A 113980-nucleotide genomic window follows, 5' to 3' on the forward strand; every position below is an offset into this window, starting at 1 on the left:
GCGCGATGCCGAGGCCGAGGGCCTGGACGCGGTGATCCGCGCCGCCGGCGCCGAATGGCGCGAACCCGGTTGCTCGATGTGCATCGCCATGAACGGCGATCTGGTCGGCGCCGGTCAGTTGGCGGTATCGACCAGCAACCGCAATTTCGAGGGCCGCCAAGGCAAGGGTGCGCGCACTCTGCTGGCTTCGCCGCTGACCGCGGCGGCCTGCGCCGTCGCCGGACGGGTGGTCGACCCGCGCGATTACCTCGCCCATGCCGCCCAAGCCTCGGCCGTCCAGGAGGTCGCGTGATGTCCGCTTCCATCGCTTCTACCGACGCCGGCGCCGGCTTCGTCGAACTGGTCTCGCGCACCGTGGTGCTGCGCGAGCGCAACATCGACACCGACCAGATCATCCCGGCGCGCTTTCTGACCACCACCGAGCGCAAGGGCCTGGGCAAGTTCGCCTTCAACGACTGGCGCTACCTGGCCGACGGCTCGCCCAACCCGGCCTTCGAGTTCAACAAGCTCGCAAACGCCGGCGCCGCGATCCTGGTCGCCGGGCGCAATTTCGGCTGCGGCTCTTCGCGCGAACACGCGCCCTGGGCGCTGACCGACCTCGGCCTGCGCGCGGTGATCAGCAGCGAGATCGCCGACATCTTCCGCAGCAACTCGCTCAAGAACGGCCTGCTGCCGGTGGTGGTCGAGCAGGCGCTGCTCGACGAGCTGCTCGCCCGGCCGGGCATCGAGCTGCGCATCGACGTGCGCGAACGCCGCCTGCATCTGCCCGACGGGCGCTCGGTCGAGTTCCCGCTCGACGCCTTCGCCCAGACCTGCCTCATCGAGGGCGTCGACCAGCTCGGCTATCTGCTGCGCCAGCAGCAGGCGATCAATCACTACGAACAGCGCCGCGCCGCGGCGCAATCCCCATCCCAGGAGTCCTCCCATGCGCGCTGACATCGTCGTTCTGCCCGGCGACGGCATCGGTCCGGAAGTCACTGCCGCCGCGGTCGAAGTGCTGCGCGCGGTCGCGGCCCGCTACGGTCACCATTTTGAACTGCGCGAGCATGCGATCGGCGGCGCCGCGATCGACGCCAGCGGCGAGCCGCTGCCGGCGGCGACCCTGCAGGCCTGCCAGCGCGCCGACGCGGTGCTGCTGGGCGCGGTCGGCGGCCCCAAGTGGTCCGATCCGCAAGCCAAGGTCCGCCCCGAGCAAGGCCTGCTGGCGCTGCGCAAGGGACTGGGCCTGTACGCCAACCTGCGCCCGGTGCAACCGCACGCCGCCACCCTCGGCGCGTCGCCGATCAAACCGCACCTGCTGGCCGGGGTCGACCTGATGGTGGTGCGCGAACTCACCGGCGGCATCTATTTCGGCCGCAAGCAACGCAGTCCCGACGCCGCCAGCGACCTGTGCGAGTACAGCGTGGCCGAGATCGAACGGGTCGTGCGCCGCGCCTGCGAACTCGCCCGCGGCCGCCGCAAGCATGTGGTCTCGGTCGACAAGGCCAACGTGCTGGAGACCTCGCGGTTGTGGCGCGAAGTCGCGGCAAAGGTGGCGCGCGAGGAATTCCCCGACGTGACCCTGGAGCATCAGCTGGTCGATTCGATGGCGATGCATCTGATCGCCAAGCCGCGCGCGTTCGACGTGATCGTCACCGAGAACATGTTCGGCGACATCCTCACCGACGAAGCCTCGATGCTGGCCGGTTCGCTGGGCCTGCTGCCCTCGGCCTCGCTCGGCGAAGGCAAGGTCGGTCTGTACGAACCGATCCACGGTTCGGCGCCGGACATCGCCGGCCGCGGCATCGCCAACCCCTGCGGCACCATCCTCAGCGCCGCGCTGCTGCTGCGCCATTCGCTGGGCCTGGAGGCCGAGGCCGAATGCGTCGAGCGCGCGGTCGCCGCGGTGCTGGAGGCCGGCACGCTGACCGCCGACCTGGCCCCGGCCGGCCGCGCCGCGACCACCGCCGAAGTCACCGCGGCGGTGTTGGCCCAGCTCGAGCTGCCGTGTCAGGTCGCCGAGCTGCGCGATTGAGCGGAGACGACGGGCGGATGCGATGAACGCACAGCCCATTCCGCCTCCCTGAACACGCCGTATCGAACCCGTCGTATCGAACCCGCCGCGTTGCGCGGCCCATGCCACGTCCCGCGCAACGCAAGCGTCGCGCATTACAAAGAGGTCTCTCCGGCCCGTCCGTAACCCCCTTCCCGAAGCCGGGCGGCTTCGGGATTTTTTTGCCCGCGTCACAACCGCGCGATCGCGAACCCGTCACCCGCCGTTGATGTGAACCCTGGCAACAATCGCGCCACGAGCCTGTGCCATCATCCTGACGCAACCTGGGTCGGCCACGTGCGACCTGCAGACAGTCGCGGGAACGCATGACCGAAACGGACCTCAGTGTCGACCTGCTGGTGGTCGGCGGCGGCATCAACGGTGCCGCGATCGCGCGCGACGCCGCCGGCCGCGGGTGGTCGGTGCTGCTGTGCGAGCGCGACGACCTCGCCGCGCACACCTCCAGCGCCAGCACCAAGCTCATCCACGGCGGCCTGCGCTATCTGGAGCAGTACGAGTTCGCCCTGGTCGGCAAGGCCCTGGCCGAACGCAAGCGCCTGCTGCGCATGGCGCCGCACATCATCCGGCCGCTGCGCTTCGTACTGCCGCACCAGCCGCATCTGCGCCCGGCCTGGCTGATCCGCCTGGGCCTGTTCCTGTACGACCGCCTCGGCGGACGCCGCGGCCGCGGCTTGCCCGGTTCGCGCTCGGTCAACCTGCGCAAGCACATCGCCGGGCGCCCGCTGCAGGACGAATTCGTGCGCGGCTTCGTCTATTCCGACGCCTGGGTCATGGATGCGCGCCTGGTCGTGCTCAACGCGATGGACGCCGCCGAGCGCGGCGCCGACGTCCTGACCCGCACCGCCTGCGTCGCCGCGCAGCGCGAACGCGACGGCTGGCGGGTGCGCCTGCGCGGCCCCGGCGGCCGGGCCCGCGACGTGCGCGCGCGCGTGCTGGTCAATGCCGCCGGCCCCTGGGCGGCGCGCTTCCTCGACGAGGTCGCGCGGCTGCCACATGCGCGCCGGCTGCGCCTGATCAAGGGCAGCCACATCGTCGTGCCGAGGCTGTTCGATCACGACCATGCCTACATCTTCCAGCAACCCGACCGGCGCATCGTGTTCGCGATCCCCTTCGAACAGGCCTACACCCTGATCGGCACCACCGATGTCGACTACCGCGACGATCCCGCCGCGCCGCGCATCGACGAAGCCGAAACCGCCTACCTGTGCGAAGCCGCTTCGCGCTATTTCAAGCGGCCGATACGCCCGCACGACGTGGTCTGGAGCTACAGCGGCGTGCGGCCGCTGCTCGACGACGACAACGACCGGGCTTCGCAGATCACCCGCGACTACCTGCTCGATCTGGATCGCGGCGGCGCGCCGCTGCTGAACGTGTTCGGCGGCAAGCTGACCACCGCGCGCAAGCTGGCCGAAGAAGCTTGCGACCGGCTCGCCGACGATCTCGGCGCGACGCGACCGGCCTGGACCGGCGATGCGCCGCTGCCCGGCGGCGACCTGCCCGGAGCCGACTTCGACGCCTTCCACGAAGATTTCAGCCTGCGCCGGCCGTGGCTGCCGGACGCGCTGGCGCTGCGCCTGTGCCGCAGCTACGGCAGCCGCGCCTTGCGTGTGCTGGAGAACTGCGCGCGCCTGGACGACCTGGGCGACTGCTTCGGCGCCGATCTGTACGCGGTCGAAGTCGACTATCTGGTCGATTACGAATGGGCGCGCACCGCCGAGGACATCCTGTGGCGGCGCTCCAAGCTCGGCCTGCGCATCGACGCCGCGGGCGTGGAACAGTTGCAGGGCTATGTGGCGCGGCGCGTGGCCGGCCGGGCGGATGCGCAGGCGCAGGTGGGGTTCGCATGAATCCTCGTGCGCCCGCATGCGGTGCATGCGCGAGCGACGTCATCGTCGTGCCGGCACGGCCGCGCCGCCGCCCGGGTTCGGGCCGGCCCGGATCTCCTCGTCCCTTTGCATCGTCGTCCCCGCGAACGCGGGGGTCCAGGGCTTCACCGCACCAGGCACCGAAGCCTCCGGTGTCCCGCCTTCGCGGGAATGACGGCAGAACGGCGTCCCCGGCCTGACAGCCGCCTCGCAAGATCCGCCAAGCCCGCACCGCTCGCGTCCCCCAGGAGATCCATCGCGATGCCCACCCCGATGTCGCAATACCTCAGCGAATTCGTCGCCACCGGCATCCTGATCCTGCTCGGCAACGGCGTGGTCGCCGGCGCGCTGTTGAACCGCTCCAAGGCGCAGGGCGCCGGCTGGGGCGTGATCACCGCGGCCTGGGGCCTGGCGGTGCTGATCGGCATCTTCATCGCCGGTCCGACCAGCGGCGCGATCATGAATCCCGCCCTGACCCTGGCCCTGGCCGCGATCGGCAAGCTGTCCTGGTCGCTGGTCCCCGGCTTCGTCGCCGCCCAGCTCGCCGGCGCCTTCGCCGGCGCGGTGCTGGTGTGGCTGAGCTATCTCGCCCATTGGCGGCTCAGCGACGATCCCGCGGCCAAGCTGGCGATCTTCTGCACCGCACCCGCCGTGCGCGACACTCGCGCCAACCTGCTGACCGAAGCCATCGGCACCTTCGTGCTGACCTTCGCCGCGCTCGCCATCGGCGCCAACAGCCTCGCCCCCGGCCTGGGCCCGTTCGGCGTCGGCCTGTTGGTGGTGGTGATCGGCATGTCGCTCGGCGGCCCGACCGGTTACGCGATCAACCCCGCTCGCGATCTCGGCCCGCGTCTGGCCCATGCGCTGCTGCCGATCGCCGGCAAAGGCGGCTCGGACTGGGGCTATGCCTGGGTGCCGGTGGTCGCGCCGGTGGTCGGCGCGGTGGCGGGAGCGTTCGCGTTTCAGGCTGTGTATGGATGAGAAGCGGGCATGGGGAGTCGCAAGGCGTTGCGTCGCTGAATCGTTCCGACTCCCTCACTCGATTCCCTCTCTCGACTCTCGACTCTCGATTTCCGACTCCCGACCTCCGCACGAGTACCCCTATGGATAAGCCCTACATCCTGGCCATCGACCAAGGCACGACCAGCTCGCGCGCGATCCTGTTCGATCGCCAGGGCGCGGTGGTCGGCATCGCCCAACGCGAGTTCGAGCAGATCTTCCCGCGCCCGGGCTGGGTCGAGCACGATCCGCGCGAGATCCTCGCCAGCGTGCAGACCACCGCGATCGAGGTCATGACCAAGGCCCAGGTCGGCCCCGAGCAGATCGCCGGCATCGGCATCACCAATCAGCGCGAGACCACCGTGGTGTGGGACCGCCACACCGGCCAGGCGGTGCACAACGCCATCGTCTGGCAGTCGCGGCAGACCGCGGCGATTTGCGACCGGCTCAAGGCCGAGGGCTACGAGCCGCTGGTGCGCGAACGCACCGGCCTGTTGATCGACGCCTATTTCTCCGGCACCAAGGTCAAGTGGATTCTCGACAACGTCGAGGGCGCGCGCGAGCGCGCCGAGCGCGGCGATCTGCTGTTCGGCACCATCGACACCTGGCTGATCTGGAACCTGTCGGAGAACCGCGCCCACGTCACCGACTACAGCAATGCCTCGCGCACGCTGATGTACGACATCCACAAGCGCCAGTGGTGTCCGGAACTGCTGAAGATGCTCGACGTACCGGCCTCGATGCTGCCGGAAGTGCGCTCCAGCAGCGAGGTCTACGCCCATACCGGCGCGCGCCACTTCTTCAACAACTCGGTGCCGATCTGCGGCGTCGCCGGCGACCAGCAGGCGGCGCTGTTCGGCCAGGCCTGCTTCGCCCCGGGCATGGCCAAGAACACCTACGGCACCGGCTGCTTCCTGCTGATGAACACCGGCGAGAAAGCGGTGCGTTCGGACAACGGCCTGCTCACCACCATCGCCTGGGGCATCGACGGCCAGGTCGAGTACGCGCTGGAAGGCAGCATCTTCGTCGCCGGCTCGGCGGTGCAGTGGCTGCGCGACGGCCTGCGCCTGTTCGGCAAGGCCGGCGACTCGCAGGCCTACGCCGACCGCGCGCGCTCCACCGACGGGGTCTATTTCGTGCCGGCCTTCGTCGGCCTCGGCGCGCCGTACTGGCGCAGCGACGTGCGCGGCGCCATGTTCGGCCTGACCCGCGGCACCAGCAAGGAGCACTTCGTGCGCTCGGTGCTGGAATCGCTGGCCTACCAGACCCGCGACGTGCTCGAAGCGATGCAGGCCGATTCGGGCATCCGGCTGACTTCGCTGCGCGCCGACGGCGGCGCGATCGGCAACGATTTCACCGCCCAGTTCCAGGCCGACATCCTCGACGTGCCGCTGAAGCGGCCGCGGGTCAACGAAACCACCGCGCTCGGGGCGGCCTATCTGGCCGGGTTGGCGGTCGGCTTCTGGGACAGCCGGGAGCAGATCGCGCAGCAGTGGCAGGTCGAACGCAGCTTCGAGCCGCAGATGAGCGGCGCCGAGCGCGAGAAGTTGTATGCCGGGTGGAAACGGGCGATCGAGGCGACACTGGCGTTCAGCGTCGAGCACGCTTAGGCCTGGCGGGCTCACCCCAACCCCTCTCCCACAGTGGGAGAGGGCCGGGGGTGAGGGCGCGCGACAGCGCGAAATCCGCAACGCCATCCGCGGCAACACGCTCCCCGCCTTTTGTCGCAAGCGGGGAAAACACCACTACCGCCGCGCTCAAGCCTCCGCCGGCACCTTGACCTTGAACCAGGCCGCGTACAGCGCCGGCAGGAACAGCAGGGTCAACAGCGTCGCGACCAGCAGGCCGCCCATGATCGCCACCGCCATCGGCCCGAAGAAGGCGCTGCGCGACAGCGGAATCATCGCCAAGATCGCCGCCAGCGCGGTCAGCACGATCGGCCGGAAGCGGCGCACGGTCGCGTCTACTATCGCCTTCCACGGTTCGTGGCCCTCGCTGCGGTCCTGTTCGATCTGATCGACCAGGATCACCGAGTTGCGCATGATCATGCCGGCCAGGGCGATCGTGCCGAGCATGGCGACGAAGCCGAACGGCACCCGGAACACCAGCAGGAACAAGGTCACGCCGATCAGGCCCAGCGGCGCGGTCAGCAGTACCATGAAGCTGCGCGAGAAGCTGCGCAGCTGCAGCATCAGCAGGGTGAACACCGCGAACAGGAACAGCGGCATGCCGGCGTTGATCGACTTCTGCCCGCGCGCGGAGTCCTCGACGCTGCCGCCGATGTCGATCGAGTAGCCGTACGGCAGCTGCGCGCGCAACCCGTCCAGGGTCGGCGAGATCTGCGCCATTGCGCTGGACGGCTGGGTACCGTCGTAGATGTCGGCGCGCACGGTCATGGTCGGCAGGCGATCGCGGTGCCAGATGATGCCTTCCTCGAAACCGTAATCCAGGGTCGCGACCTGGGTCAGCGGCACGCTGCGGCCGTTGCTCGTCGGCACCATCAGGCTGCCGAGCATGTCCAGCTGCAAGCGCTCCTGTTCGGGACCGCGCAGCAGCATCTCGATCAGTTCGTTGCTCTCGCGGTAGGTGCTGATGTGCGAGCCCGACAGCGAACTGGACAGGAACTGCGACAGCTGCGCCGAGCTGATGCCGAGCGCACGCGCGCGCTCCTGGTCGACCTGCAGGCGCACGACCTTGTTCGGCTCGTCCCAATCCAGGTTGACGTTGGCCACGTGCGGGTTGGCGCGGATCTTCTCGCGCACCTGGTAGGCGATCTTGCGCACCTGGTCGATGTGCTCGCCGGAAACGCGGAACTGCACCGGGTAGCCGACCGGCGGGCCGTTCTCCAGCCGGGTCACGCGCAACTGCAGCTCGGGGAAGCGCGGCGCCACGTCCTCGATGACCCACTTGCGCAGGGTTTCGCGCGCTTCCAGATCCTTGGGCATCAGCACGAACTGGGCGAAGTTGGCCGCCGGCAGCTGCTGGTCCAGCGGCAGGTAGAAGCGCGGCGAACCGGTGCCGACATAAGCCACGTAGTTGGACAGATCCTTGCGCTGCTTGAGCATGGCTTCCAGGCGCTGGGCCTGGACGGCGGTCTGGCGCAGCGAGCTGCCTTCGGCCAGCTCCATGTCGACCATCAGCTCGGGGCGCACCGAGTCGGGGAAGAACTGCTGCGGCACGAAGCGGAACATGAAGATCGAGCCGATGAAGGCGGCGATGGTGATCGCGATGACCAGCCAGCGCCGGCGCACGCACCAAGTCACCCAGCGGCGGAAGCTCACGTAGAACTTGGACTCGTAGGGGTCGTGGACGTGGCCGTCGATCGGCGGCTTGGGCGCCAGCACGCTGGCGAACATCGGCAGGCGCCGCGCCAGCGCGCTGCGCGCGTCGCGCCAGCGCGCGGCCGGCGAACCCGGCTTGGGCGGCGCCGCGGCGTGGCCGTAGTCCGGCAGCAGCTTGTCGCCGAGGAAGGGGATGAAGGCCACCGCGGCGATCCACGACACCAACAGGGCGATGGTCACCACCTGGAACAGCGAACGGGTGTACTCGCCGGTGCTCGAGGCCGCGGTCGCGATCGGCAGGAAGCCGGCGGCGGTGATCAGGGTGCCGGTCAGCATCGGGAAGGCGGTGCTGTCCCAGGCGAAAGCGGCCGCGCGCAGGCGATCGAAGCCCTGCTCCATTTTGATCGCCATCATTTCCACGGCGATGATCGCGTCGTCGACCAGCAGGCCCAGCGCCAGCACCAGCGCGCCGAGCGAGATCTTGTGCAGGCCGACGCCGAAGAAGTCCATCACCGCGAAGGTCATCGCCAGCACCAGCGGGATCGACAGCGCGACCACCAGGCCGGTGCGCAGGCCGAGCGAGAAGAAGCTGACCAGCAGCACGATCGCGACCGCCTCGGCGAGCACGCGCACGAATTCGCCGACCGATTCCTCGACCGCGGCCGGCTGGTCGGCGACCTTGCGCAGTTGCATGCCCGCCGGCAAGGTCTTCTGCAGGCGCGCGAACTCGCCTTCCAGGGTCTTGCCGAGCTTGAGGATGTCGCCGCCCTGCTTCATCGACACGCCGATGCCGATCGCGTCCTCGCCCATGAAGCGCATGCGCGGCTGCGGCGGATCGGAGAAGCCGCGCCGCACCTCGGCCACGTCGCCGAGGCGGAAGGTGCGGTCGCCGACCCGGATCGGGAAGTCTCGGATCTGCTCGACCGAGGTGAACTGGCCGCCGACGCGGATCGGCACGCGGCTGGTCGGAGTCTCGAAGAAACCCGCCGAGACCAGCGCGTTCTGCTGGTTCAGCGCGTCCTGCACCGCCTGCGCCGGGACGCCGAGGGTGGACAGTTTCACGTTCGACAGCTCGACCCAGATCTTTTCGTCCTGGACCCCGAACAGCTCGATCTTGCCCACGTCGGTCTGGCTCTGCAGCGCCAGCTGCACGCGCTCGGCATAGTCCTTGAGCACGGCGTAGTCGAAGCCGGGCCCGGTCAGGGCGTAGATGTTGCCGAAGGTGTCGCCGAACTCGTCGTTGAAGAACGGGCCGATCGCGTCGCTTGGCAAAGTCGGGCGAATGTCGCCGATCTTCTTGCGCACCTGGTACCACAGCGGCGGGATGTCCTTGGAGCGCATCGCGTCGCCGGCGACGAACATCACCTGCGATTCGCCGGCGCGCGAGTACGAGCGGATGTACTCGTACTGGCCGGTTTCCATCAGCTTCTTCTCGATCCGCTCGGTGACCTGGCGCGAGACTTCCTCGGCGGTGGCGCCGGGCCACAGCGTGCGCACCACCATGACCTTGAAGGTGAAGGCCGGATCTTCGCTGCGCCCCAGGCGCAGGTAGGACATGGCGCCGGCGATCGCCAGCACCAGCATCGCGTAGATGATCAGGCTGCGATGGCGCAGCGCCCACTCGGAGAGGTTGAAACGCATACGCTGGGCTCGCTTCGTTCAACGGCCGCCGCGCGGGACGCGGCGGCGGGATCTGGAGGGCGCCGGCGGACCGGCGCGCGAGAAAGTCGCGCGGTCGCGATCGCGGCGCCTGGAGGCGCCGCGACGCGCTCAGCGCGCGACCGGGTGGTTGTCGCGGTCGACCGGCTGCACTTTCTGGCCGTCGCGCAGCAGATGGCCGCCGGCGGCGACCACCCAGTCCTGCGCGCCCAGGCCCGACAGCACCGGCACGCTCTGCGCGCCGTAAGGGCCGGTGTGGATGGGCTTGAGCTTGACCGTGCCGCTGCGCGGGTCGGCGACGAACACCGCGCTGCCGCCGGCGGCGGTGCGTTGCAGCGCCGAGAGCGGCACGCTGAGGCCGGCCGAAACGGCGCTGGGCAGATAGATGCGCGCGCTCTGGCCGAGTTCGAGCGTGCCGGCGGGCGCATCGACGCTGACCCGCGCCGCATAAGTGCGCGAGGCCGGGTCGGCCGCCGGCGCGACTTCGCGCACCCGCGCCGGCCAACGCTTGCCGGGTTGCGACCACAATTCGACCAGGACGTCCTGGCCGGGCTTGAAGGTGGCGATCGCGCCTTCCGGCACCGCGAAGGCGACTTCGCGCACGCCGTCGGCGGCGAGCGCGAACACCTGCTGGCCGGCGGCCACGACCTGGCCGGCCTCGGCGCTGCGCGAGGCGATCACGCCGGCGCTGGGCGCGCGCAGATGGGTGTAGGCGGACTGGTTGCGGGCGACGTCGAGATTGGCGCGGGCGGCGTTGACCTGGCCCTGCGCGGCCTTCGCCGCCGCGTCCTGGGCGTCCATCGCCGAGCGACTGACCAGTTGGTCCTTGGCCAGCTGCGCGTAGCGCACCTGATCGGCGCGGGCGCGGCCGTAATCGGCTTCGGCCGCGGCCAATTGGGCCTGGGCGGCGCGCGCCTGGGCCTCGAGATCGCCGGCATCGAGCACCGCCAGCACCTGGCCGGCGGCGACGTGGGCGCCGACATCGACCTTGCGCTCGATCAGCTTGCCGCCGACCCGGAACGACAGCGGGCTTTCCTCGCGGGCGCGCACTTCGCCGGCGAAGGCCGAGACGCCGTTCGCGGCGGCGCCCGGACGGGTCACCAACACCGGACGCGCGGTTTCGGCCTGCGGCGCGGCCTTGCTGCAGGCCGTCAGGGACAGCGTCGCGGCCAGGGCCGCGCCGAGCAGCGCCGGGGCGGCGGGCTTGGCGGAAAAAATCCGGTGACGCATTGCGGTGAGCCTCATCGGGAATTAATGTACTAGTCAGTACTGTATAAATAACAAACCCGATAGTCCAGTATTCAAGCATGATGTCGCCCCGCCCCTCCAGTCCCACCCCCGAGCCGGCCAAGCCGGCCGGCCCCGGCCGCCCGAAGGACCTGAGCAAGCGCAACGCGATCCTGGAAGCGGCCAAGCGGTTGTTCCTCGGCCAGGGCTTCGACGGCGTGAGCATGGACCAGATCGCCGCCGAAGCCGGGGTCTCGAAGCTGACCGTCTACAGCCATTTCGGCGACAAAGACAGCCTGTTCGCAGCCGCGGTGCAGGCCTACTGCCAGCAGCACCTGCCCTCGCCGATGTTCGCTCCGGAGCCGGCCGCCCCCCTGCGCGAGCGCCTGCTGGCGATCGCGACCGCCTTCTACGAGATGATCAGCTCGCCCGAGGCCATCCAGATCCACCGCCTGCTGTGCTCGCCCCAGGTGGCCCAGTCGCCGCTGTCGAGAATGTTCTGGGAGGCCGGCCCGCAGCGCCTGCACGATGAGTTCGGCGCCCTGCTGCAGCGCCGGGTCGAGGCCGGCGAGCTGGACATCGACGAGGTGACGCGGGCCGCGCCGCAGTTCTTCTGCCTGGCCAAGGGCGAGCCGCATGCGCTGCTGATGTTCGGTTGCGGCGCGCCGGCCCCGGACGAGGTGCGGGCCCATCTGGAGGCCACCGTCGACCTGTTCCTGCGCGCCTATGGCCGGCGCTAGCGGCTCGCGCCGCAGGCCATACGGTGCCGTGAGTTCTGGTGACTTTCGGCACTAAGCCCCGGCAGGGGCGTGGTTAATTCTTTTTCCGCCGGGGTGCGCGCGGTCCCGGTAGAATTCGCGATTCCCCGCGCTACATGAAGACCGCTCCCATGACTACGCTCGATTACGCCAAGGCTCGTGAACTGATGGTCGAACAACAGGTTCGGCCGTGGGACGTGCTCGACCCGCGCGTGCTCGATGTGCTGGCCGGTTTGCCGCGTGAGGCGTTCGTCGCCGAAGCGCACCGCAACCTGGCCTACACCGACATCGCCCTGCCGCTGGCGCACGGCGAATTCATGCTCAAGCCGGTGCTCGAAGGCCGCGCCCTGCAGGCGCTGGAACTCGACCCGACCGACGATGTGCTGGAAATCGGCACCGGCAGCGGCTTCCTCAGCGCCTGCCTGGGCCGCCTGGCGCGCGAGGTGGTCAGCCTGGAAATCCACGCCGACCTCGCCGCGACCGCGCGCGAGCGCCTGGCCGCGCAGTCGATCCTCAACGTGCAGGTGGTCGACGCGGACGTGTTCTCCTACCGCACCGACCGTCGCTTCAACGCCATCTGCGTGACCGGCGCGGTCGCCGAATTGCCGGCGCAGTGGCTGCAATGGCTGCAGCCGGGCGGCCGCCTGTTCGTGGTCCGCGGCCGCTCGCCGGCCATGGAAGCGATCCGCGTCACCGCCGGCGAGCGCAACGAAGTCAACGCTTCGCGCATCCAATCGTTGTTCGAAACCGATTTGCCCTACCTCGTCGGCGCCGCGCCCGCGCCCGCCTTCGAGTTCTGACCGTCCTGTCAGTTCCACGTCAGTCCCCCGTAAGAACCCGCGTGCCAGCATGCGGGTTCCCAAAAACAAGCAAGCTCAAGGAAGCCGCATGGGAAGCCGCACGATCCGCCGTCCGCTCGTTCTCGCCCTGGCCCTGAGCCTGTTGCCGACCCTGGCGTCGGCCGAGGACCTGTTGCAGACCTACGAACTGGCGCGCCAGGGCGACCCGCAGCTGTCGGCCGCGCAAGCCAATCGCCTGGCGACCAAGGAAGACCGCATCCAGGCCCGCGCCGCGCTGCTGCCGTCGCTGTCCGGCAGCGTGAGCTTGAACCGCAGCCGCAGCACCAGCCAGGGCGGCAGCGGCAGCGACGACGGCAGCGACCTGCCGGCCGGCGCGATGTTCAAGTCCGAAAGCACCAATCGCCGGTCCGGCCTGACCGCGAGCCAGATGCTGTACAACCGCGCCAGCATCAAGACTTACCAGGGCCAGAACGTGCTCAGCGAGGCCAGCGACTTCACTCTGGAGTCGGCCAACCAGGAGCTGATCACCCGCACCTCGGCGGCCTACTTCGACGTGCTGGTCAAGCTCGAGAACCTGGCCGCCGCCGAAGCCGCCGAAACCGCGCTGCAAAAGCAGTTCGACTACGCGTCCAAGCGCCTGGAAGTCGGGCTGGCGCCGATCACCGACGTGCACGAAGCGCGCGCGCAGTACGACAGCGCGCGAGCCGGCACCATCACCGCGCGCAATCAGGTCGAAGACGCCTATCAGGCGCTGAGCCAGATCACCGGCCAGCCGGTGCGCACGCTCAAGGCGCTGCCGGCCGACTTCAAGCCGGCGCTGCCGGAATCGCGCGACGTCGAGAGCTGGGTCGACAACGCGGTGCAGAACAACCCCGCGCTGCATGCGCAGGAACTGCAGGTGCGCGCCTCCGAGATCGGCGTGGAAACCGCGCGCGCCGGCCACTGGCCAACCCTGAGCCTCACCGGCGGTTACAGCGACAGCGCCACCTGGGGCGACCGCACCTTCATGGGCGCCACCCGCGATGCGCCGGGTAACTCCAGCTACGGGCCGAGCATCGGCGTCGAGCTGTCGATCCCGATCTTCGCCGGCGGCCGCATCCAGTCCGGCGTGCGCCAGGCGCTGGCGCGCCGCGATGCGGCCCAGGACGAACTGGAACGGCAGAAGCGCCAGTTGGTGCGCACCACCCGCAACGCCTACCAGACCCTGGTCGCCGGCATCAGCGAAGTCGAAGCGCGGCGCCTGGCCCTGGTTTCGGCGCAGGCCGCGTACGACGCTTCGCAGGTCGGCCTGGAAGTCGGCACCCGCACCGTGCTGGACGTGCTCAACAACCAGCGCACCCTGCTGCAGGCGCAGCAGGCCTACGCCACCGCCAAGTACAACTACCTGCAGAACCGCCTGCTGCTGGAACAGGCCGCCGGTTCGCTCGACGTGGGCGACGTGCAGGAAATCAACCGTCTGCTGACCGCCGACGCCGCGACCAACCTCGCGCCGCCGCCGAGCGGGATGCAGTAAGCCCCGCGCCCGCAGCGCGATACCGAAAAACCGCCGGCATTGCCGGCGGTTTTTTCATGCCCGGACCTCGCCTATGTAGGAGCGGCGTAAGCCGCGACTGCCGCAGCGAGGTTCTGCGCGTCGCGTCCGAAACCCGCACACACAGCGCCTTGTACGCAGACTGCACGGCGGCTTCGGCCACTGCGCTCTCGATCACCGCTGCGGCTGTCGCGGCTTACGCCGCTCCTGCAAGAGCGCGATCACGCCGGCGGCAGCGCCGGGCGCAGCAGGGCCATGGTGCGGGCCAACGCGCCGCGGCCGAGTTCGACCAGGTCGCGGCCGGCATCGATCATCTGCGCGCGTTCGCGCGGGTCGGCCAGCAGACGCTCCACCGCCGCTTCGACCGCGTCGGCGTCGGCGCCGATGCGCAGCGCGCCGGCCGCTTCCAGGCGCTGGGCGATCTCGACGAAGTTGTGCAGGTGCGGACCGGTCACGATCGGCGTGCCGGTGGCCGCCGGCTCGAGCAGGTTGTGGCCGCCGATCGCCTGCAGGCTACCGCCGACGAAGGCGACGTCGGCGCAGGCGTAGAAGCTCATCAGCTCGCCGAGGGTGTCGATCACGAACACGTCGTCGCCCGGCTGCGGCCAGCGCGCGCGCGAGCGCGTCGACACCTGCCAGCCCGCGCCGCGCGCCTGTTCGGCCACCACCCGGAAGCGTTCGGGGTGGCGCGGCGCCCACAGCAGCAGCAGATCGGGAAAGCGCTCGCGCAGGCGCCGGTGCATGGCGATGGTCGCCGCCTCCTCGTCCTCGTGGGTGCTGGCGGCGATCCACACCGGCCGCTCGCCGGTGTGGCGGTGGCATTCGGCGGCGAACTCGTCCAGCGCATCGGGCACGTTGACGTCGAACTTGAGGTTGCCGGTCTCGGTGACCTGTTCCGGCCGCGCGCCGAGCTGGACGAAGCGCTCGCCGTCGGCGCGCGACTGCGCCGCGACCGTGCGCACGGTGCGCAGCGCGCGTCCGACCAGCGGCGCCAGCACGCGGTAGCCGCGCAGCGAGCGCTCGGACAGGCGCGCATTGAGGATGTAGGCGGGAATGCCGCGGTCGCGGCAGCCGAACAGCAGGTTCGGCCACAACTCGGTTTCCATGATCAGCGCTGCGCAGGGCTGATGGTGGCGCAGGAAGCGCGCGACCGCGCCGGGCAGGTCGTAAGGCAGATAGACGTGCTCGACCGAATCGCCCCAGGCCGATCGCGCCCGGTCCGAGCCGGTCGGGGTGATGGTGGTGACCAGCAGGCGCAAGTCGGGGCGGCCGCGGCGCAAGGCATTCACCAGCGGGATCGCCGCATTGACCTCGCCGACCGAGACCGCGTGCAGCCACAGGGTGCGGGTCTGGGCCGGGCCGCGGTAGACCGCGTAACGCTCCAGCCAGCGCTGGAAGTAGGCGGGCTGGCGAAAGCCGCGCCAGATCAGGTGGTAGACCGTGACCGGCGCCAACAGGTACAGCGCGACCGAATACAGGCCACGCAACAGGCGCTCGATCAAATCCTTCCGCATCCGCCAAGGATAAAGGCTGGCGAGGTGATTCGGTCGTGCAGGCCGCTGCGGACGCCGATTTCGCGCACCGTCCCGCCCGCATCGCCGGCCCGCCAGGACGGACGCGCTCGCGGAGCGATGCGCGCGCCGGCGGGCACCCGCCGCGCAACGCGAGCCCTCGGCGCACCGGCATTCACGCCCGCACCGCATAAACTATCGCCATGGCCGATACCGCCCTGCCCCTGCGTCCGTCCCTGCTTTCGCCGCGCCTGTGGCCGATGTGGCTGGCCCTGGCCGGCATGTGCCTGGGCGCGCGCCTGCCGTGGGGCCTGCAACGCCTGCTCGGCGGCTGGATCGGTGCGTTCGCCCTGCGCGTGGCGGGCACCCGCCGACGCGCGGCGCAGATCAATCTGGCGCTGTGCTTCCCGGAAAAGAGCGAGGCCGAACGCGCCGCGCTGCTGCGCGAAAGCTTCCGCGACCTCGGCATCGGCTTCTTCGAATTCGCCCGCGCCTGGTGGGGCTCGGTCGCGCCGATGCGGCGCACGGTGCGGATCGAGGGCCTGGAGCGGCTCGACGAAGTCCGCGCCGCCGGGCGCGGCGTGCTGATGGTATCGGGCCATTTCATGACCCTGGAAATGTGCGGCCGGCTGATGTGCGAACACTTGCCGCTGGCCGGCATGTACCGCCGCCATCGCAACCCGGTCATGGAGTGGGCGGTCAAGCGCGGCCGCCTGCGCTACGCCAGCGCGATGTTCACCAACGAGGAAATCCGCCCGGCGATGCGCCACCTCAAGCAGGGCGGCTTCCTGTGGTACGCGCCCGACCAGGACATGCGCGGCAAGGACACGGTGTTCGCGCCGTTCTTCGGCGTGCAGGCCGCCACCATCACCGCCACCCACCAGTTCGCCCGCCTCAGCGGCTGCGCGGTGGTGCCGTTCTTCCACCGCCGCGAAGGCGCCGACTACGTGCTGCGCCTCGGCGCGCCGCTGGCGGAGTTTCCTTCCGCCGACGCCACCGCCGACAGCGCCCGGGTCAACGCCCAGATCGAAGCCATGGTGCGGCAGGCGCCTAGCCAATACTTGTGGATCCACCGCCGCTTCAAGCGCCGGCCGGCAGGCGAGATCTCTCCCTACAAGAAACAGAAGTAACCGGTTCGGGGCCGGAACCGGCGAAAGCCGCGCGTGCCGCCGCTGTTCGCTGTCTGCTATCGCCGACTCGCCGCTACTCGCTCCTGGGCTGAGCCAACAGGCTTCCCGCATACAACGCCGCCAACAACAGCGTCAGCCCGCCCCAGAAGGTCGAATAGAACGCCAGGTGGGTGTTGAGCGGGAACACCGTCACCAGCAAGGCCAGCATAGCCGGACGCGACGCCTCGCGCGCCCGCGCGTCGGCGAAGGCCCAGGCGCGCCAGGCCAGGGCGGCGCCGGCCAGCCACATCAGCAGGCCGAAGGCGCCGGTTTCGCTGAGCACTTCCAGCAGCAGCTGATGGGCGTGCAGGGCCGGGCCTTCGCCCCAGGAGGTCAGGCGACCGGGCTGCGGGTCGCAGGCCGGGAAGGCTTCGCGGAAACCGCGCGCGCCGACGCCGTTGACCGGATGCTCGCCGACCATGCACCACGCAGCGCGCCAGATCCGCGTGCGCCCGGACAAGGCGTTGTCGACGCCTTCGACGTCGGCGCTGACCACGTGCGCGGTGCGCGCCAGGCGCTCGTGCACCTGCGGCGAGACCCGGTCGAGCACGCCGATCGTCAGCACGCCGATCGCGAACACGCCGAGCAGGCGCTTCCAGCCGAGCAGGCGCCAGCCCGACAGCAGCAGCACCAGGCCGTAGGTGATCCACGAAGCGCGCGAGCCGGCCAGGACCACGACCACCCCGACCGCAGCCGCGGCCAGCAGCCAGCCGGCGCTGCCGAAGCGACGCCCGGCGGCGTAGAGCACGAACGGCGAGAAGCTGGCGATGACCTGGCCGAGCTTGAGGTTGCACGGACCGAGCACGCCGCTGAGACGGTCCGCGGCGGCGGTCTCGGCGGCGCTGCACATGCCGTGCCCGCTGATCGCCTGCTTGAGCGCGTCGATGCCGAAGAACAGCGGGCTGGTGCCGGCCACCCACTGGATCAGCGCGTCGACGGTCCAGACCGACAGGATGATCGCCAAGCCGCCGAAGGTGGTGCGGCGCCCCCGCGGCGAGGCCACGGCCGCGGCGACCAGCCACAGGAACGGCAGATAGCGCAGATCGACCGCGGCTTCGCGCAGGGCGCGGCCGGGATCGACCGCATCGATCGCCGAGACCAGCTCGGGCAGCCAATACGCGGCGAACAGTACGCTGGTCAGGGCCCAGGCCGGGTCGCTGAGCAGCCGCGCGCCGGTGTTGAACCGCGCCAGCGCCAGCTTGACCAGCGCGGTCAGCGCGCCGAGGGTCAGCACGCCCTCGGCATAGCCGGGCGCGAACAGCAGCGCGACATAAGTCAGGATCCAGGCCGGCGCCCAGCGCCAGCCGACGATCGCATGGCGCGGCGCGGGCGCGCCGGGTTCAGCCGCGGTCGGCGCCATCGACGAGTTCGGCATAGACGGCAAGCGTGGCCTCCTGCATCGCCCGCAAGGAAAACGCCATCGTATCCACAGCCGGCGGCGGCTGCGTTAGCAATTCGCAAGCGGACCGATGCAGGGCGTCGGCATCGAACGGCGCGACCGCGCCGCCGGCTTGCGAACGCGCCAGCAATTCGCCGACGCCGCCGTGGTTCCAGCCCAGCACCGCGCGGCCACAGGACCAGGCCTCGATCACAGTGCGGCCGAAGGCCTCGGGCTTGCGCGACAGTTGCAGCACCAGATCGCTGGCCGCATAGGCGCGCGCGATCGCGTCGGTCGGGGCGGTGAACGCCACCGCCTCGGCGATGCCCAGCGCCTGCGCCTGCTGCTCGAGTTCGGCGATGTAGGCCTCGCGGCCGGACTCGCGCGCGCCCGGCAGCCACAGCCGCGCGTCGCGGCCGTCGCCGCGCAGCGCGGCCAGCAAAGCCAGCGCGTCGGCGTGGCCTTTCAGGCGCGTGCCGCGGCCGGGCAGCAACAGCAAGGGGCCGTCGCCGCCGAGCGCCGGATGGATCGCCGCGGCCCAGGCGCGTGCGTCCGGGTCGGGCCAGGGCGCGCGCGGAAACGCGGCCGGGTCGATGCCGCGCGGGATCGTCCGCAACCGCGCCGGGTCGGTGTCGGGATAGTGCTGCAGCACATATTCGCGCACGGTGCCGGACACGCAGATCACCCGCTCGCCGCGGGTCATCACCGCACTGTAGCGCGAAGGCGAATTGAGCCCGTGCACGGTGGTGACGAAACGCGGCCGCGCGTCTTCGGCCAGGCCGCGCCAGGCCAGCAGGCCGACCCAGGCCGGCAGGCGCGAGCGCGCGTGCACCAGGTCGACGTTCTGCGCGGCCCACAACCGGCGCAGCGCGAAGGCATGGCGCAAGGTCGCCGGCGACTTGCGCCCGATCGCCAGCTCGACGTGTTCGCCGCCGAGCGCCAGCAGCTTCGGCACCAGCCGGCCGCCGGCGGAAACCACGATCGCGCGATGGCCGGCGCGCACCAGCGCGTCGGCGATTTCCAGGGTGGAACGTTCGACGCCGCCGGATTCCAGCGCCGGCAGCAGTTGCATCACCGTCAGCCGGCGCGGCTCCGGCGATGTCATGCGCGGACGATCAGTCGTCGACCAGGGTGAAATGCGCGCCGCAGTACGGGCACTGGCATTCGCGCTCGGCCTCGATCGGCAGGTACACGCGCGGATGCGAGTTCCACAGCGCCATCGACGGCAGCGGGCAGCTCAGCGGCAGGTCCGCCCGGGTGACGGTGTAACGCTGGTCGGCGTTGGCCTGGGTGGGATGGGCGTTGGCTGCGGTGGTCATGGGAAACGACGGGTGGCGACGCGGGGTGGGCAGTTTACCAGCGTGCGGCCCCGCGCCGCTGCACGCGGCCGGCCCGGACCGCTCAGGCCAGCGGCGGCAGGTCGAACCAGAGCAGTTCGGCCGCCGTTTCGCCGCGCCCGGCCAGAGCCAGCGCGCCGGATTCGCCGTGCAGGCCGAGGGCGTCGCCGGCCTCGAGCCGGCGCCCGTTGGCCTCGACCTGGCCGCGCACCACCTGCAGCCAATAGCTGCGGCCGGGGGCGAGCGGGCAGTCGGCACGGCCGTCGCGGCCCAGACGCAGCGAGTACAGGCGCAGGTCCTGGCGCACCGGCAGGCCGCCGTCGGCGCCGTCGCGCGAAGCCAGCAGACTCCATTCGCCCTCGCCGGCCGCGGCCGGCGTCGCGCGGACGCAGGCCGGGCGCGCATTGAGCCGGTCGGGCTGGATCCAGAACTGCAGAAAGTGCAGCGGCTGTTCGGCCGAAGCATTACGCGCGCCGTGGGCCAGGCCGTGGCCGGCGCCGATCCACTGCCATTGCCCGGCCTGCACCGCGCCGCCGCCGTCCAGTTCCGGGTGGGCCAGCGCGCCGCTCAGCACGAGGCTGAGAATGTCCATGTTGGCGTAGCGGTGCGGTTCGAAGCCCGCGTCGGGACCGACGCGGGCTTCGTGCACCACTCGCAACGCACCGAAGCCCATCCAGGCCGGGTCGTAGTAACCGCCGAAGGAAAACGCGTGGCGGCTCTCGCACTGGTCCGCCTGCAGCAGACCGCGGGCGGCGGATGGACGTTCGATGATCATGCCGCGCAGTTTATTACTGCTTCGGCACCAGCGCTTCGGTGGTGATGCGGATGCTGACTTCGTCGCTGACGTTCGGCGCGTACTTGCCGAGGCCGAAGTCGCTGCGCTTGAGGGTGGTGGTGGCGTCGAAGCCGGCCGCGGCGCGCTTGGCCATCGGCTGCTCGCCGATCTTGTTGATGGTCACGTCCAGCACCGCCGGCTTGGTCACGCCGTGCACGGTCAGCTCGCCGGTGACCTTGAGCTTCTTCTCGCCCGCGGCCTCGACCTTGGTGCTCTTGAAGGTGATGGTCGGGTACTTCTCGGCATCGAAGAAGTCGGCGCTCTTGAGGTGCTCGTCGAAGTCCGGCACGTGCGAGTTCAGGCCGTCCAGCGGGATGGTCACCTGCACCGAGGACGCGGCCGGCTTGGCCGGATCGTAGGTGATGCTGCCGTCGACCTTGCCGAAATGGGCGACCGGGTGGGAGAAGCCGAAATGGCTCCAGCCGGCGACGACGTCGGTGTGGTTGGGGTCGATCTTGTAGGTCAGCGGGGCGGCGACGGCGGCGCCGGCGAAAGCGAAGCCAAGGACGGCGGCGAGCAGGATGCGCTTCATGGGTGGTCTCCTCGAAACGGCGGACAGGAAGGAACGGCGGGGGAACGGCGGGAAAAACAGCGGCGGAACGGCCTCAGTCGATGCGCGCGGCTTCGTCGAAGGGCAGGCGCGGCGAACGCGGGAACAGCTTCTCGGGTTGGCCGACGCCGAGGTTGATCAGGAAGTTGGACTTGATCTGGGTGCCGGCGAAGAAGGCCTCGTCGACCTTGGCATTGTCGAAGCCCGACATCGGGCCGGTGTCCAGGCCCAGCGCGCGCGCGGCCAGGATCAGGTAGGCGCCCTGCAGGCTGCCGTTGCGGAACGCGGTGGTGCGGATCGACTCGTCGTTGCCGGCGAACCAGCTGCGCGCGTCGGCATGCGGGAACAGGTAGGGCAGCTTTTCGTAGAACTCCAGGTCGTGGCCGACGATGACCGTGACCGGCGCGGCCAGGGTCTTGGCCAGGTTGCCCTCGGACAGGGCCGGGCGCAGCTTCTCCTTGGCCTGCGCCGACTTGACGAACACGAACCGCGCCGGCGACCCGTTGGCGCTGGTCGGCGCCCACTTCACCAGGTCGTAGAGCTGGCGCAGGGTCTCGTCGCTGACCTCGCCGCCGAGCTCGTTATGGGTACGGGCGGTGCGGAACAGCTGATCGAGCGCGTCGTCGGTCAAGATCCGGGACATCGTTTTCTCCGTGAGGCTGCCAGGCTCGGCATGTGATCGGGAGGGGAAGTGTAGAGTCTCGATCCGACCGCAGAACCGACACCTTCGGAACGGATTAACTGCAACCGTGCAACAAAACGGCTTTCCTGCGAAAACTAGCTCCACTGCTGCAACTTGGGTCCTGACCGACGGCCGCGCCGGCAATCAGCGCCAGGCCAACGCCCTGGCCCTGGCCCTGGGCCGCGCCGCAGCCGACTGGACCCTGAGCCCGCGCGCGCCCTGGCGCTGGCTGGCGCCGCGGCGCCTGCCCGGCGCGCAACAGGCCTTCGGCCCGGCCTTCGCCCAGGCGCTGGCGGCCCCGCCGCGCCTGGCGATCGGCTGCGGCCGCCAAGCCGCGCTGGCGACCCGGCTGCTGCGCAGCGCTCACTGCGCCGCGGTGCAGATTCTCGATCCGCGACTGGACCCGCAGTTCTGGGATCTGGTGGTCGCGCCCGAACACGACGGTCTGCGCGGGGCCAACGTGGTGACCCTGCTGGGCAGCCTGAACCCGGTCGACGACCTGTGGCTGGCCGGCGCGCGCAAGACCTTCCCCGCCTTCGGCGCCCTGCCCGGGCCGCGCACCGCGCTGCTGCTCGGCGGCTCCAGCGCCCACGCCGATTTCGACCAGGACGCCTTCGACGACCTCGCCGGGCAGTTGCAGGCGGTGCTCGAACGCGAGGGCGGCAGTCTGCTGGCGACCACCTCGCGGCGCACCCCGGCGCCGGTTCGCGCACGCCTGCGCGAACGCCTGGCGCGGCTGCCGCGGGTGTCCTGGTACGAACCCGGCGAAGGCGCCAACCCTTATCCGGGCCTGCTCGGCTGGGCCGACCGCATCGTCTGCACCGCCGACTCGGTCAACATGCTGTCGGAAGCCGCGGCCACGCATGCGCCGGTATTCGCTTACGGCGTCGACCGCATCGACGGCCGGCCGCGGCGTTTCGTCGACAGCCTGCTCGGCCTGGGCCGGGTGCGGCCGTTCGACGCCTCGCTGCGCAGCTGGCCGGTGACGCCGCTGCGCGAGACCGCGCGGGTCGCGGCCGAAGTGCGGCGCCGGCTGCAACTGCCGGACTGAGCGCGGCGCGCGGCGACGCGCTCTCGGCCGCGCCGGCCTGGCGCCGGCGCCGCTACGGCGCTGCGGCGCGCAGCCCCTGCTCGCGCATGGCCGCATCGATCGCCGCGCGCGCGGCGCGGATCGCCTCGGTCTGCGCGACCCGGCGCGGGCGCCGGTCGAGGGTGCATTCCAGTCCCGCCGCGAGCAGCACCGCATGCGCCGCCGCCAGGGCCTGCGCCTGCGCGGGCGGCAGCCCGTCGGCGCGGCACGCGGCCGCGATCAGCCCGGGCGTGTCGCGCGGCCGCAGCAAGGCCGGCGCGCGCGCGCTATCGCCCAGCACCCGGTACTGGAGCAGGAACTCCAGATCGACCAGGCCGCCCTCGCCCTGCTTGAGGTCGAAATGCGCGGCGTCGCTGCGGTCGAGCTCGGCGCGCATGCGCGCGCGCATCGCCGCGACCTCCTCGCGCAGCTTGGCCGGATCGCGCGGGCGCGCCAGTGCTTGCGCGCGCACCGCCTCGAAGCGCTCGCCCAGGCCGGCGTCGCCGGCGACGAAGCGCGCCCGCACCAGGGCCTGATGCTCCCAGGTCCAGGCGCGTTCGAACTGATACTCGGAAAAGCTCGCCAGCGACGACACCAGCAGGCCCTTGGCGCCGTCCGGGCGCAGCCGCACGTCGACGTCGAACAGGCGACCGGCCGCGGTCACCGCACCGAGCAGGGCGACGATCTTCTGCGCCAGCCGCGCGAACCAGCGCGGCGCGTCCAGCGCGCGCGCGCCGTCCGACCAGGCGCCGCCTTCGACCGGCGGCGCGTCGTACAGGAACACCAGGTCCAGGTCGGAACCGAAGCCGAGTTCCTCGCCGCCCAGGCTGCCGTAGCCGAGCACGGCGAAGCGGCCGCCGGCAATGCGCCCGTGCGCCGCGGCTATTTCGCTCTCCGCCAGGGCGAGGATGCGCATCACCACGCCGTCGGCCAGCCACGCCAGCTGGCGCGCGCTGTCCTCGGCCGACTGGCGGCCGTCGCGCAGGGCCATGGCGATGCGGAAGCTCAGCGATTGCCGCACTTCGTTGAGCGCCTGCAAGGTCGCCTCGGCGTCGTCGCCGCCGTCGACTTCGGCGCAGGCCGCCAGCAACTCCTCGCGCCCCGGCAGGGGCCCGACCACCCGCGCATCGAGCAGTTCGTCGAGCAACAACGGATGCGAGGCCAGGCGTTCGGCCAGCAAGGCGCTGCGCGAGACCACTTCGACCAGCCGGGTCAGCGCCGCCGGTTGTTCGTCGAGCAGCGCCAGATAAGCGCTGCGGCGCAGGACGTTGTGCAGCAGCGCGAGCAAGCGCTTCAACGCGAGCATCGGTTGGCTGGAACCCGCCGCGCCGTGCAGCAGCGCCGGCAGCACCCGGTCCAGGCGCACCCGCGCCGCGTCCGACAGGCCGCGCACGCCGGGGCTGCGGGCGAAATCGCGCAGCGCCGCATCGGCGTCGGCGGCGGGTTCGAAACCTGCCTCGTCGAGCACCGCCGCCTCGCCGGCCTCCGGCAGCGCACGCCAGTACGCGGTCAACGCATCGGGCGCGGCGCGGCGACGGCGCGGCGCGAGTAGCGCGTCGAATTCGGCGGTGACGCGTTCGCGGTGATGGGCGAGCTCGGCCAGCAACGCCTCCCAGTCCGGATAGTCCAGACCGGCGGCGATGCGCGCGCGGTCTTCGCCGGTCGCGGGCAAGGCGTGGGTCTGCGCGTCGCGCAGCATCTGCAGGCGATTCTCCAGGCGGCGCAGGAAGCGGTAGGCCTCGGCCAGGTCGGCGCCGGCCGCCTCGCCGATCTGGCGTTGCCCGACCAGCTCGCGCAGCGCCGGCTGCAGACGGCGCCCGCGCAGTTCCGGTTCGCGGCCGCCGCGGATCAATTGCAGCGCCTGGACCAGGAATTCGATCTCGCGGATGCCGCCCGGCCCGCGCTTGATGTCGTCGGCCAGTTCCTTGCGCGCCACTTCGGCGCTGATCGCCGCCTTCATCGCGCGCAGGCCGTCGAGCGCGCCGAAGTCCAGGTAGCGCCGGTACACGAACGGGCGCAGCGCGGCCAGGAAGCGCTCGCCCGCCTCGATGTCGCCGGCCACCGGCCGCGCCTTCTGCCAGGCGTAGCGTTCCCAGTCGCGGCCTTCGCGCTGGAAGTACTGCTCCATGGCGGTGAACGACCAAGCCACCCGGCCGGCATTGCCGTAGGGGCGCAGGCGCAGGTCGACGCGATGACAGAAGCCGTCGCCGGTGATCTCGTCGAGCAGCCGCGCCAGTTGCTGACCCAGGCGGGCGAAATAGGCCTCGGCGTCGAGCGCGCGCGCCGGGTCGCGACCGTCGAACTCGGTGCTGCCGTCGTGCTCGTAGGCGTAGACCAGATCGACGTCGGAACTGAAATTGAGTTCGCCGCCGCCGAGCTTGCCGAGGCCGAACACCACCAAACGCACCGCTTCGCCGTCGCGGGTGCGGACCGTGCCGCGCTGGCGGGCGAACTCGTCCTCCAGTGCGCGCAGGGCGGCGTCCAGGCAGCGCTCGGCCAGGGCCGTGCTGCCGGCCAGGGTGTCCTCGACCCGGTCCAGGCCCAGCGCGTCGCGCCAGATCAGCCGGGTCGATCCGGCGGCGCGATAGCGGCGCAGGCGCATGCCCCAGTCGCTGCGGTGGTCGGGCGGCAGATCCGGCGGCGGCGGCTCGGCCGCGCCGTCGTCGGCGGCCAACGCCAGCAACAAGGCCGGCTGCCGCACCAGGGTGTCGATGGCGAAGTCGCTGACGACGGCGACCCGCGCCACCCGCGCGGCCAGCTGCGGATTCTCGAGCGCGGCGCGCGCCTCGGCGGATGCGGCGCGCAAGCGCGCCAGCGCGCGTTCGGCCAGCGGGTCGGCGGCGGCGAGGGACATGGAAACGGACAGCGGAGAAGCGGTCATGCGCCGATGATCGCATGCCGCTGCAGCGGCTCCGGCAGTGGCCGCCATGCGCGTTGCGAGGCGGCCCGCGGCCGCAACGCGCGTGCGCTGCCGCAGACGGCCCGGCCGCGTCCTTGGCGCGAACGCCGTCGCAGGTACGACGGCGCCGCTGGGCGATGCGCATGCGTCCCGCGCCGCCGTCGTGCCTGCGCAACCGTCGACTCGCCGTGCGCACAGCGCGCCGGCAACGCCGCGCCGGCCGCGACGACAAAAAGGCCGCGCAAATAAAAAGCCCGCTTCCGGTAGAACCGGTTGCGGGCTTGCTCCCTCCCCCACGTCGGGATGCGGGGCGATCGTGAAGGAACCGTTATCGGCTTTGCACGCTGCACTGCAAAACAGAACTTGCCAGTTCATTTGAAACGCGCCGCCGGCGTTGCTGCCGTCCGATTCGAAAGCCAGCAACGGCGGGACTGTTATCGATGCCACCCGACCCGGCGGCAACACCGATCGGGTACCGCGGCGGCGCGCGCGCAGGAAAACTGAACAGGGCGACTGCGCGGCGACTGCGCCGACGCTGCGGTTGCAATGTGTCGTCGGTCGCAACTCTGTCCTGCCTCATGCGTGTCCAGCGTTCATCAGGTGTCGCACCTGCTGTAATCCGCGGAGCGATTCGCGTTACACGGAGGAGACGCCATGCCCCGCTCCCGCTTCCCCCGCATCGCGCGCGCGGCCCACGTCCTGGCCTTGGGCTTGGCCATCGCCGCCTGCGCGCATGCCCCGACATCGACGTCCATCAAGGAGGACCCCATGAGCACCGCCGCCAGCGGCACAACCCAAGTCACCGGCGAAGACATCAGCCGCCGCATGCTCAAGCTGATCGGCAGCCTGACGTCCAATGCCGACCTCAACGCCGACCACGTCCGCCGCCACACCGGCCTGGATGTCCAGCTCGCCGCCAACGGCGACGGCTCCTTCGGCACCGGCGCGCAGCTGAACCCGGACTGGTCGTACAACCTCTACGTCACCCGCCCGGCCGGCGAACAGAAGAACAAGCTGATCTTCGACTTCGCCCGCACTGGCAGCCAGGACGCGCCGATGACTCCGGTCTGCGGCCTGGATTTCGACCACTACGCGCGCGAGCTCAAGACCATGGGCTTCCAGGGCGATGCCAGCTACGCCGAGCACGGCCGCCTGGACCACTGGAATTTCAGCCGCACCGGTCTGTCGCTGCAGATCTTCGTCGAGGGCGAGTCCAGCGAATCGCCGGCCAAGATCGGCCACCACTGCGTCAAGACGCTCACCATCGAATAAGGCAAGGAGGCCGTCATGCCCGCCAAGATCAGTCCCGAGCTGCAGAAGCTGCTCGACGAATTCGCCAAACAGCCCGGCGTCAGCGCCGACGCCGCGGCCAATCTCAAAACCACCATCGAAGGCTCGCCCGCGCTGTCCAAGCAGCTCGACGACGCCATCGCCGGCGGCCACCTGAAGTCGTTCAAGCCGCTGACCGACCCCAACGCGGGCGGCGCCTACAACGGCAAGGAACAGGCCATGCTGTTGCCGATCAAGGGCCTGGAGAAAGCGCCCGCCGGCACCTACGACGCCGGCAACATGACCTTCGTGCTCGGCCACGAGGTCCAGCACGGCTTCTACCGCACCGATCGCGACAAGGCGATCCAGACCTTCGCCACCGAAGCCACCGCACTGTCCAAGACCGTCGCCGACAAGCACGACTACACCGCCTCGGTCGGCAAGGTGATCCAGGCCGATCGCGACAACGAGGCCAAGGCCCACATCGCCGGTTGGAACGCGTTGGTCGGCAACGTGCGCGAAACCAATCCCAAGGCCACCCTCGCCGACGTGTACGCCAAGTCGCCCGGCCGCGCCGGCGATTTCATCGACCGCACCGGCACCGCGCCGAACTTCAACTACGCGTTGAAGGCCGGGCTGACCGTCGAGGCGGACCTGTCGATGAAGATGAGCGACGACAACGTCAAGTCGATGGGCAAGTACTACTTCGACATGCCGGCGGCGCAGGCGCGCCTGGGTCACAACGGCAATTCGGACTACGCCAACTACTACGGCGCGTCCTACATGAGCTTCATCAGCCAGCTCGAGCATGCGCACGGCAAGACCGCCAAGGGCGGCAAGCCGGAAGTGCATCTCAACATGACCCAGCTCAAGCTCAACGAAAGCCTGATGGAGCAGAACGGCATCGACCTGGGCGCCAATTCGGCCGGTCGCCAGCCTTACTACGACACCAGCGGCAATCCGCCCAAGCTGGGTCATTTCGACCACACCAAGACCACCCACACCCACGTCAACATCCGCAACGCGCCGCTGGACGCGCTCAACGAGCTGCAGGGCGACCCGCATGCGCACGAGCACGGCAAGCTCGACCCGCGCCACGCCGAACACCCGGATCACCGCTTGTTCCGCGGCATCCTCGACAAGGTGCAGGGCGAGTACGCGCGCCACGGCGGCAGCCTGCCGGAACGCGACGCCGAACGCCTGGCCGCCGGCCTGGCGCTGGAGAGCAAGCGCAACCACCTGTCCAGCCCGGATCACCTGGTGCTCAGCGTCGACCCCACCACCAAGGAAATCGGCAAGACCGCGTTCCTGGTCCAGGGCGACCCGACCAACCCCTCGCACCTGCGGGTGGGCGTGTCGTTGCAGCAGACGCCGCCGACCGAAGACGCGTTCCGCCAGCTCGATGCGCTGAACCAGCAGCAATCGCAGACCCCGCAGGCGCAGCAGCAACACCAGCACCGGGCCATGCCGTAGCGGACCGGCGCTGCGGGAACGAGGACGCAGGAACGAGGAACGAGCAACAACCGGGTCGGCCCGGATTCGCTTCCCGCTCCCGCGTCCTCGGCGCCCGAAGCCGGCGCCGCCAATGCGCGACCACGGCCGCCGCCGGCTGCGACCGGTCCGTCACTTCGCCGCTTCGCCCATTGCGGTCGCGCCGCCGGCGCGACGATCCTTTACCCTGCTCGCCCCGCCAAGCAGGGAGCGTCCATGGGCAATCGGGTCTTTCTGTATCTGTGCACGGAAACCGAGGCCGCACAAGGCGGCGGCCGGCCGTTCGCCGAGGCCAAGAACCATTTCCCGCCGCTGTGGCAGCTGTTGCTCGCCGACGGCCGCGAGGGGCCGGCCAACGTCGCGCAGCGGCTGCCGTTCCTGGACACCGACACCGGCAATCTGATCGGCGACGCGGCTGCCGCCCGCGATCGCTTCTCCCTGCTGGAACGCTACGTCGTCGGCCATCCTCAACTGGACCGCATCCCCGGACTGGCGCTGCAGTTCGAAGCGTTCCGCCGCTACCTGGACGAAGAAGCGGCCCTGGTCCGGGCCGGCGCCGCCGATCCCGACGCGCCGCTGTGGTTCTCGGCCGATCTGGACGAACTGTCCTGGCTCGACGGCGACATCGACGGCTTCGTCGAGCGCATGGCCGCGCAGTGCGGCGCGTTCTGGCGCGAACTGCAGGACGCGATCGCGGCCGACCGCGCCGGGCGCGTGGCCGAACTGCTGGAAGTCCAGGGCCCGGCGTGGCATGCGGGCGAGTGGAGTTCGTGGCTGTGGCAGTTCGGCTTCGGCGGCCTCGACCATCCCTACTTCGACCAGCCCGAACGGCCACGCAGGATCGCGTTCGAAGCTTTCGAACACGACCACTACGCCGACCAGGCCGCGCTGGGCCACGACCGCATCCTGTTCGAGGCCGACGGTCTGCGCGGCCTGCGCCGGCGCGGCGAACACGACGAGCACGACCGGCTGCAACCCGGCGAAGTGCTCATTCCCGCGCAATGGCAGGACATCCTCGACGCCGGCCATGAACAGCGCGAACTGTACTGGGTCGCGCGCCAGGACCGTTACGGCCTGCTGGAGCGCCATGCCGACGGCCGCGTGCGACTGCTGCTGGAACCGGTGCTGAGCGAAGTCGACGAGTTCCAGGCGCTCGCCCCCTGCGCCCTGGCCGCGGTGCGGATCGGCGAACGCGCCGGCCTGCTGCAGGACGACGGCGGCTGGCGGCTGGCGCCGGAGGCGGCGTCGCCGCCGGCGCAGGCGATCGGCCGCTTCAGCCACGGCCGGGCATGCGCTCGCAGCGGCGAGCGCGTCGGCTATCTGGATACCGCCGGACACTGGTGCGTGCCGCCGGTCTACGACGCCGGCGGCGACTTCACCGGCGAGGGCTATGTGGAGGTGCGCCGCAAGGGCCGGTTCGGCCTGATCGACCGCGACGGCGCGACGGCGCTGGAACCGCAGTACGACGCGTTGGAATGGAACGGCGACGCGCGCGCCTATCTGGCCCGGCGCGGCCGCCAATGCGGCTGGCTGCATGCCGACGGCCGCGCCTGGGTCGCGACGGAATGGGACGAGATCGAGGCCATGCCCGCGGGCACGGCGATCCGGGTGCGGCGCAAGGGCCGCTACGGCCTGCTCGACTGGTCGGGACGCGAGTGCGTCGCGGCGGCCTATCGCGCGCTCGACCTCGACCACGAAACCTACGACGCCGACGCGCCGGTGCAGCGCGAGGCGCTGCGCTACGTGGTGCGCACCGGCGGTCGCGACGGCGGCCTGGGCATGATCGACGCCGACGGCCGCGAACTGATACCGCCGGTGTACGACGAGTTGTCGGCCTTCGCGGCCTGGATCGAAACCGGGCCGGGCGAAACGGCGGACGCGAGCGGCGAAGCCTGGCGCACGCCCCCGCACCTGATCGCGCTGCGGCGCGAAGTCGACGGCCGCGGACGACGCGGCGCCTGGGACTTGCGCTTGGGCCGCGAAGTCGTGCCCTGCGCGCACGATCGCGTGTTCGCGGCCGCCTTGTACCGCGACGGCGCCGACATCGTGGTCGGCTATCTCGTCGCCGACGAGCTGCCGGGCGCGGAGCACGAAGACGAGGGCTACAGCCGCCAGCGCATGCAAGTGCTGCGTGCCGACGGCAGCGCGCTGCACTCCGGCTACGCCTGGATCGGCGTCGCGCGGCCGCTGGACTGGAGCGAGCTGTCGGAGATCGCACAGCGTCTGTATCGCGCCTGGTCCGCGGACGACGCCGTCGAGGCGGTGCGCAGCGACGACGACGGTTTCGAATGGCTGCGCCGCGACGGCAGCCGTCGCGGCCATGTCGAGTGGCTGGCCGAGCGCTATGCGGCCGGCGACCGCGACGCCGCGTTGCGCTTGGCGCGTGAACTGCGCGACGGCTACGGCGTGGCCGCCGATCCGGTCGCGGCCCGGCGATGGATGGCGCGCGCGGCCGGCATCGCCGCCGACCCACCGGCACGCCGCCCCGGCCTGCTCGCGCGCTTGTTCGGCGCCGCCGACGCGCGCTGGTCGCCGGACGCAGCCGCCGCCGACGGCAGCGCCGATGCCATGGACGAATTGGCGGCGATGCTGATCGACGGCGTCGGCGGCGCGCCGGCGCCGGCGTTGGCCCGAGACTGGCTCGAGCACCTGCTCGACCGGGTCGCCCCGAATCACGCGCGCGCGCAGATCCGTCTCGGTCATTTGCTGCAGAACGGCATCGGCGGCGACGCCGACCCCGAACGCGCCTTGCGCCTGTTCGAGCGCGCCGCGGCTCAGGCCGAGCCGGATGCGCTGTACAACCTCGGTCACGCGCACGAGTTCGGCCTCGGCACCGCGATCGACCACGAGCGCGCGCTGGACCACTATCGGCGCGCCGCCGAGATCGGCGACGGCGACGGCGCGCATCGCGCCGGGCTGGTCGCATTGCGCCTGGGCGCGCACGCCGGCGCCGACCGCGCCGCGGCCTGCGCCGAAGCCGCGCGCTGGCTGCGCCGTGCCGCCGAACACGACAGCTATGCCGGCGCGCACATCGCCGGCAGCGATCTTGCGGCGCTGCTGGTGCGCGGCGACGGCGTGGAGCGCGACGTCGACGAAGCCGAACGCCTGTGGCTGGCCGCCGCCGAGGGCGGGCATCGCGGCAGCATCGAACATTTGCTGGCGCTGTACGGCGACCAGGACAGCGAGCGCCACGACCCCGAGCGCGCCGCCTATTGGCGCCAGCGCCGCTGACCGCGGCGCAGACGTTCAGCGTCCGCCGCGGCGGCGGTACTCGGCCAGGTCGATGCGCAGGATCCGGCGCAGTTCCAATATCGCCTGCGGCGTCTCCTGCACGCTGTGGCCGGAAACGATCGCCTTCTCCGATTGGGCGCCGTCCAGGTGCGCGCTGGCGTAAGGCACCACGCCGTCGCTGGACTGCGCCAGCGGCACCGTCGGATCGCGCCAACCCACGACGGTGTGGAACGGCAGTCCGGGTTCCAGGCTCAGGCCGGCGGTGCTGCGCATGAACAAGGAATGCGGACTGAGATCGTCCGGCCCGGTCGGCGGACGGCCCTTGCGGAAACCGATCTTCTGCAACTGGTCCTGGTCGACTTGGCTGCGCTGGATCAGTTCGGCGGTGTCGCGCAGCACGTCGAACGGCAACCGGATCAGCTTGCGCACCATGCGCAGCGGCCAGCCGTCGGTGACCACCGCGCCGCGATGCGGCGACGCCAGGAACACGGCGCGGCCGAACTGCGGCATCGGCCGGAACACGGTCAACTCACGCACCAGCGGGTCCTCGCGCAGGCGCTGCGCGGTGGCGGCGTCGAAGTTGCTCAGGCTGGCTTCGCGCACCTGGTCGCCGCTGTCGCTGAGCAGCAGGCGCGAGATGACCCCGCCCATGCTGTGCCCGACCAGCACCGCATCGCGGCTGGCGACGTCGTCGCCCTGCGGATCGTAGTGGGCGAAGGTGCGCTGCAAGGCCGACTCGATCGCCGCGCGGTTGCCGAGGATGCTCAGATTGGTCGGATAGAACACCTGCCACAACTGGTAGTGGCGGCGCAGGGTTTCGTCGCCCAGCACTTCGTTGGCCAGGTTGACCCAGGCCTCCGGGCTGCTGGCCAGTCCGTGCACCAGCACGATCACGCGCTTGTCCGGATCGTAGGGCTGGTTGAGATAGACCCGCGGCGAGAACGCGCGCGCCTGCTTCGGCCGCAGCAGGCTGGACAGGCTCAACCGCGCCAGTTCCGAACGCGCCAGCCAGATGCCGTAGGCGGCCGAGTAGTTGGCCGCCAGCGGCACGCTGCGCCCGGCTATGGTCTCGCTCTCGATCCGGAACGGGTTGTACACGTCCATGCGCGCGCTGCGGTCGGCGAGCACCGCATCGAGCGAGTCGCCGTCGAAACGCAAGGTCGCGGTGACCGGCAGGTAGCGCGTATCCCGATAAGGCAGGCTCGCGGCCGCAGGCCCCTGCCCCGCAGCCGCCGAGCGGCGCGGGAACACCGCGACCAGCGAAGTGCCGAAGCCGTCGCGGCGATAGACCGCACGCAGGTTGTCGAAGCCCAGCGTATCAGAAGCCAGCAACGCCTCCGGTTGCTGCTCGATCTCGGAGGATTCGTAACCGTGCAGGGCGACGCTCAGCTCCAACCCGCCGACCTGTACCGGGCTGGCGCCGACCCGGCCGCGGCTGGCTTCGAACGCGGCCTGGGCGACCACGTCGACGGCGCGGTTGTAGAAACGCAGCACCCGCTCCTGGCGCGCCTCGAACACGCGCTGCTCCGGCGTGCGCGGGGTCAGGAACAGATAGGCGTAGGCGTAGCGCGCCGCCTCGATCGCGGCGCGGGTGCGCGGATCGGCGGCCACGTCGGGCACCGCGGCCGCCGTCGGCGCGGCCGGCTTGCGCGCCAGCCCGGCGCTCTCCGCCGCCTGCGTCACCGACGCCGGCAGGGCGTTCATGCGCAACAACTGCAATTCCGCCGAGGCCGCCAGCCAATCCTCGACCGCAGCCAGCGTGCGCAGTTGGCCGATGCACGGCTCCGGCTCGCGCGCGCAGGTCTCCGCGTCCAGCCCGGCCGATCCCAGCACGCTCGCCGCCGATGCGCTCAGGCGGCCGCCGCTGAGCGCATCGATATTGCGCTCCACCGCGACGTCGCCGAAGGCGCGCTCCTTGACCTTGACCACGGCGCAACCGCTGCCGAGCAGGACGGCGAGGCCGAGCGCGAGCCAGGCGGCGGGGGATCGGGACATGGCGGATTCCGGACGGGGGCGAAGGCCATTGTCCGGGGCCCGCGGGGCGCGAGTAAATCTCCCGATCGCGAACGGCCCGGGCATCCATCGCCGCGGCTGCGCTCCGGCGACGCCCACCGCCGCCCCTCCGGCGCACAGTCCGGTCCGCGCCACCGGTCGGCGTCGGGCACGGAACGAGACCGCCCAGGTCCGTGGGGCAGCCACGCCGAGGCCTAGCGCGAGCTTCGTTCCGTGCGCGCACGCGCGCAGGCCCGCCGCGCTGGGAGCGAACGGCGGGCGTCTTCACAGCCGGCGCGCAGCGGCGTTCAACCGTATCGAGCCGGCCATCCTTTCTCCGCACCCGAGGCGCTCCTCATGCATCCGTCCGGAAATCCCGCAGAGTCCGGCCAGCCCGAGCTGCACGTCCAACACATCGCCTGCACCAACAACGCGTGGTTCTCCCTGCGTTTCGTCGTCCAGCGCGTGGAAGGCGATCGGGTGATCGGTCAGGCGCACAGGACCAGCGCATTTCCGGCCGGCCAGACCCGCAACGTGGATCTGGCCACCCTGCGTTTCCACGGAAAAGCGCTGGACATAGGCGACCGCGTGCGCCTGCGCGTCGGCGCGATCGGCGGCGGCCGGCGCGACGGCCCTTCGGTGGCTTACGCGCCCAACGGCCACACCGCCGCATTCAGTGTGCGCGGCACCACCCAGCGCTTCTCGATCAACCGCCTCTGAGGCGCCCGGCCATGGCCGCGTCCCACGCTCTCGACGGCCGATCCGCCGATTGGCTGCGCGATCACGAGCAACTGTTCGTCCGCTTCGGCCTCAACACCGAGGACGCCGACGCCCGCCGCCGCAATCGCGGCGCGCAGGTCCATATGCTCGCCGACGCGCGCTTGCCGCAGATCGCGCCGGACCGTGTGTTTCCGAACGTGGTCGCGGTCACCCGCGGCGCGGCGCTGTCGATCCAGATCCGTTCGCGTTCGCCGCTCGGCTTCGGCTTCCGCGTCGCCACCGACGCCGGACCGGTGGTGGACCGGTTGTACGCGGTCGACCGGCCCGACGCGCAGGGCTTGCGCAGCGTCACCGTCAGCCGGTTCCAACGCGACCAACGCCTGATCGTCGTCGATCCGATGAGCGCATGGCTGAGCGATTCGCGCGATCGCGATGCGCTACAGCAACTGTGGCGCTGCGAAATCTCGACCTGGGCGGTGCGCCAGTTTCTCGACCCGATCAGCGGGCGGGTCTACACCGCCAACCGTCCACGCTTCGCGGCGACGGCGGAGGCCGGGCCGTTCGAGACCCGCGGCGGCCAAGCGCTGGACGCGGCGGACGGCGCGCGGGTCCGGGTCAACCCCGGCGTGGTGCGCGGCGAGGGCGAAGCCGGGCAGCGCTTCGGACGCATCCAGGTGCAGGCCGAAGACGATCCCGAGCGCCAGCGCATCGGCTCGCTGCACGTGCATTTCTTCGTCCTCGGCCTCGACTGACCGTCGTTCGTCCCGCGCGCCGCCGCGCTTCGCACATCGCGCACCCGAGAGGTCCGCATGCTCGTCACCATCGCATTCGCCGGCGAACCCGACCGCGACATCGTCCTGCGTCTGGCGCCGGAGACCAGCCTGCTGCGGGTCCGCGAGCAACTCGCGGCCAAGGCCGGGATGCAGCCGGGCGAGCGCTTCCGCCTCGGCAGGGCCGGCCTGCATCCAACGCTCGAGGCCGAGACCACGGTCGCGCAAGCGATCGACAAGGACCAGACACTCACGGTCCGGCCGGCGCAGACCAAACGCGCGGAATCCGCGGCCAAGACGCAGGCGCAAGCGCGTCCCGCCTTGCGCCCGACCGCACCGGAGGCACGCCCGGCCGAGGCGCGTTGGGGGCTGAGGAACGAGACCGACGCACCGGATCTGCTGCCGCAGTTGCAGGGCCGGCTGGCCGGGGTCAACGCGCGCACTCCGGACGAGTTCGCCGCGTTGCCGCTGGAGACGGTGCAGGCGCTGCTCGCCACGCGCCGGCTCGACCGCGGCCTGCGCTTCAGCGCCGACCTGGGCGACAGCGTGTTCGGCGCGCGTTCGCCGCGCTCGCCGGCGGTCTATCGGCACCCGCAGCGGCCGCCGCATTCGGGCGGCGTCTCGTTCACGTCGCGCGGGCGCCTCAGCGCCACCGCCAGCCGGGTGCTGCACGAGTTGCATACCCGCAGCATCCACAACGCCAACGCCGGCGGCGGCGTCAACGGCTTCGGCCTGGGCGCGGATTTCCGCCGCGACCTCGAGCGCCTGCAGCGCAGCGAAGTCACCGCGATCCATCTGGTCGAGGAGACGATCGTCCCCAAGGTGGCGGTGACGCTGGACCCGGACCAGGATCTGGACGTCGCGCCCGAACTGGTCGAAGCGGTGGACGCCGCGCTGGCGGTGCGCGGCGGCCGGCGCAGCCAGTACCAGGCGCTGCACGAGCGCGTGTTCGCCGGGTTCGGCTATTTCTTCCCCTGCGAGACCCTGCTCGGCGGGGTGCGCATGCGCACGCTCAGCACGACCAGCGAGGATCTGCGCGAGCAGCAGCAGTTTCTGGCGGGCTTCGGCTTCGGCGCCGCCGCCAAGGACGTGCCGACCAGCCACGGTCCGGCCAGCGGCGACATCGGCTACGCGCGGTCCGAAAGCCGCCTGTCCAGGCACCGGCATATCCGCCAGCTTCGCCAACAGGACGTGCGCACGGTCGGCGGCCATCCGGCGCTGGGCCTGGCCGACGATCTGCTCCTGCAGTGGATGGCCGGCCTGGATGCGGTGGAACTGTGGGCGGCCATCGGCCATCGCCGCCTGGTGCCGATCCTGCGCTTCCTGCCGCGCCGGCAGCGCGACCGGTGCGTCGGCGTGATCGAGCCGTTCGCCCGTTCCGACCTCACCGCGCGCTTCACCGTGCTGGACATGGCCGCCTACGTGGCGCCGTTCAACCGCGCGCTGCTCGACGAGCTGATGTAGCCGCCGCAACGCGTCGGGGCGGGCCGCGCCCGACGGCGCCGCAAAAAAAAGAACCCCGCCTCGCGGCGGGGTTCCCGGTGTCGCTGCACGTGGGGCGTGGATCAGAAGTCCATGCCGCCCATGCCGCCCATGCCGCCGGCGCCCGGCATCGCCGGCTCGTCCTTCTTCGGCAGTTCGGCGACCATCGCTTCGGTGGTGATCATCAGACCGGCGATCGACGCGGCGTTCTGCAGCGCGGTGCGGGTGACCTTGGTCGGGTCCAGGATGCCGGCCTCGAGCATGTCGACGTACTCGCCGGTGGCGGCGTTGTAGCCGAACGCGCCCTTGCCTTCGATGACCTTGTTGAGGATGACCGACGGCTCTTCGCCGGCGTTGGTCACGATCTCGCGCAGCGGCGCTTCCATCGCGCGCAGGGCGATGGCGATGCCGTGGTTCTGGTCTTCGTTGGCGCCCTTCAGGCCGGCGATCGCGGCCTTGGCGCGCAGCAGCGCGACGCCGCCGCCCGGGACGATGCCTTCTTCCACGGCAGCGCGGGTGGCGTGCAGCGCGTCTTCGACGCGGGCCTTCTTTTCCTTCATTTCGACTTCGGTCGCGGCGCCGACCTTGATGACCGCAACGCCGCCGGCCAGCTTGGCCACGCGCTCCTGCAGCTTCTCGCGGTCGTAGTCCGAAGAGGTCTCTTCGATCTGCGCCTTGATCTGCTTGATGCGCGCTTCGATGCCCGAGCTTTCGCCCGCGCCATCGATGATGGTGGTGTTCTCCTTGGAGACCTGCACCTTCTTGGCGCGGCCGAGGTCCTTGATGGTGGCCTTCTCGAGCTGCAGGCCGACTTCTTCGGAGATCACGGTGCCGCCGGTGAGGACGGCCATGTCTTCCAGCATCGCCTTGCGGCGGTCGCCGAAGCCCGGGGCCTTGACCGCGCAGACCTTGACGATGCCGCGGATGGTGTTGACCACCAGGGTCGCCAGCGCTTCGCCTTCGACTTCCTCGGCGACGATCAGCAGCGGCTTACCGGCCTTGGCCACGCCTTCCAGTACCGGCAGCAGGTCGCGGACGTTGGAGATCTTCTTGTCGTGCAGCAGGATGAACGGGTCGTCCAGCTCGGCCGACATCGACTGCTGGTTGTTGATGAAGTACGGCGACAGGTAGCCGCGGTCGAACTGCATGCCCTCGACGACGTCGAGCTCGTTCTCCAGGCCCGAACCGTCTTCGACGGTGATCACGCCTTCCTTGCCGACCTTGTCCATCGCCTGGGCGATCAGGTCGCCGATGTTGGCGTCGGAGTTGGCCGAGATGGTGCCGACCTGGGCGATTTCCTTCGAGGTCGAGGACGGCTTGGACAGCTTCTTCAGCTCGCCGACGGCTTCGGTCACGGCCTTGTCGATGCCGCGCTTGAGGTCCATCGGGTTCATGCCGGCAGCGACCGCCTTCATGCCTTCGCGGATCAGCGCCTGGGCCAGCACGGTCGCGGTGGTGGTGCCGTCGCCGGCGTTGTCGGAGGTCTTGGAAGCGACTTCCTTGACCATCTGCGCGCCCATGTTCTCGAACTTGTCGGCCAGTTCGATCTCCTTGGCGACGGACACGCCGTCCTTGGTGATCGTCGGCGCACCGAAGCTCTTCTCGAGCACGACGTTGCGGCCCTTCGGACCGAGGGTGGCCTTGACGGCATTGGCGAGCACGTTGACGCCGCGCACCATCTTGGCGCGGGCATCTTCACCGAAACGGATTTCTTTAGCAGCCATTGTTGCTGACTCCGGGATTTGAGATTGGGGATTCGGGATTGGCTAAGAGCGGATCAGTGGCGGGACACGGGAACGGAGGGGAACGCAGCGCACGCGCTTTGCGAATCCCGAATCTCCGATCCCGAATCCCGGCTCGCTCAGCCGACGATCGCGAGAACGTCGTCTTCCTTGAGGATCTTGTATTCGACGCCGTCCTGCTTATAGGTGCTGCCGGCGTACTGGCCGTAGATGACCTTGTCGCCGACCTTGAGCTTCGGCGCGCGCAGGCTGCCGTTGTCCAGGGCCTTGCCTTCGCCGATCGCGACGACTTCACCCTTGGTCGACTTTTCCTTGGCGGCGTCGGGGATGATGATGCCGCCGGCCGAGATTTCGTCGGCTTCGATCGGCTTGACCACAACGCGGTCGTAAAGCGGCTTGAGATTCATGGCAACCCTCTGTAAGTGCTTGAATGGGTGGGAAAAGAACCGGAATTTTAGCAGTCGCCACCGGAGAGTGCCAACGCCGGGGACGAAAGCGCCCGGACGCGCCGGGACTGGTCGCTAGATGAGGTGCGACGGACGGGTTTCAAGGGGCCGGACGAAAAAAGTCGCAACGCCGTCGCGGTCGGCTGGCCCGGCCCGCGGCCACGAGGCGCCTCCGGCCGCGCCGCGCCGTCTCGGTGCGGGGGAGGACGGACCGGCCGGCCTCGCCGCACGGCTCAGCCCGCGCCGTCGGGCGCCATCGCCTCCAGATAGGCCGTCGGACTGACCCCGAAGTGGCGCCGGAACATGGCGCCGAAGGCGCTGACGCTGGCGTAGCCCGAATCCAGGGCCACCGCAGTGACCGCGGCGCCGGCCGCCAGCCGCTCGACCGCGCTCAGCAGCCCGGCGCGCTGGCGCCATTGGCGCAGGCCGTAGCCGGTTTCGAGGGCGAAATGGCGGCGCAGGCTGCGCTCGGACAGATGCGCCCAGGCCGCCCAGTCGGCCGCGCCGCGCGGGTCGGCCGGGTTCTCGATCAGGGCCTGGGCGATCTTGAGCAGGCGCGGGTCCGTCGGCATCGGCAGTCCGGGGCGACCGGCGCCCGCGGCCGCGGCGGCGATTTCGTCCAGCGCCACCGCGATCAGGCGGGTCCGCGCCGGCGACGGGGCCGCGCCGTCGCCGAGCCGGGCGACGATCTCGCGCAGCAGCGCGGGCACGCGCAGGCCGCAAGGCTGCGTGGGCAGGGCCGCACAGGCGTCGGCGGCCACATACAGGCTCCAGCCGGCGAAGCGCGGACCGTGAGAGCGCAGCGAATGCTCGGCCTGCGGCGGAATCCACACCGCATCCGACGGCGGCACCAGCCAGCGGCCGCGCTCGCTGCCGACGGTCAGCAAACCGCGCCGCGCGCCGAGCAACTGGCCGCGGGCGTGGCGGTGCGGTGCGGTCGCGCGCGGGCCGGGCGTGTCGCGGACCACGGCGATCACCGCCGGGCCGTCGCCGGCGTCGGCCTGCGCGGCGCTCAGCCAGGCGGCGGCGGACGCGGAAGAATCGCGTCCGGCGAGGCCGCGCGAATGAGGATCGGACAAGGTCGGCCTCCGGTTTGGCCGCAACGCGATGGAGATCGGCCGCGGCAACGTAGCAGAGCCGGGGCGCGGCGCCCAAGCTGGCGCTCCCGCCCCCAAAACCGAGGAGCCCCGCCATGCGTCCCCACGACATTCTTCCCGACGGCGCCGACACCACCGTGCTCGGCGGCGCCACCGTGCGCAAAGGCTCGGTCGCGGCGTTCCTGGCCAATGCCCGCACCCTCGCCGACCCGCAGGCCGACGCGGCGGCGCGCGCGCAGGCCCAACGGCACATCCGCGAGGTATTGCCGGCGCTGCGTGCGATCGGCTTGTTCGAGACGATGCAGATCCGCGACCCGCGCCTGCGCGCCTGGGTCGAGGCGCAGGCATGAGCGCGGCCGGCGCCGGCTCGCGCTAACGTAGTGCGGATACCGCCGTCGCGCGCCCAGCCCATCGCCAGGACCCCTCATGACCGCCACCTCCCCCGCCCGCATCGCCGCCTCGCTGGCCGAACTGTGGTCGCCGCGCGTCGTCGCCGAAGTCGACGACGCTTACGTCAAGGTCGCGCGCGTGCACGGCACCCTGGCCTGGCACAGCCACGAGCATGAAGACGAGCTGTTCTTCGTGCTCAAGGGCCGCTTGGTGATCGAACTGGAGGACCGCCGGGTCGAACTCGGCGAGGGCGAGATGTTCGTCGTGCCCAAGGGCGTGCGCCACAACCCGATCGCCGAGGAGGAATGCCACCTGCTGCTGATCGAGCGCAAGACCACCCTGCACACCGGCGACGTGGTCACCGACAAGACCCGTTCGCTGTCCGAGCAACTGCGCCCGCTCGATTGAGCGACCCGCCTGTGCGGGCCGGCGCCGCGCGCAAAAGAAAAGAGCGCGTCCCGTGGAACGCGCTCTTTGGTACGGAGACGGCCTGTCCTCTGCATGGCGCTATCCGGCGCCCTTCCCCCGAACCGACCTCGTGTCTTGCCGAAGTCCCTATCGGCGTAGTGCCGATCTTGCGAAGTCCGTGTAACGGTTGCCAGCCGGCGAGGTCGCGAATGCCGCTACTATCGGTAGCACCAACGGGCAACAAGCGCCATAAGCCGTTGTTTTTGCATGAAAGACGTGGCAAGCCAGAGACCGCTAGTGCACCAGCTATGGCGTCTATCGGTCACCAGGTGAAGATCGGTAGCACAATGCACTCAGCGACCACCCGATACCGGAGATGAGCCGATGACCCCGCAGCAGCGCATCCGTCTCGCCCGCCGCCACGCCGGCCTGTCGCAGGCCGCGCTCGCCGCCGCCGTCGGCGTGCAGCGCAGCGCGGTCGGTCATTGGGAATCGGCGCAGGGCAAGTTTCCGAGCATGGCCCACCTGCGCGAGCTGGCGCTGGTGACCGGGGTGCAGTTCGAGTGGCTGGCCACCGGCCGCGGCAAGATGAATCTCTCCGCCGACACCGCGATGGACTCGGTCGCCGCCGCCGAGGCCCTGCTGATCGACGACCCGTTGGAGCTGCGCCTGATCCTGGCCTTCCGCGAAGCGCCCACCCGCAGCCGGGCGCCGCTGGTCGAAGTCGCCGAGCAGTTGGCCGAATTGCGCACCGGCCGCGCGCGCTCGGCGGTGTCCAAGCGCGCAACCGGATGAGCCGGCGCAGGCGCGCGCGAAACGTGACCGCCTCCGCGCCCGCAAAGCGTGACGCAGCGCAGCAGGCGCTGTCACAAACCCCGACTAGACTCGACCGGATGCGCCTGGGGGAGGCGCTTTCCGACTGCGCCCACCGTCATGCGTGCGCGTCGCCATCACAAGGAGCCGTTCGATGTCGAAGTCCGTTCGTGGCCGTTCCGTTGTTTCGTCCTGGCGCCGCCGCGCGCCGCTGGCGCTGGCGCTCGCCGCACTGATCCCGTCCGTGGCCCCGGCCGCGGTGTTCATCAACGAATTCCATTACGACGACGCCACTTCGTCCGGCGACGTCGGCGAGCGCATCGAGGTCGTGGCCACGGCCGGCGAGACGCTCAGCAACTACCGCATCTACCTGTACAACGGCAGCTCGCCGTCGGCGGCGACCACCTACGACAACGACCTGGTGCCGGCCGGCAGCGTGGTCAGCTGCGGCGGCAGCGTGCGCATCGCCACCCTCAGCTACCCCACCAACGGCATCCAGAACGGCCCCAACGACGGCTTCGCCCTGGTCGACGGCAGCGGCAACGTGGTCCAGTTCCTCAGCTACGAGGGCTCGATCACCGCCAGCAACGGCCCGGCCGCCGGCAAGACCAGCAGCAACCTGCCGGTGTCCGAATCGGGCTCGACCGCGGCCGGCACCTCGCTGCAACTGTCCGGCAGCGGCAGCGCGTATTCGCAGTTCGCCTGGCAGAACTCGGCCACCCAGACCTTCGGCGCCTGCAACAACGGCCAGAGCTTCACCGGCTCGAACCCGAACACGCCGCCGAGCGTGACCTCGACCACGCCCGCCAACGGCGCCAGCAACTTCCCCGCCGCCGGCGACCTGATCGCCAACTTCAGCGAAGCGGTCAGCCTGGCCGCGGGCGCGCTGACCCTGCAGTGCGCCAGCTCGGGCACGGTCGCGCTGACCTATCCGTCCAGCGGCACCGCGATCGCCGCCTCGACCGGCACCGCCCTGTACGCCGGCGAGGCCTGCACCTTCACCGTGGTGGCCAGCAAGGTGACCGACGCCGGCGGCGCCAGTCCGGCCGCCAATACCGTGGTCAACTTCAACGTCGCCAGCGGCGGCGGCACCGGCGGCTACTACGCCCACGTCAACACCAGCAGCCCCAGCCAGCTGCGCTGCTCGCTGCACGAGACCATCAAGGGCCATACCGTCTACCCGTACAGCGGCGGCACCACCAACACCTGGAGCATCCTCGAGATCGCCGACGAAGATCCGAACAACGCCGGCCGCATCCTCGACGCCTACCGCAACCGCAGCTTCGTCAAGGTCACCGATCGCGCCGGCAGCGGCAGCGGCCTGAAGTACAACCGCGAACACACCTGGCCGAACTCGCTGGGCTTCGGCTCGACCACCGGCAATCTCGGCCTGCCGAACGCGCCGTACACCGACACCCACATGCTGTACCTGACCGATTCGGCCTATAACGCCGACCGCGGCAACAAGCCCTATGCCAACTGCTCGCTGTCCGGCGGCTGCGGCGAGCGCGTCACCGAGGCCAACAACGGCAGCGGCGGCGGCAGCGGCGTGTACCCGGGCAACTCGAACTGGTTCAAGACCCCGGACGGCAACGCCGGCTCGTTCGAAGTCTGGGGCCAGCGCAAGGGCGACATGGCACGCGCGATCCTGTACATGGCGATCCGCTACGAAGGCGACACCGATCCGAACAGCGGCCAGGCCGAGCCGGACCTGGAGCTGACCGACGACCGCAGCAAGATCGTCATCACCTCGTCCTCGCCGGCCTACATGGGCCTGCTGACCACCCTGCTGCAGTGGCACCAGGCCGATCCGCCGACCGCGGCCGAGAAGGCGCGCAACGAAGTGATCTACAGCTTCCAGGGCAACCGCAACCCCTTCATCGACCATCCGGAGTGGGCGACGGCGTCGTTGTTCACCTCGACCAAGCCGGCGAGCTGCCAGCTGATTCCGTAATCGGGTCGAAGCGGCCGAAGCAAGCATCACAGGAAGGCACGCCACGGACGCCCGCTCGCTGCGGGCGTCCGTTTTCTCGCATGGTCCCGTTGTCCTGTTTCATCGCGCCATCGCGTTGTTCCAGGCAATCGGCGCCGGCCGTTGCGCCGCCCGGCCGCAACCGGCGCCGAGAACAGGGGGAAGCATGAGAAGGACCTCGATCGCGCGGCTGCGCCTGCCGGCCGTGCTCGCGCTGTGCCTGGCCGCAGCCGCTTGCGCCAACTTCTCCGCGGTGGGGAAGTACTCCGACCAGACCAAGAAGCTCGCGGCCGCGTTCGCGCCGATGATGGCCGGCTCGGTGCAGAGCTGCGTCGACAACTACACCCGCAAGAAACTGATCGCCTCGCCCAGCTTCGATCCGGCGCAGGTCGAAGTCCAGGCCAAGGAGCGCTGCGCCAGCATCGCCGAGGCCAACGGCACCATCGCCGCGCTCAACGATTTGTTGAGCCAGTACGCCGATACCCTGGCCGCGCTCAGCGACAAGAAGCTGCCGTCCTACAGCGAGGACTTCGGCACGCTTAAGGGCAGCCTGGCCAAGCTGACCCGCGACGACGGCAGCACGCCGATGCTGGAAAAGGCCCAGCTCGATTCGGTGATCGCGCTCGGCGATTTCCTGGCCCGGGTCGCCACCCAGCGCCAGCAGCGCAAGCACATCCGCGAGTTGCTCGACCATCAGGACGCGGTGTTCGTGGTGGTCGATACGCTCAAGGCCTATGCCGATCTCAACTACCGCGGCTACCTGCGCGACGAACTGCGCAGCATGGGCCCGTTGCGGCTGTCGATCGAACGCGCGGCCAAGACCGAACCGCTGGCGGCCAACGCGGCCAAGGCCGCGCTGCTGACCGAAACCCGCCAGGTCGAGGCGCGCCAGGCCTCGATCGACCAGTTCCTCAAGGCCGCCAACCGGCTCAAGACCAGCCATGCCGAACTGCGGCGCAAGCTGGACAAACTCGACGACGCCGAACTGGCCAAGCAACTCAACGATTACGCCAAGGAAGTCGCCGCGCTGCGCAAGCAGCTGCGCGACGCGTTCTGAGCGACCCGGAGACCGCCATGCCCACCGAAAGCGCGAACATCCAGGCCCAGGAGGCCTACGCGATCGCCGACTCCTTCGCCCAGGTGTCGGCGCGCATTCTCGAACTGCGCGTCACCCGCGATCTCGAACCGGAGCAGGCGCGCGCCCTGGAACGCTCCGAGGACTACCTGGACGCGTTCGTGGTGCTGTTCCGCAACCACGGCATCCAGTTGCTCGGCAAGGGCGCCGCACAGGCCAAGGCCGAGCTGACCGAGGCGGTCGATTCGGCGCGCGACGCGCTGGACGACATCGCCCAGATCAAGCGCGGGCTGCGCATCGCCGCGGCCGTGGTGACGCTGGCGATCGCGCTGCAGGCCGGCGAGGCCAAGGCCGTGGTCAAGGCGATCAAGGGCGTGACCGACGCCGCCAAGGAACCGGCCACGGCCTGAGCGCGGCTCAGGCGGCGGCGTCGAACAGCACCACCGGCTTGCCGAAGCCGCGCGCGCCGGCCATCGCCGCGATCGCTTCGGCGCCGCGTTCGAAGCCGTAGCGCTCGCCGACCACCGGCTGGATGCGCGCGCGTTCGACTTCGGCCAGGAAGGCTTCGAAGTCGCGCCGGCTGCCGACGCTGACGCCGTGGATGTTGAGCTGGCGGGCCATGATCGGGCCGATCAGCTCGCCGTCCACGCGCGTGCCCTGCAGGAAACCGATCACCGCGATGTGAGCGTTGTCGGCGGCGGCGTGCAGCAGGCCGGCGAACGAAGCGCCGCCGACCACGTCGACGATGCCGTCGACGCCGCGGCCGGCGGTGGCCTCGCGCACCGCCGCAGCCAGGTCGGGGCGGGTGCGGTAATCGATCACCTCGCGCGCGCCGAGCGCGCGCAGGCGCTCGGCCTTGGCCGCGTCGCCGGTGGTGGCGATCACGTCCAGGCCGCGCGCCGCGGCCAACTGCAAGGCCATCAGCGACACGCTGCCGCTGCCCTGCACCAGCACGCTGGCGCCGGGCGCGAGTTCGAGCTTGCGCAAGGCGCTCCACGCGGTCAGTCCCGACACCGGCAGGGTCGAGGCCGCCGCATCGTCGAGGAAATCCGGCGCGCGCACCACCGCCGCGGCCGGCAACACGACCCACTGCGCCAACCAGCCGTCGAGCGGGCCGCCGAGCTTGCTGAGGTGGTTTTCCGATTTGAACGGCCCCGCGATCCAGCGCGTGGTGTAGTGGCCGAGCACGCGCTCGCCCACGGCGAAGTCGTGCACGCCGGCGCCGACGGCGTCGATCCGGCCGACGCCGTCGGACAGCGGCACGAACGGACGCGGCAACTCCGGCTGGTAGCGACCGCTGGCCAGGGCGTAGTCGCGGTAGTTGACCGAGGCCGCGGCGACGCGGATGCGCACCTCGCCGGGGCCGGGCCGGGGCTCGGGCAGCGCGACCCGGCGCAGGCTGGCGAGATCGTGGCCTTGCAGTTGGAAAGCGTCCATCGGGTACTCCAGGGGGAGCGGCGCGGCGGCGCCGGGGATGGACAGGCTATTGTTGCGGCATGCGCCGATATAGGATCGTCGCAACAACTCATCTTTGAGAATTGCTCAACAATGGTCGGCGGCCTGTATTCCGAACTCGAGGCGTTCGAGGCCATCCTCCGCCACGGCAGCTTCTCCGCCGCGGCGCGCCAGTTGCAGCTGACGCCGGGCGCCGTGACCCGGCGTCTGGCCGCGCTCGAAGCCCGGCTCGGGGTCAAGCTGCTCAATCGTTCGACCCGCCGGCTGAGCCTGACCGAGTCGGGCCGCCACTACTACGCGCAGGTCGCGCCGGCGCTGGCGCAGATCCTCGCCGCCGGCGAGCGCGTGCACGACCTGTCGGCGCAGGCGCGCGGCCAATTGCGGGTGTCGTTGCCGATGAACTTCGGCCGCCTGTACGTGACCCCGCACGTCGGCGAGTTCCTGCGCCGCTGGCCGCAGATCGAACTCGACCTGCAGTTCGACGACCGCTTCGTCGATCTGATCGGCGAAGGCTTCGACGCCGCGATCCGGATCGGCGCGCTCGACGATTCGCGCCTGGTCGCGCGGCGCATCGCCCAGACCCGGCGCATCCTGGTGGCCGCCCCGTCCTACCTGCAGCGGCGCGGCGCGCCGGCCGCGCCGGGCGCGCTGATCGAGCACGACTGCCTGCACTACACCCTGTTCCGCGATACGCCGGCCTGGGAGTTCCAGCGCGCGGGCGAACCGCTGCGGGTGCCGGTGCGCGGCCGGCTCAAGGCCAACTACGGCGTGCCCCTGGTCGAGGCCGCGCTGCGCGGCGAAGGCATCCTGCAGACCGCGACTTTCGCGGTGGCCGACGAACTCGCCGACGGCCGCTTGGTCGAGGTGCTGCCGGACTGGAGCCTGCGGCCGATCGGCATCTACGCGGTGTACCCGAGCCGCGAGTACCGGCCGCGCAAGGTCGAGGCCTTCATCGATTTCGTCGAACAGACCATCGGCCAGCCGGCGCGCTGGGACCGGGTCATCGCCGGCGACCGCTGAGCGGCGGCGCGCGGCGCGGAACCAAGCGCGCGCGGCAACGCTCCAAGCGCCGTCCCGCCACCGCGCCGGCGGCCCGGCCCTCATGCGCTTTTCGCGCCGGCGGGCCAAAGCTGGCGACCCGGCTCATCCCTCCTTCGCTGCGCCCACGATGCCCGTTTCCGACGAATCCGCCGCCGCTCCGCCCGCGCCCGCCTGGCGCCGCGCCCTGTCGATGCTGGCGAGCCTGGCGATCCTGGCCCTGGCCCTGCATGCCCTGGCCGGCGAGTTCAGTGCCCAGGGCTATCGTGCGATCCGCCACGCCGTGGCCCGGATCGACGACGCGCGCGTGGCCGCCGCGCTGCTGCTGGGCCTGGCCAGTTACGCCTGCCTGGTCGGCTTCGACGCGATCGGCCTGCGCCGCAGCGCCGGCCGGGTCAAACCGTTGCGCCTGGTGGTCACCGCGTTTCTCGCCAACGCGGTCGGCCACACCCTGGGCTTCGCCGCGCTGACCGGCGGCGCCGTGCGCCTGCGCGGCTACGGTGCGGCCGGCTTGTCGCTGGCCGACATCGGCCAGGTGGTGTTGATGAGCACCCTGGGTTTCGTGTTCGGCGCCTGGCTGTTGCTGGCCGGCGCGCTGTCGCTCGAGCCGGCGCCGGCCGCCGCGTTGCTGCCGCTGAGCGAAGCGGCGATCCGCGCGCTCGGCGCGGCGCTGGCGCTGGGCTTTCTCGCCCTGCTGGCGCTGGCTGGGCGCCACGGCCGCAAGCTGAGCCTGCGCGGCCATGCGCTGTGGCTGCCCGATCGCAATACCGTGCTGCGGGTGTCGGCGCTGAGCGTGGTCGAACTGATGCTCGCCGGCGGCGCCCTGTACGTGTTGCTGGCGCCGGCGCTGCCGCAGGCCGGGGGCGGTTGGTTCGGCTTCCTCGGCTTCGTCGGCCTGTATCTGGTCGCGGTGGTCGCCGGCCTGGTGTCGAGCGTGCCGGCCGGGATCGGCGTATTCGAATGGAGCCTGCTCAAGTTGCTGCCCGGCGTCGCCCCGGCCAGTCTGCTCGCCGCGGCGCTGGTCTACCGCATCACTTACTACGCCCTGCCGCTGGCGCTGGCGACCCTGCTCGGCGCGGTCGGCGCCTTGCGCGGACCGGTCGCGCGCCGCGCCGGCGCGGCGCGCAGCCTGTGGCTGGCGATCCGGCCCTGGCTGCCGCATCTGATCGCGCTGGCCGCGTTCGTGCTCGGCGCCGCGCTGATCCTCGACGGCACCCTGCCCAAGCCGCGCCATCGCCTCAGCGGCGCGCCGCTGCCGCTGGTGGAAACCTCGCAGCTGCTCGCCAGCCTCGGCGGCGTGGGCCTGCTGTTGATCGGCCAAGGCCTGCAGCGACGCAGCCATGCCGCCTGGGCGCTGGCCCTGGCGGTCTGCGTGCTGATGCCGCTGCCGTCGTGGCTGCGCGGCGGCCACCTGGCGCTGGCGCTGGCGCCGCCGCTGGTCGCGCTGGCGCTGTGGGCGGCGCGGCGCGAGTTCTACCGCGAGGGCGCGCTGCTCGACGAGGCCTGGTCGTGGCCGTGGTTGCGCAATCTCGGCCTGGTCCTGGTCGCCGCGTTCTGGCTGCTGTTCTTCGCCTACAGCCACGTCGAGTACCGCAACGAGCTGTGGTGGGAGTTCCTGATCTCCGGCAATGCCCCGCGCGCGTTGCGGGCGATGCTGCTGGTCAGCGTGGCGGTGATCGCGTTCGGCCTGGCGCGCCTGCTGCACGCGACCCGCGCGCCGCTGCCGGCGGCCGACGAAGCGCAGCTGGCGGCGATCCGGCCGATCCTCGCCGGGGCCGACGACAGTCAGGCGCATCTGGCCCTGCTCGGCGACAAGGCCTTGCTGCTCGACGAAGCGCAACGCGGCTTCGCCATGATGCAGCGCTACGGCGGTTCGCTGGTGGCGATGGGCGACCCGGTCGGTCCGCCCGACGTCGCACGCGCGCTGATCTGGCGTTTTCGCGAAGAAGCCGACCGGCTCGGCGTGCGGCCGGTGTTCTATCAGGTCGGCGAACAGCACTGGCAGACCTATCTCGACCTCGGCCTGAGCCTGGTCAAGCTCGGCGAAGAGGCGCTGGTGCCGCTGCGCGACTTCGGCCTGCAGGGCGCGCAGCGCGCCGAACTGCGCCAGGCCTGGAACCGCGGCAAGCGCGCCGGGCTGTCGCTGCGCATCGTCCCGGCCGAGCAGGTCGAGCCGTGGCTGCCGGTCTTGCAACGCATCTCCGACGACTGGCTGGAGCACAAGGCCGGCGAAGAGAAAGGCTTCTCGCTCGGCCATTTCGACCCGGCCTATCTGCGCCGGCTGCCGTTGGCGGTGGTGGAATGCGAAGGCCGCGCGGTGGCCTTCGCCAATCTGTGGACCGCGACCAACGGCCGCGAGCTGTCGGTGGACCTGATGCGCCACGCCGCCGACGCGCCCAAGGGCTGCATGGATTTCCTGTTCGCCGAACTGATGCTGTGGGGCCGGGAACAAGGCTTCGAGCGCTTCTGCCTCGGCATGGCGCCGCTGTCGGGCTTGCCGCAACATCGCCTGGCCGGACGCTGGAACCGCTTCGCCAACCTGGTCGCCCGCCACGGCGAGCGCTTCTACGGCTTCACCGGCCTGCGCCGGTTCAAGGCCAAGTTCGACCCGATCTGGCGCACCCGCTATCTCGCCGCGCCGGGCGGCATGCATCTGCCGGCGGCCTTGCTCGACGTGACCCGATTGATCTCGCTCGATCCGCGCCGCGACGACGAACGCCGGCCTGCGCGACTGCCGCTGGGCGCGCCGCCTCAGGGCGCGGCGGACGCGGCCGGCGCGGCGATGCCCGCCGCCGACAACACCCGCGCGGCGACGCCGTCGTAATCGCCGCCGAGGTGGTGGTCGCCCGGCAGCGCGGCGCGCTGCGCCGCTTGCGCCGGCAAGCGCGGACACAGCGCGTCGCCGTCGTCGCGACCGTACAGGCACAAGGTGCGCGCCGCCGGCATGCGCGCGACTTCCGGCGCGATCGGCAGACCGCGGTCGCTGCCGCCGATCCAATTGCTGAGGTGGAATTCGTACTCGGCCTTCTGCCCGGGCGAGATCAGCGCCGTGCCGCGCACGGCGGCGCGCACGTCCGGCGCGAGGCGGTTATAGGCCGCCGGCAGCACGTCGGCGCCTTGCGAGAAACCGATCAGCAGCACGCGCGGCCGACGCCACTGCGCGCGGTAGTAGCGCACGATGCGCTCGAGGTCGGCGGCGAAGCTCTGCGGCGTGCGCGGGGTCCAGAAATAGCGCAGCGAATCGACTCCGACCGTGGGCACGCCGGCGCGGCCCAGCCTCGCGGCGACGCTGCGGTCGAAATCGGCCCAGCCGCCGTCGCCGGAAACGAAGATCGCGAAGCTGTCGGCGTTGCCGCCGGCCGCGGCCGCGGCTTCGACCAGCGGCAGGCCGTGCAGGTCGGGCGGCGGCGGCGGCAGGCTGACATGGCGCTGTGCGCCCAGCGCGATCAACGCCGCGCGCAGCCCCGGGGTGGCGTCGCCGCGCGCGCTGCGGGCGAAACGCCGCGCCTGCGGCACCGCAGCGACGAAACGCTCGACTTCGTCGGCCGTACAGGCCCGCGCCTGCGCCGGGTCGGCCGCGACCAGCCACGGCAGGCTCAGCGGCGCCGCTTGCAGGCGTGCGTACGCGCCTTCGGCGCGCAGCCGCAGCGCGCCGCCCGCGCACAGCGCGCGCGCCGGCGCGATGCTGGGGCAGAAACCTTCGGACACGGCGCCCGCGAACAAACCGGCATGGCCCTGGGCGGCGATCGCATACGCCCACGCCGCCCCTTCGCCGTCACCGAGCAACAGCGGCAGGCGGTAAGTCGGCAAGCGGTAATAGGCCTGCAGGAAACGCGAGAAGTTTTCCACGTCGCCGGCGGAGAACGCGCAGTCGCCGCCGTCGCGGCGCAAGGCCGCCTGCAGCGCGCGCAGATCGATCTGCGCGACCAGGGCACCGTCGCCGGCCAACGCCTCCAGGCGCGCCCGCCGCGCGCGCGCATCGCCGTCGCCGGCGAACCACAGCACCACCCGCCGCACTTCGCCGGCCGGCAACCGCACTGTCGCGCGCTGGAAGCGGCCGTGCGAAACCGTGGCCGCCGCAGGCGCGGCCACGGCCGCGCCCGCGACGAACGCACACAGCAGGCACAGCAGGAAGGACGCGAAGCGGATCGGTGCGGGCATGGCCGGGTCTCCTCGATCCCGTCTTATACCGGGCCCGGCGTACCGGCCAGCGCGAAGATCCGGCAGCGGCCGCCGCGCACGGCAATACGCCCCCGCAACGGCGCAGGATCGGCAAAGCCGCCCGGTGCGGCCGCCGCCGGCGGCCCGGCCCGGGGCCTTACACTTGGCCGATGCCGACCCCCACTCCGCCCGTGCTGGTGCTCAGCACCTGCCCCGACCAGGCCAGCGCCGACGCCATCGCCCAGACCCTGGTCGAGGAACGCTTGGCCGCTTGCGTCACCCGCCTGCCCGGCGCGCGCTCGACCTACCGCTGGCAGGGCGAGATCGAGCAGGCCGACGAAGTGCAGTTGCTGATCAAGACCCGGGTCGCGGTCTATCCGGCCCTGATCGAACGCCTGATCGAACTGCATCCGTATGAACTGCCGGAGGTTCTCGTGGTCGAACCGCGCGACCACTACCGCCCTTACGGCTTATGGGTGAACGAGCAGACCCCCGACCGATGACCGACCATCCGTTCCGCCGCCGGCGCCTGCACGCCGCCGCGGCTTTCGCGTTCGCCGCCTTCGCCGCCCTGGGCAGCGCTCCCGCCCTGGCGGTGAACGAGCAGGACCTGCTGCCGGTCGACGAAGCCTTCGTGCTCGGTGCCCAGGCCGCCTCCGCCGACCGCATCGCGATCGACTGGAAGATCGCCAAGGGCTACTACCTCTACAAGCACCGGATCTCGGTCAAGGCCGACGCCGGCTTCGCCGCGCAGCCGCTGCAACTGCCCAAGGGCAAGGCCTACAAGGACGAGTTCTTCGGCGACGTCGAGACCTATCGCGAGCGGGTGGTCGCGTCCCTGCCCGGGCAGGCCCAGGCCGGCAGCGTCAAGCTGACGATCAAGTACCAGGGCTGCGCCGATGCCGGCATCTGCTATCCGCCGCAGACCCGCACCGTCGCCGTGGCGCTGCCGGCCGCCGCCGCCGCCGCGGTCGATCCGGCGCCCGCGGCCGCGCCGCTGGCCGGCTTCGGCGTGCGCGGCGGCGCCGCGTCCAACCCCTTGCTCGGCGCGCCCGCGCTGGGCGCGCCGAGCAACGCCGCCGGCGCCACCGATGCCCTGCCGCTGCCTCCGGAACAGGCCTTCGGCGTCGAAGCCATCGCCCAGGACGGCGACAGCCTGCTGCTGCGCTTCACCCCGGCGCGCGGCTATTACCTGTACCGCGACAAGACCTCGCTCAAGACCGACCGCGCCGACATCGCCGCCGGCAAGCCGCAATGGCCGCGCGGCGTCGCCCATCGCGACGAACACTTCGGCCAGGTCACGGTGTTCTTCGACCAGATCGACGTGCCCTTGCCGCTGCTGCGCAAGACCGTCGATGCGGCCAGGCTGGCCCTCACCGTCGGCTTCCAGGGCTGCCAGACCGACGGCATCTGCTACCCGCCGATGACCCGCAAGATCGCGCTCGATCTGCCCCGCGGCAGCATCGCCGGGGCCGCCGCCGGCACCGCAGCCACGGCCGCGGCGACGCGGCCGGCGGACGCGAAAACCGCCGCGCCGGACCCGGCATCGGCCGCCGCCGCCACTGTTGCCGGCGGCGCTGCGGCGCCTGCGGCCGTGCCGGCCGCCCACGATGCGGCTGCGCCGGCACCGCCGGCAGCCGGCGCGGGCACCGCCAACGCCGGCGCAGCACGCGCCGCAACCGCGCCGCCGAGCGCCGACGCCGCCGCGCCGCAGGCCGAAGACAGCCTGCTCGCCGCCTCGCTCAAGGGCCCCAACCGCTACTGGGCGTTGCTGACCTTCTTCGGCTTCGGCCTGCTGCTCGCCTTCACTCCCTGCGTGCTGCCGATGGTGCCGATCCTGTCCGGCCTGATCGTCGGCCAGGGCCCGGGCCTGGGCGCGCGCCGCGCCTTCGCCCTGTCGCTGGTCTATGTGCTCGCCAACGCGGTGGTGTTCACCATCGCCGGAGTGATCGCCGGCCTGGTCGGCGGCAACCTGCAGATCGCCTTCCAGACGCCGTGGGTGATCGTGCTGTTCGCCCTGCTGTTCCTGGCCCTGGCCCTGTCCAGCTTCGGCCTGTACGAACTGCAGCTGCCGGCGGCGCTGCGCAACCGTCTGGGCGAGATCAGCAACCGCCAGCGCGGCGGTTCCTGGCTGGGCGTGGCGGTGATGGGCGCGCTGTCGGCGCTGATCGTCGGCCCCTGCGTCGCCCCGCCGCTGGCCGCGGCGGTGCTGTACATCGGCCAGACCCGCGATCCGCTGTTCGGCGGCGCGGCGCTGTTCGCGCTGGCGATGGGCATGGGCGCGCCCTTGATCGCATTCGGCGTCGCCGCCGGCCGCGGCCTGCCGACCAGCGGGCCGTGGATGGTCGCGGTGCAGCGCGCGTTCGGCCTGGTGTTCGTGGGCATGGCGGTGTGGATGCTGTCGCGCATCCTGCCCGGCGCGCTGACCCTGGGCCTGTGGGGCGCGCTGCTGCTCGGCGCGGCGGTGCTGATCGCGCTGTCGGGCGGCGGCCGCAGCCAGACCAACGGCCTGCGCGCCTTGGCCTGGCTGGCCGCGCTGCTGCTCGGCTTGGCCGGCGCGGCGCAGGTGCTCGGCGCCCTGGCCGGCGGCAACGACCCGCTGCGCCCGCTGGCCGGCCTGCGCGGCGGTGCCGCGCATCCGGCCGAGCTGCCGTTCCGCAAGATCAAGTCCAGCGCCGATCTCGACCGCGAGATCGCCGCCGCCCAGGCCGCCGGCAAGCCGCTGATGCTCGACTTCTACGCCGACTGGTGCGTGGCCTGCAAAGAGATGGAGAAGTACACCTTCCCCGAACCGCAGGTGCATCGGGCCCTGGACGGCTTCGTCCTGCTCAAGGCCGACGTGACCGCCAACGACGAGCTCGATCAGGCGCTGATGCAGCGCCTGGGCATCATCGGCCCGCCGGCGACGCTGTACTTCGTCGCCGGCGCGGAACGCCGCGAGCTGCGCCTGTTCGGCTTCGAGAAGGCACCGGCCTTCGCCGAACGCGCCACGCGCGCGTCTGGGCCCTGAGGCCGCGCCGATGGCGATCCCGTCCAGCCTCAAGATCGTCGCCGTGGCCGTGCTCGCCGGCGGCATCGGCCTGCTCGCCGGCCAGTGGGTCGGCGGCGGCGGCCTGCTGACCCGCACCGAACTCGGCCAGCGCGCGCTGCAGGCCTGGTACGCGAAGGACGCGCCCAAGCCGCCGGCCGGCCTGGCCGTGGCCCAGCGCGGCGCCGCGGTGCCGAGCCTGACCCTGCCCGGCCTCGACGGCCGCCCGCTGTCGCTGCCGCAGGCGTATGCCGGCCGGCCCTTGCTGGTCAATCTATGGGCCAGCTGGTGCGGGCCCTGCATCAAGGAAATGCCGGAACTGGACCGCTACGCGCGCAGCCAGGACGGCAGCGGCGTGCAAGTGATCGGCATCGCCCTGGACGACCGCGATTCGGTCGCCGCCTTCCTGCAGCGGGTGCCGGTCGGCTATCCGATCCTGCTCGACGCCCCGGGGCCGCGCGACGCCGGGGTGCGATGGGGCAACCCCAAAGGCGTGCTGCCGTACACGGTATTGATCGGCGCAGACGGCACACTGCTCAAGCAACGCATCGGCCCGTTCGCCGACGGCGAGATCGAAGGCTGGGTCGACTAGGGCGGCTGGCCGCCAACGGCGGCGAACGTCGCCGAAACGATACGTGACCCCGCTCGCAGTGCGCGATTGCAGCGGCCGCCACGATCGCAGCGGAAAACGGTCGCGTCCCGCCGTTCCGGTACTTGCCAAGCGCCCGGATACGGTCTAGAGCAGGCACTCAAACAACTGCTTAAAACGCCACAACTTCGTCGATTTGGCGGGCAACTTCTGGACAGCTGCGCACTGGTGACGCACACTGCCGCCCTTCGAAGGCTACCCGCCCCGGTCCGATGGCCCAGCTCCTGGTGTTGCACGGCCCCAACCTGAACCTGCTCGGCACGCGCGAGCCCGAGGTCTACGGCCGCACCACCCTGGCCGAGATCGACGCCGACCTGCGCCAGCGCGCCGAAGCGGCCGGGCACCGCCTGGACAGCCTGCAGTCCAATGCCGAGCACGCCCTGGTCGAGCGCATCCAGGCCGCTCGCGGCGACGGCACCGCGCTGATCCTGATCAATCCGGCCGCCTTCACCCACACCAGCGTGGCGATCCGCGACGCCCTGGCCGCGGTGGCGATCCCGTTCATCGAGGTCCACCTGTCCAACCCGCACGCCCGCGAGCCGTTCCGCCGCCACAGCTACGTCAGCGATCTCGCCGTCGGCGTGATCTGCGGTTTCGGCGCCGACAGTTACCGCTACGCGCTCGAAGCTGCCATCAAGCGGCTGGCATCCTGAATCCAACCGGGCCGCGCCCGTGCGGCCCGCCCGACGAATCCCACTTGAGGCCCGCTCCATGGACCTGCGCAAAATCAAGAAACTGATCGACCTGCTCGAGGAATCCAACCTCGCCGAGATCGAGATCAAGGAAGGCGAAGAATCGGTCCGCCTGGCCCGCGCCCCGAAGGGCGGCTACCCGGCCGCCGCGCCGGTGCAGGCCGTCTACGCCCCGCCCCCGGAGCGCCCGGCCGCGCCGATGCCGATGCACTCGCCGACCGAAGCGGCCACCGGCGGCAGCGCCAAGGCGGTCGGCAGCGACCTGCCCGACGGCCACGTCGTGCGCGCGCCGATGGTCGGCACCTTCTACACCTCGCCGGCTCCGGACAAGCCCGCCTTCGTCAGCGTCGGCCAGACGGTCAAGGCCGGCGACACCCTGGCGATCATCGAAGCGATGAAGATGTTCAACCCGATCGAAGCCGACGTCTCCGGCACCGTGCTCAAGATCCTGGCCGAAAGCGGCCAGCCGATCGAGTTCGATCAGCCTCTGTTCGTAATCGGCTGAGCCGATTACGACGGGATTGGGGATTCGTGATTCGGGATTCGGACAAGCAGCGGCCGCACGAGCGCCTGGAGGTATGGCGCGATGCGATGGCGTTGGTCGAAGGGGTCTATCGCCACTCCGACGCGCTTCCCGATTCCGAGCGGTTCGGTCTGACTGCGCAACTGCGACGCACCGCCGTCAGCGTGCCTTCGAACATCGCCGAAGGCGCCGCGCGTCGATCGACCCAGGAGTACTTGCGTTTCCTGTCGATCGCCCGCGGCTCGCTGGCCGAGTTGGACACGCAGCTGCAAATCGCCGAACGCCTGGATTTCGTCGCGCCCGATCCGCTGCTCGCTCAGTTGCTCGACCGTACCTTCGCCCGTCTGAACGCCCTGATCAGAACGCTCGACTCCGGCCCACGCACGATCCGCGAGCCCTCCGCGGCTTACGAATCCCAAATTCCCAATCCCGAATCCCATGCTAGATAAAGTCGTCATCGCCAACCGCGGCGAAATCGCGCTGCGCATCCTGCGCGCGTGCCACGCCCTCGGCATCCGCACGGTCGCGGTGCATTCCACCGTCGACCGCAACCTCAAGCACGTCGCCATGGCCGACGAATCGGTCTGCATCGGGCCGGCGCCGTCGTCGGAGAGCTACCTCAACATGGCCTCGATCATCGCCGCGGCCGAGGTCACCGACGCCCAGGCGATCCATCCCGGCTACGGCTTCCTCAGCGAGAACGCCGACTTCGCCGAGCGCGTCGAACAGTCCGGCTTCGTCTTCATCGGCCCGCGCGCCGAGACCATCCGCCTGATGGGCGACAAGGTCGAGGCGATCCGGGCGATGAAGGAGGCCGGCGTGCCCTGCGTGCCCGGCAGCGGCGGCCCGCTCGGCGACGACAACGCCGCCAACATCAAGATCGCGCGCGAGATCGGCTACCCGATCATCGTCAAGGCCGCCGGCGGCGGCGGCGGCCGCGGCATGCGCGTGGTCCACACCGAAGCCCATCTCAACGCCGCGATCCAGACCACCAAGTCCGAAGCCAAGGCCGCGTTCGGCAACGACATGGTGTACATGGAGAAGTTCCTGGAGAACCCGCGCCACGTCGAGATCCAGGTGCTCGCCGACGGCCAGGGCAACGCCATCCACCTCGGCGAACGCGACTGCTCGATGCAGCGCCGCCATCAGAAGGTGGTCGAGGAAGCGCCGGCGCCGGGCATCAGCGCCGAGCAGCGGGCCGAGATCGGCCGGGTCTGCGTCGAGGCCTGCATCCGCATCGGCTACCGCGGCGCCGGCACGTTCGAGTTCCTGTACGAGAACGGCCGCTTCTACTTCATCGAAATGAACACCCGCATCCAGGTCGAGCATCCGGTCACCGAACTGGTCACCGGCATCGACCTGGTGCGCGAGCAGCTGATGATCGCCGCCGGCCGCAAGCTGTCGATCAAGCAGGAAGACGTGGTGCTGGAAGGCCATGCCATCGAATGCCGGATCAACGCCGAAGACCCGGAAACCTTCATGCCCTGCCCCGGCCTGATCCAGCATTTCCACGCCCCGGGCGGCCCGGGCGTGCGCGTGGACAGCCACATCTACGAGGGCTACCGGGTGCCGCCGAACTACGACTCGATGATCGGCAAGCTGATCGTGCACGGCCCCGACCGCGAGACCGCGATCGCGCGCATGCGCGTGGCGCTCAGCGAGATGGTCGTCGACGGCATCAAGACCAACATCCCGCTGCAGCAGCGCATCCTGTCCGATGCCGGCTTCCAGCAGGGCGGCATGAACATCCACTACCTGGAAAAGCGGCTCAAGGAACAGAAGGAAAAGACGATCTCGATCGTCTGAGCCGCGGTCGCCACGGCGCCGGAAAGGCACGGCCCGCGTCGCAGGACGCGGGCCGTTTGCGTTTTCGCAGGCCGGGCGCGGCCGCGTCAGCGACCGTGCGCGTCCCGACGCCGATTCATCGCGGCACCGGCTCGACCCACGCCGCCATGCCTTCGATGTCGGCCTCGGTGAGATCGGTCGACGGCAGCACCCGCTTCGGCGCCTGCTTGTCGCCGCCCTTGCCGCCGGCCGGCACCTGGGTGCCCGGAATCGGCCGCACGCCGCCGCTCGAAGACGAGCTGACCACCATGACGTACTCGCTGGAGCCGTCCGGCCAGACCACCTTGAAGGTGCTGCCCGGCGGCAGCGACGAGAACGGCGCGCCGCTCTGGGCGCGGTACACCGCCGCGATCTGCGCCGCGCTGAGCGAACGCAACTCGCTCTTGGAGTCGACCGACGTCACCGCGACCCGCGACAGGTCGCGGTAGTCGTCGGCGAACACGTCGATCATCACGCCGGCGGCGCCGACCGAGTACGCGCTGAGCAGCAGCGCCCAGAAACCGATCTTGGCCGTAGTTACGAAGTGCTTGCGATTCATTGCGCTGTCCTCTTTTCGCCGACCAGCGACTCGACCATTTCATCCACCACTTCCGCCCCCTGACGCGGGATCGCCGCGTCGTATACGAAGCCCGCGAAATCCTGGGTCGGATCCTGCGAGCAGATGCCGCCATTGGCGCAATACGAAGTCATCAACGAGCCGTTCGAACTGCAATCCTGGCCGAGCTGGCACGCCGCCAGCTGCCAGGCCAGTTCCGCGAATTGGGTGCCGGCCAGGCGCGAAGACCCGCTGCGCCGGCCCGACGACACGATGCCCATGCCGGGCGCCAGCGCCGAATAGGCCTCCGGGTCCTTCGAACGCAGCACCCGGTCGACCAGATTGGCCCGGTATTCCTCGGTCTTCTCCAGCGGCTTGCCGCTGGCCAGCAGCGAGGCCTCGGCGGGCAGGCTGCCGGCCTGGGCCGCTTCGACCCGCTTGAGGAACACCAGCTGATAATTGAGCCCGTCTTCCGGCGCGAAGCGCGCGCAACGGTCGCTGACCCGCTGCCGCGCACCGGCCATCGCCGCCGAGGTGCGCAGCTTCATGGCTTCGATCGCGCGGGTATCGGCGGCGTAGTCGACCGGCGCGCTGGAGTAGTTCGCGCAATAGTCGTAGACCCGGCTCAGCAGCCAGATCGCCTCCGGCTCGCCGGCCTCGGCGCGCGAACGGATCGATTGGGCATAGGCGAACAGGTCCGGCGCCTGCTCGAACTGGACCCGCAGCGGCGACGGCGACGCCGCGCCGACCGGCGCGGCCCGCGGCGCGATCGCGGCCACGGCATCGTCGCGCGCCACGTCGCCGCGCGCGACCCGCGCCTTGGTCGGCAGGATCAGGTTCGGCGCGGCCGCCGCCGGCGCCTCCACCGGACGGCGCGCATACACCAGGGCCAAGGCCAAAGCCGTCGCCCCCAACGCCGCCAGCACCGTCCAGCGGCTCACGCGCGACCCCGCGAACGCCGCGGGCGGGCGCTGCTTGTAGTCGGACGTGCAGGCATCGGACATCAAGACCGTTACTCGGTGGGAAAGTAGCGACGCTGCGACCGGGCCGCAGCGCGGCGCCCCGGCGCCGGTGGGCGGGGCCGCACGGCGCATGGTGTGCTTCGCTGAGATGCCGATAGTAAGTCAAGCCGCGCGCCGATGCCTGCGCGCGGATGAACCGTGAACGGCGCCTCAGTTTGCCGGGCCGGCCGGCCTCCGGCCGGACACCCGTTCAGGCTCAGTCGGCGCCGGCGGCCGGACCGTCGGCGGCGCAAGTCACCTCGTAACCGACCGCGGCCGGTTCGTAGCCCGGCTTGCCGTCCTCGGCCGCCTGGTACTCGCCGGCGGTGATCAGGGCCAGCGCATGCCCGGCCTCGTTGCGATAGGCGAAGCGGCAGTAGCCCATGCCCGTGCCGGCGCAATCCTCGACTTCGGGGTAAGCCCGGATCATGCCGCCGAGGAAGTTTTCCAACCCGTCCTCGCGCTCGGGCGGATCGCCGCGCCAGCCCTGGGCGAACAGGAGTTCGCGCGCCTTCGGCAGCTCCAGCCGCTCGATCCGCGGCACCTCCGCCTCGCCCCCGCAGTAACGGTCCAGCGCCGGCAGCGCCGCCAGCTCCAGCGCCTGCCCGCGGGCCAGCACCCGCGCACGCGCGGTGCGCCCGTCGCCGACGCGCAGTTCCGCGGCCGCGCCCTCCATCGCCGGGTTCTTGCCCTGGCCCGGATTCCACAGCCCTTGCAGGCCGCTGTCGGCTTCGCTGGCGTCCGCCTTGGGATCGAACAATTGCGCCACCGGCCGGCCGTCGCGGAAGAACAGCACCCGACCGCCGGGGAACGTACAGCCGATGCCGGCCAACATCACCGCCGGATGCGAGATGCCGACCACCCGGTAGCCGTTCCAGTCTTCTTCGGCGAACACGGCCCAACCGGCGTCGCGGGCAAGACCGCCTTCCTTCGAAATCGACTCGGGGCCGCAGCGGGTCGGGTCGTCTTCGCTGGGCAACGCCGCCTCGCCGGGACTGGGCAGCGCGCTCAAGGCTTCCAGGCGCAGCCCGGGGAGCTCGCCGCGCACGTCGATCGCCGGGCCGGACACCGGCGTTTGCGCCGGCTCGGCCGGCGCCGCGCTGGGAGCAGTCGCCGGCGCGGCGGCCACTGCGGCAGGGGCCGCCTCGCGGGTGCAGGCGGCGGCCAAGGCCAGCCCGCCGAGCAGGGCCCAGGTACGCAGGCGCGCGGCGGCCGGGACGGTCGGGAGATGCGGGTCCATGGCGTATCGCTCCTGTCGGTTGCGCGGCACGCTATCTGATCGCGCCGAAACGGGTCAATAATGGCCGCCGTTTCCGTCCCGCGCCGTGCCGATGCCCTTCCTCGAAATCACCCTGCGCTGCAGCGAAGCCGAACAGCCGCGCTACGAAGCCGCGCTGGACGACGTCGGCGCGCTCGCCGTGACCATGCTCGACGCCGATGCCGACACCGGCAACGAACACGCCATCCTCGAGCCGGGGGTCGGCGAAACGCCGCTGTGGCAGTCGATCGTGCTCAGCGCGCTGTTCCCGCACGATGCCGACGCGCTGGTGCTGCTGGCGGCGCTGGAGTCGTTCGATCCCGACCTGGAATGGACTCAGGTGCAGTTCCGCCGAGTCGAGGACCAGGATTGGGAACGCGCCTGGATGGACCAGTACGAACCGCTGCAATTCGGCCGCCGCACCTGGATCGTGCCGTGGAATCAGGAGCTGCCGGAGGGCGCCGACGCCGCCGATGCCGCGGTGGTGCGCCTAGACCCGGGCCTGGCGTTCGGCTCCGGCACTCACCCGACCACCTCGCTGTGCCTGCAGTGGCTGGACCGGCTCGCCGACGACGGCGAACTCGGCGGCCGCCGCGTGCTCGACTTCGGCTGCGGTTCCGGCATCCTCGCCCTGGCCGCGCTCAAGCTCGGCGCGGCGCACGCGGTCGGCGTCGACAACGATCCGCAGGCGATCCTCGCCACCCGCGACAACGCCGAACGCAACCAGGTCGATCAGCGCATCGAGGTCCATCTGCCGCAGGACGAACCGGCGCAGCGGTATCCGGTGGTGGTCGCCAACATCCTCGCCTCGGCCCTGGTCGCGCTCGCCGACACGCTGGCCGCGCGGGTCGAACCCGGTGGCCGCATCGCCTTGTCCGGCATCCTCGCCGGCCAGGAAGACGAGGTGCTGGCCCGCTACGCGCAGGACTTCGAACAGTTGCGCGCCGACCGGCTCGAAGACTGGATGCGGGTCACAGGCGTGCGCCGGCGCTGAGGCCTCGGGCGTGATTGAATAAACCGATGTTCGTCGCCTGCCCTCACTGCGGTTACCTCGTCGCGCTGATCGTCGGTCAAGACGGTCCGGCCCGTTCTTGTCCGCGTTGCGGCCGGGCGCTGCCCTCGGCGACGGATGCGGAGCCCGCGTCTGCGGCGTCGGACCTTGCCGCCGCGACAACGCAGGAGGCGAGCGCCGGCGTCGACGCCGGGACGACGCAAGCGGCCGGCGATGCCGCGCAACGCGTCGCGGCCCCGGCGCCGGACAACGCGCAGGAGGGCGACGGCGACGAAGCGCGACCCGATCCGGGCGAAGCAACCCGCCCCGTGCAGGACGAGCCGGCGGAAAACGGCTCGACGACGACGCCCGAAGCGCCCGACGCGCTCGACACGCCGCTGCCGCCGCTGATCCAGGCCGCGCCCGAACCGGCGCCGCGGCGCACGCCGCCGCGGCGGCAAGGCAAATCCGAAACCGCGGTCGCCCATGTCCGCGCCCAGCCCAGCTTCGTGCGCAGCCGCGCACGCGCCGAAGCCGCCGCCGCGCCGTCGCGGCGCCCCTGGCTCGGTCCGCTTGCGGTACTGGTGCTGGCGTTGGCGCTGGCCCTGCAATTGCTGCTCGCGCAACGCGCCGAGCTCGCCGCCGACGCACGCTGGCGGCCGCTGGTCGCCGGCCTGTGCAGCGCATTGTCCTGCTCGATTCCGCCGTGGCGCGAACCGGCCGCCTTGACCATGCTCAACCGCAACGTGCTGCCGGTCGACGGTCGCGCCGGCGTGCTGCGCGTCACCGCCAGTTTCCGCAACGACGCGCGTTGGCCGCAGCCTTGGCCGATCCTGGTGCTGAGCCTGGACGACGTCGATGGCCGCCGGGTCGGGCAGCGCGCGTTCTCTCCACAGGATTACCGCAAAGGCCAGCCGTCCGGCGGACTGATCGCACCGGGACAAAGCGCGGCGGTCCAGTTCGACGTGCTCGAACCGGCGCCGCACGTGGTCGCGTTCACCTTCGACTTCCGCTGATTGCCGCCGTCGCGTTGTCTGCCGCGACTCCCGCGCGCTAGACTCCCCCTCCCGTCGGCGGGAGCGCAGCGAGCGCGCCGTACTGATCCCGGCGGACAGACACCTGCACGGGGACGCATTTGAACGCTCTCAACGACCGCAACGAAGCCGCCCGCTCCGGACCCCGCGTTCCGTTGCGCGATCATGTCGCGACTTCGATCCGTCGTTACCTGGGCGACCTGAACGGCAGCGGCACCGAGAATCTGTACGAGATCGCCCTGCGCGAACTCGAGATCCCGCTGTTCGCCGAGGTGCTGCAGCACTGCGACGGCAACCAGAGCCGCGCCGCCGCGATGCTCGGCATCCACCGCGCCACCCTGCGCAAGAAGCTGCGCGAGTACGGCCTCGAGTAACGCCTCGCGCCCCTGCGGGAGCGGCGTAAGCCGCGACAACCGCAGCGGCCGAATACCACATATTCCACCCGAGACCGCCGACAAACGGCCGTTTTTGTGCGTCCTATTCTGCGCTCGCGGTCGGGCGCCGGTTTCGCACGTCCGGTCTTCGGCCGCAACGCTTGCGCACACCGCTGCGGTTGTCGCGGCTGACGCCGCTCCTACAGAAGGCGGCCCGGCCATCCTTGGCCGGGTGTGTAGACGGACCAGCGCGCAGTGCGCGCGTACGGCGCTTCTATCGGCAGCAGGCTGCCATCCATGGCGGCGCATGCGCGGGCGTCGGAACGCCCGGTCCGGCCATCCTTGGCCGGGCGTGTGACCGAACCAGCGCGCAATGCGCGCTGAGCGGTTCGGTCACACCCACCAGTATCGGATCAAGTGAAAGAACACCGGCGCCGCGAAGCACACTGAATCGAGCCGGTCGAGTACGCCGCCGTGGCCCTCGATCATGTGGCCCCAGTCCTTGATCCCGCGGTCGCGCTTGATCGCCGACATCACCAGGCCGCCGTAGAAGCCCATCAGGTTGATGACCAGGGCCAGGGCCGCCGCCTGCCAGGGCGAGAACGGCGTGATCCACCACAACGCCGCGCCCAGCGCGGTCGCCGAGGCCACGCCGCCGACGAAACCCTCGACCGTTTTCGACGGCGACAACCGCGGCGCGATCAGGCGCTTGCCGCACAGCTTGCCCCACACGTACTGCAGCACGTCCGAGGACTGCACCACGATCACCAAGAACGCGATCAGCAGCAGGTTGCGCCCCTCGTAGCCGGGAATGCGCAGATTGATCAGCGCCGGCACGTGGGAAATGCTGAACACGCAGATCATCAAGCCCCACTGCACTTTCGCCGTACGTTCCAGGTAGCGCGTGGTGTCTTCGCCGACCGTGGCCAGGATCGGCAACAGCAAGAACGCGTACACCGGAATCAGCAAGGTGTAGAGGCCGTACCAGTCGGTGTAGACCAGCCAGTACTGCAGCGGCAGGGCGAGGTAGAACGCCGCCAGCAGCGCGTAGTAATCGCTGCGCCGGGTCGGGGTCAGGGTGATGAATTCGCGCAAGGCGAACAACGACACCAAGGCGAACAGCACGATCATGCCGACCCGGCCGATCGCGAAGGCGACCCCGACCACCAGCGCCATCACCCACCAGGCGCGGATCCGCGCGACCAGGTTGGCGATCACCGCGCTGGGCCGGTCGCGGGTGCGCCAGCGCAGGAACTCGGCGATCGCGGTGGCGAGCAGCAGCACCGCCGCGACGCCGCCGAACAACAGCACCGAATGCGGCTGCGCGCGCAGGAACTCGATCATGCCGCACCTCCCTGGCCGTTCTCCGACAGCGCCAGCAAGGCGCCGCGCGCGCGCTCCAGGAATGCGTCCTTGCCCTCGTCGGCCTGCAACCGCAGGGTGTCGCCGAAGGTCGCCGTGCACAGCAAGGGCAGCGGCAACAGTTTGCCCTTGGGCATGACCCGGGCCAGATTGTCGATCCACACCGGCACGAACTCCAACTCCGGGCGGCAACGCGCCAGGTGGTACAGGCCGCTCTTGAACGGCAGCAGCGGTTCGTCGCTCTGGTTGCGCGTGCCCTCCGGAAACAGGATCAACGAACTGCCGCCGTCGACCGCTTCGCACAGGGTCTCGATGGCGTCGCGCGTGCGCTGCGCCGGATCGCGCTCGATCAGCACGCCGTTGAAGACTTCGCGGATCAGGTAGCGGCGCAGCCCGTCGCGCTGCCAGTACTCGGCGCCGGCCACCGGGCGCACGTCGCGACGCAACGCCGGCGGCAGCGCCGACCAGATCATGACGAAATCGCCGTGGCTGACGTGGTTGCCGTAATACACCCGGTGATCGGCCGAGGGCGCGCAGCGCCACAGCGCGCGCGCGCCGGTCAAGGCGCGGATCGCGCCGCTGAAGCCGGCGGCGAGCAATTGCGAAATCATCGCGACTCCAGTTCGCGCACGATCGCGCGCAGTCGTACCGCCACCGTCCAAGCCGCGCCCAACACCACCGCCGCCAGCGCGGCGGCGAGCAGCCAGGCCACCGCCGTGGCCTGCCCCAAGGCCAGGCCGACCGCAGCCAGAGCCGCGGCCACGCTCATCGCGATCATCCGCGGCCGCCGCGCCATCGGGCCTTCGCGATGTTCGCGCAGGCCGCAGGCCAGGCCGAGCACGCGCACATAGGCGGTGCCGACCGACAACAGCGACGCGGCCCAGCCCAGGTCCGGCCCCCAGGCCAGCCACGGCGCCAGGCCGTAGCCGACGCCGAGGAACACCAGAGCGTCGGCGAGCCGGTCGGGCGCATCGCTGTAGACCTCGCCGGCCTTGCCGACCAGGCCGCCGCGTCGCGCCAGCAGGCCGTCGAGCCGATTGCACAGCAGCCGTCCCTGCAGGCACAGCGCGGCGAACGCCAGCAGCGAGGCGCCGTAATGCGGCGGGTCGCGCAGGGCGAACAGGAACGACAGGCCGGCCAGCGCGGCCAGCCCGATCGCAAACAGGGAAATCCCGTTCGGCGTCGCGCCGCTGACGCGCAGACGCGCCAGCAAGACCAAGCGCCAGCCGTGGCGACGCCGCATCGGTGTGGGTTCGCTCATCGCTCGTGCCCCGTGTTCAACTGCCGCAGCCGCCGCAACCGCCGCCGCCCCCGCAGCTGCCGCCGCCGCTGCAACTGCTGGTGCCGCTGCCGGAATCGCTGGAACTCGACGGCGTCGGCGTGCGCACCCAGTGGTAGTCGACCAGCGCGGTGCCGACCAGGGCCGAGCTGCCGGCCAGGGCCACGCGCGCGCCGTAGTCGCCGTAATCGCCGCGCTCGCGCACCCGGCGCGCCGCGTCGTGCAGCGCCCAATCGCCGCTGCGGCTGCGGCGTTGCAGGCTGCTCAGGCGCACCGCGGTCAGCAGTGCGGCCAGCAGGGTCAACACCACCAGAAACCCGACCGGCCGGTCGCGCGCGAGGCCGATGCCGATCTTGCTTAGTCCGAAGCCGATCAGCACGAGCATCGGCAAGGCCGCGACCGCGCGCGCCTGCCAGTCCTGCGCCGACGTCAGCCACCAACCCTGCGCGCGCATCGGTTCGGCCAGACCGCGGTAGTGCGCTTCCAAGGCGCGATGCGCATCGTCGAGACGCTGCTTTCGCTGCACCAGCGCAGCAGCGGCCTGCAGCCGTGGCGGCAGCGCCGCGTCGGGGCGGTGCCGGCGCAGCCAGGCCCGCGAGGCATCGCTCCGGCTCGCCGCGCCGGAAAGATCGAGCTTGAATGCTTCGCTGCTCAGCAATTCGACGATGGCGACGTCGGCCGCGCGCTGGGGGCCAGCGGCCAGGAAGCCCAGCGCCACCGGATCGTCGACCGTGCGCTCGCTGCGCCGGTTCGGCCCTCGCAACGCGCGCTGCGCAGCGCCGCCGGTGACGAAGGTCCAGCCCAGCAAGGCGGCGTACAGCGCCAGGAACGCACCGCCGCGCCACTGCAGGGCATCGATCGTGCCGTGCGCGGCCGCGCCGAGCGCCAGCGCGGCCGCCGACAGCGCGCTCCAGATCCAGAAGGCTCGCCCGAGGCCACGCGGCTCCGACGGCCACGGCAAACCCGATGGCGGCTGCGCCGCCGCGGCCGGCGCGGACACCGGCTCCGGTTCGGCCTCGCCCCAGAACCGCACCGGCGGCTCGCCGAAGAAAAAGCCGTAGCTGGTGCAGGTGTCGCGGTACTGGCGGCGATGACGCTCGTCCTCGTCGGCACCGCCGCGCGAGGGCGCGTGATGCAGCGGCCGCTGCAGCACCTGCGGGCAGAACCGCTCCCAGTAGTCGCGAGTGTCGGTGACGTGGACATGCCAGACCCGGTCGACGAACCGGCTGGGCGTCACCGCATGCCCGGCCTCGATCGCCAGGAAGCAGAAGCGCCGGTACTCCTCCAACGCCGCCAGGGCGGTCTCGCGGTCGCAGCCGCACTCGTGCGCGACCCGCGATACGAAGGCCTCGTCCGCATCGCCGCCGAAGCGGTAGTCCCGCAAGCGCTGCCACAAGGCCCGCTGCCCGGCGGTCCACGCGTGGGCTCCGCTCATGCACTCGCTCCGGCGATGCGTCCCAACCAGGTCCCGTCCAACACGAAAGCTCCCGCCAACAGCGCCCACTGCAACAACAGCGCGGCCGCCTGCCGGCGCAGCAAACCCAACGCGCCGCGCCAGCGCGCGGCCCAGTCGCGGCCGGCACGCGCGGCCGGCAACAGGCCCAAGCCGATCAGGCCGGCGTCCAACCGCCGCGCCGCAGCCGCCTCGTCTTCCCCGTCCGGTGCGGTCTCGGCCAGCGCCTGCAGCAGCCGCGCATCGAAATCGACCCGTAGTGCGTAATAAGCCTGCATCAGCGCGGCGACCACGCTGCCGAGCAACACGGCCGTCCGCAACGGCGCCGTCGACCACCACAGCCCGGCCAGCGCCGCCGCGAGCAACCACAATGAGATCGCGCGCAGCCAGCGCCCCTGCGCCAGCATAGCGGCCATCGCCCGCCATTCGAACGGGCCGGCGTTCAAGCGGCTTCGCCTCCGACCGCCGCGGCCGGCATGGCCGTGTCGCCGTCCAGGAAGGCCTGCAGGGCACGTCGATGGGCCGGGCCGAGCACGATCGCCGGACGCGCCCGGCGCAAGGTTTCGATCGCCGCATCCAGCGAATGCGCGCGGCCGCTGCGCAGCAGCCACGCCGCCACCGCCGCGGCGCTGCGCGAGTAGCCCAGCGCGCAACAGACCAGGACTTCGCCGCGCGCGCGCAGGCGCTCGATGTCCTGCGCCGCCTCGGCGAGCTGCACCGGCGTCGGCGCGACCAGATCCAACATCGGCCGCACCGCATCGCCCTCGCGCCACACCGGCAAGGACAGTTCGGCGCTGCAGTCGACGATGCCGGCGAAGGCGCCGCGCTCGCCCGCGCCCGGCACCCGGCCGAGCCAGACGCCATCGGCGACCGCCACCGGCTGCGGCGCGCGCCACGTCCACCAGCGCGAATTGAGCCACGCCGCCAGCAGGTACGGCGCGAACAGCCAGCGCGCGGCCATGCTCAGACGGCCGTCGGCGCGCTTCTGGAAGCCGTTCGCGCCGAGCAGGGCGTAATTGATCGCGACCAGCGCCAGCGACAATGCCGGCCACAGCAGCCACCACGCGGCGCCGCGCAGCCACCAGGCCGCCGCCGCGCACGCCGCCGCGCCGAGCGCGTACAGCGCCGCCAGCTTCCAGCGCTGCGCGTCGCGCGCCGGGTCCAGGCCGCGCCACGGCGCCGGCGCGCGTTCCGGCCACAGCCATACGCACAGCCAGCCGGCCAGCAGGCCAGTGGGGATGTCGACGAAGTGGTGCTGATACGTGGTCAGCACCGACACGCCGATCAGGGCGAACCAGCCGTGCAGCAGCCAGCGCCAGGCGCCGTGCAGATGCGCGGCGAAGCGCACCCACAACACGATCAGCAGCACGATGTGCAGCGACGGCGCCTGATTGAAGGGCTTGTCGAAGCCCAGCAGCACGTCGAACAGCCAGCCGAACACGCCGTCGCTGTCCGGGCGCTGGAACGAGAAGCGCAGCGGCCACAGCAGGAAACAGGCGATCGCGATCGCCTGCGCGGTCAACAGGCGCAGGCCCTGGGTGTCGAGCTCGCGGCGGTCGCGGCAGGCGAACAGCGAGATGCCGTAGAACAGGTCGATCGACCAGTACGGCACGATGGTCCAGGCCCAGAACGGAATCGCCCGCTCCCAGTCGAACACGATGCTGGGCACGTCGGCGCGCGCCGCGGCCACGCCGTTGGCATAGCCGTAGCTGAGGAAGAACAGCGGCGCCAGCACCAGCAACCACAGTGCGGCGCGTCCCCACGGACGCCGCCCGGGCGCGGCGCTCATGCGCCGACCCGCTGCGCCAGCGACACGGTGAAGATGCCGAACGCGTCGATGCGCTGCTCGACCTTGCGGAAGCCGGCCGCGCGCACCAGATCGTCCATCTCCTGCTGGCTGCGCCGGCGCATCACCCAGGCCGCGCCGCCGCGGTGGCTGGTCAGGGCACGGGCGATGAACTCCAGCTGCGGGTGCCAGGGCTGGCCGGTGTAGACCAGGAAACCGCCCTCCGGCACCGCCGCGGCCAGGCCCTCGAGCGAGCGCCGCACCTGGTCGTTATCGGGGAACAGCTCGTACAGGCCCGACACCACCGCCAGGGTCGGACGCGGATCGAGCGCGGCCAGCGCCTCGCGGTCGAAGGCGTCGCCCTGGTCGAAGCGCGCCAGCGCGCCGGCGCCGAGCTGCTCGATCAGGGCCCGGCCCTTGTCGACGTTGAGCTCGCTGTAATCGCGCAGGCGCACCGAATCGGCCTGCGCGCCCTCCCCGGCCAGCGCCTCCAGCGCGTAGCGGCCGTGGCCGGCGGCGATGTCGATCGCGTGCACCGGCAGGCCGGCCGCGCGCAGCCGGCGCATCGCCTCGCGCAGCAGCTCGTGCAGGTGGGTGCGGCGCACGCGGATGCCGCGCCAGCCGATCGCGTCGAGGTAGTTGCGGTCGACCATCCGTCCGAGCGGCCCGGCGCCGCGCGCCTGGTTGCGGTAGACGTAGTCCAGGCTGCTGCCGGAGTCGAAGCCGGTGTCCAGGCCGAGCTTGATCCCCTCCGACAGCTTGCCGCCGAAACGCAGGCCGGCGCGGACGAAGCGCCAGCGCAGGTCGGCCAGCGACCAGCGCTGCGGCGGCCAGCTCAGCTTCTCCGATTCCTCGAAGCTGGGGCCGCTGCGGTGCGCGTCGGCGAGATCGGCGCGGCGCAGCGGCTCGGCGAAGCGCGCCTGCAGGAAGCTGCGGATGCGGTTGACCGCGGCCGCGCGGCCCTTCTCGCCGAGGGTGTCGTGGTAGAAGCCGTCGAGCAGGTGGCGCTCCTTGATCAGCGCGCCGAGGTTTTCGTAAAAGCGGTCCTGCGGCCCGCGGTGGACCACGAAATCGGAGCCCGAGACCAGCAGCTGGGTCGGCACGGTGATCGCCTGAGCGTCGGCGACGATGCGGTCGGCGGCCTCGTACAGGCCCAGCAGCACCCGCACCGAGATCGGCCGGGTGATCAGCGGGTCCTTGCGATAGCTTTCGACCCGTTCCGGGTCGTGGGTCAGCCATTGCGGCTGCACGTAGCTGTTGACGAAGAAGTTGCCGCGCAACGTCTGCATCAGCTTCAGGCCGGCCCGCGCGAACGGCACGTACAGCTTGACCTTGAAGGCCGGCGACGCCAGCACCAGCGCACGCAGCCGCGGCGCGTAGTCGTGCGCCCAAGTGGCGGCGACCACCGCGCCGACGCTCTGCGCGACCACGGCGGTGTCCTCGACCGCGATGCCGTGCTTGCCGCCGATGTGGGCGACGAAGCGGTCCAGGTCGCGCACCAGCGCCTCGAAGCCCGGCGCGTCGCCGCGCTCGCCGGGCGAACGGCCGTTGCCGCGCGCGTCCCAGGCGAACACGTCGTACTCGGTCAGATTCAGTTCGTCGACCAAGTGCGCGACCCGGCCGGAGTGCTCGTGCCCGCGGTGCAGCAGCACGATCGCCCGGCGCGGCCCGCCGTCGGCGGGCGCCTGCGCCGGCCAGTGCCGGTAAAACAGCTCGGTATCGTCGAAAGTGGCGAAATAGCGTTCCTGCGCTTCCCTCACGGGTGGTCTCCCTGTCGTTCTGCAACCGCGTCCTGCGCGGCATGATGCCGCAAACCGGCACGCACGCGGCGCACCACCGTCCACGCGCACAGCGCGCTCAGCAACACCAGCGCCGCATTCACGGTCGCCGCGCCGATCCAGCCGGCCGCCAGCAGCACGCCGAGCAGGCCGACCGCGAAGGCGCGGTCGCTCTTGCCCATCGGGCCGTCGTAGCGGCGCGGCGCGCCGATCATCGGCCCGAGCACGCCGGCGTATTCGGTCAGCGCCGCCAGCACCACGAAGGCGATCATCGGCGCGGTCATCAGTCCGGGCACGGCGAACAGGGCCAGGTAGAGCGCGCTGTCGGCGATCACGTCGGCCAGTTCGTTGAGGTAGGCGCCCAGCCGCGACTGCTGGCCGAACTCGCGCGCCAGCATGCCGTCGATGGCGTTCATCGCCATGCGCAGGAACATCCACCCCGGCAGCAGCAAAAACAGCGCTGGCCGCGTCGTCGCCCCCAAGCCCACCGCCGCGGCCACCGCGAGCGAGACCAGGGCCGCGGCCACGGTGACTTGGTTGGCGGTGGCGCCAAGCGCATGCAAGCGCCGCACCAGCGGCCGCAGCAAGGCTTGGAAGCGTCCTTTCAAAGCGTAGATCGAGGCCATCGGCTCCTGCGTTCCTTCGCGCCCGGTGGGGCGCCGGCGGACAGCTTAGCCGCTGCGCGCAACCTTGGGCCCCGGCCGGGCGCGCCATCGATGCGGTATAGCGCCAGTAGCCCGGGCGGGACGCGGGGCGGCACCGGGTCGCCGCAGGGCGGGAACAAATCCCCCCTCCCCCCTTTTTTTCGAACCGGGCCGGGAGGATGTGCCTCGGCCTTCCCCCTCCCCCATACCGCCCTGAACGGACCGGCCGCCCGCCCCCGGCGGCTATAATTCCCGCGCCCTTCCGCAGCCTCCCTCCCCGCAATGACCTCCGACCGCTCGACCGGCTCGCCGGTGAAACTCCGTCGCGCCCTGCTGTCCGTGTCCGACAAGACCGGCCTCCTCGATCTCGCCCGCGCCCTCGCCGCGCACGGCGTGGAACTGTTGTCCACCGGCGGCACCGCCAAGGCGATCCGCGACGCCGGCCTGGCCGTGCGCGACGTCTCCGAAGTCACCGGCTTCCCCGAGATGATGGACGGCCGGGTCAAGACCCTGCATCCGATCGTGCACGGCGGCCTGCTCGGCCGCGCCGGCACCGACGACGCGGTCATGGCCGAACACGGCATCGCCGCGATCGACCTGCTGGTGCTGAACCTGTATCCGTTCGAGAAGGTTTCCGCCGACCCGTCGTCCTCGTTCGAGGACATCATCGAGAACATCGACATCGGCGGCCCGGCGATGCTGCGTTCGGCGGCGAAGAATTTCGCCCGCGTCGCCGTCGCCACCGACCCGGCCCAGTACGCCGGCCTGGTCGCCGAACTCGACGGCAACGCCGGCGCGCTGTCGGCCAAGACCCGCTTCGCCCTCGCCGTGGCCGCGTTCAACCGCGTCGCCCAGTACGACGCGGCGATCAGCAACCACCTCTCGGCGATCGCCGAAGACGGCAGCGCGCAGACCTTCCCGGCGCAGCACAACGCCAGCTTCGTCAAGGTCATGGACCTGCGCTACGGCGAAAACCCGCACCAGCAGGGCGCGTTCTATCGCGACCTGTACCCGGTGCCGGGCACCCTGGCGACCTTCGCCCAACTGCAGGGCAAGGAACTGAGTTTCAACAACCTCGCCGACGCCGACGCGGCCTGGGAATGCGTGCGCCAGTTCGAGCGCCCGGCCTGCGTGATCGTCAAGCACGCCAACCCTTGCGGCGTGGCCGAGGGCGTGGCCTGCGGCGACGCCTACGAACTGGCCTACGCCACCGACCCGACCTCGGCCTTCGGCGGCATCATCGCCTTCAACACCAAGCTCGATGCCGCCACCGCCAAGGCCATCCTCGACCGCCAGTTCGTCGAGGTGCTGATCGCCCCCGACTACGAGGACGGCGCGGTCGAATACGCCAAGAAGAAGGCCAACGTGCGCGTGCTGCGCATTCCGCACGGCACCGGCCGCAACCTGCACGACGTCAAGCGGATCGGCTCGGGCCTGCTGGTCCAGAGCAGCGACCTGCGCGAAGTCGGCCGCGACGAGCTCAAGGTGGTCAGCAAGCTCGCCCCCACCGAGGCCCAGCTCAACGATCTGCTGTTCGCCTGGCGCATCGCCAAGTTCGTCAAGTCCAACGCCATCGTCTACGCCCGCGACCACCGCAGCATCGGCATCGGCGCCGGGCAGATGAGCCGCGTGGTCAGCGCCAAGATCGCCGCGCTCAAGGCCGAGGAAGCCGGCCTGGTCGTGCCGGGTTCGGTGATGGCCTCCGACGCCTTCTTCCCGTTCCGCGACGGCATCGACGCCGCCGCGGCGGCCGGCATCAAGGCGGTGATCCAGCCGGGCGGCTCGATGCGCGACAGCGAAGTCATCGCCGCCGCCGACGAGCACGGCCTGGCGATGGTGTTCACCGGCGTGCGCCACTTCCGCCACTGAGCCCGAACGCGGGGACGCCGCGCGCGTCCCCGCGGCCGCGACCATGACGACCGTCGCCCCGACCCGCCGCCCCGTCCTGCGCGCCGCAGTCGTGCGCAAGCTGCTGGCGCTGGGCCTGATGCTGCTGGTCCTGGCCGGCTGGGGCGCCTGGCAGTACTTGCGCCGGCAGTCGGTCGACAGCGAAACCCTGGGCCCGCTGCCGTCGGACCGCCAGGCCATGACCGTGCTGCTGGTCGAACCGGACGTGACCCTCGGCATCGACGCCGGCCTGCGCCGCGACCACACCGCCTCGCTCGCCCGCGCCCTGGCGCGACGCCTGGACGAGGCCGGTTATCGCACCCAGTCATTGTCCGCGCGCAGCGACGAGGAGCGCTTCGGCCAGACCGCGCAGGGCCAGGACCGCGATGCCGCCGCCGCTCATCAAACGCGCATCGCACAGGCGATCCGTGAATTCGCCGCGCCGGTGCTGCGCGTCTCGCTGGCCGATCAACGAATGGACGGCCATCGCGTCGCCGAGCACACCTACCGGGTCGAACTGCTCGAGCCGCAATCGCTGCAACCCACCTGGCGCGCGACCTTGACCTGGCGCGAGGGCCGCTATCAATCGATCGCCCTGCTCTGGCACCTGCGCAAGAACCGCCTGCCGCCGCCGCAATGGGACAGCCTCGCCGACCTGGCGATGCAGCGCCTGCGCCGCGACGGCGTGATCGGCCAGACCGCCGTGATCCGCTGACCCAGCTCTCTGTAGGAGCGGCGTGAGCCGCGACAACCGAAGTGGCGCAATACCACGCCACCGTCCGAAACTCGGAGGCCGCGAAACGAAGGAGCCCGGATGTCCGAGCTTCGATGTCTGCGCTTGCGTAAACCGCTTCGGTTGTCGCGGCTTACGCCGCTCCTACAAAAGCTTCGCGCCCCAAGGGGTAGGAGCGACGCGAGTCGCGACCAACCGAAGCGGCGCAATACCACGCCACAACCCGAAGCCTGGAAGCCGCAAAACGAAGAAGCCCGGATGTCCGAGCTTCGGTGTCTGCGCTTGCGTAAACCGCTTCGGTTGTCGCGGCTTACGCCGCTCCTACAAAAGCTTCGCGCCCCAACGGGTAGGAGCGATCGACGGGCGCTCAAGCCCCCGGCTTGTCGCGCTCCTTCCAGATCTCCCGATCCACCCCGTCGCCCAGTTCGGCGTACTGGGCGATGTGGAACTCCGGCGACTTGCCTTCGCGCAGCTGCCGGTCGTAATCGCGGGTCAATTTCACCACTACGCCGGACAACATCACGATCGCCACCAGGTTGATCGACGCCATCAATGCCATCGCGGCATCGGCGGCATCCCACACCAGCTGAACCTTCGAGTACACGCCCCACACGATCACCAGCAGCGCCAGCACCCGCAGCACGAACAAGGACTTGGCGCCGCCGCCCAGATACAACAGATTGCTTTCGGCATAGGAGTAGTTGCCGATGATCGTGGTGAAGGCGAAGAAGAACAGCGCGATGGCGACGAAATAGGTGCCCCAAGCCGGGAAGAACACGCTCATCGCGTTCTGGGTGATCTGCACCCCGTCGCCGCCCTGGCCGAGCACGCCTGACAACAGGATCACGAAACCGGTGGCGCTGCAGATCATCAGAGTGTCGATGAACACGCCCAACGATTGCACCAGGCCCTGGCTGGAGGGATGGTGCGGTACCGGCGTGGCGGCCGCGGCGACGTTCGGCGCGCTGCCCATGCCGGCTTCGTTGGAATACAGACCGCGCTTCACGCCCTGCAGCATCGCCACCGCCAGTCCGCCGAGCACGCCGCCCGCGGCGGCGTCGAGGCCGAACGCGCTGCGTACGATCAGGCTCATCACTTCCGGAATCTGCGCCAGATGGGTGACCACCACCCAAGCCGCCAGGCCCAGATAACCCAGCGACATGAACGGCACCACCCACTCGGCGAAGCGCGCGATCGCGCGCAGTCCGCCGAAAATGATCACCGCCGTCAGCGCCACCAGCCCGGTGGCGATCTGCAACTGGCTCAGGCCGAACGCACTGCTCAGCGATTGCGCCATCGCGTTGGCGTGCACGCTGCTGAACACCAGGCCGTAAGTCAGCAGCAGGCATAGCGCGAAGGCCACGCCCATCCACGGTTTCTTGAGTCCGCGCGACATGTAGTAGGAGGGCCCGCCGCGGTACTGTCCTTTTTCGTCGCGCACCTTGTACAGCTGCGCCAGCGCGCTTTCGGCGTAAGCCGTTGCCATGCCGAGCACGGCCGTGCACCACATCCAGAACAGCGCGCCCGGCCCGCCCAGGCTCAGGGCGATGGCCACGCCGGCCAGGTTGCCAGTGCCCACGCGCGAGGCCAACGAGGTGCATAGCGCCTGGAACGGCGAAATGCCGGAACGGTCGCCGCCGGTGCCGCGCCCGATCACGTGCAACATGTGCGGAAAGCGCCGCACCTGCAGGAACCGCAGGCGTACGGTGAAGTACAGGCCGACCAGCAACAGGCCGTAGGTCAGGAAATAGTCCCAAAGCACATGATTGACCGCGCCGATCACAGGCCGCAGTAAGGCTTCGATCCCATCCAGCAAGGCTTGCATCGGCCGTCCCCGAATTGCGATGAACAGCCGCGATGGTAGCAGCCGCCTCGCCGCCTGCCTGCGGCTCGCGTAAAATCGCCAATTTCCGCGGTTTCGCGCCATTTCGGGCCGCCCGGCCCAGGAGCACACATGAAGGTCCTCGTCATCGGGTCCGGCGGGCGCGAACACGCGCTCGCCTGGAAACTCGCTCAGTCCCCGCGCATCGACGAGGTCTTGGTCGCCCCCGGCAACGCCGGCACCGCCCACGAGGCCAAGTGCCGCAACGTGAACGTGGCCGCCACCGATCTCGACGGCCTGCTGCAACTGGCCGCCGACGAAGCCGTCGCGGTCACCGTGGTCGGCCCCGAGGCGCCGCTGGTGGCCGGCGTGGTCGACCGCTTCCGCGCCGCCGGCCGGCGCATCTTCGGGCCGACCGCGGCCGCGGCCCAGCTCGAAGGCAGCAAGGCCTTCGCCAAGGATTTCCTCGCCCGTCACGGCATCCCGACCGCGTACTACGCCGTGCATACCGAGGTCGACGCCGCCCTGGCCTACATCCGCGAAAAGGGCGCGCCGATCGTGGTCAAGGCCGACGGCCTGGCCGCCGGCAAGGGCGTGATCGTCGCGATGAGCCTGGAAGAAGCCGAAGCCGCGGTGGTGGACATGCTGTCCGGCAACGCCTTCGGCGCCGCCGGCGCGCGGGTGGTGATCGAGGAGTTCCTCGACGGCGAAGAAGCCAGCTTCATCTCCATGGTCGACGGCAAGCACGCCCTGCCGATGGCGACCTCGCAGGACCACAAGCGCGTCGGCGACCGCGACACCGGCCCCAACACCGGCGGCATGGGCGCCTACTCGCCGGCGCCGGTGGTCACGCCGGAAGTGCACGATCGCGTCATGCGCGAAGTGGTGATGCCGACCGTGAACGGCATGATCGCCGACGGCGTGCCCTTCACCGGCTTCCTCTATGCCGGGCTGATGATCGATCAGGCCGGCGCGCCCAAGGTCATCGAATTCAACGTCCGCTTCGGCGACCCGGAAACCCAGCCGGTGATGCTGCGCCTGGAGTCCGACCTGCTCGATCTGGTCGAAGCCGCCATCGACGGCCGCCTCGACAGCGCCCAGGCGCAGTGGAACCCGCGCCCCTCGCTCGGCGTGGTGATGGCCGCGGCGAACTATCCGGACACGCCGCGCACCGGCGACGTCATCCACGGCCTGACCGTGCCGCAACCGCCGCACGCCAAGGTGTTCCAGGCCGGCACCAAGCTCGGCGCGAACGGCGATATCCTCACCGCCGGCGGCCGCGTGCTGTGCGTCTGCGCCCTCGGCGACGACGTCGCCCAAGCCCAGCGCGAAGCCTATGCCGCCCTGTCCAAGATCCATTGGGACGGCGAATTCCACCGCAACGACATCGGCTGGCGCGCGATCGAGCGCGAACAGCAGGCCAAGGCCTGAGCCCCCGCGGTGCGTCGCGCCCGAGCGCGACGCACCGGCTTTGTCCCGGCATCGACGCGACCTCCACGCGGTCGCGACTCGCGTCGCTTCTACCCCAAAAAACCGGCTCTTCCTGTAGGAGCGGCGTAAGCCGCGACAAGGAACGCGCAGGCACCGCAACAGCGTCGCCACCGGCCGAAGCGGTTTACCCGCCGTCCCTCCCCCCGAACCAAAGCGCCAACGCCTCGGCCAAGCCGGCCTCGCTCCCCTCTCCGACCCAGGCCACATACCCGTCCGGCCGCACCAACACCGCCGACGGCGCCGCGACCTCGCCCACGACCGGCAACTCCCAAGGGCCGTCGTAACGCGCATCGACCAACCGAACCCGGTCGACCGGATCGGCAACCGCCAACGCGCCCACCGCGCCGAAATTCAGTACCACCGGCCGCGCCTCATGCAACAAGGCGTACACCCGCATCGCCCCGCCGTCGACCGACAGTTCCAGGTCCGGCATCCGTCGCCCCAATAGCGGGTGTCCCTCGCCCAGGTCGTAGCGGATGTCCAGGCCCGACAACTGCGCGGCCAACCGCCGGCGCGGTTCCTCCGCTTCCAGCAGCCCCGCGACGACCTCGCGCAACGCCGTCGTGCGTTCGTCCGCCCGCCGCAATGCGACCGAGGCCATCGTCGTACGCAGCGCCCGCGCCGCGACCGGGTGCCGCTCGGCCTGATAGCTGTCGAGCAAACTGTCCGGCGAAATCCCCTTCGCCACCTGCGCCAGCTTCCAGCCCAGGTTCGCCGCGTCCTGCAGGCCCAACTGCAGACCCTGCCCGCCATCCGGCGCGTGCACGTGCGCCGCATCGCCGGCCAACAGCACCCGCCGCTCGCGATACGCCGCCGCCTGCCGCGTCGCATCGCTGAAACGCGATATCCAGATCGGACTGTGCACGCCGTAATCGGTGCCGCAGACCGCGATCAGCGTCGCGCGCAGGTCCTCCAAGCCCGGCTCGCCCTTGGCGACCTTCGGCTCGGTCAACATCAACCGGATCGGCCCCTGCTCGGCATACACCACTTGGCCGTCGCGGATCCGGTACTCGGTCCGGCCGAAGGAATGCATTCCGAACCCGCTGCGATGAATCCCCAGCGGCGGCGTCTGCGCCATCTCGACCTCGGCGATCAGATGGCTGGCGGTCGCGTCCCAACCGGAGAATTCGATCTCCGCCGCCTTGCGCACCGCGCTGCGTCCGCCGTCGCAACCAACCAGGTACCGCGCCCGCAGGGTCGTGCCGTCGAACAAGGCGATATCCACCCCGGCCTCGTCCTGCACGAAGCCCGCCAGCTCGCGGCCGCGATAGACACGCACCCCGAGCTCGCCGACCCAGCCGGCCAGAATCCGTTCGATATGGTTCTGCCACAGCCCCAGGCTGTACGGGTGCCGGGTCGGAATCCCGCCCAGGTCGAACGTTGCTCCGGCGAAACCGACGACCTGGGCGATCTGTCCTTCGGCCAGAAACCGCTCGACGATCCCGCGCTGGTCGAGCAACTCGAGCGTGCGCGCATGCAGGCCGCCCGCGCGCGAGCCCGCCAACGCCTGCGACTCGCGCCGCTCCACGATCGCCACGCCGACGCCCGCCAGCGCCAGCTCCGCCGCCAGCATCAAGCCGGTCGGCCCGCCGCCGGCGATCACCACCGCATGCGACTCGACCACCGAATGCCGCTCGTCTCCGCCGTCGCTGCCAGCAGCGATTTCCCGCATGTCGACCGCAGTCATCGCCGCAGCCCTGCCGCCGCGACCACGCGATTCCCGCGCCTTCCACTTCGCCAACCACATGCTCATCGCCGTCTCCCGACACGTAGCCCTCGCTACGGCCGGCGATTGAGCCCCACGCCCCGGGGCTTGCGGCAAGCCCCCGGGGGGCTAAGATAGTCATAGGGACGGAGCTCATCCGCTCCCGATGCGCACGCGGCGAACCGCCATCCCGAACAAAAGCGCCGCCCCCTCCTTGTAGGAGCGGCGTGAGCCGCGACAGAGACTGCGCAGAGAAAGCCAGCCCTATCGCTTCGGCCGAAGCCGCGCCCGCTGCCTGGCAGTAGCAGCGCACCGCTGGGCTTTCCTCCGGCCACAAGCCGCCACCTCGACGCGATCCACCGCCCCGCAGTCGCGACTCGCGTTGCTCCGACCCCAGAAAACCTGCTCCCCGTAGGTGCGGCGCAAGCCGCGACCACGACCACGCAACAACGGCGCGACCTGATGCAGCCTAGTTGCGACTCGCGTCGCCCCTGTCCCCGAACCAAAACTGTACGTCGCGACAAAGATCGCGCGAAAACGTGGACGCTATCGCCGTCGACCGAAGCCGCGCCCTGACTGTAACGGGCAACGGGCAACGGGCAACGGACAGGAGCGGCGCAAACCGCACCCGTTCCTGTCCATCCTCGCGATCATGCCGAACGCATGAAACCAGCGCCGCCCGGACACAACGGACCTAATGCACCGTTCCCATCGGTTCCTCGGGCGCCGGCTGCAACGCCACCGCCAACTCCTCGAGCTCGGAAATCTCCTTCTCCAGCGCGTCGTACAATTCGCCCTGGCGCATCATCAATTCCTCGATGTTCTGCGCCTGCTTGAGCTTCTTCAGCTCGCTGTCGAACAACAGCCACTGCGCCGTCAGCTGTTCGACGTAGTTCTTCGAGTAATGGCGCATTTCCTTGAGCTGGTTCAGCGCCGCATTGACCTGGTCCAACGGCGTCTTCGGGTCCGCAGACATGGCAACCTCCTCTCGCAAGGTTCGCGCCCAGCGTAGCCAGCCGATGCCACCGCGGCGTGAAATCCCGTCTCATCGCCGCGCACGCGTTCAGCCGATAGTTCTTCACTTCGCGCCGACATTGCCGAATAGGCCAATGAGTGAATCAAAGCCAGACTAGCTAATTCCATATAGACCTAATCGCAGTAATTCGCCGACCTTATGCAGCTGCCCGCAAGTTGATCTCAGCCAAAATCGAAATTATAGAAACCGCATCCGCGTCAGAAAACGCTCCATCAACGCCTTCGTAGTGCACCGCAGTAAAAGGGGGCTCATAGAGCATTCCTGGATCCATCACGCCAGTACTAGTGAGACGGTCGATGATCATATCCACGAATCGAATCTGCTGACTGCTATACCGTCCCTCGTCCAAGAAGCGGCCAAATGCTTCCTTGGCGGCATTCCGGTCCAGCCCCACCAACGAGCGAATAAATAGTGGAAGCGATACGTCCACCCCGTATATCTGCTCGAATCGTGATCGCCCTTCGACCACGTCAGCCTCGTATACGAAGCGCTCCAACTCCTTGAGATCCGTAGGCGTCAGCGGCTTGTTATGGCGCAGCTTCGCAACCGCAATGTGCCCCTCATTGGCACGGATATAAGCCTCGACCTTGCGCTTATACTGGGCAACGTTGATGCCTGTACTGAAGTCCTTCAATTGGATCTCGGCGGACTCGCCAATCTCGTCGGTCAGGACGGTGTAGACCGGACCTATCGCCTTGCGCTCAATGAACTTGACCAATCCTCGCAGACGGCGGCGGACGTTTTCGATCATCGGCAGGGTGATGTCCTTCCAGAATGCTTCGGACTGGATCTCCTGGATCAGTGCCAGCTGCTCCTTGACCGCGGGAATCGCCTCCATGGTTTCCAACTGGGTGGTTACCTCGATGACCCGATCGCGGTAGCCAATGAAGTCTCTCGTCGCCTTGATCAAGGCCACCTGTAGACCGAGGCAGGCTAGGTCGAAGAGCTTGGCGGTTATGTGCTCCACCTCCTGTTCGCTCGGCAGGCCGGCGACGTGGTCGCGGAGTTCGACCAGAGCTGTCTCGCCCAGCTGATCCCATTGCTCACGCTGGGCGAAGCGGGTTACGTGCTCGCGCTCCGGCCGGACAATGAAGTTGTTCAAGTTCATCGCCGCGACCTCGCCGTGGAGGTGGTCGATGATGCCCTGGCGCAATGGTCCCAGCGCGTCGTAAAGGCCGCGGTCTTCAGCGGCGGCGCGCGCATCGTCCCGCTCGGTCTTGACCGGCAGCAACGCCAACAGCTCCAACCGGCGCTTGAACAGGCGCTTGCCCAGCGGCTCGCTCATGGGCGACACCGCGCCGGCCGGGTTCTCATTGAAGTACTCGAAGTTGCCGCAGAAGTCGAAGATGAAGAACTCCTGCTTGTCCTGCCCGGGCCCGAACAGGTTCGGACACAGCCGGGTACCGCGGCCGATCATCTGCAGGAACTTCACCTTCGACCGCACCGCCTTGAAGAAGACGAGGTTCACTACCTCGGGCACGTCGATACCGGTGTCCAGCATGTCCACCGAGATGGCGATCTGCGGCAGCTTGGGCGGTCCGCTGAAGTCGTCGATCAACGTCTGCGCGTACTTCACCGCGTGCGTGATCACCCGGGCGAACTCGCCCTTGTGGTGCGGGTAGTTGTGATCGAAGCGCTGGGCGATGAACTCGGCGTGGCGCTGGTTGACCGCGAAGATGATGGTCTTGCCGATCTTGTCGCCGCCGTCGACCTTCAGCCCGTTCTCCATGACGTGCCGCAGCATCAGGTCGACGGTGTGCTCGTTGAACAGCTTCTTGTTGACCTCGGAGGCACTCACCTCGGTGGGCACTTCGCCCTCTTCCTCCTCGCCCGCGCGGTCGCCCCAGTCCAGCGACTCCCAGTGCTCCTTCTCGTCTTCGGGCAGCTCGTCGTACTTAATGCCCTCGCGCACGAACTTGATCGGCACCGAGTGCGACCTCGGCGGCACCAGGTAGCCGTCGGCCACGGCCTCGTCCAGGCCGTAGGCGTCGGTGGGCACGCCGGTCTCCAGCCCGAACAGGTGGTAGGTGTCGCGGTCCACCTCGTTGCGCGGGGTGGCGGTCAGGCCGACCAGGTAGCTGTCGAAGTAGCGGAAGATCGCGCCGTACTTCTGGTAGACGCTGCGGTGCGCCTCGTCGATCACGATCAGGTCGAAGTGGCCGATGCCGTACTTGCGGCGGTCGCCTTCCATCTCCTCGATTAGGCCCATCATCGTTGGGTAGGTGGACAGGAACACCTGCCCCTGCCCGTCCTTCTCGGTGACCAGATTGACCGGGCTGGAATCGGGCAGATGCTTCCTGAACTCGCCCGTCGCCTGATTCACCAGCGCCACGCGGTCGGCGAGGAAGAGTACGCGCTTGACCCAGTTGGCGCGCATCAGCAGTTCCACCAGCGCGATCGCGGTGCGGGTCTTGCCGGTCCCGGTGGCCATGGTCAGCAGACCAGCGCGGCGCCCTTGCGTCAGCGACTCGGTCGTCGCGCGGATGGCGCGGTGCTGGTAGGGACGCTCGACGATGGCGTTGTTGACCTTCAGTTCGCGCAGCGCCACCTGCAGCTGGCGACGCTGGATCGCACGCTCCAGTTCAGCGCGGGTGTAGAAGCCCTGCACTTCGCGCGGCGGGGCGCGACGGTCGTCCCACAGCCAGGTCTTATGGCCGTTGGTGTAGAAGATCAGCGGGCGCTGGCCCTTCATTTCCTCCAGACAGTCGGCGTAGAGCTTGGCCTGCTGCCGGCCCACGTCCGGATCGCTGAAGCTGCGCTTGGCTTCCACCACCGCCAGTGGCTTGCCGTCCGCGCCCCACAGCACGTAGTCGACGAAACCCTCACCCGGCCCGTTGGGCATGCCGGTGACCGGCACCTCGATACTGGCGTTGTCGCCGATGACCCAGCCGGCCTCGCGCAGCAGTACGTCGATGAAGAAGCGGCGGGTGTCGGCTTCGTCGTAGTCGTGCGAATCCGGCACCGCGATGTTGGCGGCCTTGGCCTGGGCCAGCTCGGCGCGCAGCGCGGCCAGTTCGGCGTTGACCTGGGCCAGCGCGGATTCGCGCTCGGCCAAGGTGGCGGCGGCCTCGGCGATGCTGGCCTCGCGCGTCTCGATCTGCGCGTGCTGCGCCTCGATCTCCTGACGGAACCTGGCTTCCTGCTTCTTCAGCTCGTCGCGGGTGAAGGCCACCGCCTCGTCGGCGCGCACGAGCTGCGGCACGCGCTTGTCGTCCCACTCGGCGACGATGCTCTTGGGGTCACTTGCGCGGGTGTAGGTGCGCGCCAGCCAGAACAGCACGTGGAACAACTCGCACACCAGCCGCAGCGCATCGCCGCTGCCGATGCGCTGGTTGCCGTGCACCGCCTGGTTGCCCAGTTTCTGGATCAGCCGCGCCTTCTGGTGGATATGCGGCGGCAGCAGCTTCTCGAACGCCGGCTGGGTCAGCAACACGCCCAGGCTGTTGTCATACGGCATCCGCAGGTCGCGGTCGTTCTCGTACAACCAGTGCACCGCCTGCTCCAGCGCATGGCGGGTGCGCATGCAGCAGGCGCGCGGGTCGGAATGGACCAGTTGCTCCGCTCCTTTCGCCGGCTCGTAGAGCGGTTTGAATTCGGATTGGAGGAACTGGAAGTTGGACATGGCCTACAACGCTCCAATAAACCCACGACACTGCATGGACGCGAGCGACGCCCCAGCCTTGTCGAGGCTAGCTCGCATCTTCTCTCTAAGCGCTTCAATGGAATGCGCCAATTGTAGGAACTTGCGTTGGACTGCAATCGGCGGAAGCGGAATTTCAGCCTCAGATAGCTGCTTTACGTTCAAATGCTTCTGAACTTGTCCACGCTGTTCTGACAGCACCAGCCGCTTCCCCCCAGACGAATTCATGAAGTGAGCGAGGAACTCCGGCAGCATGAGTTTGTTGTTGGTTCTCGCGATCAGAACGTCAATTGCATTGGCTCCGTCAAGGCTGGCCGGCACGACTGCCGCCTTTCCAGGCTGCCCGGATCGAACGGCAACCACATCGCCTGTCCTCAGCATTGTCTTCTTCAGCGGCCCGACATTGTCAGCTTCACTGAAGTAAACAAAGTCTTCAGCGATGATGCGGTTCACGCCGATGTTCAATGACCGAATCGCAGGCACGCCGCTTTCCACGTAGTACGACGCAGGCTTCACAACGATGCCGACTGTAACCTTCTCGCAATTCTCGCCGATCGATGTAACGGGCCATCCCTTGGGATTCGTTACTGGATCTCCAAACATGTCGAGGAACACCGATTGCAACAGCTGATCGAGCTTGGCGATGGCTTCGCGGCGCTTGGCGCGCAGCGCCTCGGCCTTGTCCAGAATCGCCGCGATGCGGTGCTGCTCAGGGAGCGAAGGAAGGGGAACCCTCAGTTCCTTTAGAAACTTGTAGTGCCTGCTGTAGCCCGCGTCCGGAATCCTGGCGTATCGCAGATAGTGATACAGATACTTCGTATCGCACTCCGAAGTCGGCTTGAGCACCTTTACGCCATCGGCCCCCATGGCAAATGGGAAGTCGATGTACTTAATCGCTTTCGTGTGATCGCCAAAGACGATCACGGGCAAGGATTCGCTTCGAAACCTATAAGTCAGATCGTCTGTGTAGCCAGCGACGAACCCTTGCCCTTGATCGACGACTGCCAGGCTTCCAGATTTCTGAAACGCCGATTGAGGCAGTTTGGAATTCCCGCCCGACACATCCCGAACAACATCTGTGAACTGGACCACCTGAGCGCTCACTGCAGCATCCCCTCCAACTCTTCCATTCCACGCATGATCTCGGCTTCCAGTACCTTCAGCTCGGCCAAAATCTTTTGCGGCGGATCGTGCTGCAGAGTCTCGTGCACCAACTGCTTGTAGCGGTTGATCGACAGGTCGTAGTCGTTCCCGGCAATCTCGGCCTTTGGCACCGAGAAGCTCTGATCAGTCCGTGCTCGGCCGGTCGCCTTATCGCGCTGCTGCCAGCGCTTGAGGATGTCCGGCAGGTTGTTGAGTTCGTGCTTGGTCGCATCCAGCGGATTGCGCTTGTCGTCCAGCGAATAGCCGTCCGCCTGCATATCGTAGAACCAGACGTGATCGGTGCCGCCGGAGTTGGTCTTGGTGAACAGCAGGATGGCGGTGGACACGCCGGCATAGGGGCGAAACACGCCCGAAGGCATGGAGACGATGCCGTCCAACTTGTGGTCCTCCACCAGCATGCGGCGCAGGGTCTTGTGCGCGGTGCTGGAGCCGAACAGCACGCCGTCGGGCACGATCACCGCGGCGCGGCCGCCGGGTTTAAGCAGGCGCAGAAACAGCGCCAGGAACAGCAGCTCGGTCTTCTTGGTCTTGACCATCTGCTGCAGGTCCTTGGCCGTGCTCTCGTAGTCGAGCGATCCGGCGAAGGGCGGATTGGCGAGGATCAGGCTGAACTGCCCTTCGACGCCGGCGTGGCTCTGGCTCAGCGAGTCGCGGTTCTCGATGGCCGGGCTCTCCACGCCGTGCAGCAGCATGTTCATGCTGCCCACGCGCAGCATGGTGCTGTCGAAGTCGAAGCCGTGGAAGGTGTCGCGGTTGAAGCGCTCGGCGGTCTTCTTGGTGGCGTAGATCTCCTGCTCGTGGTGCCGCTGCAGGTATTCGGCCGCCGCCACCAGGAAGCCGGCGCTGCCGCAGGCCGGGTCGCAGATCACATCGGACGGCTTGGGCGCCATCATCTCGACCATCAGCTTGATGATGTGGCGCGGGGTGCGGAACTGGCCGTTCTGCCCAGCGGTGGCGATCTTGCCGAGCATGTATTCGTACAGGTCGCCCTTGGTGTCGCGGTCCTCCATCGGGATCGCGTCGAGCATGTCCACAACCTTGGCCAGCAGCGCCGGCGTGGGGATGGTGAAGCGGGCATCCTTCATGTGGCGGGAGTAGGTGGAGTCCTCGCCCTCGCCCAGCGACTTGATGAAGGGGAAGACCTTGTTGGCCACCACGTCGTACATGGCGGCCGGGTCGCCCATCTGCTTGAACACCGACCAGCGCAGCTTCTGCTGCTTGCTGTTGAAGATCGGGTTCTCGATCTCGCGCTTGAGGCGGTTGGCCTTCTTCTCTTCCTTGGTGTGCAGCTCGTCCAGGCTCTTGATGAAGAGCAGGTAGGTCATCTGCTCGATGACTTCCATCGGGTTGGAGATTCCGCCGCTCCAGAATGCGTTCCAGATTTGATCGACCTGGTTTTTGATAGTTCCAGTAATCATTGCACTACTTAGTTAGAGTTTTTACCAATCCAGGCCATGGAGGCAAAACCTCCAATTTAGAAATGACCTGGCATCGCGACCTGGTCAATTATGGCTTCCGTCCAACCATGCGTATAGCCGCTACACCCCGATCCTGGAGACATTCGCACGGATACCTCCATATATCGTCCCGGCCATCAACTTTGCCTAGATTCATCTCGCTACCCCCGCCCCACCACCGGCGCCTCCCGCCCCACTACCTCCGCCACCCAATCGATGAACACCCGCAGCTTGGCGCTGACGTGGCGGTTCGGCGGGTAGGCCAGGTACAGCGGCATCGGCGGCAGGCGCCAGTCGGCGAATAAACGCACCAGTTCGCCGCGTTCGGCGTGGGCGCGGGCCATGTACTGGGGCAGCCAGAGCACGCCGAGGCCGGCCAGGCCGGCGGCGAGGTAGGCGTTGCCGTCGTCGACAGCGACGACGTAACGGCCTTGCAGCGGCACTTGTTCGCCGCCGCGCTGCAGGGTCTGCGCCGGAGCCTGGCCGGCGCGCGGCCACTGGAAGCGGACGATGCGGTGGCGGGCGTCGTCGAGCTCGCGCGGGTGCGCGGGGACGCCGGCGCGCTGCAGGTAGGCAGGCGAGGCGTAGGCACCCAGCGCGAGGTCGCCGATATGGCGCGCGACCAGCGAGGGGTCGGCGATCGGGCCGCCGCGGATCACGCAGTCGACGTTCTCGCCGATCAGGTCGACCCGGCGGTCGCTGACGCCCAGGTCGAGCTGCAGTTCGGGGTAGCGCTCGCAGAACGCCGGCAGGGCCGGGATCAGCACCAGCCGCGCCAACGGGCTGGGCACGTCCACGCGCAGCCGGCCGCGCGGCGCGGCCGCGGCGCCGGACAGGCTGGTCTCGGCATCGTCGATGTCGGCGAGCAGGCGCAGCACCCGCTCGTAATAGGCGGCGCCGTCGGCGGTGACGACGACCTTGCGGGTGGTGCGGTTGAGCAGCTTGACCCGCAGCCGCGCCTCCAGCTGCTGCACCAGCTGGGTGACGCGGGTCTTGCTGATCCGCAGGGTGTCGGCGGCCTTGGTGAAGCTGCCGGTCTCGACCACGCGGGCGAAGGCCTGCATCGCGTCGATACGGTCCATCGCGGCTCCGGTTTCGTTCTGGATTGTCCGGATTCTACAAACAGTGAAAACCCGATCGCCGGGTTTATCGGCATCGAACGCCTCTCTATCGTGGCCGCATCGACAACGACGACGGCATACGAGGCGACGATGAGCAAGCGCGATGTGGTATTTCCCGCAGGACGGCAGGCGCTGTACCAGCGCAACCGCTATTCGCCGGCGCTGCGGTCGAACGGCTTCCTGTTCGTCTCCGGCCAGGTCGGCAGCCGCGAGGACGGCTCGCCCGAGCCGGAACTGGAAGCGCAGGTGCGGCTGGCGTTCGCCAATTTGAACGCGGTGCTGGCCGCGGCCGGCTGCAGCTTCGACGATGTGGTCGACGTCACCCTGTTCGTGGTCGACCCGGAGCGGAATTTCGAGCGCATCTGGGCGATCGTGCCCGAGTTCTGGGGCGAGGCGCCGCATCCCACCCTGACCGGGATCGGGGTGACCTGGCTGTACGGATTCCAGTTCGAGATCAAGGCGATCGCCAAGTTGCCGCAAAGCGCGGCGCAATGATCGGCGCTGGCCGCGCGCTCGCGCACGGGGCGGCGGACGCGGCGCGGCCGGCGTTGCCGCCGCCTCGCGCACGGCGCCCTAACCCGCCTGCGCTTACACTGCCTGGCCCATCCCACGAGCCGAGAGCCGCACCGTCATGTCGCCGACCATCGCGCAAGGCGCCTATATCGCCATGAAGCTGGGCGAGGCCCTGGCGATCCTGGTCGGGGCCTGGCTGCTGACCACCCTGTTGCGGCAATTGGTGCGGCGGGTCTGCGTGCGTTACGACATCGCGCCGGCGTTCGCGTTGGGCCTGCGCCGGGTACTGAGCACGCTGATCTACATCGTCGCGCTGCTGCTGTTCCTCAACCGGCTCGGCATTTCCGGCTCGGTGGTGTGGACCACGCTGACCGGCTTCGTCGCGGTCGGCGCGGTGGCGTTCTTCGCCGCGTGGAGCGTGTTGTCGAACATCTTTTGCGCGCTGCTGATCCTGATCACGCGGCCCTTCCGGCTCTACGACTACATCGAAGTGCTGGAGAACGGCGACAAGCCGGGGCTGAAGGGGCGGGTGGTCGACATCAATTTCATCTATACCTCGCTGCAGGAGATCCATGCCGACGGCGAGGACACGGTGCTGCAGGTGCCCAACAGTCAGTTCTTCCAACGCACGACACGGCGCTGGCGGCAGGAACCGGCCTGGGCACGGACCGCGCGGGAGCAGGCGCAAGCGTCGGCGGACTGGCAGGATGCGTCGGGGCGGTGAGCGAAATCGCCTGCGCAAGCGCCTGCGGTCGCCGTTGTCCGTATTAGCGAGGGCGCCCGCGCAGCGGGTCGGGAGCGTTGAGCTATCGCCTCCGGATCGATCGGGCATCGGCGAATCCCCGTCCCTGTTTTCGAAAGAGCACGGCATGCGGCGCGTCGCCGCGGCCGGATCAGAGCGCAGTCACGTCGATGATGGCCTGCGCGAAGGCCTCGGGCGCTTCCTGCGGCAGGTTGTGGCCGATGCCGCCTTGCAGTTCGCGATGCGCGTAGGGGCCGGTGAACTTGCGCGCATACGCGGCCGCTGGCGGATGCGGGGCGCCGTTGGCGTCGCCTTCCAAGGTCATGGTCGGGACAGCGATGGTGGGCGCTTTCGCCAGCCGCGCTTCGAGTTCGTCGAACTTCGGCTCGCCCTGGGCCAGTCCGAGGCGCCAACGGTAGTTGTGGATCACCACCGCGACATGGTCGGGGTTGTCGAACGCCGCGGCGCTGCGCTCGAAGGTCGCTTCGTCGAAACGCCACCGCGGCGAGGCCAGCGTCCAGATCAGCCGGGAGAACTCGCGCCGGTTCTGCGCATAGCCGCGTTCGCCGCGCTCGGTGGCGAAGTAGAACTGGTACCACCACTGCAGCTCGGCCTTCGGCGGCAAAGGCGCCTGGTTGGCCTGCTGGCTGCCGATCAGGTAGCCGCTGACCGACACCAGCCCCCGGCAACGCTGCGGCCATAGCGCGGCCAGGATGCCGGCGGTGCGCGCGCCCCAGTCGCAGCCGCCGACGATCGCCGATTCGATGCCCAGCGCGTCGAGCAGGGCGATGGCGTCGGCGGCCAGCGCGGCCTGCTGGCCGTTGCGCGGGATGTCGGTGGACAGGAAGGCGGTGGGGCCGTAGCCGCGCAGATAGGGAACGATGACGCGATAGCCGCGCTCGGCCAGCCGCGGCGCGACCTCGGCATAGGTGTGGATGTCGTAGGGCCAGCCGTGCAACAGCAGCACCGGAGGGCCGTGGCGGGGACCGAGCTCGGCATAACTCACGCGCAATACGCCGGCGTCGATCTGCTTGAGCGCGCCCCAGGCGGCAGCGACGCTGCGACCGGGACCGGGCGCACCGGCGGAGGCGGTCGATGGGGGCGGCGGTCATGGCGGGCTCCTGGCGGGAATGGGCGGGCCAGGTCATTGGGCCGGGACGGGGTATCCGGCACGTGTCCGCGGATCGGGGGTTTTGTATGCAAGCCGGACGGGACAGGGATGCAGATACATTGCGATACACGGCGGTGCCGGAGCGCAGGGCTCGCCGGCGTCGCAGCCAAGGGGGCGCGATCCGGATCGGGGCGACGGTTCGACTGCTGTGCCGGGCGGGAGCCAGTCCCCTGCTCCGTTTTTCAAAGAAGGGGAACTACGCAGGCGGGATCGTCATGGCCGCGGCGTTCGCGGCCGCGCGCTCCAGGCCGTTCGCGGCGCCTGTCTTCAAACCGTTTGCGCCCTGCCGTTGCCTTCTTGAAAAGCTAGAGAGCGACGACCGTGCAGCCGGCGCGAGGAGTCGAGCGGTGGCCCTCGCCTTGTGGAGAGCAAAGCCACCTCCTGTTTCGACGGAGGCAGGGTAAAGCTGGCTCGAACGGCGCCGGGACGATGGGCCGGAGCGGCCGGAAAAGACCTTCGCGGTTCGACGCCGTAGCTTCCAGGTCTACTTTTCCGCTACCCCGCCCATTCCCGCTACACGACGCGGGGACGGTTTTGTTAGGCTCGCCCGACGAATCCTTCGCCCGAGCCGCCCATCCAGGTGCGGACCAGAACCGATAGCAGGACGGCATGGCGCACAACCAGTTCGCGTTGCTCACCCAACGGCGTTTCCTGCCGTTCTTCCTGACCCAGGCCCTGGGCGCCTTCAACGACAACGTGTACCGGCAGGCGATCATCGGCCTGCTGTTCTACCTCGGGGTCAGCGACGCGCAACGCACGCTGTACACCAACCTGGCGCCGGCGTTGTTCATCCTGCCCTACTTCCTGTTCTCGGCCACCGCCGGACAGATCGCCGAGAAGCTGGAGAAGCACACGCTGATCCGGATCACGACCACGATGGAAATCGTGATCATGTCGCTGGCGGCGATCGGCTTCCTCACCCAGAACATGGCGATCCTGCTGGTCGCGCTGTTCGGCACCGGCCTGCAGTCGACCCTGTTCGGGCCGGTCAAGTACTCGATCCTGCCGTCGGTGCTCAAGCCCGAGGAACTTACCGGCGGCAACGGCCTGGTCGAGATGGGCACTTCGATCTCGATCCTGGTCGGGATGATCTTCGGCGGACTCATCTTCAAGCTCGCCGGGGATCAAGGCCCGGTGGTCGCGGCGAGCGCGATCGTGCTGCTGGCGGTGACCGGCAACCTGGTCAGCCGCATGATCCCGCGCGCCGACGCCGGCGAGCCGGATCTGAAGATCCAGTGGAATCCGGCGCCGGAATCGCTGCGCATCCTGCGCATGACCCGGCGCCAGCCGGCGGTGCGCAATTCGATCTTGGGCGTGTCCTGGTTCTGGTTCGTCGGCACGGTGCTGACCTCGCAGTTGCCGACCTACGCCATCGCCAACCTCGGCGGCGCCGAAACGCTGTACATCTTCGCCCTGGCGCTGTTCTCGGTGGGCACCGGCGTGGGCTCGATGTTGTGCGAGCGACTGTCGGCGCGCACGGTCGAAATCGGCCTGGTGCCGCTGGGCGCGTTCGGCATGAGCGCGTTCATGGTCGACCTGTATTTCGCCCGCCCCGGCGCCGCCACCACGACCGGGCTGGAAGTCGCCGACTTCATCGCCCAGACCGGCGCCTGGCGGATCATGCTCGACCTGGTCGGCATCGGCGTGTTCGCCGGTTTCTTCGTGGTACCGCTGTTCGCGCTGATCCAGAACCGCTCGCCCAAGAACGAGTTGTCGCGCGTGATCGCCGGCATGAACATCCAGAACGCCGCCTTCATCGTCCTGGCCGCGGTGCTGGGCGTGGTGGTGCAGCGCTTCTTCCACTGGACCATCCCGCAGGTGTTCCTGGCGCTGGCGATCGCCAACGCCCTGGTCGCGATCTACATCTTCACGATCGTGCCCGAGTTCCTGATGCGCTTCCTCAGCTGGGTGTTGGTGCGCACCCTGTACCGGCTGCGCGTGTCCGGCACCGAACGCATTCCCGACGAAGGCGCGGGGCTGATCGTGTGCAACCACGTCAGCTACATGGACGCGCTGATCCTCAGCGCGAGCATCCCGCGCCCGGTGCGCTTCGTCATGTACTACAAGATCTTCAACATCCCGGTGATGAGCTGGATCTTCCGCACCGCCAAGGCGATCCCGATCGCCGGCGCCAAGGAGGACCCGGAGGTCATGCGGCGCGCCTTCGCCGAAATCGAGGCGGCGCTGGCGGACGGCCAGTTGGTCGGCATCTTCCCCGAGGGGGCGCTGACCAAGGACGGCGAGATCGCCACGTTCAAGTCCGGGGTCGAGCGCATCCTGGCCAAGAACCCCGTGCCGGTGGTACCAATGGCGTTGCGCGGAATGTGGTCGAGCATGTGGAGCAAGCGCGACGGTCGCCTGCGCCGGATGCGCGTGCCGCGCCGGTTCCGGGCCCGGGTCGAAGTGGTCGCGGACCCGCCGCGCGACGGCGCCGCGGTCGACGCGCCGGCCCTGGAGGCGCAGGTGCGGGCGCTGCGCGGCGATTGCGCCTGAGCCGCGCCGCGGTCGCGCTGCTAGGATGAGCGCCGAGCGCGGCGGCACCGGTACCGCCGCCGCAACGCGAGGGAGAGCGCGTCCATGAATCAACCCGCCGTCGGCGCCAAGTCGCCGTACCCGAACTACCTGGTCTGGTCGATCATCGTCACCTTGATCGCGTTCTGCGCCTGCTGCGGCGTCGGCGCGATTCCGGGCGTGGTCTCGATCGTCTACGGCGCCCAGGTCGACAGCAAGTTCGCCGCCGGCGACGAGGCCGGCGCCGCACAGGCCTGCGCCAACGCCCGCACTTGGGCCTGGGTCTGCACCGCCCTGGTCGGCCTGGCGGTGGTGATGCAGGTGTTGGGCCTGTTCGTCGAGGGCATGGCCAGCGGCGTGGACATGCTCTTCGACCAGGCGCGCCAGTGGCGCTGAGCCTGCGTCCGGCTTGCCCAGCGCCATGAACGAACTGAGCCCGCGCCGGCGCCACGCCGCCCTCGCCGCGACCGCCGCGGCGGCGGCGCTGGCCGGCGGCGCCGCGGTCTGGCTGCTGCGCCGTTTCGATCCCAATGCGGCCAACAGCCCGCTGCCGGGCTGCGTGTTCTACCAGCTCACCGGCCTGTACTGCCCCGGTTGCGGCATGACCCGCGCCGCGCACGCGCTGGTCCACGGCGACTTCGCCCAGATGCTGGCGATGAATCCGCTGTTGCCGCTGCTGATGCTGGCGCTGCCGCTGCTGGTGTTGCACGCCTACGGTTATCGCCTGCCCAAGGCCGCGATCGCCGCGCTGACCAGCGCCAGGCTGTGGATCGGCCTGCTGCTCGGCTTCTGGGTGCTGCGCAACCTGCCGTGGCCGCCCTTCGCGTGGCTGGCGCCGGGCTGAAGCTCAGAAGCGGTAGGTCGCGCTGATCAGGTAGTAGCGGCCGACCGGGTCGTCGTCGGCGATGCTGTAGCCGCCGGCGCTTTCGTCGTAATTGACCGGGGCATGATCGGTGAGGTTGCTGACGTTGAGGCTCAGCAGCCAGTGATCGAAGCCGCCGTAGGCCAGATTGAGCCCGACCAGGGTCGCGCTGGGCGTGCTGCATTTGCCGGCGCGCTTCCAGCGCTTCATGCAGTCCACGGTCGGGTCGCCGAAGTCGACCTTGGCCGGGCCCATGTAGCGCAGGTTGAGGGTGGCGATCCAGTCGCGGTAATTCCACTGCACGCTGCCGAGCAGGCTGCGGTCGGGCGTGGTGTAACCGGCGTAGTCCAGCGCCGGCACCTGCGGGTGCGAGCGGCGGATCAGCCGGTCCAGATAATGGCCGTTGAGGCGCATCGCGAACTTGCCCCAGCGCGCGGTCTCGACCCGGTAGTCGGCGTCGAGTTCCCAGCCGCGCACCTCGGTGCGGCCGACGTTGTCGAGGTAGACGTTGACTCCGTACAAGTAGCCTTCCTCGTCGCGCAGCAAGGCCTCCGGATACAGCTCCGGACGCTGCAGCGAGTTGATCACCAGCATCTCGTTGTTGCGCACGATGCGGTAGTGATTGAGGCTGAGACTGAAAGCCTCGGCGGGTTGCCAGATCACCCCCAGCGTGCGGCTGTGCGAGGTCTCCGGCTTCAACTTCGGGTTGACCGTGGCGTGCTGGTCGACCAGGCAGGTGGCGGTATCGTCGATCGGAATCAGGCAGGGGCCGATCGCGTCGGAGTACGGGATCTGCGCGGTGTCGCCGAACATCATCGGCCGCCGCACCTCGAACAGGGTCGGCGCGCGATAGCCCTCGCCGACCGAGCCGCGCAGGGTCAGGCTCGGCGTCGGCGTCCACTTGAAGCCGGCCTTGGGCGAGACCCGGCTGCCGAAACCGCCGTTGCGGTCCAGGCGCCAGGCCGCGTCGATCGACAGCGTGTCGTGCAGCGGCAGATTGATCTCGCCGTACACCGCCGAGTCGTTGCGGCTGGATTTGCTGCGCTCCATGTCCTGCGCCAGGGCCACGTTGCCGTTGACGAAGGATGCGCCGGGACGGCTGCGCAAACGCTCGCGGCGGTACTCGGCGCCGACCGCGACGGTGGCGTCGCCGCCGGGCATGCGGAACAGCGGGCCGTCGAAATTGGCCACCGCACTGTCCAGCACCACCTCGCCGCCGAGGGTGTTCTGCGGCGCGATGCGCTCGATCACCTCGTTGGACTTGCTGCTCTGGTCGAAGCGGAACAGGCCGTGCTCGGCCGCTTCGAACAGCTCGCTTTCGTCGATCAATCCGTCGATGCGGTTGTGCACTTTGTTGCGGCGCTGGGCCAGGCTCAGGTCCCACTCCCAACGGCCGCGGTAGCCGCGCAAGCCCATGGTGGCGTCGCGGGTGTTGGTGACGGTGCGGTTGCGCACCGGCCCGACCTCCGAAAACGCATAGGCCAGCGGCAGGATCGGCAGCGGCGCGAACGCGTCGGGGCTGTCTTCCGGCAGGCTGACCAGGCCGTAGAACGGCGCGTTCTGCATCTCCAGCGACACCCGGGTCGCGCGCAGGTCGGCGTAGAACTCGCCGTTGTTGTCGATCGGCTGGCGGTAATGGGCGTAGAAGGCGTTGCTGGTGATGCCGGGCTGGAGGCTCACGTACCGCGCGCGGTCCAGGCTGCAGGGCTTGCCGCCCTCGCCGGCGTCGCGGTCTTCGCAGCCGTCGATCGGCACGTAGTAGTTGCCGAAGTAATAGCCGAACGGGATGCGCGCGTCGCGCAGGCCGCTGTCCTGCTGGTCGAGCGTGCTCCAGTCGCGCTGGCTGCCGACCAGCGGATTGCGGGTGAAATGGTCGGCGCTGAGGAACACGCTGCCGCCGCCGCGGGTCTGCAGGCCGATGCTGGCCGACAGCCGCTGCTGTTCGGCGTCGCCGCGGTCGGAGACGCCGAAGTTGGCGGTGATCTCGCCGCCGCTGTAGTCCTTCTTGAGGATGATGTTGACCACCCCGGCCATCGCGTCGGCGCCGTAGATCGCCGAGGCGCCGCCGTGCAGGATCTCGATCCGGTCGATCATGCTCAACGGAATGCCGTTGAGATCGCTGAGCGCGCCCATGTCGGTCGAGACCAGGCCGTAGTTGGCCATGCGCCGGCCGTCGACCAGGAACAGGGTCGCGCGCGGGCCCAGCGAGTACAGGCTCGAGGACGCCGCCGCGGCCGAAGGCACCTGCGAGGCGCCGCCGCCGGTGGCGACGTCGCGCGGATGGTGGCCGGTCATGCCCGGCATCAGCCGCAGCAGGTCGAACAGGGTCTGGTGGCCGCTGGCGCGGATTTCCTCGCGGGTGATGATGGTCAGCGGGGTCGAGGTCTGGAACGCCGAGCGCGGGATGCGGGTGCCGGTGACATGGACCGTGTCGAGCTGGGTCGGCGCGCTCGGCGGGGTCGATTCGCGCCGCACCGTCGCACGCGGCGGCGCGACCGGGCGCGGCCGCGGCACCGCCTGCAACAAGTAGGTGTTGGCGTTTACGGCCACCGCGGTGAGGCCGGTGCCTTGCAGCAGGCGGGCCAGGGCCTCGCGGGTCGGGGCTTTGCCGTCCAGGCCGGCGCTGCGACGGTTGGCGACCAGCGACGGCGAGTAGAGGATCTGCACGCGGCTCTGCGCGGCGAACGCGTTGAGGGCGTCGTCCAGCGCACCGGCGCGGATGTGGTAGCCATCCCCAGTGGAATCGTTAGGAGGGGCCTGGAAAGCCCCGGCTTCGGACGCGGCTAGAAGCGCGACGGAAACGAGGAACGCAGGGAAAATCTTGGCCATCCACCAACCGCATCGATCGGACTACAGCGGAACACGGCGCCCCCTGTGGACGGCGCACGTCCAACCATAGCATCGACTCGGCCGATGCGGTGTCTCAACCCGCCTTGCGCCGCAAAACGATGTCGCCGTCGTCGCTGCGTTCGCTCTGCAGCGACCAGCCGCGCTCCAGGGCCTGCAGCAGCGAGGCCTGGTCGCCGATGTGGAACACGCCGCTGACGGTGATGTCGCCCAGACCCGGCTCGGCCAGGCGCAGCTTGGTCGCCGAGTAACGGTTCATTTCGCTGAGCAAGGCATCCAGGCGCCGGTTCTTGAACACCAGGTCGCCGTCCGGCCAGGCCTGGGCCACGGCCAGGTCCAGCGGCTCGGGCACGCCGAGCCGGCCTTCGCCGTCGTAGTTGAGCTGCTGGCCCGGACTCAGGGTGCTGCGGGCCTGGGCCACCGCGCCGGTGACTTCGACCGCGCCTTCGATCAGGCCGACATTGACCGTAGCGTCGGTTTTGTCGACCTGGAAGGTGGTGCCGATATCGCGGATGGTGCCGCGCCCGGCCTTGACCGAGAACGGACGCTGCGGATCGGCGGCGACCTGGAACTGGACCCGGCCGCGGTCGACTTCGATCTCGCGCCGGTCCTCGCCGAAACGGGCGACGATCACCGAGTCGGTGTCGAGCAAGACCCGGGTGCCGTCGGCCAGGCGCAGCGCGCGCTGCTCGCCGACCACAGTCGCGTAGCGTTCGCCGGCGGGCAGGGGCGCGGGCGTGCGCAGCCAGCCGATGCCGACCACGGTGGCGACCAGCAACGAAGCGGCCAGCGCGGCCGGCGCCCACCAGCGCGGCCGTGCGCTATCGCGGCTGGCGCGCCAGGCGATGCGCGCGGCGGCCTGGAGCATGTCGTCGCCGGCCAGTTGCGCCGCCAGTTGGTGCGCGCGTTCGGCCTGCACATAGGCCTCCACGTGCGCGGGCGATTCGTCCAGCCAGCGCTGGAACTGCGCCCGCTCCTCGGAGGTGCATTCGGGCGAATCCAGCCGCGCCACCCACGCTTCCGCGCGGCCGTCGTCGATACCCGTCGATGCGGTGAGTGAAGTCTTCATGATTCCTGCCAGCTCTCGTAGCCGCTTTCCTTCATGCGCGTGCGCAACAGCGCCAGCGCCCGGCCGATATTCTTCTCCACCGCCTTTACAGAAATACCGCAATGGCGCGCGATCTGGGTGTAGCTCATGCCGTTGATGCGGTTGAGCAGATAGACCTGGCGGCTGCGCGCGGGCAACTGCAGGATCGCCGCGCGCACCACCGCCAGTTCCTGCTCGGTCGCCACGCGCTGGTCGTGCGCGGGCTCCTGCGAAGGCAGCGCATGGTAGTCCTCGTCCAGACTGACGTGCTCGGGCGCGTGTCGCGTCTTCTGTCGCCGGCCGCGGTCGTTGAGGGCGTTGATCGCGATGCGGTACATCAGGATCTTCAGCGATTCCGGCGGCTGCTCGCGATAGCGCAGCATCCGCATCATCGTTTCCTGGGCGATGTCCTGGGCGTCCTCGAGGCTGGCGGCGGACTTGCGCAGGAACGCGATCAGCGGTTCGCGGTGGTCGCGCAGGAACGCGACGAAATGATCTTCGTCCGCGCGCGCCGAAGCCGCCTGGTTCGCCGCCGAGGAGTCCTGACCCACGTCCACTTTCGTCCACGTTCCCGGGATGTGTTTCGATACTAGCCCAGCCGTCTGCGCCGGGCGAACGAAGTCCGCGGTCTCGGGCACGGCGAGGCCGGGCGCGAAACCGGCCTGGATGATGGGCGTAAATCGACTCACCGGATCGGGTTCTCCGCAGGAAGTTGAGCGCGCAGGCGCGACCGCAGTCACGCAACGCAACGCCGGAACGGTTCGATCGCCTGCCGCCGCCCCAGAGAGCGTTTGCGCGCCGTCCCCCGAGCGCCGGCAAGGCGTCGCGACACGCTGCAACACGACCGCCGGGCCCGACCGGTCCGCGGCGCGCGAAGCCCGCCCCGCCCCCCGGCGGGACCGACGCCTCCCGATGCGACGCGGGAAGCGGGCGACTCGCGCGGCGCATCGGATCTGCCGCACCCGTGACATGAAACGCAGTTGGGGCGGAGGCTCCCTACCCGTTCCATGCGCCGGCGTCGGGATTCGGTTCAGACGGTCGCAAACCGGGACCGAACGGTCGTGGCGGCAGGCGCCGCCGCCGCGGAGGGAACACGCGCCCGGGCGGGCGCGGGCGGGCTCAGGACACGAAGCCGGCGATCACGAACAGCGCCAGCACCGCCAGCCAGACCAGCAGGCTGCGCCAGACCAGGCTCATCGCGTCGCGCAGCTCGGGCACCTCGCCGATCGTGGCCGGCGCCGTGGGCGCGCTCACCCCGGATTCGTCGACGTAGTCGGCGGCCTCTTCGGCCAGTTCGCATTTGACGCTGGCGCGCGCGACTGCGCCGAGGAAGCGGTGGTCCAGGCTGGGGCGGGCACCGCCGGACTCGCGCCAGGCGCCGAGCACGGTGTCGAAATTGCCGACCAGGGCCAGGGCCAGGGTCATCAGCTGCGCCACCGGCCAGTCCAGCGCCGCCAACGCGGCGCGCGCACCGGCGCGGTTTTCGCCGGGCAGCTCGCGCGAAGCCTCGCCTTCGGCGGCCAGGGCGATCAGGCGGTAACCCAGCGCACCGACCGGACCCAGCACCAGGAACCAGAACAGCACCCCGAACCAACGCCGCAACGCGCTGCGGAACACCGCCTCGACCAGTGCGCCGCCGTCCAGCACCGGGGTCTCGCCGTAGCCGAACAGCCGCGCCGCAGCCTCGCGGCGCGCCGCCGGATCGCGCGCCGAAGCCAGCGCCTCGACATCCTGATCCAGATCGCGCGGGCCCCAGGCGTAGAACAGCACCACGATCGCGAACACCAGCCCGCCCAGGCCGATCAGCGGTTCGTCCAGGGCCAGCTGGAACAGGCCGACGCCGAGCAACGGCGGAAGCAGAGCCAGGATCAGGCCGCCCTGCCCGTGCCAGAAGCTGCCTTCGGGGAAGCGGCTGCCGATCCAGCGCAGCCAGTCTCCGTACCAGCCGTAGTGACGCACCGACGCGGCCAGCGACTGGGCAAGATAGCCGAGCACCAGTGCGACGACGGCGGCGATCAACGTGACGGACATCGGGCGACGCTCCTGGCGTAGCGAATCTGAGTCCGATTCTAGCGCGACCGTACGGAACTGAGGCCGACCGCAGCGCGCCGCGCGCACCGTACGTGAACGCATTGCGCCGGCGCTTGCGGCCGGCGCGGGGGCCTCATCCGCGCGCGTGCGCCTCGGCTTCGGCCAGCCACTGATCGATCAGCCAGCGCGAGATGGAAATGCTCGGCGACAGCAGCGGGCCAACGCCGTCGTCGCGGTCGCGGTCGCCGCGCGCGGCGGCGGCGCGGATCTCCTCGAGGGTGAACCAGCGCGCCTCTTCGAGCTCGTCGCCGACCTGCGGCGGGTCGGGTTCGGCCAATGCGGAGAAACCGAGCATCAGCGCGCCCGGGAACGGCCAGGGCTGGGAGCCGAGGTAACGGCAGCCGCGCACGCGCACGCCGGTTTCCTCCAGCACTTCGCGCGCCACAGTCTGCTCCAGCGATTCGCCGGGCTCGACGAAGCCGGCGATCACCGAGTAACGGCGCGGCGGCCAGCCGGCCTGGCGGCCGAGCAGCAGGCGCTCGCCGTCGCCGACCGCGACGATCACCGCCGGATCGGTGCGCGGATAGTGCTCGCTGCCGCACAGGCCGCAACGGCCGAGCCAGCCGGCGCGCGCGAACGCGACTTCGCCCCCGCAGGCGCCGCAGAAACGGTGCCGGCTGCGCCAGTGCTGCAGGGCGCGGGCCTGGGCGAACACGCTGGCATGCAACAGCGGCCAATGCGCGGCGGCGCTGCGCAGATCGACCCGGCGCGGCGCCTGCCAGGCGACCAGTTCGGCCTCGATCGCGAACCAGGCCCCGCCCTCGCCGTCCAGGCCGAGGAACACCGCGGCGCCGACGCCGCCCGGGCCTTCGCTGAGCTCCTGCCCGCTCGGCGCGCGCAGGCCGCCCTCGTCGTCGGCATAGGCCTGGCCGGACGCATCGAGCACGATCACCCGCGCCTGCGGCCACAACGCAGTCAAGGCCGCGGAGTCGTCGCGCAGGTGGTCGGCGCGGTCCAGGACCGCGCGCCAGGCCGAGCCGGAGTCGACGAAGGCGAACGCGGACGCTTGCGGGGCGAGAGGCTCGCTCACACGCCGAACGAGGAACCGCAGCCGCAGGTGGTCTTCGCGTTCGGATTGCGGATCACGAACTGCGAGCCGTGCAGGCTCTCGGTGTAGTCGACTTCGGCGCCCATCAGGTACTGCAGGCTCAGCGGATCGACCAGCAGGGTGACGCCGTCGGTCTGCACGGCGAGGTCGTCCTCGCCCTGCTGTTCGTCGAACTCGAAGCCGTACTGGAAGCCCGAGCAGCCGCCGCCCTGGATGTAGACGCGCAGCTTGAGGGCGTCGTTGCCCTCCTCGGCGATCAGTTCGCGGACCTTGTTCGCCGCGGCCGAGGTGAATTGCAACGGCCGCTCCAGCGATTGATAGCCCGGTGCGGCGGAGTGAAGAGTGGTTTCCATACGCAAAAGGATGAGGGCCCGGCGACGCGCATTCAAGCGCACCGGGCGAACACTGCGATCAGCCGCCGGTGCCGGCGGCGGGGCTTGCGGCAGTGCCGGCGGGCGCCTCCCGGGTCGCCTCGGCCCAGGTGAAGGACTGCTCGACCGGCGCGCCCGACTGCGGGGTCAGCCGCACCGTGACCCGCACCGGGACCAGCCCGGCGGGCACGAACACGTCGCCCTCCACCTGCTGGAAGTACTTGAACGAGTAGGCCACGCCCGGCGCCGCCGGCTGCTGGCGCAGGTCGGTCCAGGCCAGCTTCTCCAGCTTGCCGTCGCGGGTGCCTTCCAGGGCCAGGCTCAGGCGCCCGGCGCTGACCGCACCGCGGTTGAGGTTCTGGGTCAGGGTGGTGGTGAAGTGCCAGGCCGAGGGCGCGTTCTCCTGGGCCTGCATCTTCAGCGCGTGCACGGTCAGGCCGCGGCGCTGGCCGGTGGCGCCGACCAGGCGTTCATAAAAGGCCACGTCGGCGCGCAAGCCGGCGAGTTCCTCGTCGCGCTCGGCCAGCGCGCTCTGCAGGTCGCGGTTGGCCTGGCGGCTGATCTCGTCGGAACGGCCCAGGGTGGTCACGCGCTGGCGCAGCTGTTCCAGCTCGGCGCGCATCTGCCTCGGGGTCAGGACCTCGGCTCCGGGCGGAACCGACGCGATCTCGTCGGCCGGCTCGCCGATCGAGCGCCACAGGCCCCAGGCGCCGAAAGCCAGCGCCGCGGTCAGGGCGATCGCGGCCGGAATCCGCCAGGGATGGCGCTGCGCCTGTGCGGCCGGCGCCACGGGGTTCGGGTCGGCGTTCGGCGGAGACCCGGCGGGAGACGGCGTGGCTGGGGAGGTCGTTTCGCTCATCCACACCGTCTGGGGGCTGGGCCCGCGCCGCTCAATCCATCGCGGCGAGGGCGGTAATCGCGGCTTCAGGCGCCGGCAGGGCCGCCGCCGACTCGGCGTGGATCAGGCGGCCGGTCAGCATCGAGCCGGCGGTCATTTCCACGACCCGATAATGCACGTTTCCTTGGACCCGCGCTTTGGCCGCCAGTTCCACCCGTTCGCTGGAGTAAACGTCGCCGTTGAGGGTGCCGTTGAGGACCACCACCGGCGCGCGCACCTCGCCCTCGATGCTGCCGTTTTCGGCCAGGGTCAGACTGGCCGGCTGCCCTTCCTGCGCCACCAGCTTGCCGACGATGCGGCCTTCGATATACAGCCCGCCGCTGAAATGCAGGTCGCCGTGGATCACCACCTGCGGGCCGATCATGGTGTCGACCTGGCCTTCGCGCAGTTGGGTCGGTTTGCTGGTCTTGAACATCGTTTAAGTTTCCCCGGTTACGGTGACGCCGCTCTTCCAGGCGAAACGCTGTTCGATCGAAGCGTTTTCCCCGCGCAACGAAACGCGCACGCGTTGCGGGGTGAACCCCGCCGGCAGCATCACGCTGCCGTCGAGCTGCTGGAAGTAGCGGAAAGAATAGTTCTGCGGCGGCGCTTTCGGTTTCTGGTGCAATTCGTCCCAGCCGATCGACGCCAGCTTGCCGCCGCGCACCCCCTCGACCTGGAAGTGCAGGCCGCCGCTGCTGACCGCGCCGCGGTTGAGGTTCTGGGTCAGCACGATCTGGTAGCGCCAGGTGCCGCCGGCCTCGGGCTTGAACTCGACCGAGTGGACGTTCAGGCCCTTGGCCGGCGCCGTCGCACCGACCAGGCGTTCGTAGAAGGCGACGTCGGCGCGCAGGTCGGAGATCTCCTCCTCGCGCTGGGCCAGGGCCTCCTGCACCTGCTTGTTGGCGGCGCGGCTGATCTGGTCGGAGCGCTGCAGGGTGGTCTCGCGCTGGGCCAGGCGATCGAGTTCGTTCTGGCGCTGGCGCAATTCGCGCTGGGTCGAGGCCAGCTCGGCACTGATCTCGGGCAGCATCGGCGCCGCCCGCGACTGCGACCACAACCACGCGCCGACCAGCGACGCCGCCCACGCCACGCCTACGGCGGCCCAGATATAAGGACGCTTGTCCGGCTGTTGCTGGACGATGACGAAACGGGGCGGCGGGGCTTTGGCCATGCTCGACTGCGACAAACGCCGCTTTGCCTATACTCAACCCTCGATCTTAACGGGAACGCCGCCGTGTCCGATGCGCACCTGTTCGCAGTTGGAGTGGTTCTGGCCTGGCTGGCCGGGGTCCGGGTCTATCTGACCGTGTTCGGCGTCGGCCTGGCCGGCTTCCTGGGCTGGCTGGACCTGCCGCAGGCCCTGCAGGCGACCCAGTCGCCGTGGGTGCTCGGGGTCTGCGGCCTGCTCGCCGCCGGCGAGTTCTTCGCCGACAAGATCCCCGGGGTCGATTCGGGCTGGGACCTGCTGCACACCCTGCTGCGGGTGCCGGTCGGCGCGTTCCTGGCCGCGGCGGCCATGTCGCCCGACGGCGAGCTGGGGGCCGGAGCCCTGGCGGCCGGCGCCGGCGTGGCCCTGACCAGCCACCTGCTCAAGTCCGGCTCGCGCGCCCTGCTCAACGCCTCGCCCGAGCCGGTCACCAACTGGACCGCCTCGGTCACCGAGGACGCCGCCGTGGTCGGCGGCCTGGCCCTGGTGTTCGCCTACCCCTGGGTGACGTTGGCGATCGTGGTGCTGATCAGCCTGACCATCGGAACGGCGCTGTGGTGGCTGTGGCGGAAGATCTTCGGGCGGCGGCGCAAGGCCAAAGAGCTGGAAGTGAGCTGAGAAGACCGGGCAGCGGGCAAAGACCGACGCTCGCCGATCGCTGCTGCAGAATAAAAAAGCCGCCGGTGCGAACCGGCGGCTTTTGGGTGTCTGGCTGGCGGCGCTTGCGCGCGGCTGGCGGGATACAGGCCCGGACAGAAGCGGCAGCGAGCGTCTTGCGCTCGCTCCTCGCGTCTCCCTCGCTTATTCCTCGCCCTTCTCGATCTTGGTCAGCAGATAGTTCTGCTCGCCCAGGCGCTCGATCAGCGCGAGCTGGGTTTCGATCCAGTCCACGTGCTCTTCTTCCGAGTCGAGGATGTCGGCGAACAGCTTGCGGCTGACGTAGTCGCTGACGGTTTCGCAATACTTGATCGCTTCGCGCAGCAGCGGAATCGCTTCCAGCTCGAGCGCCAAGTCGCAGGCCAGCAGCTCGCGCGGGTTTTCGCCGATGCGCAGCTTGCCCAGGGCCTGGAAGTTGGGCAGGCCATCGAGGAACAGGATGCGGTCCGACAGCTTGTCGGCGTGCTTCATCTCGTCGATGGACTCGTGGTACTCGTGTTCGGCCAGTTCTTTCAGGCCCCAGTTCTTCAGCATCTTGGCGTGCAGGAAGTACTGGTTGATCGCGGTCAGCTCGTTGTAGAGCGCCTTGTTGAGATATTCGATGACCTTGGGGTCGCCTTTCATGGCCGTGGCTCCGACGTTGCTATGGCGGGCACTGTAGCCAGTTCGCGAACCCGATGACGGAACGCGAATCGTGCGCAACGGGAGTCGAGAATCAGTGGCGTTGGCAGTCCCGGCGGGGCCGGGCGGCGGGCTCGATCAGGCGGCCTGCGGCAACACCGTGAGCGGCAAGTCGATCGTGCCGCGCGCCTGCTCCAGCAGCGAGGCGGCCAGTTCCAGGCAGCTGCCGCAATTGGCGCCGGCGCCGGTCCGCATGGTCAGCTCGGGCAGGCTGCGGCACCCGGCCTCCGCGGCCTGGCGGATGTCGCGGTCGGTGACTCCGTTGCAGATGCAGACGTACACGGCGGCGGGCGTTCGGGCAGGCAGCCGGATGGCTGCGAGGCCATTCCGCCATGAATGAGAATGATTGTCAATTAACGGCAGCCGACCAATGGCCGCCGGGGACCGGCGCGTTCAGGCGCCCGGCTCGGACCCGCCCCGGGCCGGGCTGCCGGGCACGCCGGCCCGCGCGCGCGGCCGCTGCCGGTTGCGGCCGGCCAGATGCGGGTCGTGCATGCGGGTGTCGGGAGCGGGCGCCGGCACGGCCTGGGCGCCGGCGACATGGCGGGCGAACGGGGCCAGATGGCGCAGGGCGCTGGCGTAGACGCCGCGCTTGAACATCACCACGTGCTCGACCGGGTACCAGAAATCCACCCAGCGCCAGTGGTCGAACTCAGGCTTTTCGGTCAGGTCCAGGCGCAGGTCCGACTCCTGCCCGGTCAGGCGCAGCAGGAACCACACCTGCTTCTGGCCGATGCAGACCAGACGGTCGTTGCGCCGGATCGCCCGGTGCGGCAGGCGGTAACGCAACCAGCCCGGAGTGGCGCCGAGGACCTCGACGTGCTGCGGCAGCAGGCCGGTCTCCTCGCGCAATTCGCGATACATCGCCTCCAGCGGCGTCTCGTCGCTGTTCATCCCGCCTTGCGGGAACTGCCAGCCGTCGCGATGCACTCGGCGCGCCCAGAACAGGCGGCCGTCCGGGTGCATCAACACGATGCCTACATTGGGCCTGTAACCGTCCGGATCGATCACGATGCGGACTCCGAATTTCTACTGAGTCCGACTCTGCCACGGGGTGCGGCAGACGACAAGTCGTGCAAAGCGGCGGGGTCCCCATTGACAGGCACCCCTCCGGCATGAAGAATTCGCGGTTCCCCGTGGCTATGTAGCTCAGCCGGTTAGAGCACAGCACTCATAATGCTGGGGTCGGTGGTTCGAGTCCACCCATAGCCACCATCGATTCCGCGCCGGCCTTCGCCGTCGCAGCCGGCCCGCCAGCGTTGCGGGCTTTTTCGTATCCGGGCCCCGCCCCGGACCCGACGCTCCGCCCTCTGCGGCCCGCGCGCCCGGACCGGCGGCGTCCACCGCCCGACCGCTTGCCGCACAATGTCCGTCATGAACATCTTCAAGGTCTTCACCCTCGAGGCCGCGCACCGGCTGCCGAACGTGCCGGAAGGGCACAAGTGCGCGCGCCTGCACGGCCATTCGTTCCGGGTCGAAGTGCACCTGACCGGCGACCTGGGCGAGCACAGCGGCTGGGTGATGGACTATGCCGACGTCAAGAAGGCGTTCCAGCCGATCTACGACCGCCTCGACCACCACTACCTCAACGACATTCCCGGCCTGGAAAACCCGACCAGCGAACGCCTGGCGGTGTGGATCTGGGAACAGCTCAAGCCGGTGCTGCCGCTGCTGAGCGAGATCGTCGTGCACGAAACCTGCACCGCCGGCTGCCGCTACCGCGGCTGAGCTGCGGCTCGCGTGCCAACGAACGCCCGAACGCCATGCGTTCGGGCCCCGGGAAGCGAATCCTCCTGTCGCCGCGCACCGGCGCGGTCCCGCCCCCTCATCCGCCCCTTCCGGGCACCTTATCCCGCAAGCGGGAGAAGGCAACGACGGCGGCGCCATCGTCGCGAGGCCCGATCGAACCTTCGAAGCCCCTTTCCCGCTGGCGGGAGAGGGTTGGGGAGAGGGTCTCTCGGCCGCCCGCGCGCCCCGCACAACCGCCCTCGCCCGCCGCGGCGACCTCCCCTCGCGCCTGTCAGGCACGCGAAACCTGGGCGTCACAGCCCCGAATTAGGCTTTGCCTGAACCGCTGCTTGGGCGCTAAGCGGCTGAACAGGCAGGTTTTCTGAACCGGTTCAGACCGCTCGTCGGTGCGATGTTGCATCGCAACAATGCCCTGGCTATGCTGCACCGCACCATCCAGTCGTTCTCCGTCTGGACCACTCAGGAGCTCAGCCATGTACCAGCAGTTCAACGAACAGTTCGCCGCCGCTACGCGCCAGTTCGCGGACACGGCCGCTCAGATCAACCGTCTCGCCCTCGACAACGCCGAGGCCGTGTTCGGCCTGCAGATCGCCGCGATCGAGGACCGCGTCAACGCGACCTTCGCGTTCTTCGGCGAAGCCGCCGAGGCCCGCGATTTCGAAGCCTTCAAGACCCTGTGGCCGAAGGGCGTGCAGATCGCCCGCGAGAACGTCGAGCGCGCCGTCAGCACCGGCCAGGAAACCTTCGGCCGCACGCTGAAGACCAACGAAGCGATCGCCGAGCTGGCCAAGTCGCAGATCGAATCGGCCGCCAAGACCACCCAGGCCAACGTCGAGAAGGCCGCCAAGGCTGCGACCAAGGCCGGCGTCGCTCCGGCCGCCAAGTAACTCCCGCTCAGAGCCGGTATCGGCCGCCGACCGCAGCGTTCCTCTCTCTCCGCCCGGTCGGCGGTTCGTATCGGCACATCGGAAAACACGAAACCCGGCCCCTTCGGCGGCCGGGTTTTTTGTTGTCCGACAAGCCGTCTTCGGTGCCCGGGCGCCGCGGCGCCGGCGCTCAGAACACCGGCGCCAGCCGCTGCGCCAACGCGTGCGGATCGGGCTGCGGCGCATACGGCAACCGCCCCCAGCACGGCATCGGCAGGCGCGCACGCAGGATCTCGAAGTTCTCGTCGGCGCGCGCCATGTCCGGATCGATGCCGTTGGCGATCCAACCGATCGCGCGCACGCCGTCGGCCTGCAGCGCGCGCGCGCTGAGCCGGGCGTGGTTGATCGCGCCCAGGCGCAGGCCGACCACCAGCACCACCGGCAAGTCCAGCGCGCGCACCAGATCGACCTGGTCCAGCGTGGCGCTGATCGGCGCGGCCCACCCGCCGACGCCCTCGACCACCACACAGTCGGCCTGCGCGGCCAGGCGCGCGTGCGCGGCGAGGATGGTGTCCAGCTCGATGCTCACGCCGGCTTCGGCGGCGGCGATCTCCGGCGCCAGCGGCTGCGGCAAGGCGTAGGGATTGACGTCCTCGTAGCTCGGCACCGGCGAACTGGCCGCCTGCAACAGCAGCGCGTCTTCGTTGCGCCAACCGTCCGGCCCCGGCTCGCAGCCGCTGGCCACCGGTTTCATGCCGACCGCGCGCAATCCGCGCGCGCGCAGCGCGTGCAACAGCGCCGCGCTGGCCAGCGATTTGCCGATGCCGGTGTCGGTGCCGGTCACGAATACGCCCGGAGGACAGGCAGGACGCGGCGCCGGATCGGCACGATTTGCGGCCGTTGGTCGGATGGCGCCGGCGACCGGAGGCTGGTTGTGACTCATCTCGCGCTTTTGTTCCCGCTTCCCGGATCGGCCCATGGTAGTCGCGCAAGACGCCGCTGTTACACTTCCGCGATGTTTACCGCCTCTTCTTTGACCGGCGACAAGGCCGAGCAGTACCGGCAGCTGGTCGCGCAAACGCGCGGCCTGCTCGACGGCGAACGCGATCGCATCGCCAACGCCGCCAACCTGTCGGCGCTGATCGCGCACGCCCTGCCCGACCTCAACTGGGTCGGCTTCTATTTCTACGACGGCCGCGAGCTGGTGGTCGGTCCGTTCCAAGGCCTGCCGGCCTGCGTGCGCATTCCGCTCGACAAGGGCGTATGCGGCGCGGCGGCGACCACCCGGCAGACCCAGCGCGTCGCCGACGTGCACGACTTCCCCGGCCACATCGCCTGCGATGCGGCTTCGCGTTCGGAACTGGTGGTGCCGCTGCTGCGCGGCGAGGAGCTCATCGGCGTGCTCGATCTCGACAGTCCGCTGCCGGAACGTTTCGACGCCGACGATCAGGCCGGCCTCGAGGCCATCGCCCGCGTTTACCTGGAGTCGCTGGCATGAGCGCGGCGAAGATGCGCAACATCGGCCCCAAGAGCGCGGCCTGGCTGCGCCAGGTCGGCCTGCGTACCCACGAGGACCTGGCCTCGGTCGGCACGGTCGAAGCCTTCATGCGGGTCAAGCGCGCCGGCTTCAAGCCGACCCTCAACCTGCTGTACGCGATCGAGGGCGCCCTGCTCGACTGCCACTGGCAGGAGATCAGCGAGGAGCGCCGGCAGGAGCTGATCCTGGCCGCCGATGCCGCCACCGCCCTGCTGCCGGCGCCGCGCAACAAGCCGGCCGCCGCGCCGGTGCGCACCACCGTGCATGCCGAAGACGGTTACGAATCCGGCGGCGGTTTCGCCGCGGCGGGCGAGCGCGAGTCCGGCCACGACGACGATCACGGCGGCGGTTTCGACCGCGATGGCGGCGCGGACGAAGGCGAGCGCGACGACGACGAACGCGGCGAGCGCGACTGACCCCGCCGGGCGGCCGATACGCGTCCGCCGCCCGCTGCGATCGCCCCGCCCCGGGGCCCGACCCGGAGGCCAGCCGGCCGCACCTGCAATGGATCGCCCGGCTCCGTCCGCGCGGCCGTTTCGGACAGCCTGCCCGGCATCGCGTAGAATCCGCCCCGCTTCGAGGTGACCCCACGGCCGACCGCCGCCGGGGTTGAAACGGGAAGCCGGTGACGCGCCCGGCCCGACGGATCTTCCGCCGGCGCCGCAGCCCAGTCCGGCACTGCCCCCGCAACGGTAAGCGAGCCAGGTCGCGGCCTGCGCCACTGTGCGATGCACGGGAAGGCGCCGCGACCGGAAGTCCGGCCCGGCCGGCTTCGCCCGCGAGTCCGGAGACCGGCCCCGAGGCGCCATCGGTTGCGATGCGGAGGGCGTCGCGGCACGGCCGCCGTTCCCGCGCCCGTCGTCGTCCGCCTCTCCCCCGCCGCCTTCCCTGCCGTTTTGCCGCGCGCCGTGCGCGCGCGTCGTGGAGCTTTGCCATGCGTGCCCTGAACCTGTCCTTCGCCATCGCCTGCGCGCTCGCGCTGCCGGCCACCGCCCTCGCCGCGCCCGCGGGCGAGGCCACCGACCTCGACGAGGTCGTGGTCACCGCCAACCGCACCGCGGTCAGCGTCAACGACGCCCTGAGCCCGGTGGAAGTGCTGACCCGCACCGAGATCGAGCGCAGCCAGGCCCGCGACCTCAACGATCTGCTGCGCGGCCGCGCCGGCATCTCGCTGTCCAACCAGGGCGGCGCCGGCAAGCTGACCACCCTGTTCCTGCGCGGCAGCGAATCCGACCACGTGCTGTTCCTGGTCGACGGCATCCGCATCGGCTCGCCGACCTCCGGCCTGGCCTCGCTGCAGGATCTGCCGCTGGCCTTGATCGACCGGATCGAAATCGTGCGCGGCCCGCGCTCGAGCCTGTACGGCGCCGACGCCATCGGCGGCGTGATCCAGGTGTTCACCCGTCGCGAGCAGCAGGGCTTCGCCCCGCGCGCCCACGTCGGCGGCGGCAGCAACGGCGCGATCGAATTCGGCACCGGCTTCGGCGGCCGCAGCGGCCGCGGCTGGTTCGGCGCCGACTACAGCTTCCGCAAGACCCAGGGCATCGACGCCTGCCGCGGCGCCGGCTTCCCGGTGTTCGCCGGCTGCTTCACCGACGAGCCCGACCGCGACGGCTACGAAAGCCACGCCCTGTCGCTGCGCGGCGGCATCGACCTCAACGAGCAGTGGAGCATCGAAGGCCAGGCCCTGCGCGCCGAGGGCGAGAACGACTACGACGGCAGCTTCGTCAATTACTCCGAGACCGTGCAGCAGGTGATCGGCGGCAAGGTCCGCTGGCGCCCGAGCGAAACGGTCAACGTGCAATTGGTCGCCGGCCGCAACGTCGACAGTTCCGACAACTTCCTCGGCTCGCTGCCGATGGGCTTCTTCAGCACCGACCGCGACAGCGCCAGCCTGCAGGCCGATTTCACCGTCGCCGACGGCCATGTGTTGACTGCGGGCTTCGATTGGCTGCGCGACCGCGTCGACAGCGACACGATCTACGACGAGCGCGAGCGCGACAACAAGGCCGGCTTCGTCCAGTACCAGGGCCACTTCGGCGCCCATTCCTTCGAAGCCAGCCTGCGCCGCGACGACAACGAACAGTTCGGCGGCCACACCACCGGCGGCGTCGCCTGGGGCCTGGACTTCGCCGAACGCTGGCGCGTCACCGCCGGCTACGGCACCGCGTTCAAGGCGCCGACCTTCAATGAGCTGTACTACCCGTTCTTCGGCAACGCCCGGCTCAAGCCGGAAGAGTCCAAGACCTGGGAAGTCGGCCTGGCTTACCGCGGCGACGGTTTCACCGCGCGCATCGACGGCTTCGACACCCGCGCCGACGACCTGATCACCTACGACGCGGCGATCAACCTGCCCAACAACATCGAACGCGCGCGCATGCGCGGCGCCGAGATCGGGGTCGACACCGAATTCGCCGGCTGGACCCTGGCCGCCAGCGCCAGCTTCCTCGACACCGAGAACCGTCGCGGCTTCAACCGCGGCAACGAGCTGCCGCGCCGCGCCAAGCACAGCGGCCGCATCGACTTGGACCGCGCCTTCGGCAAGTTCCGCGTCGGCGCCACCGCGGTCGGCTACGGCTCGCGCTACGACAACGCCGCCAACAGCGTGCGTCTGGGCGGCTACGGCACCTTGGATCTGCGCGCCGAATACGCCTTCACCCCGGCGCTGAGCCTGCAGGCGCGCGTGGCCAACGTGTTCGACCGCGAGTACGAGACCGTGTCGTACTACAACCAGCCCGGCCGCGAGTGGTTCCTGACCCTGCGTTACGCACCGGCCAACTGAGTCGGCTCCCTCGCTGCAGCGAGAACGAACAAGCCCGGCGCAGGCCGGGCTTGTTCGTTTCGGGCTCTCGTCATGGAAGCCAGGCGTGCGGACAGAGGAGCGGCGGCGGCAGCCCCGCACGCGCCACGATCTTGCCTCGCCGCCCCGCCCTCATCCGCCCCTTCAGGGCGCTGTCTCCCGCAGGCGGAGAAGGGAGCCCCCAGGGCGTCTTCTGAAGATCCGATCGCCCCCTCAAAGCCCCTCTCCCGCGCGCGAAAGAGGGGTTGGGGTGAAGGCACCTGGCCGCCGTCGCCGCGCCCTCTTCGAACGCTCACGTCGGCCGCAGCGAACACTGCACCCAAGAACGCCCGGTCACGTCGGCGACCACGCCCATCACGCCATGGCGCCACCGTCCGTCTTCCGGTCCGCCGGCGAGCGCACGGTGTACCGGTACCGTGGTCTCGTCGCCGCAGCTCTGCAGGCGCGCACCGGCTTCGGCATCGTCGCGGAACACCGCCTTGGCGATCACGAACCAGCTCAAGGCCAGCGGCTCGCCCTGCGCCGACAACACCAGGCTCAAACCGCTGGGGCGCGGCAGTTCCGCGCCCGACAGCAACGCGTCGAGCTGACGCATCAGCGGCCCTGCATCGCCGAGCGCGGCCTGGGCCATCGCCGCCAGACGCAGGCGGTCGAGTTCGTGCGCGCGGGCGTAGAACTCGGTGCTGCCGTCGGGATTGACCCCGCACAGCCGCCACACCAACAGCGGCGAACGGAACCAGGCATGGCGCTCGCTCCACTGCGGCGGCAGGCGCCCGCCGGGCAGATCCACGTAGAGCTTGGTGGCCAAGGAACCGTCGCCGTGCCGGGCCGAGGCCCAGGCGCCGAAGATCAGCCGGCCGTGACGCTGATGTTCGAACCAGGCGCTCAGATCGCCTTGCCAATCCAAGGCCCGCGCCGCCAGCGCCAGCCGCGCGCGATCGTCGGTCTCCGGCGCGGCGACTTCGGCGGCCCAGCGCAGGCAGGGCTCGCGCGAGCTCCACGAGAACTCCACCGGCACACCGGTGTTGGTCAGGTCGCTGAAGTCCCAGGCGACTTCGGGCCAAATCGAACGCGACAGCGGCGCCAAGGTCCGGGCGAGCAAGGCCTCGGCCGCGGCGGCCGGGCCCGGCAGCACCCGCCCCAGGCGCTGCAGGGTGGCGGCGACCGGCGCGGGCAGCGCGGGCAGCGCCTCGTGCATCGTTTCCTCAGTGCGTTCGCAAAGCATCGCGTTCATGCCGACCTCACTGCACCGCGACCAGTTCTTCGGTCTCGTCGACCCACGCGCGCTGGTCGAACTGCCCCTGCATGCCGACGAAGGTGTAGCGCCGCCGGTACTTGCGCAGGTCCTTGTTGCGCAGGGCGATGCGCAGCTTGGCCGGATCGGTCTGCACGCCCGGCATCTCGATGCGTTCGCTGCGTTCGTAGCTGCCGTCCTTGTACTTGACGTCGATGTACACGCGCTTGACCTGCAGCGGGTCGAAGGTCGGGATGAACTCCAACTGCAGCGCATCCTCGAAGCTGTCGTGGACCACGATCTGCGGCACGTCGACCTCGACCGGCGCGGTCGCCGGATCCGGCTGCGTCGCGCCCTTGCGCCGTTGCACCAGTTGATACGTCACGCCGCGGTTGGCCGGCCCCGGCCGGGCGCCGCGCAGACGCCAGGTCTTGGGCCCGCTGTCCTTGGTCAGGACCAGGCTGGTACGCGGTTCGGGGCTGGAATAGCCGCGCGCCTGCAACCGCACCTCGATCGAATCGATCACGTCCCAATCGATGTCGCCGGGGATCGCGTTGATCTCGCGGAACTCGACGTGCTCGTAGGGGTTCACGAACAAGGTGCGGTCTTCGGTGGAAGACGCGGGGATCGTGTACGAATGCCGGTCGGCGGCCCAGTCCGACTGCGGATTGAAATGGAACTGGTAAGCGGCGTCGTAGTCGAGATCGCGGGTCTGATTCATGAACACTTCGAACCGGCGCACGCCGTGGTCGTCCGGGGTGAACACGAAATCGGCGTGCTTGTGATCGCGCGGCTTGCTCTTGTCGCCGTAGTCCAGCGCGATCTGCGCCGACAGCAGGTCGATCGGCTCGAACGCGATCGGCAGGCTCGCCTCGACCGCGAACTGGCGGAAGAACGGATCGTCCAGATCGATTTCCTTGAAGTATTTGGACTTGTCGCGCAGGTCGCCGAGCATCAAACCGAAGAAGCCCTGCGGCGCATAGGTGCGGCGGGTGGCTTCGGCCCGGTTGTAGCGCAGGGTCAGCTTCTTGCGTTCTTCCTGGCGCACGAACTTGAGCTTGAGCGACAGGCTGACCGCGGTCGGCGGCGTCGGCACGGTCGGCTGCGGCTGCGGCTGCGGCTGTGGTTGGGGTTGAGGCTGTGGTTGAGGTTGCGGTTGGGGCTGCGGTTGCAACGAAGCCGGGCGGCGCAGTTGGCCGCGCCAGCGGCTGGGCTGGGTACCGGCGACGCGGCCGGTGACGTGCACCACGCGGTTGTCCGGATCGCCGCCCATCGGGGTATGCGCGCCGGGGCGGCTGTCGGCCGGGTTGTCGCCGCTGGCGGTATGCGAGGTCACCGTGGCGCCGGCGCGACGCGCGACGGCCAGGGCGACGTCGAGCCGGCGCTGCGACAGCGACTGGTTGTGCGAACGGCGCTGCGACTCGCTGGCGCCGCTGACGTGCTCGTGGCTGGCATAGGCCTGCAAGCGCACGTTACGCGGCGGCGGCAGATTGCGGATCCACTCCGCCAGGCGCTCGGCGCCGCGCTGCGGGCCGGTCCAGTCGCCGTCGCCCTCGACGCGCAAGGTGCCCGATGCGTCCTGGTAGCGCGGGTCGGTGGTGGTGTTCTCGACGTAGGCGCGGTACTGCGCCGAAGGCGGGCTGACCCGCCAGCCGGAGGCGGCCGGCTTGTCGAAATCGAAGA

Annotated in this window: 98 protein-coding genes, 1 tRNA gene, 1 pseudogene and 1 riboswitch (2 of these 101 cut by a window edge); of the genes and pseudogenes, 50 read left to right on the forward strand and 50 right to left on the reverse strand. The window is 70.0% G+C overall.

The annotated features are described in order from the left end of the window. From leuC to glpK, 6 genes are all read left to right on the forward strand, one after another. Positions 1–292: the end of a 3-isopropylmalate dehydratase large subunit gene (gene leuC / locus V2J18_RS18600; RefSeq protein ID WP_336132558.1), read on the forward strand. It extends 1157 nt beyond the left edge of the window; the window shows 292 of its 1449 coding nt (coding positions 1158–1449); its start codon lies off the left edge, out of view; it ends in the stop codon at positions 290–292. Continuing rightward, a complete protein-coding gene (gene leuD / locus V2J18_RS18605; protein WP_336132559.1) occupies positions 292–936 on the forward strand; it encodes a 3-isopropylmalate dehydratase small subunit in 645 nt (214 codons plus the stop codon). The genes leuC and leuD overlap by 1 nt, the downstream gene beginning before the upstream one ends. Beyond that, entirely contained in the window at positions 926–2014 is a 1089-nt protein-coding gene (gene leuB / locus V2J18_RS18610; RefSeq protein WP_064747186.1) for a 3-isopropylmalate dehydrogenase, read from the forward strand. Before leuD ends, leuB begins: the two co-directional genes overlap by 11 nt. A 344-nt stretch (positions 2015–2358) precedes the next feature. Continuing rightward, on the forward strand, positions 2359–3900 hold the full coding sequence (gene glpD, locus V2J18_RS18615) for a glycerol-3-phosphate dehydrogenase (RefSeq protein ID WP_336132560.1): 1542 nt from the start codon (positions 2359–2361) through the stop codon (positions 3898–3900). A 279-nt stretch (positions 3901–4179) separates the two neighbouring features. Continuing rightward, positions 4180–4899 (forward strand): MIP/aquaporin family protein, encoded by a 720-nt coding sequence (locus V2J18_RS18620; protein WP_222423730.1) that lies wholly within the window; start codon positions 4180–4182, stop codon positions 4897–4899. A 122-nt stretch (positions 4900–5021) separates the two neighbouring features. Then, positions 5022–6527, forward strand: coding sequence for a glycerol kinase GlpK (gene glpK, locus V2J18_RS18625; protein WP_336132561.1), 1506 nt, complete (start codon positions 5022–5024; stop codon positions 6525–6527). A 147-nt stretch (positions 6528–6674) separates the two neighbouring features. Here the strand turns inward: glpK and V2J18_RS18630 are convergent, their stop codons facing one another. Continuing rightward, positions 6675–9839: an efflux RND transporter permease subunit gene (locus V2J18_RS18630; protein WP_336132562.1), complete on the reverse strand. Its 3165-nt coding sequence runs from the start codon at positions 9837–9839 to the stop codon at positions 6675–6677. Between the two features lie 129 nt (positions 9840–9968). Then, a complete protein-coding gene (locus V2J18_RS18635; protein ID WP_336132563.1) occupies positions 9969–11087 on the reverse strand; it encodes an efflux RND transporter periplasmic adaptor subunit in 1119 nt (372 codons plus the stop codon). Positions 11088–11164: 77 nt separating this feature from the next. Between V2J18_RS18635 and V2J18_RS18640 the strand changes: the two genes are divergently transcribed. From V2J18_RS18640 to V2J18_RS18650, 3 genes are all read left to right on the forward strand, one after another. Continuing rightward, on the forward strand, positions 11165–11824 hold the full coding sequence (locus V2J18_RS18640) for a TetR/AcrR family transcriptional regulator (RefSeq protein ID WP_087960680.1): 660 nt from the start codon (positions 11165–11167) through the stop codon (positions 11822–11824). Between the two features lie 149 nt (positions 11825–11973). Beyond that, positions 11974–12642: a protein-L-isoaspartate O-methyltransferase family protein gene (locus V2J18_RS18645; protein ID WP_425606063.1), complete on the forward strand. Its 669-nt coding sequence runs from the start codon at positions 11974–11976 to the stop codon at positions 12640–12642. An 88-nt stretch (positions 12643–12730) separates the two neighbouring features. Then, the gene (locus V2J18_RS18650) at positions 12731–14155 is read left to right on the forward strand and encodes a TolC family outer membrane protein (RefSeq protein WP_064747179.1); all 1425 of its coding nucleotides are present in this window, start codon (positions 12731–12733) and stop codon (positions 14153–14155) included. A 239-nt stretch (positions 14156–14394) separates the two neighbouring features. Here the strand turns inward: V2J18_RS18650 and waaA are convergent, their stop codons facing one another. After that, complete coding sequence (waaA, locus tag V2J18_RS18655; RefSeq protein WP_064747178.1) at positions 14395–15687, reverse strand: lipid IV(A) 3-deoxy-D-manno-octulosonic acid transferase; 1293 nt, start codon at positions 15685–15687, stop codon at positions 14395–14397. 200 nt (positions 15688–15887) lie between these two features. On the opposite strand from waaA, the gene lpxL reads away from it, so the two are divergent. Then, complete coding sequence (gene lpxL, locus V2J18_RS18660) at positions 15888–16814, forward strand: LpxL/LpxP family Kdo(2)-lipid IV(A) lauroyl/palmitoleoyl acyltransferase (RefSeq protein WP_336132564.1); 927 nt, start codon at positions 15888–15890, stop codon at positions 16812–16814. A gap of 73 nt (positions 16815–16887) precedes the next feature. Here the strand turns inward: lpxL and V2J18_RS18665 are convergent, their stop codons facing one another. From V2J18_RS18665 to V2J18_RS18690, 6 genes are all read right to left on the reverse strand, one after another. After that, complete coding sequence (locus V2J18_RS18665) at positions 16888–18213, reverse strand: O-antigen ligase family protein (RefSeq protein WP_336133140.1); 1326 nt, start codon at positions 18211–18213, stop codon at positions 16888–16890. Further along, positions 18194–19336: a glycosyltransferase gene (locus tag V2J18_RS18670; protein ID WP_336132565.1), complete on the reverse strand. Its 1143-nt coding sequence runs from the start codon at positions 19334–19336 to the stop codon at positions 18194–18196. The genes V2J18_RS18665 and V2J18_RS18670 overlap by 20 nt, the downstream gene beginning before the upstream one ends. 10 nt (positions 19337–19346) lie before the next feature. Continuing rightward, positions 19347–19550, reverse strand: coding sequence for a zinc-finger domain-containing protein (locus V2J18_RS18675; protein ID WP_064747175.1), 204 nt, complete (start codon positions 19548–19550; stop codon positions 19347–19349). An 82-nt stretch (positions 19551–19632) separates the two neighbouring features. Further along, positions 19633–20343 (reverse strand): pirin family protein, encoded by a 711-nt coding sequence (locus V2J18_RS18680; RefSeq protein WP_064747174.1) that lies wholly within the window; start codon positions 20341–20343, stop codon positions 19633–19635. A gap of 13 nt (positions 20344–20356) precedes the next feature. Further along, positions 20357–20935 (reverse strand): YceI family protein, encoded by a 579-nt coding sequence (locus V2J18_RS18685; RefSeq protein WP_064747173.1) that lies wholly within the window; start codon positions 20933–20935, stop codon positions 20357–20359. 73 nt (positions 20936–21008) lie between these two features. Continuing rightward, entirely contained in the window at positions 21009–21596 is a 588-nt protein-coding gene (locus V2J18_RS18690; protein ID WP_064747172.1) for a malonic semialdehyde reductase, read from the reverse strand. Positions 21597–21702: 106 nt separating this feature from the next. Between V2J18_RS18690 and V2J18_RS18695 the strand changes: the two genes are divergently transcribed. Further along, a complete protein-coding gene (locus tag V2J18_RS18695) occupies positions 21703–22686 on the forward strand; it encodes a mitochondrial fission ELM1 family protein (protein WP_336132566.1) in 984 nt (327 codons plus the stop codon). A gap of 52 nt (positions 22687–22738) precedes the next feature. Here V2J18_RS18695 and glnE read toward each other — a convergent pair whose 3' ends face one another. Further along, the gene (gene glnE / locus V2J18_RS18700; protein ID WP_336132567.1) at positions 22739–25585 is read right to left on the reverse strand and encodes a bifunctional [glutamate--ammonia ligase]-adenylyl-L-tyrosine phosphorylase/[glutamate--ammonia-ligase] adenylyltransferase; all 2847 of its coding nucleotides are present in this window, start codon (positions 25583–25585) and stop codon (positions 22739–22741) included. Positions 25586–26371: 786 nt separating this feature from the next. Here glnE and V2J18_RS18705 point away from each other — a divergent pair. The 3 genes from V2J18_RS18705 (at position 26372) to V2J18_RS18715 (ending at position 31594) form a co-directional block, all read left to right on the forward strand. Then, positions 26372–26875, forward strand: coding sequence for a hypothetical protein (locus V2J18_RS18705; RefSeq protein WP_141233400.1), 504 nt, complete (start codon positions 26372–26374; stop codon positions 26873–26875). Between the two features lie 15 nt (positions 26876–26890). Beyond that, positions 26891–28345 (forward strand): XVIPCD domain-containing protein, encoded by a 1455-nt coding sequence (locus tag V2J18_RS18710; RefSeq protein ID WP_064747168.1) that lies wholly within the window; start codon positions 26891–26893, stop codon positions 28343–28345. Positions 28346–28579: 234 nt separating this feature from the next. Further along, entirely contained in the window at positions 28580–31594 is a 3015-nt protein-coding gene (locus V2J18_RS18715; RefSeq protein WP_064747167.1) for an SEL1-like repeat protein, read from the forward strand. 15 nt (positions 31595–31609) lie between these two features. On the opposite strand, the gene V2J18_RS18720 is transcribed toward V2J18_RS18715, so the two are convergent. After that, positions 31610–33589 (reverse strand): esterase/lipase family protein, encoded by a 1980-nt coding sequence (locus V2J18_RS18720; RefSeq protein WP_336132568.1) that lies wholly within the window; start codon positions 33587–33589, stop codon positions 31610–31612. Positions 33590–33943: 354 nt separating this feature from the next. Here V2J18_RS18720 and V2J18_RS18725 point away from each other — a divergent pair, with 354 nt between their 5' ends. Genes V2J18_RS18725 through V2J18_RS18735 form a run of 3 tightly spaced genes read left to right on the forward strand, consistent with a single transcriptional unit; the run spans position 33944 to position 36540 of the window. After that, positions 33944–34306, forward strand: a complete 363-nt coding sequence (locus V2J18_RS18725; RefSeq protein WP_064747165.1) for a hypothetical protein — start codon at positions 33944–33946, stop codon at positions 34304–34306. An 11-nt stretch (positions 34307–34317) separates the two neighbouring features. After that, positions 34318–35058, forward strand: a complete 741-nt coding sequence (locus tag V2J18_RS18730; RefSeq protein WP_336132569.1) for a hypothetical protein — start codon at positions 34318–34320, stop codon at positions 35056–35058. A 57-nt stretch (positions 35059–35115) separates the two neighbouring features. Then, positions 35116–36540, forward strand: coding sequence for a hypothetical protein (locus tag V2J18_RS18735; protein WP_064747163.1), 1425 nt, complete (start codon positions 35116–35118; stop codon positions 36538–36540). Positions 36541–36641: 101 nt separating this feature from the next. On the opposite strand, the gene groL is transcribed toward V2J18_RS18735, so the two are convergent. The 3 genes from groL to V2J18_RS18750 all read right to left on the reverse strand — a co-directional run bounded on the left by groL (position 36642) and on the right by V2J18_RS18750 (position 39825). After that, on the reverse strand, positions 36642–38282 hold the full coding sequence (groL, locus tag V2J18_RS18740) for a chaperonin GroEL (RefSeq protein ID WP_064747161.1): 1641 nt from the start codon (positions 38280–38282) through the stop codon (positions 36642–36644). A gap of 137 nt (positions 38283–38419) precedes the next feature. Further along, positions 38420–38707 (reverse strand): co-chaperone GroES, encoded by a 288-nt coding sequence (locus V2J18_RS18745; protein ID WP_064747159.1) that lies wholly within the window; start codon positions 38705–38707, stop codon positions 38420–38422. 272 nt (positions 38708–38979) lie between these two features. Beyond that, positions 38980–39825, reverse strand: a complete 846-nt coding sequence (locus tag V2J18_RS18750; protein WP_336132570.1) for an AraC family transcriptional regulator — start codon at positions 39823–39825, stop codon at positions 38980–38982. A gap of 113 nt (positions 39826–39938) precedes the next feature. On the opposite strand from V2J18_RS18750, the gene V2J18_RS18755 reads away from it, so the two are divergent. The 6 genes from V2J18_RS18755 to V2J18_RS18780 all read left to right on the forward strand — a co-directional run bounded on the left by V2J18_RS18755 (position 39939) and on the right by V2J18_RS18780 (position 44911). Beyond that, entirely contained in the window at positions 39939–40193 is a 255-nt protein-coding gene (locus V2J18_RS18755; RefSeq protein ID WP_064747157.1) for a hypothetical protein, read from the forward strand. A gap of 76 nt (positions 40194–40269) precedes the next feature. After that, positions 40270–40641, forward strand: coding sequence for a cupin domain-containing protein (locus V2J18_RS18760; RefSeq protein WP_064747155.1), 372 nt, complete (start codon positions 40270–40272; stop codon positions 40639–40641). Positions 40642–41025: 384 nt separating this feature from the next. After that, positions 41026–41436, forward strand: a complete 411-nt coding sequence (locus tag V2J18_RS18765) for a helix-turn-helix domain-containing protein (protein WP_064747154.1) — start codon at positions 41026–41028, stop codon at positions 41434–41436. Positions 41437–41608: 172 nt separating this feature from the next. Next, positions 41609–43408, forward strand: a complete 1800-nt coding sequence (locus tag V2J18_RS18770; RefSeq protein WP_336132571.1) for an endonuclease — start codon at positions 41609–41611, stop codon at positions 43406–43408. 184 nt (positions 43409–43592) lie between these two features. Then, on the forward strand, positions 43593–44483 hold the full coding sequence (locus V2J18_RS18775) for a hypothetical protein (RefSeq protein WP_336132572.1): 891 nt from the start codon (positions 43593–43595) through the stop codon (positions 44481–44483). Positions 44484–44500: 17 nt separating this feature from the next. Then, positions 44501–44911 (forward strand): hypothetical protein, encoded by a 411-nt coding sequence (locus V2J18_RS18780; protein WP_064747151.1) that lies wholly within the window; start codon positions 44501–44503, stop codon positions 44909–44911. Positions 44912–44918: 7 nt separating this feature from the next. Here the strand turns inward: V2J18_RS18780 and V2J18_RS18785 are convergent, their stop codons facing one another. After that, positions 44919–45938, reverse strand: a complete 1020-nt coding sequence (locus V2J18_RS18785; protein WP_336132573.1) for a zinc-dependent alcohol dehydrogenase family protein — start codon at positions 45936–45938, stop codon at positions 44919–44921. A 111-nt stretch (positions 45939–46049) separates the two neighbouring features. Here V2J18_RS18785 and V2J18_RS18790 point away from each other — a divergent pair, with 111 nt between their 5' ends. Together V2J18_RS18790 and mprF are read left to right on the forward strand one after the other, a co-directional pair. Then, positions 46050–46976 (forward strand): LysR family transcriptional regulator, encoded by a 927-nt coding sequence (locus V2J18_RS18790; protein WP_064747149.1) that lies wholly within the window; start codon positions 46050–46052, stop codon positions 46974–46976. A 148-nt stretch (positions 46977–47124) separates the two neighbouring features. Next, positions 47125–49818, forward strand: a complete 2694-nt coding sequence (gene mprF / locus V2J18_RS18795; protein ID WP_079248088.1) for a bifunctional lysylphosphatidylglycerol flippase/synthetase MprF — start codon at positions 47125–47127, stop codon at positions 49816–49818. Here mprF and V2J18_RS18800 read toward each other — a convergent pair. Continuing rightward, a complete protein-coding gene (locus V2J18_RS18800; protein WP_336132574.1) occupies positions 49746–51155 on the reverse strand; it encodes a virulence factor family protein in 1410 nt (469 codons plus the stop codon). The two genes, mprF and V2J18_RS18800, sit on opposite strands and share 73 nt — an antisense overlap. 170 nt (positions 51156–51325) lie before the next feature. On the opposite strand from V2J18_RS18800, the gene cutA reads away from it, so the two are divergent. The 7 genes from cutA (at position 51326) to accC (ending at position 57853) form a co-directional block, all read left to right on the forward strand. After that, the gene (cutA, locus tag V2J18_RS18805) at positions 51326–51658 is read left to right on the forward strand and encodes a divalent-cation tolerance protein CutA (RefSeq protein WP_064747148.1); all 333 of its coding nucleotides are present in this window, start codon (positions 51326–51328) and stop codon (positions 51656–51658) included. Beyond that, positions 51655–54165: a protein-disulfide reductase DsbD gene (locus V2J18_RS18810; RefSeq protein WP_336132575.1), complete on the forward strand. Its 2511-nt coding sequence runs from the start codon at positions 51655–51657 to the stop codon at positions 54163–54165. Before cutA ends, V2J18_RS18810 begins: the two co-directional genes overlap by 4 nt. Positions 54166–54175: 10 nt before the next feature. Beyond that, positions 54176–54775 (forward strand): TlpA family protein disulfide reductase, encoded by a 600-nt coding sequence (locus tag V2J18_RS18815; protein ID WP_075574922.1) that lies wholly within the window; start codon positions 54176–54178, stop codon positions 54773–54775. Positions 54776–55044: 269 nt separating this feature from the next. After that, positions 55045–55485, forward strand: a complete 441-nt coding sequence (gene aroQ / locus V2J18_RS18820; RefSeq protein WP_064746093.1) for a type II 3-dehydroquinate dehydratase — start codon at positions 55045–55047, stop codon at positions 55483–55485. Between the two features lie 58 nt (positions 55486–55543). Next, entirely contained in the window at positions 55544–56029 is a 486-nt protein-coding gene (gene accB / locus V2J18_RS18825; protein ID WP_064746092.1) for an acetyl-CoA carboxylase biotin carboxyl carrier protein, read from the forward strand. Positions 56030–56055: 26 nt separating this feature from the next. Next, positions 56056–56496 carry a four helix bundle protein gene (locus V2J18_RS18830; protein ID WP_064746091.1) on the forward strand — a complete coding sequence of 147 codons (441 nt, stop codon included), beginning with the start codon at positions 56056–56058 and terminating at the stop codon, positions 56494–56496. Next, the gene (gene accC, locus V2J18_RS18835) at positions 56486–57853 is read left to right on the forward strand and encodes an acetyl-CoA carboxylase biotin carboxylase subunit (protein WP_064746090.1); all 1368 of its coding nucleotides are present in this window, start codon (positions 56486–56488) and stop codon (positions 57851–57853) included. Before V2J18_RS18830 ends, accC begins: the two co-directional genes overlap by 11 nt. A 226-nt stretch (positions 57854–58079) precedes the next feature. Here the strand turns inward: accC and V2J18_RS18840 are convergent. The 3 genes and pseudogenes from V2J18_RS18840 to V2J18_RS18850 form a co-directional block, all read right to left on the reverse strand. After that, positions 58080–58430: pseudogene (locus V2J18_RS18840) on the reverse strand (hypothetical protein); the annotation flags it as partial. After that, a complete protein-coding gene (locus tag V2J18_RS18845) occupies positions 58427–59431 on the reverse strand; it encodes a hypothetical protein (protein WP_336132576.1) in 1005 nt (334 codons plus the stop codon). The gene V2J18_RS18845 and the pseudogene V2J18_RS18840, both read right to left, overlap by 4 nt. Positions 59432–59645: 214 nt before the next feature. Then, on the reverse strand, positions 59646–60668 hold the full coding sequence (locus V2J18_RS18850; protein WP_336132577.1) for a hypothetical protein: 1023 nt from the start codon (positions 60666–60668) through the stop codon (positions 59646–59648). Between the two features lie 91 nt (positions 60669–60759). On the opposite strand from V2J18_RS18850, the gene prmA reads away from it, so the two are divergent. The 3 genes from prmA (at position 60760) to fis (ending at position 63085) form a co-directional block, all read left to right on the forward strand. Continuing rightward, positions 60760–61680, forward strand: coding sequence for a 50S ribosomal protein L11 methyltransferase (gene prmA, locus V2J18_RS18855; RefSeq protein WP_336132578.1), 921 nt, complete (start codon positions 60760–60762; stop codon positions 61678–61680). A 326-nt stretch (positions 61681–62006) separates the two neighbouring features. After that, entirely contained in the window at positions 62007–62693 is a 687-nt protein-coding gene (locus tag V2J18_RS18860) for a DUF3426 domain-containing protein (protein WP_336132579.1), read from the forward strand. Positions 62694–62812: 119 nt separating this feature from the next. After that, complete coding sequence (gene fis / locus V2J18_RS18865; RefSeq protein ID WP_031370276.1) at positions 62813–63085, forward strand: DNA-binding transcriptional regulator Fis; 273 nt, start codon at positions 62813–62815, stop codon at positions 63083–63085. 393 nt (positions 63086–63478) lie between these two features. Here the strand turns inward: fis and V2J18_RS18870 are convergent, their stop codons facing one another. From V2J18_RS18870 to V2J18_RS18905, 8 genes are read right to left on the reverse strand one after another with little or no spacing between them, the layout of a single operon-like run. After that, positions 63479–64429, reverse strand: a complete 951-nt coding sequence (locus V2J18_RS18870; protein WP_064746087.1) for a phosphatidate cytidylyltransferase — start codon at positions 64427–64429, stop codon at positions 63479–63481. Then, complete coding sequence (locus tag V2J18_RS18875) at positions 64426–65058, reverse strand: lysophospholipid acyltransferase family protein (protein WP_064746086.1); 633 nt, start codon at positions 65056–65058, stop codon at positions 64426–64428. Before V2J18_RS18875 ends, V2J18_RS18870 begins: the two co-directional genes overlap by 4 nt. Continuing rightward, positions 65055–65708, reverse strand: coding sequence for a CDP-alcohol phosphatidyltransferase family protein (locus V2J18_RS18880; protein ID WP_425606065.1), 654 nt, complete (start codon positions 65706–65708; stop codon positions 65055–65057). Before V2J18_RS18880 ends, V2J18_RS18875 begins: the two co-directional genes overlap by 4 nt. Positions 65709–65724: 16 nt before the next feature. Beyond that, positions 65725–67161, reverse strand: coding sequence for a TIGR04222 domain-containing membrane protein (locus tag V2J18_RS18885; RefSeq protein WP_336132580.1), 1437 nt, complete (start codon positions 67159–67161; stop codon positions 65725–65727). Then, entirely contained in the window at positions 67158–67625 is a 468-nt protein-coding gene (locus tag V2J18_RS18890) for a hypothetical protein (RefSeq protein WP_336132581.1), read from the reverse strand. Before V2J18_RS18890 ends, V2J18_RS18885 begins: the two co-directional genes overlap by 4 nt. Continuing rightward, positions 67622–68968 carry a phosphatase PAP2/dual specificity phosphatase family protein gene (locus tag V2J18_RS18895; protein ID WP_336132582.1) on the reverse strand — a complete coding sequence of 449 codons (1347 nt, stop codon included), beginning with the start codon at positions 68966–68968 and terminating at the stop codon, positions 67622–67624. Before V2J18_RS18895 ends, V2J18_RS18890 begins: the two co-directional genes overlap by 4 nt. Further along, positions 68965–70725 (reverse strand): bifunctional alpha/beta hydrolase/class I SAM-dependent methyltransferase, encoded by a 1761-nt coding sequence (locus V2J18_RS18900; RefSeq protein WP_336132583.1) that lies wholly within the window; start codon positions 70723–70725, stop codon positions 68965–68967. Before V2J18_RS18900 ends, V2J18_RS18895 begins: the two co-directional genes overlap by 4 nt. Next, entirely contained in the window at positions 70722–71369 is a 648-nt protein-coding gene (locus V2J18_RS18905) for a CDP-alcohol phosphatidyltransferase family protein (RefSeq protein WP_336132584.1), read from the reverse strand. Before V2J18_RS18905 ends, V2J18_RS18900 begins: the two co-directional genes overlap by 4 nt. Before the next feature lie 330 nt (positions 71370–71699). Here V2J18_RS18905 and purH point away from each other — a divergent pair, with 330 nt between their 5' ends. Both purH and V2J18_RS18915 read left to right on the forward strand, forming a co-directional pair. Further along, positions 71700–73256 carry a bifunctional phosphoribosylaminoimidazolecarboxamide formyltransferase/IMP cyclohydrolase gene (purH, locus tag V2J18_RS18910; protein WP_425606066.1) on the forward strand — a complete coding sequence of 519 codons (1557 nt, stop codon included), beginning with the start codon at positions 71700–71702 and terminating at the stop codon, positions 73254–73256. 43 nt (positions 73257–73299) lie between these two features. After that, the gene (locus V2J18_RS18915; protein ID WP_336132585.1) at positions 73300–73989 is read left to right on the forward strand and encodes a hypothetical protein; all 690 of its coding nucleotides are present in this window, start codon (positions 73300–73302) and stop codon (positions 73987–73989) included. 385 nt (positions 73990–74374) lie between these two features. Here the strand turns inward: V2J18_RS18915 and V2J18_RS18920 are convergent, their stop codons facing one another. Beyond that, positions 74375–75832, reverse strand: a complete 1458-nt coding sequence (locus V2J18_RS18920) for an alanine/glycine:cation symporter family protein (RefSeq protein WP_064747254.1) — start codon at positions 75830–75832, stop codon at positions 74375–74377. Between the two features lie 129 nt (positions 75833–75961). On the opposite strand from V2J18_RS18920, the gene purD reads away from it, so the two are divergent. Continuing rightward, complete coding sequence (gene purD / locus V2J18_RS18925) at positions 75962–77260, forward strand: phosphoribosylamine--glycine ligase (RefSeq protein WP_336132586.1); 1299 nt, start codon at positions 75962–75964, stop codon at positions 77258–77260. Between the two features lie 184 nt (positions 77261–77444). On the opposite strand, the gene V2J18_RS18930 is transcribed toward purD, so the two are convergent. From V2J18_RS18930 to V2J18_RS18955, 6 genes are all read right to left on the reverse strand, one after another. Then, positions 77445–79073 carry an FAD-dependent monooxygenase gene (locus V2J18_RS18930; RefSeq protein WP_336132587.1) on the reverse strand — a complete coding sequence of 543 codons (1629 nt, stop codon included), beginning with the start codon at positions 79071–79073 and terminating at the stop codon, positions 77445–77447. A 646-nt stretch (positions 79074–79719) separates the two neighbouring features. Continuing rightward, positions 79720–80001 carry a hypothetical protein gene (locus V2J18_RS18935; RefSeq protein ID WP_336132588.1) on the reverse strand — a complete coding sequence of 94 codons (282 nt, stop codon included), beginning with the start codon at positions 79999–80001 and terminating at the stop codon, positions 79720–79722. Between the two features lie 196 nt (positions 80002–80197). Next, complete coding sequence (locus V2J18_RS18940) at positions 80198–83683, reverse strand: DEAD/DEAH box helicase family protein (protein WP_336132589.1); 3486 nt, start codon at positions 83681–83683, stop codon at positions 80198–80200. A gap of 3 nt (positions 83684–83686) precedes the next feature. Continuing rightward, positions 83687–84805, reverse strand: a complete 1119-nt coding sequence (locus V2J18_RS18945; RefSeq protein WP_336132590.1) for a restriction endonuclease subunit S — start codon at positions 84803–84805, stop codon at positions 83687–83689. Continuing rightward, entirely contained in the window at positions 84802–86283 is a 1482-nt protein-coding gene (locus V2J18_RS18950) for a type I restriction-modification system subunit M (protein ID WP_336132591.1), read from the reverse strand. The genes V2J18_RS18945 and V2J18_RS18950 overlap by 4 nt, the downstream gene beginning before the upstream one ends. Positions 86284–86483: 200 nt before the next feature. Further along, positions 86484–87404, reverse strand: a complete 921-nt coding sequence (locus tag V2J18_RS18955; RefSeq protein ID WP_336132592.1) for a LysR family transcriptional regulator — start codon at positions 87402–87404, stop codon at positions 86484–86486. A 129-nt stretch (positions 87405–87533) separates the two neighbouring features. Here V2J18_RS18955 and V2J18_RS18960 point away from each other — a divergent pair, with 129 nt between their 5' ends. Both V2J18_RS18960 and V2J18_RS18965 read left to right on the forward strand, forming a co-directional pair. Beyond that, positions 87534–87938 carry a RidA family protein gene (locus tag V2J18_RS18960; protein ID WP_336132593.1) on the forward strand — a complete coding sequence of 135 codons (405 nt, stop codon included), beginning with the start codon at positions 87534–87536 and terminating at the stop codon, positions 87936–87938. 136 nt (positions 87939–88074) lie between these two features. Continuing rightward, positions 88075–88680, forward strand: a complete 606-nt coding sequence (locus tag V2J18_RS18965) for a mechanosensitive ion channel domain-containing protein (protein WP_425606067.1) — start codon at positions 88075–88077, stop codon at positions 88678–88680. Between the two features lie 169 nt (positions 88681–88849). Here V2J18_RS18965 and V2J18_RS18970 read toward each other — a convergent pair whose 3' ends face one another. Then, positions 88850–89704 (reverse strand): alpha/beta fold hydrolase, encoded by an 855-nt coding sequence (locus V2J18_RS18970; protein ID WP_336132594.1) that lies wholly within the window; start codon positions 89702–89704, stop codon positions 88850–88852. Positions 89705–90478: 774 nt separating this feature from the next. Between V2J18_RS18970 and V2J18_RS18975 the strand changes: the two genes are divergently transcribed. From V2J18_RS18975 to V2J18_RS18985, 3 genes are all read left to right on the forward strand, one after another. Next, positions 90479–92362, forward strand: a complete 1884-nt coding sequence (locus tag V2J18_RS18975; RefSeq protein WP_336132595.1) for an MFS transporter — start codon at positions 90479–90481, stop codon at positions 92360–92362. An 84-nt stretch (positions 92363–92446) separates the two neighbouring features. Next, positions 92447–92776 (forward strand): CD225/dispanin family protein, encoded by a 330-nt coding sequence (locus V2J18_RS18980; protein ID WP_336132596.1) that lies wholly within the window; start codon positions 92447–92449, stop codon positions 92774–92776. Positions 92777–92801: 25 nt separating this feature from the next. Then, positions 92802–93224, forward strand: a complete 423-nt coding sequence (locus tag V2J18_RS18985) for a DUF2752 domain-containing protein (protein ID WP_064747265.1) — start codon at positions 92802–92804, stop codon at positions 93222–93224. 3 nt (positions 93225–93227) lie between these two features. Here V2J18_RS18985 and V2J18_RS18990 read toward each other — a convergent pair whose 3' ends face one another. The 9 genes from V2J18_RS18990 to V2J18_RS19030 all read right to left on the reverse strand — a co-directional run bounded on the left by V2J18_RS18990 (position 93228) and on the right by V2J18_RS19030 (position 102737). Further along, complete coding sequence (locus V2J18_RS18990; RefSeq protein ID WP_336132597.1) at positions 93228–96071, reverse strand: TonB-dependent receptor domain-containing protein; 2844 nt, start codon at positions 96069–96071, stop codon at positions 93228–93230. A 94-nt stretch (positions 96072–96165) separates the two neighbouring features. Next, positions 96166–97158 carry a FecR family protein gene (locus V2J18_RS18995; protein WP_336132598.1) on the reverse strand — a complete coding sequence of 331 codons (993 nt, stop codon included), beginning with the start codon at positions 97156–97158 and terminating at the stop codon, positions 96166–96168. Next, positions 97155–97916, reverse strand: a complete 762-nt coding sequence (locus tag V2J18_RS19000; RefSeq protein ID WP_315851253.1) for an RNA polymerase sigma factor — start codon at positions 97914–97916, stop codon at positions 97155–97157. The genes V2J18_RS18995 and V2J18_RS19000 overlap by 4 nt, the downstream gene beginning before the upstream one ends. Before the next feature lie 379 nt (positions 97917–98295). After that, positions 98296–99207 (reverse strand): regulatory signaling modulator protein AmpE, encoded by a 912-nt coding sequence (ampE, locus tag V2J18_RS19005; RefSeq protein WP_336132599.1) that lies wholly within the window; start codon positions 99205–99207, stop codon positions 98296–98298. Positions 99208–99340: 133 nt separating this feature from the next. Beyond that, positions 99341–100297, reverse strand: coding sequence for an NAD(+) diphosphatase (nudC, locus tag V2J18_RS19010; protein ID WP_336132600.1), 957 nt, complete (start codon positions 100295–100297; stop codon positions 99341–99343). Next, on the reverse strand, positions 100294–100668 hold the full coding sequence (gene erpA / locus V2J18_RS19015) for an iron-sulfur cluster insertion protein ErpA (protein ID WP_336132601.1): 375 nt from the start codon (positions 100666–100668) through the stop codon (positions 100294–100296). The genes nudC and erpA overlap by 4 nt, the downstream gene beginning before the upstream one ends. Before the next feature lie 58 nt (positions 100669–100726). Further along, the gene (locus tag V2J18_RS19020; RefSeq protein ID WP_261370051.1) at positions 100727–101545 is read right to left on the reverse strand and encodes a DUF6776 family protein; all 819 of its coding nucleotides are present in this window, start codon (positions 101543–101545) and stop codon (positions 100727–100729) included. Positions 101546–101576: 31 nt separating this feature from the next. Beyond that, positions 101577–101999 (reverse strand): bactofilin family protein, encoded by a 423-nt coding sequence (locus V2J18_RS19025; protein ID WP_064747272.1) that lies wholly within the window; start codon positions 101997–101999, stop codon positions 101577–101579. Between the two features lie 3 nt (positions 102000–102002). Then, positions 102003–102737 carry a DUF6776 family protein gene (locus tag V2J18_RS19030; RefSeq protein ID WP_336132602.1) on the reverse strand — a complete coding sequence of 245 codons (735 nt, stop codon included), beginning with the start codon at positions 102735–102737 and terminating at the stop codon, positions 102003–102005. Positions 102738–102800: 63 nt separating this feature from the next. Here V2J18_RS19030 and V2J18_RS19035 point away from each other — a divergent pair, with 63 nt between their 5' ends. Next, a complete protein-coding gene (locus V2J18_RS19035; RefSeq protein ID WP_064747274.1) occupies positions 102801–103391 on the forward strand; it encodes a DUF4126 domain-containing protein in 591 nt (196 codons plus the stop codon). A 183-nt stretch (positions 103392–103574) separates the two neighbouring features. Here the strand turns inward: V2J18_RS19035 and bfr are convergent, their stop codons facing one another. The 3 genes from bfr to V2J18_RS19050 all read right to left on the reverse strand — a co-directional run bounded on the left by bfr (position 103575) and on the right by V2J18_RS19050 (position 105122). After that, on the reverse strand, positions 103575–104054 hold the full coding sequence (bfr, locus tag V2J18_RS19040) for a bacterioferritin (RefSeq protein WP_064747275.1): 480 nt from the start codon (positions 104052–104054) through the stop codon (positions 103575–103577). 135 nt (positions 104055–104189) lie between these two features. Continuing rightward, positions 104190–104393: a (2Fe-2S)-binding protein gene (locus V2J18_RS19045; protein WP_221671271.1), complete on the reverse strand. Its 204-nt coding sequence runs from the start codon at positions 104391–104393 to the stop codon at positions 104190–104192. Positions 104394–104504: 111 nt separating this feature from the next. Next, a complete protein-coding gene (locus V2J18_RS19050; RefSeq protein WP_064747277.1) occupies positions 104505–105122 on the reverse strand; it encodes an RNA pyrophosphohydrolase in 618 nt (205 codons plus the stop codon). Between the two features lie 127 nt (positions 105123–105249). On the opposite strand from V2J18_RS19050, the gene V2J18_RS19055 reads away from it, so the two are divergent. The 3 genes from V2J18_RS19055 (at position 105250) to V2J18_RS19065 (ending at position 106747) form a co-directional block, all read left to right on the forward strand. Beyond that, a tRNA-Met gene (locus V2J18_RS19055) sits at positions 105250–105326 on the forward strand. A gap of 159 nt (positions 105327–105485) precedes the next feature. Then, complete coding sequence (gene queD, locus V2J18_RS19060; RefSeq protein ID WP_336132603.1) at positions 105486–105839, forward strand: 6-carboxytetrahydropterin synthase QueD; 354 nt, start codon at positions 105486–105488, stop codon at positions 105837–105839. Positions 105840–106333: 494 nt separating this feature from the next. Next, positions 106334–106747, forward strand: coding sequence for a phasin family protein (locus V2J18_RS19065; RefSeq protein ID WP_336132604.1), 414 nt, complete (start codon positions 106334–106336; stop codon positions 106745–106747). 169 nt (positions 106748–106916) lie between these two features. Here the strand turns inward: V2J18_RS19065 and bioD are convergent, their stop codons facing one another. Beyond that, entirely contained in the window at positions 106917–107636 is a 720-nt protein-coding gene (gene bioD / locus V2J18_RS19070) for a dethiobiotin synthase (RefSeq protein ID WP_425606122.1), read from the reverse strand. A 105-nt stretch (positions 107637–107741) separates the two neighbouring features. Between bioD and V2J18_RS19075 the strand changes: the two genes are divergently transcribed. The 3 genes from V2J18_RS19075 (at position 107742) to btuB (ending at position 111045) form a co-directional block, all read left to right on the forward strand. Beyond that, entirely contained in the window at positions 107742–108224 is a 483-nt protein-coding gene (locus tag V2J18_RS19075; RefSeq protein ID WP_064747281.1) for a GAF domain-containing protein, read from the forward strand. Beyond that, the gene (locus V2J18_RS19080) at positions 108221–108679 is read left to right on the forward strand and encodes a TfoX/Sxy family protein (RefSeq protein WP_075575041.1); all 459 of its coding nucleotides are present in this window, start codon (positions 108221–108223) and stop codon (positions 108677–108679) included. Before V2J18_RS19075 ends, V2J18_RS19080 begins: the two co-directional genes overlap by 4 nt. A 146-nt stretch (positions 108680–108825) precedes the next feature. Continuing rightward, positions 108826–109077: riboswitch (cobalamin riboswitch) on the forward strand. 120 nt (positions 109078–109197) lie between these two features. Further along, positions 109198–111045 (forward strand): TonB-dependent vitamin B12 receptor, encoded by a 1848-nt coding sequence (btuB, locus tag V2J18_RS19085; protein ID WP_336132606.1) that lies wholly within the window; start codon positions 109198–109200, stop codon positions 111043–111045. A 310-nt stretch (positions 111046–111355) separates the two neighbouring features. Here the strand turns inward: btuB and V2J18_RS19090 are convergent, their stop codons facing one another. Beyond that, entirely contained in the window at positions 111356–112297 is a 942-nt protein-coding gene (locus V2J18_RS19090) for a hypothetical protein (protein ID WP_336132607.1), read from the reverse strand. A 7-nt stretch (positions 112298–112304) separates the two neighbouring features. After that, positions 112305–113980, reverse strand: partial view of a hypothetical protein gene (locus V2J18_RS19095; RefSeq protein ID WP_336132608.1) — the 3' portion only. The gene runs 1414 nt beyond the window's last position; the window shows 1676 of its 3090 coding nt (coding positions 1415–3090); its start codon lies beyond the right edge, outside the window; the stop codon is at positions 112305–112307.

This window comes from Lysobacter firmicutimachus (assembly GCF_037027445.1).
Classification (GTDB): Bacteria; Pseudomonadota; Gammaproteobacteria; order Xanthomonadales; family Xanthomonadaceae; genus Lysobacter; species Lysobacter firmicutimachus.

Coding starts and splice junctions, on each gene's coding strand:
- V2J18_RS18960 (WP_336132593.1), top strand. CDS start 87,534: ATGAGCAAGCGCGATGTGGTATTTCCCGCAGGACGGCAGGCGCTGTAC.
- V2J18_RS18760 (WP_064747155.1), top strand. CDS start 40,270: ATGACCGCCACCTCCCCCGCCCGCATCGCCGCCTCGCTGGCCGAACTG.
- aroQ (WP_064746093.1), top strand. CDS start 55,045: ATGGCCCAGCTCCTGGTGTTGCACGGCCCCAACCTGAACCTGCTCGGC.
- V2J18_RS18810 (WP_336132575.1), top strand. CDS start 51,655: ATGACCGACCATCCGTTCCGCCGCCGGCGCCTGCACGCCGCCGCGGCT.
- V2J18_RS18950 (WP_336132591.1), bottom strand. CDS start 86,283: ATGATTACTGGAACTATCAAAAACCAGGTCGATCAAATCTGGAACGCA.
- V2J18_RS18775 (WP_336132572.1), top strand. CDS start 43,593: ATGAGAAGGACCTCGATCGCGCGGCTGCGCCTGCCGGCCGTGCTCGCG.
- bfr (WP_064747275.1), bottom strand. CDS start 104,054: ATGAAAGGCGACCCCAAGGTCATCGAATATCTCAACAAGGCGCTCTAC.
- queD (WP_336132603.1), top strand. CDS start 105,486: ATGAACATCTTCAAGGTCTTCACCCTCGAGGCCGCGCACCGGCTGCCG.
- V2J18_RS18630 (WP_336132562.1), bottom strand. CDS start 9,839: ATGCGTTTCAACCTCTCCGAGTGGGCGCTGCGCCATCGCAGCCTGATC.
- V2J18_RS18675 (WP_064747175.1), bottom strand. CDS start 19,550: ATGACCACCGCAGCCAACGCCCATCCCACCCAGGCCAACGCCGACCAG.
- V2J18_RS18935 (WP_336132588.1), bottom strand. CDS start 80,001: ATGTCTGCGGACCCGAAGACGCCGTTGGACCAGGTCAATGCGGCGCTG.
- V2J18_RS18640 (WP_087960680.1), top strand. CDS start 11,165: ATGATGTCGCCCCGCCCCTCCAGTCCCACCCCCGAGCCGGCCAAGCCG.
- V2J18_RS18770 (WP_336132571.1), top strand. CDS start 41,609: ATGTCGAAGTCCGTTCGTGGCCGTTCCGTTGTTTCGTCCTGGCGCCGC.
- V2J18_RS18635 (WP_336132563.1), bottom strand. CDS start 11,087: ATGCGTCACCGGATTTTTTCCGCCAAGCCCGCCGCCCCGGCGCTGCTC.
- purD (WP_336132586.1), top strand. CDS start 75,962: ATGAAGGTCCTCGTCATCGGGTCCGGCGGGCGCGAACACGCGCTCGCC.
- V2J18_RS18665 (WP_336133140.1), bottom strand. CDS start 18,213: ATGGCGCCGACCGCGGCTGAACCCGGCGCGCCCGCGCCGCGCCATGCG.
- V2J18_RS18790 (WP_064747149.1), top strand. CDS start 46,050: ATGGTCGGCGGCCTGTATTCCGAACTCGAGGCGTTCGAGGCCATCCTC.
- V2J18_RS18800 (WP_336132574.1), bottom strand. CDS start 51,155: ATGCCCGCACCGATCCGCTTCGCGTCCTTCCTGCTGTGCCTGCTGTGT.
- V2J18_RS18720 (WP_336132568.1), bottom strand. CDS start 33,589: ATGTCCCGATCCCCCGCCGCCTGGCTCGCGCTCGGCCTCGCCGTCCTG.
- V2J18_RS18955 (WP_336132592.1), bottom strand. CDS start 87,404: ATGGACCGTATCGACGCGATGCAGGCCTTCGCCCGCGTGGTCGAGACC.
- V2J18_RS18885 (WP_336132580.1), bottom strand. CDS start 67,161: ATGAGCGGAGCCCACGCGTGGACCGCCGGGCAGCGGGCCTTGTGGCAG.
- V2J18_RS19080 (WP_075575041.1), top strand. CDS start 108,221: ATGAGCGCGGCGAAGATGCGCAACATCGGCCCCAAGAGCGCGGCCTGG.
- glnE (WP_336132567.1), bottom strand. CDS start 25,585: ATGACCGCTTCTCCGCTGTCCGTTTCCATGTCCCTCGCCGCCGCCGAC.
- V2J18_RS18745 (WP_064747159.1), bottom strand. CDS start 38,707: ATGAATCTCAAGCCGCTTTACGACCGCGTTGTGGTCAAGCCGATCGAA.
- V2J18_RS18870 (WP_064746087.1), bottom strand. CDS start 64,429: ATGATCGAGTTCCTGCGCGCGCAGCCGCATTCGGTGCTGTTGTTCGGC.
- V2J18_RS18895 (WP_336132582.1), bottom strand. CDS start 68,968: ATGAGCGCCGCGCCCGGGCGGCGTCCGTGGGGACGCGCCGCACTGTGG.
- V2J18_RS18785 (WP_336132573.1), bottom strand. CDS start 45,938: ATGGACGCTTTCCAACTGCAAGGCCACGATCTCGCCAGCCTGCGCCGG.
- accB (WP_064746092.1), top strand. CDS start 55,544: ATGGACCTGCGCAAAATCAAGAAACTGATCGACCTGCTCGAGGAATCC.
- V2J18_RS18730 (WP_336132569.1), top strand. CDS start 34,318: ATGGCCGCGTCCCACGCTCTCGACGGCCGATCCGCCGATTGGCTGCGC.
- V2J18_RS19030 (WP_336132602.1), bottom strand. CDS start 102,737: ATGGCCAAAGCCCCGCCGCCCCGTTTCGTCATCGTCCAGCAACAGCCG.
- V2J18_RS18965 (WP_425606067.1), top strand. CDS start 88,075: ATGTCGCCGACCATCGCGCAAGGCGCCTATATCGCCATGAAGCTGGGC.
- V2J18_RS18755 (WP_064747157.1), top strand. CDS start 39,939: ATGCGTCCCCACGACATTCTTCCCGACGGCGCCGACACCACCGTGCTC.
- V2J18_RS19025 (WP_064747272.1), bottom strand. CDS start 101,999: ATGTTCAAGACCAGCAAACCGACCCAACTGCGCGAAGGCCAGGTCGAC.
- V2J18_RS18685 (WP_064747173.1), bottom strand. CDS start 20,935: ATGAAGCGCATCCTGCTCGCCGCCGTCCTTGGCTTCGCTTTCGCCGGC.
- V2J18_RS18705 (WP_141233400.1), top strand. CDS start 26,372: ATGAGCACCGCCGCCAGCGGCACAACCCAAGTCACCGGCGAAGACATC.
- V2J18_RS18710 (WP_064747168.1), top strand. CDS start 26,891: ATGCCCGCCAAGATCAGTCCCGAGCTGCAGAAGCTGCTCGACGAATTC.
- V2J18_RS18905 (WP_336132584.1), bottom strand. CDS start 71,369: ATGGCCTCGATCTACGCTTTGAAAGGACGCTTCCAAGCCTTGCTGCGG.
- V2J18_RS19065 (WP_336132604.1), top strand. CDS start 106,334: ATGTACCAGCAGTTCAACGAACAGTTCGCCGCCGCTACGCGCCAGTTC.
- leuD (WP_336132559.1), top strand. CDS start 292: ATGTCCGCTTCCATCGCTTCTACCGACGCCGGCGCCGGCTTCGTCGAA.
- V2J18_RS18940 (WP_336132589.1), bottom strand. CDS start 83,683: ATGTCCAACTTCCAGTTCCTCCAATCCGAATTCAAACCGCTCTACGAG.
- V2J18_RS18930 (WP_336132587.1), bottom strand. CDS start 79,073: ATGAGCATGTGGTTGGCGAAGTGGAAGGCGCGGGAATCGCGTGGTCGC.
- lpxL (WP_336132564.1), top strand. CDS start 15,888: ATGGCCGATACCGCCCTGCCCCTGCGTCCGTCCCTGCTTTCGCCGCGC.
- waaA (WP_064747178.1), bottom strand. CDS start 15,687: ATGCGGAAGGATTTGATCGAGCGCCTGTTGCGTGGCCTGTATTCGGTC.
- V2J18_RS18780 (WP_064747151.1), top strand. CDS start 44,501: ATGCCCACCGAAAGCGCGAACATCCAGGCCCAGGAGGCCTACGCGATC.
- V2J18_RS18725 (WP_064747165.1), top strand. CDS start 33,944: ATGCATCCGTCCGGAAATCCCGCAGAGTCCGGCCAGCCCGAGCTGCAC.
- V2J18_RS18765 (WP_064747154.1), top strand. CDS start 41,026: ATGACCCCGCAGCAGCGCATCCGTCTCGCCCGCCGCCACGCCGGCCTG.
- groL (WP_064747161.1), bottom strand. CDS start 38,282: ATGGCTGCTAAAGAAATCCGTTTCGGTGAAGATGCCCGCGCCAAGATG.
- mprF (WP_079248088.1), top strand. CDS start 47,125: ATGCCCGTTTCCGACGAATCCGCCGCCGCTCCGCCCGCGCCCGCCTGG.
- V2J18_RS18815 (WP_075574922.1), top strand. CDS start 54,176: ATGGCGATCCCGTCCAGCCTCAAGATCGTCGCCGTGGCCGTGCTCGCC.
- V2J18_RS18915 (WP_336132585.1), top strand. CDS start 73,300: ATGACGACCGTCGCCCCGACCCGCCGCCCCGTCCTGCGCGCCGCAGTC.
- glpD (WP_336132560.1), top strand. CDS start 2,359: ATGACCGAAACGGACCTCAGTGTCGACCTGCTGGTGGTCGGCGGCGGC.
- V2J18_RS18650 (WP_064747179.1), top strand. CDS start 12,731: ATGGGAAGCCGCACGATCCGCCGTCCGCTCGTTCTCGCCCTGGCCCTG.
- V2J18_RS18645 (WP_425606063.1), top strand. CDS start 11,974: ATGACTACGCTCGATTACGCCAAGGCTCGTGAACTGATGGTCGAACAA.
- accC (WP_064746090.1), top strand. CDS start 56,486: ATGCTAGATAAAGTCGTCATCGCCAACCGCGGCGAAATCGCGCTGCGC.
- V2J18_RS19020 (WP_261370051.1), bottom strand. CDS start 101,545: ATGAGCGAAACGACCTCCCCAGCCACGCCGTCTCCCGCCGGGTCTCCG.
- V2J18_RS19075 (WP_064747281.1), top strand. CDS start 107,742: ATGTTTACCGCCTCTTCTTTGACCGGCGACAAGGCCGAGCAGTACCGG.
- ampE (WP_336132599.1), bottom strand. CDS start 99,207: ATGTCCGTCACGTTGATCGCCGCCGTCGTCGCACTGGTGCTCGGCTAT.
- V2J18_RS18690 (WP_064747172.1), bottom strand. CDS start 21,596: ATGTCCCGGATCTTGACCGACGACGCGCTCGATCAGCTGTTCCGCACC.
- V2J18_RS18990 (WP_336132597.1), bottom strand. CDS start 96,071: ATGGCCAAGATTTTCCCTGCGTTCCTCGTTTCCGTCGCGCTTCTAGCC.
- V2J18_RS18670 (WP_336132565.1), bottom strand. CDS start 19,336: ATGACATCGCCGGAGCCGCGCCGGCTGACGGTGATGCAACTGCTGCCG.
- V2J18_RS18980 (WP_336132596.1), top strand. CDS start 92,447: ATGAATCAACCCGCCGTCGGCGCCAAGTCGCCGTACCCGAACTACCTG.
- prmA (WP_336132578.1), top strand. CDS start 60,760: ATGCCCTTCCTCGAAATCACCCTGCGCTGCAGCGAAGCCGAACAGCCG.
- erpA (WP_336132601.1), bottom strand. CDS start 100,668: ATGGAAACCACTCTTCACTCCGCCGCACCGGGCTATCAATCGCTGGAG.
- V2J18_RS18850 (WP_336132577.1), bottom strand. CDS start 60,668: ATGGACCCGCATCTCCCGACCGTCCCGGCCGCCGCGCGCCTGCGTACC.
- leuB (WP_064747186.1), top strand. CDS start 926: ATGCGCGCTGACATCGTCGTTCTGCCCGGCGACGGCATCGGTCCGGAA.
- V2J18_RS18920 (WP_064747254.1), bottom strand. CDS start 75,832: ATGCAAGCCTTGCTGGATGGGATCGAAGCCTTACTGCGGCCTGTGATC.
- V2J18_RS18880 (WP_425606065.1), bottom strand. CDS start 65,708: ATGAGCGAACCCACACCGATGCGGCGTCGCCACGGCTGGCGCTTGGTC.
- V2J18_RS18680 (WP_064747174.1), bottom strand. CDS start 20,343: ATGATCATCGAACGTCCATCCGCCGCCCGCGGTCTGCTGCAGGCGGAC.
- V2J18_RS18845 (WP_336132576.1), bottom strand. CDS start 59,431: ATGTCCGATGCCTGCACGTCCGACTACAAGCAGCGCCCGCCCGCGGCG.
- V2J18_RS18620 (WP_222423730.1), top strand. CDS start 4,180: ATGCCCACCCCGATGTCGCAATACCTCAGCGAATTCGTCGCCACCGGC.
- cutA (WP_064747148.1), top strand. CDS start 51,326: ATGCCGACCCCCACTCCGCCCGTGCTGGTGCTCAGCACCTGCCCCGAC.
- V2J18_RS18715 (WP_064747167.1), top strand. CDS start 28,580: ATGGGCAATCGGGTCTTTCTGTATCTGTGCACGGAAACCGAGGCCGCA.
- V2J18_RS18875 (WP_064746086.1), bottom strand. CDS start 65,058: ATGATTTCGCAATTGCTCGCCGCCGGCTTCAGCGGCGCGATCCGCGCC.
- V2J18_RS18985 (WP_064747265.1), top strand. CDS start 92,802: ATGAACGAACTGAGCCCGCGCCGGCGCCACGCCGCCCTCGCCGCGACC.
- V2J18_RS18735 (WP_064747163.1), top strand. CDS start 35,116: ATGCTCGTCACCATCGCATTCGCCGGCGAACCCGACCGCGACATCGTC.
- glpK (WP_336132561.1), top strand. CDS start 5,022: ATGGATAAGCCCTACATCCTGGCCATCGACCAAGGCACGACCAGCTCG.
- V2J18_RS19090 (WP_336132607.1), bottom strand. CDS start 112,297: ATGAACGCGATGCTTTGCGAACGCACTGAGGAAACGATGCACGAGGCG.
- V2J18_RS18995 (WP_336132598.1), bottom strand. CDS start 97,158: ATGAAGACTTCACTCACCGCATCGACGGGTATCGACGACGGCCGCGCG.
- V2J18_RS18975 (WP_336132595.1), top strand. CDS start 90,479: ATGGCGCACAACCAGTTCGCGTTGCTCACCCAACGGCGTTTCCTGCCG.
- btuB (WP_336132606.1), top strand. CDS start 109,198: ATGCGTGCCCTGAACCTGTCCTTCGCCATCGCCTGCGCGCTCGCGCTG.